We start from the raw sequence: 115,343 nt of genomic DNA, 5'->3' as shown, positions 1-115,343 counted from the left end.
TTCATTCACTATTATTTCATAACCAACTCTTCTTGTTCAATATCTTGTGCTCGCCTGGTGGCTTCTTTATAGCCGCTCGACGTGAGCAGATTTTTTTGTTTATAATTTTTATGCCTGTTCCCTAACTTTACATCGAAAACGACTGTAGAAGCCTGTGGTGCATTGAGATGAGCTTTGTAATTGCGATGATTCTCTAACGGATTAGTTGAGTAATCATTTGAAATCGCAATTTGTGACGCTTGCGCCGGTTTACTTTTCTTTGCTAACAACAGGTTTTGTTGCTTATAGTTAGCAGGAGGCGAACTTTTGCTTTGCGCAAAAACAGTGGATGTTACTGCAAAAGCAGATAACACCACTAAGGTGGTTATAACTTTCATCTTTTTTTCGAATAATTTTTGTTGTACTACTTATAAAACGCACAGCCTATATGAAAAGTTGCTAAACTTGTGCATATTAATTTTTTTTTAAGGTAAAGCTGAAACTCAGACTTATGCGATATTTAACTCCCGTTATTGATGAAATATATCTTTGTTGTATGTATAATATACTTATAGCGATTTTTTTATTTTTGAGTATATATACTTATAAATGGTAAATATAGAAACGAAACAGCAAAATACTGGAATTTTTGAAAAAGAATTATGCCCAGCCAGAACACTTTAATAGAAACTGTTTCTTATTTTTGAACCGAAAATTTAAGAACATTCAATGATTGAAAAGAAAAACTCTACACCAGTTTGTGCCGTTTTTGATATTGGTAAAACAAATAAGAAATTATTGGTTTTTGACCAGAATTATCAGGTATTAAAAGAAGAACAAGTAAAATTGGAAGAAAGGCTAGATGATGACGGCTATCCTTCTGATGACCTGCTTCAACTTACAAACTGGATAAAGAGCAGTTTTCAATCAGTCTCTGAAAACCCTGATTTTACAATTAAAGGCTTAAATTGTTCGGCTTATGGCGCAAGTCTGGTTCATCTGGATGGCAACGCCAAGCCTGTTGCCGCTTTATATAATTATCTGAAACATTTTCCTAAGCCACTTCACAAAGAGTTTTTGGAAAAATATGGTAAAGATATTTTCAGAGAAACGGCTTCACCAGATTTAGGAATGCTTAACTCTAGTCTACAACTTTATTGGCTCAAAAAGGAGAAACCTTCCATTTTTCATCAGATACGCCACTCACTACATCTACCACAGTATTGTAGCTTTTTATTCAACAATCAGCCTGTATCCGAAATTACAAGCGTAGGCTGTCACACCTTATTATGGGATTTTGATAAAAACGATTATCACGCATGGGTAGAGGCAGAGCATCTGCATTCTATTCAACAAAAGCCAATGTTGAGCAATAATGTCTTTACCAATGCCGACAAAAACCTGGCAATCGGCATAGGTATCCATGATAGTTCCTCTGCATTAGTTCCTTACCTGAAATCATTCGACGAAAATTTTATTCTTCTTTCAACAGGGACCTGGGCTATCAGTCTGAATCCTTTCAGCGAAGAGCCACTTACAGCAAGCCAATTGGCAAAAGATTGCCTTTGCTACATGAATTACGAAGGTAAACCTGTAAAGGCATCACGAATATTTGCAGGTAATGAGCACGAGCGCCAAACCAAACATCTGGCCGATTACTTCAATGTCAAAGTAGATTACTACAAACAAGTAAAATTTGACAGAGATTTAATTATGTTTTTGCGGAACAAATACAAACAGGCTACTCCTGATACAGCCGATGTTTTATTGGATTGTCCGTTTGTAGAGCGTAATATCAATCTCTTTAAATCTTACGAGGAGGCATATCATCAGTTCATGCTTGATTTAATGGCACAGCAGATAGCGTCGTTAAGACTGGCTATAGGTCGTACCAATGTGAAGAAAATCTTTGTAGATGGTGGTTTCTCGAAGAATGAAATTTATATGAGCCTGATGGCCGATGCTTTCTTCAATAAGCAGGTTTTTGCTTCTGAAATAGCTCAGGCCTCCGCTTTAGGCGCAGCATTGGTTATACACGAACATTGGAATACACAACCTATCCCTGAGCAGATTATTCATTTGAAGAGATATTTTTGATATACTAGCCCACACTTTATTATTTAGTCCTAAAAATGAAAGCACTATCCCTACAAGAAGCAGGAAGTTTCGTTTACCAATCTGTTGATGAGCCTACCGATTTAGAAGCAAACGAAGCCCTTGTAAAAGTACATCGTATTGGTATTTGCGGCACTGATTATCATGCCTATCGCGGGCGTCAGCCATTTTTTACTTATCCGCGTATTTTAGGTCATGAGTTAGGGGTAGAGGTAATAGCTATCGGAAAAGAGGTAAGCCATATAAAAACAGGTGATAAATGTTCTGTAGAACCCTACCTGAATTGTGGACAATGCCAACCTTGTCGGAGCGGGAAAACCAATTGTTGCGAAACCTTACAGGTTTTGGGCGTGCATACTGATGGTGGCATGACAGAATATATGAAATTACCAGCCAATAAGCTATATCCTTCTGCTCAGCTAAGCTACGAACAACTGGCTTTGGTAGAAACTTTAGGTATTGGTTGCCATGCGGTTAACAGGTCTGGAATAACTGAAACAGATAAAGTTTTAGTAGTAGGAGCGGGGCCTATTGGTCTGGCTTGCTTGCAATTTGCTAAAATTAAAGGAGCAAAAGTCGTGATGCTTGACGTAAACGAATCTCGTTTGGCTTTTGCCAGAAATGTAATGCAGGCTGATGCCACCGTAGTTGTTTCAGTGAAAAGCTCAGAGGAGATCAGAGCGCACTTTGGTGGCGATATGCCTACGGCTATTTTTGATGCCACGGGTAATCCAAGTTCAATGATGTCTACCTTTGAATTAGCTGCTTTTGGTGGAAAAATCATCTTCGTTGGCCTTTTTCAGGGAGATATGACTTTCTTTGACCCACTTTTTCACCGCCGTGAACTTACCATATTAGCCAGCCGTAACGCCTTGCCAGAAGACTTTAGCTATATTATTCAATTAATGGAAGAAGGTAAAATAGATACTAACGCCTGGATTACGCATCGAATAGATTTTGATGAAGTGGCCAATAGTTTTGACACATTACTTCAATCAGGTAATGAGTTGGTGAAGGCAATAATAATTGTTTGAAACAATTTTTTGAAATAAAAAGTGCTAAGGGGACAATAAATTTTTTAGAGAAAGCGTATTAAAATTATAATCTTCCAAGAAAAAATGGTAGATTGTAAAAATTTTACCTCCCTAATCTATCGATACCCCTTAATGAAACCCTCCAAATACGCTAGAGTGAAATTCCTGAACAAGGATAAGTCTCTTTTTTTCTCTGCTCTTCGTCACAATGTAGATGCTTATTTTTATGATAACCAGATTTCCAAAACAGGTGGACAACCCATATTAGTTAAAGCGGCCTGTATGCTGACTTTATATATTGGTTCTTATGCCCTGATTTTAACAGGAAATTTTTCCAACTGGCAAATGCTAGGGCTAACTGTTCTTATGGGAATAGGTGTTGCAGGAGTTGGTATGTCAGTTATGCACGATGCTATTCACGGCTCTTTTTCAGAGCATAAGTGGATTAATCAACTTTTTGGTGCTTCTTTATACCTTCTAGGAGGGAATGTGTATAACTGGGAGATTCAGCATAATCGTTTGCATCATACCTATACCAATATTCATGAGGTTGATGAAGATATTACAGGTAAATTTCTGTTAAGACTTTCATGCGGTGATAAACTGAAAGCTATTCACCGGTTTCAACATATTTATGCGTTCTTTTTATATAGCTTAATGACCATTTCGTTTTTGTGGAAAGATTTCAAAGAAATTGGTCTTTATAATCAAATGTCAAAGACGGGTTTGGTTAAATCATTCCCGCGCAAAGAAATTATATTATTAGTTATTGGCAAGTTAAGCTATATATTGATCATAGCCGTTTTGCCTATCTATTTGCTAGATTTAAGTTTCGGCCAATGGTTGATTGGCTTTTTAACTATGCACTGTGTAGCGGGATTGATATTGAGTACTATTTTTCAACTGGCGCATGTGGTAGAAGGCGCACATCAACCCTCACCTGATGAAAAAGGTAATATTGAAAACACCTGGGCGATTCATCAATTGCAAACCACTTCGAATTTTTCAAGCCGTAACTACGCATTGTCATGGTATATTGGCGGGTTAGACTATCAGATTGAGCATCATCTTTTTCCGCATATTTCACATATACATTACCGTGCCATTTCTTCAATCGTCAGAAGCACAGCACATGAGTTCAATATTACTTATAACGATAAAGCCTCATTTGCTAATGGGCTCAATTCGCATATAAAAATGTTAAAATACTTAGGAAATAATTAATAAGATTAGTATTTAGTTTTACTATTTTTCAAGATTTATTCCAGTATCACAATTTAAAAAAATTGTGATACTTTTGTCTTCACTAATTCGCTATTCACGATTCGTGATTACAACAATGCCGAGGGGTCAAGCAGATTATTTTTTATAGCAAATACTACTAATCCTGCTGTGTTTCTCACACCAGTTTTTTCTAATAGGTTATTACGGTGCCCGTCAACTGTACGGGTACTGATGAATAATTTCTCCGCAATTTCTTGTGCAGTATACTGTCTGCAAATCAGGTCTAAAACTTCTAACTCTCTTTGCGTAAGCGTAGAAGGAATATTATCCTGAATCAGTAATCGTGGTTTTTTGCCAAGCATTCTGTTTTTCATGGCTTTAAGAAATACTTCGTTAAAATAAAATCCTTTTTCAATTACAGTCAAAATAGCCTTTTCAACCTCAGTAGGCTCAACATTTTTAAAGAGGTAAGCATTAATGCCCAACTCCATTAGATGAGCTACAAAACGCTCATCGCTATGCACCGATAGGATAATAACCTTAATCTCCGGATAGTCACTATGCAGTATTTTAGTGGTTTCTACACCATTCAATTCCGGCATAGACAAGTCAAGTAAAACTATATCAGGTTTTGTTTCACTGGCTTCAATTGCCTCAAGTAAGATTTTGCCATTGTCAGCTTCAATCGTTATCTGTGTATCTTCAAGGCTGTTGATAATGGCGGCCATACCTTTACGAAACAGAATCTGGTCATCTGCAATAGCTACATTAATTTTTTTCATAAATATGATTAATCAATATAAATTATTGATTGATAAGTTTCAACAGAGTTCAGTCAGCAGCAGAGAAAGTTTTGATTAGGAAACTTTAAATTAAGTTGATGTATGCATATCCATGCCAGGCAAAGCAAAGGCATTGCTTGGAATAGATATTCCTAGAGTAAGTTTTAGATAGATAAACAGGTGTTTGGTAATTAATGAGTAAGTGGGATTTCAATCCTCACTTTTAATCCAGCATTGGGTTGTGTTTCAAATTTTGTTGTACCATTCAATACTTTTGTGCGCGTTTCTATATTTTTTAGCCCTAAACTTCTTTTCTTATACGCTTCATTGAAATCAAAACCTTTACCATTGTCAGTATAATTAATCTTTAGAATTGCCCCTTCTTTAGCCATATCAATAAGAATCCGGGTAGCTTCTGAGTGTTTAACCGCATTATTGAGTAACTCTTGCAATAAACGATAAGCTGTCAGATTCAATGTATTACTAATAGTACTCAAATCTCCCATGTTCAATTGAATATCAATATCTACTACATCGAGAATTTTTTCACAGAGCCCTTCAATGGCATAAGCCAACCCAAATTCTTCTAAGCCCTGTGGTAATAGGTCGTTCGAAATACGCCTTACATTATCTATCGTATTATCAATCAGTTGTTTATACTTAGTGCCAGCAACCTCCATTTCTGATGCTTTTGTAGATGCCATTTCACCGACTAATAGGCGCATTACCGATAACGAAGCACCTACTTCATCATGCAGGTCTCTGGCCAATCTTTTTCTTTCGCCTTCAATCGCTTCAAGGGTACCATAGAATAATTCCTGCTGATGCTTGGTTTCAGCTGCCTGCACACTTATTTTATGCTCAAGCATCCTGCGTTGATACATTATCATAAAGATAATGATACCACTGGCCAATAAGAAAAGCATGATGGTGCCACCGATAATCATAACATACATATCAACAGATGCACCTACTGACGAGGACTGTGCCATAAACCAATTCCGATAAAAATATACATCAAGCCTAATATCCCTGCATGAATTGCCCATGTAAGCATACTTAGCTGTATATCCTGAGTTAAGATTAAATTGCCGAGAACAAATAGAAAAAGACTGCCTGCAAAGTAAAACAGAAAACCGGCATTAATCCAAAACAAAGGTGATTTTTCTATAGAAATTATTTCTAATGATTTAAGGGTTTTATAATAGGCCATAATGGCATAAAATACTACGAATAAACACTCTAGCCCGCGCGGATAGGCATTTTGCTCATAAATAGATTGAATGTAAAATGCATTTATGAAAGCAAATATTGCGAATCCTATAAAAAACGCATAAATGATTTTTTTATTAATAAAATTACCAAGGTATTCCTTATAAAACCATGATATCAATCCAAACTCCACAACTGTATAGAAATGCAGATAGGGAGTATTATTATTAGTAAAGAAGACTGAAAACGTGGCTACCAGTTGTGAAAAAAGTGCAAAAGCCAGATAATATCCGATAGGCTTTAATTCTTTTTTCAGATACTTCCACCGATATACAGCAATAGCCAGCGGAAAGAGTAAAACAAAAGATACGTATGTCACTAAAAAATTTCCAATAGTTTTTAGCATTTCGGGTAAGGTGTTAGGTAAATTTTAGCTCCGCAAATATATCTATTCGCAGAGCTAAATTTATAAAAATCTGAAGCAAAGGTTGTTTTGAGTAAATCGGGGACAGGATTCGCCATCATCACAGAAAAAGTGTAATAGCAAAAAAAAACCGGAAATACGCAAATGCACATTTCCGGCGCATACCTCTTTACCAGGGTTAAAGGTTAATAGAAGTATGTATAATCTAAAGTAAACTTATTAGCAATTATCAGTTATTAAGTTCACTATCCGGATCACAATACGGTGGACAAATCTTAGAGTAATCATTTACATACTGGTCTGTCAAAGAAGCAGGATCATAATTAATCAGGTCTTTAATTTTCAGACGAGTAGCTGGGCTGACATCCTCTGGCCCTACTGCATTTACCATTAATAAGTGAGGTTGATAAACCCCTGTTTCAAGCAACTCTAAGCCAATGTACATACGTATCCAGTTAGCATCTGGAGCAAGGTTCGACAAATCCTGTAAATCCTGTTTTCTAACGGCAAAGGCTTTCATTTCACTTGGTTGAATTTTGGCTTTGTGTAAGTCAAAATCAAGCCAGTTGTTAACCCATTCTTTGGCTGTTTTTAATGGAATTTTGTAAGGATCTGGATTAACCGTTGGACCACTTACCGGCGCATTTGCATCTTTTACATCTAAGTTCATTTTATTTGATGGTTAAGCAAAATTAGGTGCTTTCAGAGGCACTCATATGCGTAAAAATACCTGTTTTTGCGGAGGTGAAAAATTACTTAATTACATATTCAAAAAGCAAGCCAAATAGAAACCAGTTTTTTCATCTAAAGACATCAAAATTAAAAACAGGTATTTTTACGCATTTGTAGTTTTAATTTTATTCTCAATTTTGAGCATTGATTTTTAGCACGATAAAGAGCTATAATTTTTATAAAGTTGATACACCTAACCACCTATCATTTCTTTATAGAAACTAATGTAGTGAAGCTATACTATTACAATCTGTAAAAAATTGCTTGACTATCAGAAAAGAGTCCACATAATAAAAGATTTTAGTAAGAATAAAATAGGGTTTGGCCTAAACAACACCAGCAAATGTCTACTTGATTTTAGTAAAACATTTCTTCTCTTTTTATTCTTTATATTAAACACCCTTAAACCAAGAGGTTTATTCTCACATTTGAACTTATCAATTCAACCTGCTTCATCTTTTCCTGACAAAATAGAAGGCATTTACTTTCATTGAAACATAATTCGTATTAAACCCAGACTAAGATTAAATAAAAAAGGTAGATTCTGTACAAGAATCCACCTTTCGTTCAGAAATATCTACAATAATTAAACGCCCCAGGTTTCAGGCTTTCTGCGCCATTTTTTCAATGATTCCAGAGATTCGGAAGAGATATAATTTTGTTTAATAGCCTCATCTATTAAAGCATTATAATTGCTGAGCGTTACTAATGGCACACCTTTATCCGCAAAGTTCTTATCTGCTATTTTAAAACCATAAGTGAAAATGGCAACCATTCCTACAACCTCAATTCCTGCTTCTCTGAGCGCATCAACTGCTTTCAATGAGCTGCCACCAGTCGAAATGAGATCTTCAATTACAACCACTTTCTGGCCTTTTTCAATACGTCCTTCAATCTGGTTACCCATGCCATGTTCCTTTGGCTTCGGACGCACATACGCAAATGGTAAGCCTAATGCTTCAGCCACTAAAGCCCCTTGTGGAATGCCCGCTGTAGCCACACCTGCAATGAGTTCCGCATCTGGGAAGTGCTTTTTAATGGCTTTCGCCAGTGATTTTTTAATAAACGTTCTTGCTTCAGGATAAGACAATGTTACACGATTATCGCAGTAAATAGGAGAATTCCAGCCAGAGCTCCATTTGAAAGGTTGATCCGGACTTAGTTTCACTGCTTTGGTCGACAACAAATAAGAAGCAATTTTGTGGGAAGTATTCATTTAATAAATATTGAGTGAATGAGTGATTTAATGAATGAGTGATTGAGTGTTTGCTTATCGAATTTCTATATATTCAAATCACAAATTTAAATTTCTTACTTGTTTAGTAGAGTTTTTATAATCACTCAATCACTCATTTGTTATTCTTGCGCTGGGCTTTTCATGACCAGAATCTTGTCAATACGGTTTTTATCCATATCAATAATCTCAAACTCATAGTCTTCCCATTCAAATTTATCACCTGTATCAGGAATTTCTTTCAGGATATTCAAAGCAAAGCCCCCAAGGGTATCAAAACCTGTATATTCTTTACGATTGTTTATCTGAATTTCGAAATGATTCAGAAAATCATCAAAAGGCAAAGAGGCATCTACCAGGAAGCTGCCATCTTCACGTTCGTGAATATCATACTCAAACTCATCATCTACCGAAATGTCACCCACCAAGGCGTCTAAAATATCATTTAACGTAATTATACCTAATACGCTGCCATACTCATCGACTATGATACCTGCATGGATACGTTCTTCGCGGAATTTTTCTAATGCCTGATAAGCATGATTATTTTCTGGAATAAATAAAGGCTCTTTTAGTAAAGATTCTAATTTCTGTAGTTCAGTATCCAGATTTTTCCCTAATAAGTCCTTTATATAAAGCAATCCAATAATATTATCGACACCATCTTTACAAACCGGATAAATCGAATGTTTATATTCCAAAACCTTTTCTTTATTCTCCTCTACCGTATCTTCCACATCCAGCATCGTAATTTCGTTACGACTTGTCATTAGGGTAGTGATTTTTCTGTCACCTAAATGAAATACGTTCTGTACAATCTCCTGCTCAATCTCATCAATTGCTCCGCCAGTAGCACCTTCCTGAATAATTGACTTAATTTCTTCTTCAGTTACCGAATTCTCAGATTGTTGAATTCCTAAAATCTTGAAAATCAAGTCACTACAAATCGTAAGAAGCCATATAAAAGGTGATGTAATCTTTGAGAGAATATTCATGGGTGCAGCCATTACCTTGGCTATAGCTTCAGGGTTTGCCATACCTATACGTTTTGGAACAAGTTCTCCCAAAACCAACTGTACAAAACCGATAATTAATACAACCAAACCGACAGCAATTTCATCGGCATACTGTTCAGGCAAACCCCAACCCATAAGATTAGCTTTTAAACCTCCAGTTAAGCTATCGCCTGAGAAAATACCGGTTAAGATACTAATGAGGGTGATACCAATTTGAACGGTTGACAGGAAACGGTTGGGTGAATTTGCAAGGTCGAGCGCAGCTTGGGCTCTTTTATCGCCATTTTTACTTAATATTTCGAGTTTTGTTTTGCGGGAAGATACTAAGGCAATTTCCGACATGGAAAAAATACCGTTAAGTATCACTAAAAAAAGGATAATTAAAATTTCCATTTAAATGGTTTTGACTCCACAGTTTGCGAGTCAGATGATGATTAGGATGCAAAATAATATGTTTTATAGATATTGTAAACGAAAAGCGTATTATAATTTTTTTGAGGTATCTCTTTCTTTCAAAAAAATTACGAACTTTGTTGTCTGAATCAAATCTGCCTGAACAAAACAAATGGTTATCTTCATTGACGACAAACCTGTAAAAATTATTAGTAAGAAAAAGTTTCATAACCTGCATGGCAGTGATTTTGATACAATATTAGATGCTCGTCTGGAGCAATTAAGTGAGAAGAAGTTTAAAGGGCATGTGATTGTATTGAACGCTTCAGCTTCAACTATCGAAAAATTTTTTCGCCTTTTATCGACTATAAAAGACTTTGGTTATCAGTCTGTTGTATTTATAGTTGAAGATAAAGAAGCTATTGAAGAGCAGATAAAGTCTTATTATCGAGTAGTAAAGGCAGCGGGAGGAGTGGTTTTCAATAATGAAAACAAAATTCTGATGATGCATCGCCTTGATAAATGGGATTTGCCAAAAGGTAAGCGCGATGATGATGAAAAATCAAAAGCTACCGCTGTGAGAGAAGTTGCAGAAGAATGTAATATAACAGTAGTATTAGGTGAAAAAATTTGTACTACCTGGCATACCTATGCCATGAACGGCAGCAAAATATTGAAACGCACCAAATGGTATAGAATGAATTGCATAGACGATTCAGAAATGCGACCTCAGTTGGAAGAAGGTATCGAAGAACTACAATGGATGGACGAAAAACAGATCCAGAAAGCACTAATCAACTCTTATAGTTCTATTCGGTATGTTTTTGATGAATTGAAGAATAAGGGAAGTGGATTTTAGTTTTGTACTGTATGGTCGATTAGGTCGAGTAAAAATGTATCAATAAAACCTAGTATATGATAAGCCACAACAAAATAATAAGACTGACTACTAAACAATTGACCACCACTATCAAGTTAGTAGCAGTCTTATTATTTATTGTTTATACGCAACAATCTTACTCGCAAACCTGTAACTCAACTAATTTTCAGTTAAATCCGACTACCCAGAATAAAAGTATAGATTGGCAAAAATTCCCTGAATTCAGTTTGCCATTTTCCATAATATATGGAGGACCCAGATTTGGTGACAATCAAAGACTTCCATTAAAACATGGTTTCAGTCATTTAGCTACTTTTGAAGGCGCTGACGATAATCTGCCAAAAAGCCAGCGAGCCATTGCCTGGTATGGAGTAGCCTATACTGGTACTAATCAGCCTTGGGAAACAGTCAAAAGCCCCTGGAATAATAATATGGATGGATATAGAGCCAAGTGGCAACACGAACTGTCAACTATGCCGGAAGTTGATCTATTAGTGCCTGATATTGAAAGACAAATCAAATCAAATGATTCTATTCTGATATTAAAAAATCATCCGACTACTCCTGTTGCTTATCGGAATCTTGATAATAATTCTTTTACAATACAATATAAGAAAGATTTGCAGGCAATTTATGCAGAATCATTTGGGTTTGCGAAAAATGCTAAATTGGCAAGAATAGGAGGGTACTCAGATGCGCCTATTCTGAATACCTATATCAATATACCCGGAAATAGCTGGCAGAAATGGACAACTGACCCTAGTTTACTAAACTATTTGTTTTATGATTTTTCGACTAATACGATAGGTGGGGAGGTTTTTAATAGGCAAGATTTCTTTAGCCCAGCCGCCTATTATTATTACGATTATCCACACCCATTGGCTCCGGATTATCTGGCTTATCTCTTATTTCAGATAGAAGTAAATAAGGCTTGGGCACCAGGTAAATCAATTATTCCCTTTGTTTGGTTGCGATACAGTTATGTAACTGATGCTGCCCGAAAGTTCATTCAACCATATATGGCCGAGGCCACTGCTATTTTCCCTTTCTTTTCTGGTGTCAATGGTTTATGGCTTTGGGATGATCCGACTTTATTTGATAACAATGAGAACTTTTCTACTTACGAATTCTTCATTCGAGGACTCTATCGCTTGTCTCAAAATAAAGATATGTTTACAGGTGCTTATCAATTGGTGATTCCTCAACCTGCGCATAGTTATGTGGATAGTCATAAACCCATTTGGAGAGGAGTAGCTAAAGGAAATGATTTCTTAGTGGCGGCTCATAATCCATACGCTAAAGATGAAAATGAAGTAGTGATAGTAGAAGCCACCTACAACAACTGGAAAGTAAATGTATCATTGAAAGGTTATGAGGTATTTCTTTGTAAGTTTGATATGACTTTATTGGCTAACGAACCCAATCAATCATTCACTTCTTTCAATATTTATCCAAACCCCTCGCAAGAAAATCTGACTATTAGTATTAACAGCCTGCTTCAACAAACGACTAAACTAGAAATTATAGACGCACGAGGCAAAGTCTTGCATCAGGAAAATACAAATTTACAACAAGGAGAAAACATCAAAACTATAAAAATTGGACACCTTTCCAGTGGTACTTATATAATAAGAACCTTAAATCAGGCAAGGAAATTTATAAAGGACTAATGTGTATTGACACTCAGTGAAACTTACGAATCAATACTATGTTATTTCGTAGTTATAAATAATAGCTTTTGATTACCGCAATAATTTGATTTAGCTCGAACAACTTAAGACACTTCGATGTTTCTAACATCAAAATCATTCCTCATAAAATATGCCCAATCAACTCATTCACGAAACAAGCCCATATTTGCTTCAACATGCTCACAATCCTGTTGAATGGTATCCATGGGGCGAAACAGCATTACAAAAAGCCAAAACTGAAAATAAACCTATTTTAGTCAGTATTGGCTACTCGGCCTGCCATTGGTGTCATGTAATGGAACGTGAATCGTTCGAAAATAGCCAGATTGCAGCCTTGATGAATGAGCATCTGGTATGTATCAAAGTAGATAGAGAAGAACGCCCAGATGTAGATGCCATTTATATGGAATCTTTGCAAGCAATGGGTGTAAGAGGAGGTTGGCCCCTGAATGTATTTCTGATGCCTGATGCACAACCTTTTTATGGAGGTACTTATTTCCCGCCACAAAACTGGGCCAATCTGGTAGTAAGTATCAAACGTGCTTTTGATGAGAATTACGATAAATTGCAGGAGTCGGCAGAAGGATTTACACAAAATATGCTTTTCAAAGAATCAGAAAAGTATGGTTTGCAAGCAGATGAAGAATTAACTTTTACAGAGGAGGAATTAGTAACAATATTTAACCGTATACGTGTTGATTTCGATTATGAGAAAGGTGGAATGAATAGGGCGCCGAAATTCCCGATGCCCAGTATTTGGAAATTCCTGCTTCGTTATTATTCGGTTACCAGAGACGAACGTGCCTTGCAACAGATTAATCTAACGCTTGACAGACTATCTTTAGGGGGTATTTATGATATTTTAGGTGGTGGTTGGACACGCTACTCAACCGATGAAGACTGGAAAGTACCGCATTTTGAAAAAATGTTGTATGATAATGGCCAGCTGGTCTCGTTATATGCAGAAGCATACGCACTCACCAAAGACCATTTGTATAAGGAGAAAGTTACTCAAACTATTGAATGGCTGGAGAGAGAAATGACCAGCGAAGAAACAGGATTTTATTCGGCTTTAGATGCTGATAGCGAAGGCGAAGAAGGGAAGTTTTATATCTGGACAAAAAAAGAAATAGACTCTGTTCTGGTCGAACAATCGAAAGAGTTTTGTGAGGCATTTAATATAACTGAAGAGGGCAACTGGGAGCATGGTAATAATATCCTGCATCTAGAAGATCGCCTTTGGGGGATAGATAATAAGCTATGGGGTAAACTTTTTGCACAATTACTAGAGCAAAGAGACAAGCGTGTTCGTCCGGGATTGGATGATAAAATACTATGTTCCTGGAATGGGCTTATGCTAAAAGGTTTGGTGGATGCCTATCGTTATATCAATGAGCCAAAGTTTTTAAGATTAGCATTAGATAACGCCCATTTCCTGAAAGAAAAAATGACAGCCAAAGTATTGACAGAAGAAGGAAAAGAGGGTAGGGGGTTATGGCATAACTATAAAAATGGGAAAGCTACTTTGGTTGCCTATCTGGAAGATTATGCCAGTGTAATAGATGCCTACACATCTTTATATCAGGTTACTTTTGATGAGCAATGGCTTAAAGAAGCTGAAATGCTGGCTGATTATACAATTGCTAATTTCTATGATTCCGAAGACGAATTCTTTTATTTTACAGATAGTCAGGGCGAACAATTAATAGCCCGCAAAAAAGAATTATTTGATAATGTAATTCCTGCATCAAACTCTATTATGGCAGGTAATTTATATAATTTAGGATTGATTCTTGACCGTCAGGATTTTATAGAGATAAGCAAAAAGATGTTGGGCAAAATGAAAAAACTGGTGCTGACAGAAACCCAATGGCTAACTAACTGGGCTACTTTAGCTACTCAATTTGCCAAACCAACAGCCGAAGTGGCTATTGTAGGCAATGACCTGCTAAATGTAAGAACCATTTTAGACGAGACTTATGCGCCTAATAGAGTATATGTAGGCACGCAGAAATCATCTGATTTGCCATTATTACAAAACCGAAATGCGAAAGATGCTGAAACCATGATATATGTCTGTTACGACAAAACCTGTCATTTACCAACATCCGACATCAGCAAAGCATTAGAACTAATGAAATAAAAGATTATTCAACCTGATACCATCATATAAAATATTCCCCTTAAGTGATTCATCCATCACCATTGATTTTGGTGCTGTGATTGATGTTGAAATTAATACAATTGTTTCTTATCTATTTGATTATTGTAATAAACACCCCTTTGAAGGTTTCAAAGAAGCTGTTCCTGCCTATGCGTCATTGACCGTTTTTTATGATGTTTTAAGGGTAAGAAAGGCTTATCCTTCTCATTCAATAGCTTATAACATTGTAGAAAACTATTTGCGGGAAGCTCTACAAAACTTATCATCATCCGAAAAAGAAGAATCATTATTAATTGAAATTCCTGTAGTTTATGATGGAGAAGATTTAGATTTCGTAGCTACTCACAATCAATTAAGTATAGAAGAAGTAATACAAATACATATTCAACCAACCTATCGGGTTTACATGATGGGCTTTTTACCAGGTTTTGCTTATTTAGGAGGAATGGATGAAAGAATAGCCACTCCCCGAAAATCAACCCCTCGAACTAAAGTACTAGCAGGTAGTGTAGGCATTGCAGGCAAACAAACTGGTATTTATCCCCTCGAAAGCCCAGGTGGCTGGCAATTGATTGGTAGAACCTCATTGCCATTATTTAATATTGATTCTTCTAGCCCTACACTTTTGAAGGCTGGAGATTTGGTGAGGTTTGTGCGTGTGTAAGAAGTTTGACAATTGCTCTTTTAATTCAACGTAAAAAATCTTAACTACGCAAATAGAATACATAGTTAGGTGATAATTTTATGTTGAAATCGAATAAATGATGCTTTGCTAAAAAGAAAAAAACTCTAATGACTTAGTCTATTTCTTCTCCTCTATCTTACGGAAAAAAGACTAAAGTATACTATATTGAAAGCTCAACTAACCATAAAAACCACCTCATTCAAATCATTTCTGCGGCTTTTCGATGAAAATCAAGTCTTGGAAAACTTTGAATATGGCACCACAGGTTATAAAAATGAAGGGTGGGTAGACGAAAGAATATTTAATGGACTCCATACGATAGAAGATATTCTTAATTTTAATGAGGATACGATTGAACCCGTTATATTTAGTGCAAACATAAATAAGATGGAAGTCGAATACCTTGGAGATGACCATTATCCGGTGCAGGAGTATAAAGTTCATGGAGAAGATTTTAAGCTTAAAGGCTTGATTAATAAAATTATTGAATGGAATGCTTATGAGTCTGATAGCTATGTTTATTCTGAGATTCAGCCAGTATATGATTCAATATGAGATTTTGTTAATTATTGAAGTTCATTCACCCCCATCCATAAAAAATCTCCTATCTTTGACACAATTCAACTCTATTTACTAAACCCATGATACAGGCAAAGGCCGCCATTGCCGATGGACAAGGCAATTTTTCTATTCAAACCATTGAGGTAAACGATAGCCCGGTAGGGGATGAAGTACTGATACAGGTAAAAGCCGCGGGAATTTGCCACACAGACTGGGATTCTCAATCGTGGGGCAAGCCATTAATAATGGGGCATGAAGGTGCTGGAATTGTAGTCAAAATAGGCCCGGAAGTAAAAAACTTACAAGTTGGTGATAAAATAATACTCAACTGGGCAATTCCTTGTTATCAATGTTTTCAATGTCAGGAGGGTAATCAACACATTTGTGAAGTGAATTCGCCAGTTACGGCTGGAAATAAGGTTTCGGGTGGGCATGCCAGAATAGAAGCTTCTACTTTAGCTAATATTCCTATTGAGCGTTCTTTTAGCCTTGGTACCATGTCTGAATATACTTTGGTGCGTGAGGCTGCCTGTGTTAAAATCAACGTTGATATTTCATTTTCTTCTGCTGCCATTATTAGTTGCGGAGTCATGACGGGCTTTGGCTCGGTAGTTAATGCTGCCAAAGTAAAAACAGGCTCATCGGTTGTAGTTCTGGGAACGGGTGGGGTAGGACTAAATGTAATTCAAGGAGCAAGAATTGCCGGAGCTTCTAAAATAATCGCCATAGATATTAACCCAACCAGATTGGAAATGGCCATTGAATATGGGGCTACACACACTATTTTAGCCTCAAAAGAAGATGTAGGATTGCTAGAAGCGGCAAAGAAAGTAAAAGAACTGACACAACGAGGTGCAGATTATGCTTTTGAATGTACCGCCATTCCGGCATTAGGCGCAGCGCCTTTAGCAATGGTAAGAAATGCAGGCATAGCTGTACAAGTAAGCGGCATTGAACAGGAAATTACAATTGATATGAATCTCTTCGAGTGGGACAAAGTCTATATTAATCCATTATATGGCAAGGCTCGTCCACAAATTGATTTTCCCATTTTACAGGAACTTTACCAGAAAGGCGACCTGATTTTAGATAAAATGGTTACCCGAACTTACAAATTAGACGAACTCGGCAAAGCCTTTTCAGACATGCACCAAGGCTTGAATGCTAAAGGCGTAATCGTGTTTTAAAATATGTCAAAATTCTTTACTATAGAAATATCTGACCCAACTTATGAATTTGACAATCTCCGTTGGGTAACGGTAAAAAGCAAAGCCCTTAAAAAAAGAGCCGATGTAAGTCTTTTTATACCAAAAAATATTGCTCCCGAAGCCATTAAAGGAATAGTAATACTTTTACATGGTGTTTATGGCTCTCATTGGGCTTGGTCGCTCAAAGGTGGTATACATAAAACTACCCAAAGCCTGATTAATGAAGAAAAGATAGAGCCTATGCTCTTAATAATGCCTTCGGATGGTTTATTTGGCGATGGAAGCGGTTATTTACCACATCATACTGAAAACTACGAAGACTGGATTGTCGCAGACCTCAAAGACTTAATTTATGAAATTCATCCAGAACTAAAGCCTGATTTGCCTTTGTTTATTACAGGCTTATCGATGGGTGGTTATGGCGCCATGCGCTTGGGAGCTAAATATCCACAAGTATTTAAGTCTTTTTCGGGATTATCATCTATCACAGAGTTTTCTCAACTCAAACAATTTCTTGAAAATGAAGATGATACTATTTTGAAGAAAAGTGTGTTAGCAGAAGAAAGTACGCTTCAATGGCTATTAGCCAATAAAAGCCAACTACCTCTTTTTCGATTCGATTGTGGAAAAGATGATATATTAATAGAAGCCAACCGAAAATTACATCAGGATCTGCTGGAAAATTGTATTCCTCATATTTATGAAGAATACAATGGTACCCACGAATGGCCATATTGGGAAGAGCATATTGTGGATACATTGGTTTTCTTTAATAATTTAATTAAACAGCCAACGCACAGTAAATGAGTGAATATCCTCTGGAAAAGTTTTTAATCACTAATTCACACATTCACTAAATCACTCAATAATTATTGATGCAATTCTTAAAACCCGGCATATTAAGCACTTATCAAGATAATGGTAGAAATGGCTATCGGTATTCAGGCATTAACCCGAATGGTGCAATGGATACAATGGCTGTCAGATTATTGAATATACTTTTGCAGAATGATGAATATGAAGCAGCTATTGAAATCCATTTCCCAGGACCAGAGATTTTGATTGAAAAGGATTGTATGATAGCCATAGGCGGAGCTGACTTTACTCCCTATCTTGTTAATGAAAACCATCAATTTATTCAGGTAAATAACTGGCAATGCAACTGGGTGAAGGCCGGGAGCACTTTAAAATTTAAAAAGCGTATCTGGGGACAAAGAGCCTATCTGGCTATTAAAGGAGGCTTTTCAATGAAAGAATGGCTGGGTAGTAAAAGTACCAATAGCTTGCTTGATTTTAATACCATTACTCTCGGACATGAGGTTGACACGGCAATTTATATTAAGCTTGATTTCTTACCTTATTTAGGCTATTCTATCCTGCCACCTTATTCGCCTTCTCCTATTATAAGACTTATTAAAGGGAATGAATATGATTTTCTTACACCAGAAAGCAAAGAGATTCTAGAGAACCAAAGGTTTACTATCACCCAAAACTCTAATCGAATGGGTTTTAGGTTGGTAGGAGAGGCTTTAAAACAGGAAAGTAAAACAGAGCTAATTTCATCAGCGGTAGATTTTGGCACTATTCAACTTTTACCCGATGGCCAGATGATTATTCTCATGGCCGACCATCAGACAACTGGAGGTTATCCACGTATTGGAAATGTAGTTTCAGTAGATTTGCCGATTTTAGCCCAATGTGGTGCAAAAGACTCAATTCAGTTTCAGTTTATATCTTTAGCTGAAGCAGAAGAATTATTAATTTTGAGAGAACAAGAAATTAGAAAACTAAAGGCTTCAGTTAAGATTTTTGCTAAATAAACTCAATACTAAAAATGCAAAGCATAGACTTGAACTGTGATATGGGAGAGTCGTTCGGGATATGGACGATGGGTAATGATGATATATTGATGGACTATATTTCGTCCGCAAATATTGCCTGTGGCTTCCATGCTGGAGATGCTTCTATTATGCGTAAGACAGCTCAATTAGCCCTGCAAAAAGGCGTTGCCATCGGTGCCCATCCGGGCTTTCCTGATTTACAAGGCTTTGGCAGACGAAATATGGCTTTGAATGCACAAGAGGTCTATGATATTTGTATTTACCAGATAGGCGCTATGCTGAATGTGGTTAGGGCTTTGCATACTACCTTGCATCATGTAAAACCACATGGTGCATTATACAATATGGCGGCTAAAGATGCAAAACTGGCCCAAGCTATTGCAGAAGCTACAAAAGACAGCCAGGCCGATTTAATTCTCTATGGTCTTTCAGGAAGTTCACTGATCAGCGAAGCAGAAAAGATAGGTTTGCGAACGGCCTCAGAGGTTTTTGCAGACCGCACCTATCAGAATGATGGAAGCCTTACCCCACGCACACAGCCCGATTCAATGATTGAGGATCCTGAAACTGCGGTGAGTCAGGTTGTCAGGATGGTAAAAGAAAACATGGTTATTTCAACTGGTGGAAACTTTGTACCAATCAAAGCGGATACTATTTGTGTACATGGCGATGGCACACACGCAGTAGATTTTGCTAAGGCGCTCAATGCGAGACTCAAAACGGAAGGATTATTGGTAAAGGCTTTATAATCTCATTTCTTCTTTTAATTACTATAAATTAATTGTACTCAATTATAAATAAACTGCTGGAATAGAAATCAATCTATTCCAGCAGTTTATTTATAAGCATAATCCTCCCTTAAACATTCTGAGTAAAAATTCAGAAATAGTTAATTGAAAACAATTTTTTTGATTGGATTATTGTTTTTCCGGCATAGCTGGAGGGGGAGGAGGTGGGAGTTTCTCTTCTGCTTGTGAAGATTTCTCCATTTTTTGAAGGATCAAGGTCTTTTTAGGTTGATCCTGAGCTGCGGGTCTTAGTTCTAACCCTGATCGATGCTTGGATTTAGGCTCTTCGATTACTATTTCATCCATTTTTCGAGAAAGATTCTGACTTTTAGAATCCATTTCTACTACTGGTTCTCTAAGTTTCTCCTTAAGCGCTACAACTGCCACTTCATCCATTTTCTTAGATTGAATCTGGTTCGCAGCATCTACCTCTACAACAGGTTCTTTAAGACTTAGCTTAAGTTTGGACAGTTTTAATTCATCTGTTTTTTTATGCGTTGATGCTTCATCAGTTATTTGCTCTTTCATACAACTGAATACAAACATCAAAACTAAAATTAGTGGAATAAAAAGCAGAAACCTTGAATACTGCCATTGGTTCGATTGGTTTTGGTTCATTTTACTGATTCTGGTTTTAAGTGAATAAAAATTGAAATTTGTTACTAGACTAAAAGGGTTATTACCTGAAAAATGCAGAAGCAAATATTGATAAGTTTTCTTATCTATACCTTTGCTGATGACTACGGCATCGGTTAAAAATTCAAGATTCTGATGAATTGATTTTTTAAGCAACCAGGCAAACGGGTTTATCCAGTTAATGATTCTGACTAATTCTGCCAATAATACGTCTATACTATGATTTTGCTGAATATGAATAGATTCATGCAAAAGAATTTTCCCGATTTCAGGATTCTCAAAGGCACTTTCCGAAATAAATATAGATTTACCAAACGAGAATGGTAAAATATCCTGTGCCACTACATGAACTTTTAGCCCATACATTTCTTTTAAATGCACGCTTCGTTTTAATTTTAGATAAGACAGGAACTGGATAGCTAGATGAAAGCCTAAAACAATAACGCCCATGCAATAAACAAAAAGTAAGATTCGACCTAATAATGGGAGCCATTGAACAATTGGCTTAGAAAAAGGTTGATTTGTAACGGTTACGTACTGGCCTATATTAGTATTATTTATCTGATTTCGGAATAAATCATCCGCCCAATCAAATCGGATAATCGCAATGAAAAAGGCAATAACCATGCTTCCCAGAAAGAAGAAGCGATTGGATACAAAAAAGGTGAGTTTTTCTAAAAGAAGTTTGTAGAAAACCCATAAGACCATAATAGTCAGGCTGAATTTCAGCAGGATGAGTAATAGCGTTATCATTTTTTTTCTGATTCAATCATTGAAATAATTTCCTTTAATTCACTTGGAGTCAACTTTTTATTTTCAACAAAAAAGTTAACCATTTGCTGATAGCTACTATCAAAATAGTCTTCTACAAATCTATTGAGAAAAGAATTTTTATAAACAGCTTCGGTAATGAGTGGGGCATACAAGCTTACGTTCCCAATCTTACGGCTTTTCAGAAAACCTTTTTTCTCAAGATTTTTAATGGTTGATGCAAGCGTGGTATAGGGCACTTCTTCTTCGTTCAGTTGCTCTAATATAGCTCTTATATGAGTTTCCCCTAATTGCCATATCACTTTTATGGCTTGTTCTTCTTGTGCTGTCAGTTTTTGCATATTTCTACGAAATGTTTTTCGAATCTACGAATAATTCGTAGATAATACAAGTGTTTCGTAAAAAATATTTTATTGCCTCTTTTATCCTCACTTCTAATGTTTTTTAATAAATTGCTTCGCTTATTTTGTTTTCTAAACAATTGATGGCCTTTATACCCTTTGTATTTATTGAAAATTAATAACTACCTACCTTAGAAATGTTTCAAAAAAATCAGAAGAAAGTACTGACTGCCTGGACTATGTACGACTGGGCCAATTCGGTACATAATCTTGTTATTATTACAGTTGTGTTTCCAATGTACTTTCTGGCAACTACTACTTTGAAAGATGCAAGAGGAAAAGTTATGGACGACGTTGTGAATTTCTTTGGCTTCCATGTCCAGAATTCTGTTCTCTATTCTTATACTATCTCTGCCGCAACCTTATTCTTGGTTTTATTAAATCCGATTCTTACTCCTCTAGCCGATTCGAGCGGGCGACGTAAGTTTTTTATGAAGATTTTCTGCTATTTAGGAGCAGCTAGTTGTGCTTATTTCTTCTTCTTTACTAAAGATAACGTTTCATGGGTGGTTGTTGCATTTGGCCTTTCAATCATGGGTTGGGGTGGGAGTATTGTCTTCTACAATTCATTTTTGCCCGAAATTGCCACCGAAGACCGCTTCGATAACCTGAGTGCCAGAGGTTTTATGATGGGTTATGTAGGTAGCGTAATATTATTAGTTTTTAATCTGGTTATGATTATGAAACCTGAATTTGTGGGCCTGACTCAAGAAGATAGTGATTCTGGTTTTACAGCCCGTATTTCTTTTCTTACGGTTGGCTTATGGTGGGCTCTATTTGCACAGATTCCATTCCATTATCTGCCAGACGACCAGGTGAAACCATTAGCAGGTAATTGGTTGAGTAGTAGTTTTCATGAATTAGGTAAAGTATTGAAAGAAGTAAGACAGAATAAACTGCTTACCAAGTTTTTATTGGCATTTCTTTTTTTCGATATGGGTGTAATGACCGTAATCTATGTAGCCACTATTTTTGCCGATAAAGAATTGCATATAGAAAAGACAGGTTTGATTGTTACACTTCTGCTGATACAATTAATTGCAATTCCAGGCTCTTTTTTAGCTTCGTGGTTATCAAGTAAGTTTGGTAATACTAAGGCTTTATTGATAGAGATTTTCGTCTGGGGGCTAATGCCTCTAGCCGCTTATTTTACCACAACTGCCAATGAATTTTATGTGATTGCGGCCGTAGTAGGCTTAGTGATGGGTGGTATTCAATCCTTGTCGCGCTCTACTTATGCCAAGTTGATTCCAGACAATACAGAAGACACCGCCTCATATTTTGGATTTTATGATATTGTAGAAAAAATAGCCATTACAGTAGGTACACTGTTATTTGGTATCGTTGAGCAGATCACCGGCAATATGCGTAACTCAGTATTAGTTATATTGGTCTTTTTCATTATTGGTTTTGTTTTGTTGATGCAGATACCATCCAAAAAGATTTATAATTAGGTATATAAAAAATGATTTAAAAACATGCTGAAAAAAGATATGTGCTGAGTAGATTTTTCTGCTATTACCTGCTGGTGTTTTAATAAATATAATTCACTTTGCATTTCAATAAATTATTAACTAAACGGGTTATAGCAGAAATGTTCTTATTCTTTATTATTTTTGCCAACATATTCAGATAAAGTAATAATCAAGATATCAGGATTATATCTTAATAACCAAAATTCGGTTTTACCTTATTCTAAATAATATTATCAAATAGTCTAGGGCGTTTACCTGTGCTATTCGTGCTTTTAGTATTAGTTTTTATCTCAAAATAGCCTCAAAAGATAAAAACTTAGTAATAAATCTATAGCATATCTTTTTTAACAGAATAACTTTTTTGTAGAAAACTAAAATAAAGTGTAGGTGATTTTGCTTGTAATGTTTTCCTGGACACCGATATGCCCTGCCTGCATGAGCTTTTTTTATGAGAGTCCTTTTTGATCATCAATCATTTTCAGGTGCAAGATTTGGAGGTGTAGCAAGGTATTTTTATGACCTGATGCACAATCTGAAATATCATCAGGGAGTGGATGTGAACCTGTCATTACTTTTTTCAAACAATGAATACCTTAAAAATGCCGATGTAAAGAAAGTATTTCCTTTCGGTTATTTCTTAGGTCATGGCCTCACCAATACACTTTTCTCTCATGTCAATCGGGCTAATAGTGCCTTGCAGATTACCCGCCATAATTACGATATATTTCATCCAACTTATTTCAACGATTATTTCATGACTTTTTTGGGTAAAACACCATACGTGATTACTCATCATGATACTATTCCTGAAAAATTTGCTACTCAATACGCTGAATTAGACGGATTTGATAAAGCATATAAACAAAGAGTATTAGACAGAGCTGCCAAGGTGATTGCAGTATCAGAGAATACTAAAAATGATCTTTTGGATATTTTTCATATTGCACCCGAAAAAATAGAGGTAGTCTACCATTCTACGCATTTTGCTACTTATAAACCAGCTGAGGATTTTGATATTATTACACCCGAAAGATATTTACTATATGTAGGTAATCGGGATAATTATAAAAACTTTGATGTATTCCTTCGGTCAATTACTCCTATGCTACAAAAGCAGCAGGATTTACATTTGATATGTGCCGGAAGTCATGGTTTTAATGATACTGAGCAGAAGCTTTTTCATGAATTAGGTATCAGTAATCAAGTCTTGCATCAGGAAATACCCAATGATGCAGTACTTTATAGAACCTACCAGAAAGCAATAGCCTTTGTTTACCCCTCTTTATACGAAGGTTTCGGTATACCTATTTTAGAAGCATTTGCCTGTGGTTGCCCGGTTGTATTGAGTGATCGTTCTTGCTTTCCTGAAGTTGCGCAAAATGCAGCCTTATATTTCAATCCTGATGATACCGAAAATATCGCTTTCGAGGTAGAAAACCTGATTGATAATGCAGAGCTAAGATTGAATTTAGTGAAGAAAGGTTACCAACGCCTGAAAGATTTTTCACCTGAAAATACTGCAGAAAAAACATTAGGCGTTTATAAAAGTGTGCTTGGTAAATAAATGCCACATTTCATTTTAAAATCAATATAGCAGCTATTAAAGTTGTTTTATTATTAATCGTATTTCCAAAAAGAACAAATTATGCGAATTATTATCTGCGATATTTATGTAAAATTAGTAGGGCATAATTTAGGACATATTCAAAATATTCTACGATTTTTAGAACAAAACCCAAGTGAAGCAGAATACGTGTTTTTGCTGAATCCGGAGGCAAAAGCCATTCCCTCCATACGTACTTCTGCTAAAAATGTTCAGATAACTTTCTTTACCGACGAAGATTTTGCTCCGCACAATTCAGGGATGAGTCTGATAAAATCGACCCAATTAATCTGGAAATCCATCATGAAATATGTAAGTGATTGGAAAGCAGATAAATTGATTCTGATGATGGTAGATATGTTTCAGCATACCATCGGCAGTAGCCGTTCATCCTGTGAAATCACTGGTATCATGTTCAATCCTTATCCCAGAGTGATTCCGGCACAAGGCACACTTCGTTCAAAACAACAAACGGCTGTTACCAAGGCCCGTAAGCTATTTACTTCCTGGTGGATGCTTCGAAACAAGCATTTAAGGAAAGTCTTTATTTTCAATGATAAGCAGACAGTAAAGACAATGAATGAAACATTAGGAACAAAAATCTTTACTTATCTGCCAGATCCAGTATATGATTATCCCTCAAAAGCAGGGTTAGTCATTAAAGAAAAATACCGTATTGGAGCTAATAGAAAAATTCTACTGGCCTTTGGAATGATTGATACTAAAAAGAATGTAATTAATCTTTTAAAAGGACTGCAAGAGCTTTCTGCTGAAGAAGCATCAAGAAGTTGCTTGTTAATAGTTGGAAAAATAAGAGCAGAATACCAATCACCATTGGAAGAAGCCATAGTAGAAGCAAAGGAAAAACGTCCTGAATTACAGGTAACTTTAGAAAGCCGCTTCGTGGATGATGATGAAATGGAAGCATTTGTAGGGCAAAGTGATGTGATTTCATTAGCTTATGTCAATTTCTATTCTTCAAGTGGAGTTATCGGATTAGCCTCTCGACATAATAAACCCATTATCGCTACTAAATACGGCGTAGTAGGAGACCAGACCCGAGAATACCAATTAGGTTTAACTGTTGACGGACACAAATCCGAAGAAATTAAGAAAGCCTTTCAATATTTCTTAAATACTGAAAAAATAGAGTATCCACAAAAGGCCAGACAATTTGTAGAAGACCATACAAGCGAGGCATTTATCAGAACTTTGCTGGAATTATAGCCATTATGAGGCTATCTTAGTGATGGGCGCCTCCAGTTAGCTTCTATATTCTATCGATGTTTTTCCACTCCAACCTGCTCACAAAATTCTAGTACAGGACAATTAGAACATTTAGGTAAATTTCCAGTACAAATATGTTTGCCGAAAGGCATCAATAATCTATTAATATTAATCCACTGCTCAACGGGCACTTTGGCTTCTAATTTTTTCAATGTCTTTTCTGGTTGACTAGCCCGTACAAACCCCCATCTGTTAACTACCCGATGCACATGAATATCTACACTGATAGCGGCTTGCCCAGCTGCCACACCTAATGCCAGATTAGCGCATTTAGGCCCAACACCTTTCATTATTATTAACTTTTCGAAATCCGCTGGTAATTCGCCTTTATATTGCTCAATAGCGGTTTTCGCAATTCCTAACATCGTATATGCCTTTTGCTCAGGATATGAACTGCCAAATAATAGCTCACTTAGTTTTTCATGACTTAGTTTAAGTATTTCTTGTGGAGTTCGGGCAACCGCAAATAGTCTAAGAGAAACAGGAATAGTAGTTTCATCAAATGTTCTGATAGAGATAATGCATGAAATTAACTGTTCAAATAAAGAAGTATAACCTCGTTCGGCTAATTCAAACATAGCTGCTTTTGGAAAAGGTTTAATGGCTTCCTCAATTCGGGCAAGCATCAACGTAAGGTCAAAGTTGGGCTTCATAGTACATTTTTATTTTCAATCGAAAAATGAGAATAAAAATGTATGCCAGATAGAAATAAATGATATTCGCTGAGGTAAGGGGAATGCCATTCTGGGTTTAAAATTTTGAACCCCTACGTGTACCGATGGTGTTTCCGGAAACAAAAAAGATGGCTGAAAATCAATTCTGCCATCTTTCATATAATCAATAAACGATAATTCTTATACTAATTCTGCTACCTCTTTATTCGCTTGCTCCGAAATCCATTGATAGGTTTTAATGATACCTTCTTTCAATGATTGTGAGGGTGCCCAACCTAATTTTTCCTGAATTAAAGCGTTGTCTGAATTACGGCCGCGTACACCTTGTGGACCAGTAATATTATTGATTGTAATGTTTTTACCAGAGATTTCGATAATCATTTTAGCGAAATCGTTTATAGAAATCATTTCTTCCGAACCAATATTTACAGGGCCAGAGAAATCTGATTCCATCAAACGACGTACACCATCTACACATTCGTCAACATATAAGAACGAACGGGTTTGTTTACCATCACCCCAGATTTCAATACTACCACCGTCTTCTGCTTCAATTACTTTACGGCAGATAGCCGCAGGTGCTTTTTCTTTGCCGCCTTTCCAGGTGCCTTGTGGACCAAAAATATTATGGAAACGAGCAACCTTAACAGTGATACCTAAATTACGTTGGTAAGTTAGATATAAACGTTCGCTGAATAATTTTTCCCAGCCATATTCGCTATCCGGTGCAGCAGGGTAAGCTGATTCTTCAGAACATTTAGGATTTTCAGGGTCAAGCTGATTGTATTCAGGATACATACAAGCTGACGACGAATAGAAGATTTTTTTCACACCTGCTTGTTGAGCAGCGTGTAGCATATGCAGATTACATAGTGCCGAGTTGTGCATTACGGCAGCATCGTTTTCACCAGTAAAAATATATCCTGCACCACCCATATCAGCCGCCAATTGATATACTTCATCAAATCCACCTTCCAATACTTGTTTACAAACTACCGGATCCGTCAAATCACCAATCACAAAGTCATCCCCATTTCCATTTCCGTATTCATTATATTTTAAATCTACACCCCTTACCCAATAACCTTCACTCTTTAAGCGATTAACCAAATGGCCACCAATAAAACCACCTGCTCCACATACTAGTGCTCTTTTCATAGAAAAATTATGCTATTATTTATAAAATATACATCTAAATAAAGTACAAATTTAGTGAACGTAGCCGTATAAAAAAAATATTATAGTTTTTGATTTACAGCATTAATCCATATCTGTTTCCCTTCACAATTCCAATGCGTGTCCCCGACATCGTATAAGGTCTTCTGAGAATTACTGATTGGTGTATAAATATCAAAGATTGGCATACGCAAAGCTGGGTTGTTCTGAATGCGTTCAATCAGATGGTTATATTCACCCAAATCTTTACCCATAATAGAACTCTTATTAGGAGCAATCGTAAGATACACATCATCAAAACCGTTCTTCCGGTAAAAATCGTAGGTTCTGTTGACATTCTCTACCAATAACTTAATTTCTTTATCAGAAATTTTATCAAACGATGAGGTAATACCATTGGGGCGGGCATCTAACTCATAAAAAATATTCTTTTTGTCTTTCGATACCACCACTTTCCCATCGATCCTATCAAATATTTTATCATTCAAAGTAGCCTTCCATTCCTTGATAGCCAGAAAAAAGTCAGATGAAAATAATACTGATTCATGGCGTTCGGCATCATACCAGAAATCTGATTTTGCTTGCTTTAAGAAAGCATCCAAGGCTTTTTGCTTGCTTGGTTCTTTAAACGTCAAGTTTTGATAAGGAGTAGTAAAACGTTCTCTGAAATGGCGTTCAACCGTCTCAATAATCAATACATTTTTCTTAGTTTTGTCTAATTTAACATAAGGCTGATGTCCGATAAAGAATCGATGGAAACTGCCACTAACAAAATTTCCTGCATCAATTCTCCCTTCTTCTGTAAAACTATCCCCAATCAAATAAAGTGCCGTATTCGGCTGAGTTATTTTTGTTTGAGGGGTTGGACAAGTCTCTTTCAGTACTCTGAATTGAGATAAATTCGAAAAACGATATAAATCGCCATACCGATAATCGTCTTTAATTAACCCCTGTCCATATAGCCATTTCGATATATGTGTCGAGAAACCCAATAACCACAAGACTGAAAAGACAGTGAGCGCTGTGTATTTTAATATTTTTCGATTCATATCAATTATTAACTGGAACTAAATTTGATATTATTCAGTATTAAATCACTAAAACTGAAAATAAATAAACTGATTCGATTCAAATACACCAAAGAAATAACAGACTATCATTAAAACCGTAAATAGTATGTAAAACTTATTGGTATTGCTTGTATCAATTACTTTATAAAATCTCTCTTTTAATAATAATCCTATAATCAACAGCCAGCATAAAACCATTTCAACATCATTTAATGGTGAGTGTATGGTATTGCCATAGCTACCAAACGAAAAGATTTTCTGAAATATGATTTTGGCATTGGTTAATCCCTTCGCTCTGAAAAATACCCATGTCAGCATTACCAATACGAAGGTGATGAAGATATTTAAGGGTTTATTTAGAAAAGCGGGAAGGATTGGGTTTTTAAGTTTGAAATACTTGTCACGTATCTGCGCCATAATGAGATAGAGACCATGCAAAGCTCCCCAGATAACAAATGTCCAGGCGGCACCATGCCATAGCCCACTCATCATAAAGACAAAGAAGCGATTGAAATATTTTCTTCCCTCGCTAACCCGATTACCACCCAAAGGAATATACAAATAATCTCTGAACCAACCAGAAAGAGATATATGCCACCTGCGCCAGAAGTCTGAAATAGAAGTGGAAAAATAAGGCGTATCAAAGTTTTCCATCAGCTTAAAACCCATAACCCGGGCTGTACCTATAGCAATGTCAGAATAGCCTGAAAAATCACAATATATCTGGAAAGTAAAGAAAATTGTACCAATCAATAGCGTCAAGCCATTATGGTCTTGTGGGTTATCGTAGCAATAATCAACCATGAGAGCCAGCCGGTCAGCAATCACTACTTTTTTGAACATTCCCCATGCTATCCGCATCAAACCTTCTTTCAGATTACCAAAGTCATATTTAAAATAACTATGAAACTGCCACAATAGGTTTTGCGGACGCTCAATAGGCCCAGCCACCAATTGTGGATAGAACATTACATATAATGAGTAAATAATAAAATCCTTCTCTGCTTTCTGGTTTCCCCTGTAGACCTCAATCGTATAACTCATGGCTTGAAAGGTATGAAACGACAAACCAATTGGGAGTGCAAATTCAAGAAAAGGGAATGGGGTAGGAGTATCAAATTTGGATAAAATAATAGCAAGATTGGTATTCAGAAAATTATAATATTTGAAATAAGCAAGAAAACCGATATTAGTAATCAAGCTTAGCACCAATAACCACTTTCGCTTTTTACCTGTAGCGTCAGCAATGAGAATACCCGCAAAATAGTCAACAACAATAGTTACAAATAGAATAAGAATATAGATAGGCTTGAAGACCGCATAAAAATAACAACTAGCCAGAAGCAACAACCATATTCTACCCCGGTGTGGTAAACTGAAATATGCTAAAGTAACAACAATAAAAAAGAATATGAATTGTAAAGAATTAAATAGCATCCAGAGGGGTCCTTTAGTTCAGAAATCAAGTTTCAAAGTTCTTAGATATTCTCAAAGTTTCAAAGGTATTTTTATAGAGAATATTTATTAAAACTTATTGGAAATAAAAAAGTCGTCAATAAATTGACGACTTTCAAGTGAACCCGGCAGGATTCGAACCTGCGACCCACAGATTAGAAATCTGTTGCTCTATCCAACTGAGCTACGGATCCGTTTCGGGTGTTTTTCCGAATGTGGGTGCAAATATAACGGTTTCATTTTATCTTGCAAAACTCATTTTAAAAAAATGTTAATTTAGTTTTGGAGTAGACTTTACTAAACAGATTTCTAATCTGTAATTCGAAGACGATTGGCCATTGCTGTTCGAATCCTACCGGGTCGAAAATAGTAAGTTTAATTTTATGCTTTTGCGTAAACCAAAGCCACGCAGCCAGATTTAAAAACCTTTGCTTCTGCCAGTTTTAATTCCAACGACTCAGGTAAATCAATACTTCCCAACAACCGTCTGCCTTCTCCGGCAACCAATGGTTGAACCACAAAGTGAAACTCATCAACCAGTCCGGATTCGATCAATTGTGAAGACAAATCCACGCCACCCAGCAATATATCTTTGCCGTCTTCCTGTTTCAGTTTCATTACCTCTTCTTGTAGATTTGAACGAAAAATTTTCGTTTTCCCATCTTCAACTTTTTCCAGAGTTTTTGAGAAAACAATAATCTGACTCATTGAATCAAATGCATTTGCAAAATCATTTATTTCTTTTGTAGGACCTGATTGTTCTTTTGCTACATCTGGCCAGAAAGGAACCATCAACTCATAGGTTTTACGCCCGTAAAGGAGAGTGTCAGCTTGCTGAAAGAGCTTAGTAAAATATTCATGAATATCTTTATGTACTTCTTTATTATTTGCTTGTTTAGTGTGGTCAACATTACCATCTAGTGAAGTATTAATACCAAAAATTAATTTTCTCATTTGATTACTTTAGTTTACTGTCCTGTGAATAAATTATTTTTTAATGAATCTTAAATTAGGTCACTTGAGAGTATTTAATATGAAAATACCAATTAGCCTTTCTTCATTTGTTCAATAGCCATCCAGCCATCTGGTGTCATACCCATAATTTCAGTGGCAACTCCCAGCGTTTGATAAGTATCAAAGAAAATCATTTTCGCAATAGGATGATTCACCTCACTGATAACCTCATACCCTTGTTGGCGCAAATTGTTAACGATAGCCTCAAAACCACTAATGGGTAAACGGTAAGCCATGTGTTGTATCCCACCATTAGGGTATTTGGCTAAATAATCATGAAACAAACTTTGGCCTGAAAGCGGCTGAATAAGCTCCACAAAAGTCCCATTATGGTAAGTTTGTGTAGTCAACCAATCAGAACCTACAATTTTATTATAATAACTCATATTTAAATCCTGAGCTCGGATATGTTGTGATGGAGGAAAACCCGTAACTCCTAAAGTAGTTGAAAGAAGTTTTGTAGCGGCATTAATATCAGGAACTACCCAACCAATTTGAGCAAGCTCTAAATTTACAATGGGGTTAACATTATTACTCATATTTGTGCATTTAGTGTATACAAAATTAGAATGGTTGGTTTTCTCATACAAGGGGCATTTACGCCAACCTAAAGGCAATTTGAGACGAGTTTATGGGGCAAATAAGAACTGCTTAAAATATTCTACAGATATTAATAACATTGTTGCACTGGTATAGTTTTTTAATTATTTGACGTGATAAGACCTTATTGTAAATCTAAAACCTTAAGAAAATGACAAAGGACTTAATATTTGACTTTACGGTAAACGAAGATAATAATACCGTAGATGTAAGACGTGAATTTCCGGCAAATCTTGATACGGTTTGGGATTCATGGACAAAGGCTGGAATTTTAGACCAATGGTGGGCGCCAAAACCCTGGAGGGCTCAAACAAAACATTTTGATTTCAGAGAAGGTGGTATCTGGCTTTACGCGATGATTGGCCCTCAAGACGAAAAACAATGGAGCAAAGCAGAGTTCGGGAAAATTGAAGAAAAAAGATTTCTTTCGTGGTCGGATGCTTTTTGTGATGAAGATGGAAACGAAAGCTCATCTATGCCCGGTTCTTTCTGGACAATTATTTTCAGCGAGGAAAATGGCAATGGAATTGTTGACATTACAATACAGCACGAAAGCTCAGCTGATTTGGATGCGATACTGAAAATGGGCTTTAAAGAAGGCTTTACAATGGGGTTGAATAATCTGGAAGAAATATTATCAGAGAAAGATCCACATTTTAATTCTTAACAATATTGAATTAATTCGAGTCGCCAATCATTGGCGACTTTTTTTGTTTTATACGATTCCTAAGTCTCAAAACTACCATCTCAATTCCATTATCTCCACGTATCCGCAATTTGGTTACAAAATGCCTCAATTCGACTACAAATCTCGTTAGCCCCTTGCTGACCTTTGTGACATAATTCATTTAAATAGAAAATTATGTTACAACAAAATGAAAATGCAGGAAATACACCTGATACATCTTATAAAGTCTGGTTCATTACGGGTGCTTCCCGAGGATTCGGACAGGTTTGGGTAGAAGCTGCCCTTAAAAGAGGAGATAAAGTAGCCGCAACCGCTCGGAAACTGGAAAGCATTGCCGGATTGAATGAAAAATATGGTGAAAATGTATTAACACTTGAACTGGATGTGACCAATGCAGAGCAGGCAAAAGCCGTTGTTGAGCAGGCCCACAAACATTTCGGAAGACTCGACATCGTTTTCAACAATGCAGGATACTCGCTTGTAGGTACTATAGAGGAAGCTAGTGCAGAAGAGATACGTACCCTCTATGAAACGAACATTATTGGCCCGGTTTCTGTTATTCAAGCGGCCTTGCCATTGCTGAGAAAGCAGGGTTATGGGCATATTCTGGGTACATCAAGTAATTTAGGTCATGTTACCTTACCGGTGATAGGTTATTATTGCTCATCAAAATGGGCATTTGAAGCCATTCATGAAAGTCTGGCAACTGAGGTAAAAGCTTTTGGTATAAAAGTAACCATCATAGAACCGGGTGCGTATGCCACTGAATTTGGCAGCCAGCAATCTTTGAAATTTTCGCAGAATCTTGATATCTATACAGATTTCAAAGCAGAGTTTTTCAAGAGTCTGGGAACATTGGAGAGGGGAGACCCTAATGCTACACCAAATGCACTTTTTGCCGTTGTAGATGCAGAAAATCCTCCATTGCGTTTCTTCTTAGGTAGCCATAATTTACCATGGACACGCGCTGCTTATCAGGAACGCATGGCAACCTGGGAGGCATGGGAAGAAATCTCTAACTCAGCACAGGGTTAATTCGGTTAAAAGAAACCGTGACAAATAATAATGTAAATGATAAAATGATAACTGATAGTAAGATACATATCAGTTATCATTTTTAAGCAATAGAGAATATGAAAAAAGAAGATAATAGCCCACTGAAAATTACATCTTTGTCTGAAGGGCATCTCATTTTTGGTTTGCCTAAACCTCTGCATCCCTTAATTACGGTGATTAATGGTATGAACAACCGGATTGATACAGATAGGTATCCAACAAGTCATGTGCTGAATTTTTATAAGATAGCCTATAAACCCAAACTGACGGGGAGGTTAAAATATGGTCAGAGTTATTATGATTTTGATGAAGGGGGCTTATTATTTGCCGCCCCGAGTCAGGTGATTGGAAATAATGATAATGAAGACCACGTATGCTCGGTATACACTTTATTAATCCACCCCGATTTCTTTTTGGGCTATCCTTTAGCCAGAAAAATTAAACAATATGGCTTTTTCTCCTACTCAACCAATGAAACCCTGCATCTTTCAGAGGAAGAAAAGGAAACAATGATTGGTATTTTCAAAATGATTGAAAATGAATTAACAAGCCGGATTGATGATTTTAGCCAGGATGTAGTCATTTCTCAGATTGAATTATTGCTTAATTATGCCAGTCGTTTTTATAAGCGCCAGTTTATTACCCGTAAAAGTATTAATAATAGCGTATTACAAAAGTTGGAAGATATTCTGGATAGTTATTTCAGAGATGAAATAAGCCTGAGTCAGGGAATTCCAACGGTTCATTATCTTTCAGAGAAACTGAATTTATCACCCAGTTATTTAAGCGATGTTTTGCGTTCGCTTACCGGGCAAAATGCACAGCAACATATTCATCACAAGCTTATAGAAAAAGCAAAGGAAAAATTATCAACTACAAATGCATCAGTAAGCGAAATTGCCTATGAACTGGGTTTCGAACATCCACAATCGTTCAGTAAACTATTCAAAACAAAAACAAACCAATCGCCTTTAGAATTTAAACGTTCTTTTAACTAGGCAATAAAAGTATATATCCCTAATAGCTATGTCATGATTGAGTATTTTGTTGATTATCAATAAAATACGGCCGTTTTTTATATCTTTGTATAAATCAACTAAACGCTACCGTCATGACAAAAAAACTTCTTTTGTTCACCTTTTTACTATGCAGCATAGTCTACCTTAACAGCTGCCAGAAAACATCTTCAACACAGGATTCAACTTTAACCGAATATTTTAAAGACACCACCTCAGGCATTAAATCGGGTGGTATTCAGATGGTCAGCATCAATACCCATAAAGGCAAGTTCAATGTCTGGACAAAACGATTTGGCAATAATCCTAAGATTAAGTTATTAGTGCTCAACGGAGGCCCAGGTGGCACACACGAGTACTTTGAGTGTATGGAAAGCTTTTTACCTGCCGAAGGTATCGAACTGATTTACTATGACCAACTAGGCTGCGGTAATTCTGATAATCCGAATGATACTACTTTCTGGCAATTACCTCGTTTTGTTGAAGAAGTAGAGCAGGTTCGTCAGGCATTGAAACTGGATAACAGTAATTTTTATCTGCTAGGTCATTCATGGGGTGGAATATTGGCCATGGAATATTCATTGAAATATCAGCAGCATATCAAAGGTCTGATTATTTCAAACATGATGAGTAGTTGCCCTGATTATGGTAAATATGCCGATAGTGTATTAGCACCACAATTCGACCCGAAAATATTGGCCCGCATTCGTGAAATAGAAGCCAAAAAAGATTTTGCTAACCCTGATTATATGCAACTGCTAATGCCTAATTTCTATGCCAAGCACATCTGCCGCTTACCACTTGACCAATGGCCTGAGCCTGTTACCCGTACATTCAGCAAGATGAATAACTCACTGTATGTAACCATGCAAGGCCCAAGCGAATTTGGTATTGGCGGAAATCTGGTGAACTGGGATAGAAAAGCGCAACTAAAAAATATCTCTGTACCAACCTTGGTAATTGGCGCCAAACATGATACCATGGACCCTACCCATATGCAATGGATGAGCACACGAGTACAAAATGGCAGCTATCTGTTCTGCCCCAACGGGAGCCATATGGCTATGTGGGACGACCAGCAAACCTATATGACCGGGCTGATTAAATTCTTGAAAGGAACGAATGATGGACAAAAGAAAATAGCCCTATAAGCCAGTCAGCACACAATCTTTTAGAGTTTTTAGCCAACAGATAAGTTTTTATAAAAACAGCCTTCGCAATTGAAGGCTGTTTCCATCATTCTATCTAAACTTCAAATCAAGCTAAATCAAATCTGTCCAGATTCATTACTTTTGTCCAGGCAGCCACAAAATCTTTGATGAATTTGTCTTGCGCATCCGAACTAGCATATACTTCAGCAATGGCTCTCAATTCAGAGTTCGAGCCAAATACTAAATCTGCACGGGTTCCTGTCCATTTAGTTGAACCAGTTGTTCGGTCAGTTCCTTCATAAAGCTCTCTATCCTGAGATGCTGCTTTCCATGCAGTACTCATATCCAATAAATTTATAAAGAAATCATTGGTCAATACACCCGGACGAGCCGTAAACACCCCATGTTTAGAACCATCAAAATTAGTATCCAGCACACGCATACCACCTACTAATACAGTCAATTCAGGCGCAGTTAAAGTAAGCAAATGTGCTTTATCTATCAATAATTCTTCAGTAGATACACGCATTTGTGCTTTACGATAATTGCGGAAACCATCAGCCACAGGCTCTAGGAAACCAACTGATTCTACATCCGTCTGGTCTTGTGAAGCATCCATGCGACCCGCAGTGAAAGGAACTGATATTTCTTGTCCTGCCTCTTTTGCTGCTTTTTCAATACCTGTACCACCTGCCAATACAATCAGGTCGGCAATAGAAACTTTCTTGCCACCTGCCTGAAAATCTTTCTGAATGCCTTCTAATACACCTAGTACTTTCTGTAATTGAGTCGGGTTATTCACTCTCCAGTATCTCTGTGGAGCCAGACGAACACGAGCGCCATTGGCTCCACCACGTTTGTCAGAACCACGGAAAGTAGAAGCAGAAGCCCATGCGGTTGATACTAACTCAGATACGCTCAAGCCTGATTCCAGTATTTTTGCCTTCAGCGTTTCAATGTCACCTTCATTCACTAATTCATGATCAACTGCCGGAATCGGGTCTTGCCAAAGCAATACTTCTTCCGGTACTTCTGGACCCAGATAACGGGCACGAGGACCCATATCACGGTGTGTTAGTTTAAACCAGGCACGGGCAAAAGCATCTGCAAAAGCATCAGGGTTTTCTAAGAAATTTCTTGATATTTTTTCGTAAGCCGGGTCAAATCTTAGAGCAAGGTCAGTAGTAAGCATCGTTGGTAAATGCTTTTTCGAACCATCAAATGCATCTGGAATAATACTTTCTGCATTTTTTGCTATCCACTGATGCGCTCCTGCCGGGCTTTTGGTCAACTCCCATTCAAAATTGAATAAGTTCTCAAAGAAGTTATTGCTCCATTGGGTTGGCGTAGTTGTCCAGATTACCTCCAATCCACTCGTAATCGCATCTGCACCTACACCAGAGTTATAGCTACTTTTCCAGCCTAAACCTTGTAATTCCAGATCTGCTGCTTCTGGCTCTTTACCTACATGAGATGCAGGCGCTGCACCATGCGTTTTACCAAAACTATGCCCACCGGCTATCAGGGCAACTGTTTCTTCATCGTTCATTGCCATACGGCCAAATGTATCACGAATATCTCTGGCAGCAGCAATCGGATCCGGGTTACCATCCGGGCCTTCAGGGTTAACGTAAATTAAGCCCATTTGCACGGCCGCCAATGGTTTTTCCAGATTACGGTCATGATGAATATGTCCATCAGCATTATCATCTGACGAAACCACGCCATGCTCTTTGGCTACACCTTCCGAACCATCAGCATAACGAATATCTCCTCCAAGCCAGGTGGTTTCCGAGCCCCAGTATACATCCTCATCCGGCTCCCAAACATCGGCACGACCACCTGCAAAACCAAAGGTTTTAAAGCCCATTGATTCCAGCGCTACGTTTCCTGTAAGAATCATTAAATCGGCCCATGAAATTTTGCGACCATATTTTTGCTTAATCGGCCAAAGCAATCTACGGGCTTTGTCAAGACTTACATTATCAGGCCAGCTATTCAATGGTGCAAAGCGTTGTTGCCCGGCGCCACCACCTCCACGACCATCAGTTACTCTATACGTACCTGCACTATGCCATGCCATACGGATAAACAAAGGGCCGTAATGCCCAAAGTCGGCAGGCCACCAATCCTGAGAGTCAGTCATCAGGGCATGAAGGTCTTGTTTGACTGCCGCAAGGTCAAGACTTTTAAATGCTGAAGCATAATCAAAATCTCCATCCATCGGATTTGATTTCGATGAGTGCTGGCGCAAGATACTTACCTTTAACTGATTTGGCCACCAGTCACGGTTTCTTGTGCCGCCACCTGCCGTATTGTGTTTCATTGTACCATTATGAAACGGGCATTTGCTAATATCGCCGGATTCTTGTCCCATGTTTTAAAAAGTTTAAAGATTTAATGAATAATGTTTAAATGTATCTGAATAGGGTGTTGTCTTATAAAATTATAAATGCTAGCCTAAAGATAGATTAGAGCAATGTTAATTTTATCAGAGGGTATTAAGTATGATAAGCATTAGTATGGCTCATGATATTTCTGTTTTGAATCAATGAAATCGGCCTGGTTAACTGTCGTAATTTTATCCGGTGTAAAATTATTGCTTTGGTGTTTATAATCAAAATCAATAAATTCTATATTTTGATAGATTTTATCTATTTGAATTGACTTGTTCTAGTCTTCCTTCAAAAAAGGTTCCCACCATAAAGAGCAATCTTTTCTGGTTCTTTTTGGGTGGCTGGTACTTTCACAGACTCCTGATTCAAAAAGGTATTCACCGTAGCGTCTACCTTTTTGGGTTCCGCTTGGGTGGCAGCTGGTACTTTGGCACTATTGTGCTTGCAGCGCTTTCTTTGACTGGACTTCCCCTGAATTTCCGACTTAAGATTGTCTTTTGAAAGTATTTGAGGAGGTTTTTGATAAAATCATACTGTTGGTGTACTTGTAGAATCATTAGCTTGTCATGTAATGATTGAGGCGTGGAGAAATTTATAATAGATTAGGCAGTTTCAAAAAAAGCTTCTAAAAGTGATTAAACGATGACGAAAAAAATATTTATGATTTTACTTTGAAATACAAAGCTCCTTTTATTAACTTTGAATTGCAAAGTACTTTTAGTGTAAGCGAAAAGCTATTTTGTCAACTATACAAATCAATCTGAAAAAGCATTACAAATCATTCAATCAAAAAATACAATTATGAAAAACTTAGCGGGTAAAATCATCGGTTTCGCTATAGGTATGGCAGGTTTTCTTTTACTTTTTAAAATATTAATATTGGATAAAACATCTCCATCAGATGAACTAGCCCCTGGAATGGTACTTATTATGTCTATCACCAGCGGAGTAATTTTAGGTTTTGCAGGGAATTTCGTGCAGAATTATCTCAAGAGGGCTAAAGTATAACAGCACTCAGAATTTAATTGACAATTAACCAGAACAATATAAATACTTCACAAATATGACAGCAAATAACAATTTATCATCTAATAGTTTCAATACTTCTTTATTGATTAAGCGTGTACTAATCGGCACTGCAATAGGTTTGGTAACAATACTTTTCTTTGTATTACGAGTAAATCCGAATCATCCGGACTGGGGTCAATATTGGCTGGCTCAGCCATTAATCATTACACCCTTAGCAGGAGCGGCGGCTGGTGTATGTAATCATTTTCTTGACTTCCTGCGCAATGAAGGCGGCAATAAAAAGATACTTGCCAATATTCTGGCAGTGCTTATCTATATCGTAGGCTTGTGGATGGGCATTGTTTTAGGTTTAAGTGGCACTATGTGGAATTAAGGGTTTGTTCATACTTGAATTTTTGGTGTAAATACAAACAAGCTTCTTCTGTATGGAAGAGGCTTGTTTTGTTTTTGGGTAAAGCAGTAGCTATCTTTTACCAAACATAGATAATTGGCAGGGCGAATGGTGCAATGCGCAAATAAATTTAATAAATTTGGCAATTCATTCATGATTAAACACACGTTTTTTAGCAAAAGATAGATTATGCCAACGCTACATTGGATTGGAAAAGAGAAAGTGATAAACCACCACCTGGATGTACCATTTAAAGTGCTGGAGCATACTTACGGGTTCGACAACGGTACTCAAAGTGAAAAAGAAACCAGTAGTGGTAATAAAATTATACATGGCGATAATCTGGAAGCATTAAAGGCACTTTTACCGGAATATGAAGGAAAAATAAAATGTATCTATATTGACCCTCCTTATAATACGGGTAACGAAGGTTGGATATATAACGATAACGTAAACGACCCTAGAATAAAACGTTGGCTTGGTGAAACAGTGGGAAAAGAAGGCGATGATTTGACAAGACACGATAAATGGTTAAGTATGATGTATCCAAGAATTAAATTACTTCAAAAGCTTTTAGACGAAGATGGATTAATTTTTATGAGTCTGGATGATAACGAATTGGAAAATGGGTTATATCTATTAAATGATATTTTTGGAAAAAGAAATAAGTTGGCATGTGCTCCTTGGTTAGCAGAGCCAAGTGGGGGAAAAGAAAAAAGGTGGTTGAGAAATGGGCATGAATATGTGTTAATATATCATAATGGCAACGCAAGTTCAATAACACAAGAAGAAAGGTCTTCGGGGACATTAAATTTAAAAGATAAATGGGGACTATATAAAAAAGGTAGAGAGCTAAGGAAGTGGGGAGGTACTTCCCTTCGTGAGGATAGAGAAGGACAGTGGTTTCCATTAATTACTCCGACTGGAGAAGTTGTATACCCTTACAGGAACGATGGAAAAGAGGGACATTGGCGATGGGGTGAAAAACAAAAAATGAAACCAGTTATAGAAGACCCGGAAATAGCCCATTGGGAACTTTGTCCATATGATACGGGAGTCATTGTAAATGGAGAGACAGAACGATGGGTTCCTTTTGAAAAAATTAGAGACTCAAAAAGAATGGTAGGCTGGACAACGTGGTTAAATTCAGTAGGTTATAACTCTGATGGCACAGCAAAACTCAAAGAGATATTTGGTTCAAAATTATTTGATACTCCCAAACCCGTTAGTTTAATTGAATGGCTAGTTTCTCTGCATAATGATGAAAATGCCATAGTTTTAGATTCATTTGCAGGTTCTGGAACTACGGCTCATGCTGTAATGAATTTAAACAGTTTAGACGAAGGCAATAGAAAATTCATACTAATCGAAATGGAAGATTATGCCGACAGCATAACCGCCGAAAGGGTAAAAAGGGTAATAAATGGTTATGCAGATAAAGAAGGCACAGGTGGCAGTTTTGATTATTATGAATTAGGGCAACCGATGTTTTTAGAAGACGGCAACCTGAACGAAACCATAGCCATAGAAAAAATAAAAGCCTATATCTATTACACCGAAACAAAAGAGGCTTTAGTCACGGCTGAAAATTCGGATAACGTCTATTATCTGGGGCAGACAAACGAAACAGCTTACTATTTTTATTATGAAGCTAATGACATAACTACCTTAGACTATGATTTTCTGGCGGGTATCAAAACCAAAGCTGAGCAATACGTAATCTATGCCGACAATTGTGTGCTAACTAAAGATTTCATGGCTCAGCACCATATTATATTCAAGAAAATTCCGAGAGATATAACAAGATTTTAAGCAATGGAATTAAAACCCTATCAGCAAGAAGTAATAAACGACCTGACATTATTCTTAGAGCATATTCAGCATACAAAAGATGTAAAACTGGCATTCTATGATTTCTGGTCTAAACACCCCAAAACTCCATTGTTTCCGTTCTCGGGTTCAACTATTGAGCCCTATAAAAATAATGTACCGCGTGTTCCGCATATATGTGTAAAAGTACCCACCGCAGGTGGCAAAACATTTATTGCCTGTAATGCACTCAAAACCATATTTGATGCTTTTGCTTACGACAAACCCAAAGCAGTAGTGTGGCTCGTTCCGTCTATCACCATTCTTGAGCAAACCCTCAAAAACCTGAAAGACCCTGCGCATCCGTACCGGCAAAAAATTAATTCTCACTTCGGCAATAGAGTCGAGGTTTTCGATAAAAACACCCTTTTGCAAGGTAGCGGTTTTAATGCCACTACCGTAAAAGAACAGCTCAATATTATGCTGTTTAGTTTTGATAGCCTGAGAGCCAGAAATAAAGAAGACCGTAAGGTTTTTCAGGAAAACGGCAACCTTCAATCTTTCGAAACATTACTCGGTACCGAAGCCGAAATTACATTGGGGTCGGTCATTAAGCAACTGAACCCGGTAGTGGTAGTAGACGAGAGCCACAATGCAGAAAGTGATTTAAGTGTAGAAATGCTGAAAGAATTAAACCCATGTTTCATTCTTGACCTTACGGCTACTCCGCGCAAAAACAGTAATATTATCAGTTTTATTGATGCGCTGGAACTGAAAAAAGAAAACATGGTAAAATTGCCTGTTATTGTGTATAATCATCAGGATAAAACAGAGGTTATCAATTCAAGTTTACAACTACAGCAAAGACTTGAATTACAAGCAAAAGAAGAACAAAAGAAAGGCGGCAGGTATATAAGGCCAATAGTTTTGTTTCAGGTACAGCCTAAAAATGGTATTGCTTTCAGTAATGAAGAAGAAGAGAAAACAAATGTACAGAAACTCAAAGAAAAGCTTCTGGAATTAAAAATACCCGAGGCGCAGATAAAAATCAAAACCGCCAGTATAAACGAAATAAAAGGTATAGACCTCATGAGTGATACTTGTGAAGTACGCTATATTATTACTATCAACGCCTTGAAAGAGGGATGGGACTGTCCTTTTGCTTACATACTGGCTTCTCTGGCAGATAAGAGTTCTTCCGTAGACGTAGAACAGATTTTAGGAAGGGTACTAAGGCAGCCCTATGTCATGAAACATAACTTTCCGTTGCTTAATATGAGTTATGTGCTTACAGCTTCATCCAGATTTCTGGAGACATTAGATAATATTGTTAAAGGGCTCAATAAAGCCGGATTCAGTGAAAAAGACTATAAAGTTGCCGACCAGTCAGTGATTGAAACAGAAAAACCACAAGACCCATTACAGCAATTAGTAATGTTTGGTACAAATGAAACCAAAACAGAAAAACTAAACCCGCCAGAAGATAATACCAAGGATGTAACCTATGATATTGACACAACAAGAATTTCATTTTTAAATGAAAATGAAGTAGCCAATAATACAGTTTCTGAAATTGAAAAAACAGCTATCGAGCAGAATCTGACTTTTGAAAATATCGTATCAGAAACCTTGACTAATAATATTGCCATTTTACCAACTGCGATTCAATCACTCGTGAAAACCTATCAAATCAAAGAAATATTTCAGGAAGAAGCCAGTCAGGTGGTAATTCCTCAATTTTTTCTAAAAGTACCTGCGAATGATTTATTTGGTCAGAAAGAAGATGCATTACTTCAGAAAGAAAATTTGTTAACCGGCTTTCAGCTTAGTAAGTCGGATACAAATATTATGTTCGATAACATAGTATCAGAACTATACAAAGTAGATTTGGATGAAACAAAAAAAGAGCATACGCCAACTTTTGTAAGAATTGACGGAAGTGTGAAAGACAAAGTAATGGAATACATGCTCGACCCATTAAGGAAAGATAGCAGAGTAAAAAACTTCACAAAAAGAATTATGGATATTATCGGCAATATGTATCCAATTGCCGATAAAGAAATTGAAAAATACATCAAACGGATTCTGGAAGATTTTCAGGATGAGCAATTCAAGGATTTTGCCAACAATGAATACACTTATACCGATAAAATCAAAAGAAAAATAAAAACCCTTTCGGAAGAATTTGCAGAAAAGAAATTCAAAGAGTTTCTGGACACTGACAAAATATATATCAAGCCCAACTTCAGATTACCTAAAAGTATTTCACCGGGTGAAACAGCAAAAGATATTACAAAATCTCTTTATGAAAAGGAGGGCAAAATGAATGGTTTTGAAGAGAGAATAATTAACGAAATAGGCAATTTGAATAATATAAAATTCTGGACAAGAAACATTGAAAGAAGAGGTTTTATGATTAATGGCTTTATTAATCACTATCCCGATTTCATTATTCAGACAAAAAATAATAAAACTATTATTTTAGAAACAAAAGGTGACCATCTGGATGCTGAGCAAAAAATCAGATTAGGCCGCCTTTGGGCAACTAAAGCTGGAAATTCATTTAGATACTTTATGGTGTATGATAGAAAAACTGTAGATGATGCATACAAACTAGACGATTTTCTGAGTGTTTTAAAAGAATTATAATATATAGTTGCTATTATTTTGATGCCTTATAATATGATGACAAAAGAATAATTGTATCAATACTCATAACTTTCAATCATAAACGCTTAAAGGTGAAAACTTGGGAGTATCTTTTTTGAACGCCATTAATTTCAGTGCTTTGAAAAAAACTACAACTATGAATCCTAAAACTCTATCAAGAAAAGATTTTGTCAAAAGCTCTGCTTTGGCCTTTACAGGATTAGTGAGTGCACCGAAAATATTTTCCGACAAAAAACTTTCAACTATGAATAGTGAGCAGACGCTTACACTTAAAAATGTAAGACTGGAAACAGGATTTGAATATGAAGGTGAGGAGGTAGTAGGAACAAAGACCGATTTATTTTGTATCGAAATAGCAGACGGTAAAATCAGCAAAGTTTTACCAAATAATACCAAAACAAAAGCTATTGATGCCAAAGGCTTATTGATGTTGCCTGCATTTAAAGATATGCACATTCATCTGGATAAAACATTTTACGGTGGCCCCTGGAAAGCCACCCGAAAAAGACAAGGCGGTGTAAAAGGAATGATTGCCCTGGAACAGAAAATTCTTCCCGAAATGCTTAAGACATCAACCTATCGGGCCGAAAAAATGATTGAACTACTGCAATCTTATGGGTCAAGCTATGCCCGGAGTCATGTCAATATTGAGCCTACTTCTAAACTGGATTCACTTAAAAATCTGCAAAAAGCATTAGACAATAAAAAAGCAGGCTTTGGCGCTGAGCTGGTGGCTTTTCCACAGCATGGCATTTTCTATACTGATTCGGCGAACTTAATGAAAGAGGCCGCCGCAATGGGTATTGATTATATAGGTGGTGTAGATCCTTTTTCAGTAGACGGGAGCATTGAAAAAACAATGGATTTTATTGTGAAACTGGCTTTGGATTATAACAAAGGCATAGACATCCATTTGCACGAAACTGGAGAATCTGGCTTAAAAACTGTAGAATACCTGATAGACAAAGTGAACGAGAACCCAGTATTGAAAGGGAAATCTTATATAAGTCATTGTTTTGTATTAGGTAGAATTGATAAATCAAAACAGGAAGAGGTAGCCGAAAAACTGGGAAATGCACAGGTGGGTATCATGTCAACTATTCCATTCGGTAATCTGATTATGCCTATACCTACCTTGTATAAGTATGGTGTGAAAATCGGCACAGGCAATGACAGTATTATAGATCACTGGAATACATGGGGGAGTGGGAGCGTATTGGATAAAACCAAACTGATGGCACAACTCTATGGATACAATACCGAATTTGACCTTTCGAGAAGCCTGAAACTGGCCACCGGCAATATTCTGCCTCTGGATGATAAAGGAAATCAGCAATGGCCTAAAGCTGGCGATGTAGCCAATGTAGTATTGATAGATGCCAGTTGCTCAGCTGAAGCAGTTTCAAGAGTATCCCCTGTTAAATCTTTGATTCATGAAGGGAATGTGGTTTATTAAAAAAATGGAGTTCTATTTTTATTGCTGGTTTTATTATTTGATATTTACACATTAATTTCAGGAATTATTGAACTGAATAAAAGGAAGCTTGTGTCTAAAAAAAAACTTCATTTAGTAGCCTAATCATTACTATTATATTCAACATTTATTTAATTTACAATCGTAAGTATTCTCATGCGTACTTTTTTTCTATTGCTTTTTATAAGTCTGAATAGCTTTGCTCAAAGTAAACAAGCGCTTCAAAAACAACTTGATAGTCTTAAGCGTATCCACGCTCAAGTGACGATAAATTTAAGCGAATTACAAAAGAAAATAGATGTGGCTCAAAGTCGTTTAGATTTGGTTACTGCTAAAGAACTTTCGTTGGGTTTTCAGCCAATCAGGCTTACCTTGAAAGGGGTAGTTTTATTTAGAGATAAGAATGGAACGACAAAAGAATATATTCCGACAGGTTCTGTAATAGATATTATTGGATATAGTGAAGGAAATGCTAAAGTATTATATAAAGGTAAAAATGGTTATATAAGTGCTGTGCAATTCGAAGAATATGCCGAAGTGTATAAGCAACTCAAACCATTAATGGATAAAGAAAATACGGTTAATGCTGCCAAGGAAGCTCAGGAAAACTCAGAAACAGAGGAAGCAGAAAAGAAGAGAATTAAGAATTTTATAAGTCTGGGCAGCCCTTTAGCATTCTTTCAAACATCAATTTCTTATAACGCTATTGATGTGCCAGTAGTAAATCTTTCTATTCTAAATATCAGCGATAAAGTAATAGATGCTTATGAGGTAAGTATTGCCTGTTATGATAATTATGGCCGTCCTGTGAACCGTATTTTTAGCACAAGTAATAAATATAAGGGAATCTCTCAGGGTGAAATAGAAATACAAAAAGGAGAAGAAGTAGAGTGGACACTAAATGGGTATGAAAATACGACTAAAATAGTTATTTCTCTGGTATCAGTACATTTTAAGAACGGGAAAAAATGGGTACCAACGAAACCTGTAACCATTAAGAGTGAATAACTGTTAATCTTTATTTTAGAAACAACCATAATAAAATCTTTTTGTAGTGGCCGAATTTTTTAATGAAGTTGTTTAGGATTTTCGTTACTTTTTTAAATAAAAGGAACAATCCTGAACAACTTTAATAATTAAATCAAGTGCACTCTCATGTATCCAGGTATTATTTGAGGTTCATTCTAAAAAGATTTAAGAAGCGTATGTGGCGGATACCCAAAGTGATTTTTAAAGGCATAAGAGAAATGCGATAGATTTTCAAAACCCACCTCAATATAGACATCACTGGGTTTTCGTTGTTTTTCTACTATATGATAATGGGCCAGTTGTAATCTTTTTTCCTGCAACCATTTCTGAGGAGTCGTCTGGTAAATCTTTACGAAATCTCGTCTATAGGTAGCCAGACTACGGCCCGTCAGGTAAGCAAATCTATCCAGACTCATATTAAACATATAGTGCCGATCCATAAAATCAGATAAATTGATCTTGCCCGGCTCTTCAAAATTGGTTAATATTCCATCTACGCCTTTATCGATAGACCGCAATATACTTATGGCTTCTTCAATCTTAATATCGGCTAAATCTGGCGGCAGGTTCTCGCCCAGATCAAAATAATGAATCAAAGAAGCCAGACAACTTCCCAATAGAGGATGTCTGGTGAAACTATATACCTTTTGCAACGGCTGTGTACGGCCTACGGCTTTATGTCTGGCATAAAAATCTTTTAACTTCTTTAAAGTCAGATACATAGCCACAGCCTTGTGTGGCAGACCGTCTTTCGGATAATTGATAACAGTTGCCAGTTGATTACGGGGAATCAGAAATACATCGCCTGCATTAAAAGTATAAATGGCATCAGCTTGTATAATCTTGGTTTCACCAGAAATAAACCAGACCAGAATATGATGTTCAAACATCACTTCTGTTTTAAAAAACTTTCCATTAAACTCTGAAAGCTTAATATCCGGGGCAATATAGTGGGTTTCAAATTCCATCATTCTTCAGTAAATGTACAAAATAAACCAAGCCGAAAATAGCTCTCCGGCTTGGTTTGATAAATTATGTTTACCAATTGGTCAATCAACGGGAAACAAAACACCAGTCATTTCTTCGCTCAATGTCCATAAACGTCTGGCATTATCAGCATCTACTGAATAAGGCTTTACTCCGTGCAACGAAGCTGGTTCATCATAATTATGCGCAATGTTTCCCTCATCTAACACAGCTATATCGGCATCTTCGCAATAAACACCCCCAATTCCATTCAGTTGCTGGCTGGTAGCGCACCAAACAGTCGTAGCCGCTCCTTGTTCTATCGTTTTAAGTTTGGCTGCTACTTCTGGTTTGATATTTCCGGCTTCATCATGCGTACCCATTTGCTGAAATAAAGCCATTGGTGCCACACGACCTAAATCAGTACCATTTACTGAACCCGGATGAACCGAAAAAGCCCGCACATTGAAAGCCTTTCCCCGATAATCAAGCTCAACTGAAAAGAGGTTATTGGCTGTTTTAGATTGACCATATCCTTGCAAAGTCTCATATGCACGATTCATGAAATTGGGATCATCAAAATTAAAAGGAGCCATCTGATGCCCGAATGAGGATACATTAACTACTCTTGCACCTCCACCAGCTTTCAGCGCAGACCAGAGTCTGGCTGTTAACTGGAAATGCCCTAAATGATTAGTAGCCAGTTGCGATTCATATCCTCGCGCATCTCTTATCAACGGCACCCACATGATACCTGCATTATTAACCAGAATATCTAGTGTATCATACGTGGCAAGAAATTGTTCTGCAAATACGTCAATTGAAGCTGCATCCATCAAGTCCATTTGCTCGATTGTTATATTCTCAATCCCTTTCAGATTGCTGGTTGCCTTGGCAACATCTCGGGCAGGTACAATTACTCTGGCTCCCGCAGAAACAAAAAATTTCACAGTTTCAAGGCCGATGCCGGCATATCCGCCCGTAACAATGGCTATTTTGCCACTTAAATCAATACCTTGAATGACCTCTTGTGCCGTTGATTGTGCATTGAAACCAGAGTTGAGAGGTGCTTGTAATGTTCCGTTGTAATTATCTGTTAATTTCATCTTGTTAAATATTTTAATAAGACAAAATTAGGCGATACCCGCGAAACGCATTTTGCTGAGAAAGTCAAATTACTTTGTTCTAAGCGTCAAAGTTTTGACTGGCCAATTTAGTTTATCCTTTAAAACCATTTGGCGTAAATAACCCCCTCATAAAATCAACATATTCCTGTTCGGGTTTAGTAGTTCTTACCTGCATCATTTGTTCCAGATCAGGGCCAGCAAGGTATCTTAACTGATGCTTACCATCAGTCGTTGCAGTATAAATTACGTTTGCTACATCAGCTGGAGTAAATTTATTGCCACCGGCAAATGATTTGAAAAACTCGCCCATTTCTTCATTAAAAGCATTGTAATCACTTAGATTGGCATCAAAAGCATAAGAATTCACCGCTCTTTCATAAAAAGGTGTCGCAATATAGCCGGGTTCTATGAGCTTTATCTTGATGCCCTGAGAATCCAGCTCAAAGGCTAAAGATTCCGAAAACCCTTCAATAGCAAATTTAGAGGCACTATAAATGGAAAGCAAAGGCGTAGTTACCCGACCTGCACCAGACGAAATATTGACAATAGTACCGCCTTTATTGGCTCTGAAATGTGGAAGAATTGCTCGGGTAACATTCATTACTCCGAATACATTCACATCAAACTGCGCCTGAATTTTTTCAGGTGATGTGGCTTCGAACAAACCTTGCTGCCCATAACCTGCATTATTTATCAAGGCATCAATTTGCACGAATTGAGTAATACCTTTCTGAATAGCAGCGTCAATAGAGGCCAAATCATTTACTTCTAGCTGGGTTACTAAAATATTAGGTTCGTTTACCAATTCTGTTTCTTTTTCTGGGCTACGCATAGTGGCGATTACATTCCAGCCTTGTCTGGCAAAATGTAAGGACGTAGCTTTCCCTATGCCGGAGGAAGCTCCGGTAATCAATACTGTTTTTTTCATGTGACAGATTGTTAGTTAATATTTGAAGGATTTATTCCATAATGTTGCTTGAAAGCATAAGAAAAATGTGAAAGACTCTCGAAACCTACTTCATAATAAACATCAGACGGGCGACGGCTTTTTTCTTTTATCAGATAATGCGCTTCTTCCAATCTTCTTTGTTGAATCCAACGATTAGGTGTAGTATGAAAAACCTTTTCAAAATCTCTTTTAAATGAAGAGAGACTTCTGCCAGAGAGATAGGCAAATCTTTTGACATCTACATTGAATCGGAAACTCTGCTGCATAAATGCTTCAAGGTCGATTTTATGTGGCATATCAAACTGAAACAATATATTCTTCAGTACCGGGTTCACCTCTAATAAAAGCATAAGTGCCTCTTGGCGTTTAAGATTAATCAGGCTTTCGGGCAATGAAGCATCAAAATAGGGGAGAAGTGTCTTGAAATAATTCTCCAATAAAATATCATGACTTATCTTGAATACTGCCCCTTTTTGCTCGAAAACTGCTTCTTCTGAAATACCATATTGCTCACTGAACTGTAGCAGACTTGCTTTATCAAACACAACCGTGATAGATTTAAAGTCTTGACTTTCTTCGGGTTGTTTAATGAATTTGGAAAGAAAATTCTTTCTGTAAAATACAATATCACCTGCGCTAAATGTTTTGTTGCCATCCGAATCGGCCACTTTCAGATAACCCGAAACTATATAGCATAAGCCATGTTCGGCAATAAATTGTTCGCCGATAACACGCTGCGCATTATGATGTGAATACACTACGCCAGGCATATAAGTAGATATAGAAAGTTCTTTGCTCATTTTTTGCTGTTTCAATAACAATGCAAAGATGGCAGATAAAAAATAATTCTGTTTTCGTCAGAGGCCCAATATTACTTTCGTAGAAAGTTCAACAGTCTTGCCAATATATGCTTTTGAATTGATTCATGACTTATACTAAATGATACTTCAATAAATCTTCTTTAAAAATTTGTGCAAGCAAATACTTGCTTATATATTTGCAAGCAAATGATTGCCTAAGTTTTATGGATACAAGAAGAGATGTTTTCCAGGCTATTGCCGACCCTACCCGCCGACAAATCATAGAAATGTTGGTGAAGAAACCATTACACGTGAACGAAATTGCTGAGAATTTTGAGATGACTCGTCAGGCAGTATCATTACACGTCAAGATTTTATCAGAATGCGGCCTGATTATAATTAAAAAACAAGGTCGAGAACGCTACTGCGAAGTAAAAATTGAAGAACTCAATCAGGTAGGCGAATGGGTGAATTTCTGCCGTCAGTTCTGGAAAGAACAATTCAGCGCATTAGATAAATACCTTACTCAAATACAATCTAATCAACCATCCGATTGTGACAACACAGCCCAATAATACCGATTTTGTGATTAGTTATGAATTCAACGCGCCAAGAGAGTTGGTATTCAATGCCTTTAGCACGGCAGAAGCACTTAATGCCTGGTGGGGGCCGGTGCAAACCAAAAACAGTGTCATAAGTCTGGATTTCAGACCTGGAGGGATTTTTCATTTTAAAATGGAATCACCGCAGGCAACCAACTATGGCAGATTCGTATTTGGTACTATTCAGCCCTATGACCTGCTCGAATTCACTAATTCATTTGCAGACGAACACGCCAACGTAATTCCTGCACCTTTTGATATTCCTTTACCTGACTGTATTTTCTATCGATTGATTTTTACTGAAATGCATGGTAAGACTATAATCACCATGACAGGCCAGCCAGTCAAAGCTTCGCAGGAAGAAATAGCAGGGTTTCAATCCATCAATGCCAGTATGCAGGAAGGATTCGGTGCTAGTTTTGAACAATTATCCACTTATTTAAATAAAATACAATACAATGAGAAAGCTAAAATTACAGGTGCAGATGTCAGTTGATGGTTTTGTATCAACCGGCCCCAATGACGAGCAACAATGGGTAACATGGGCATGGGAAGAAATCAGTTCTGATGTGCTGGCTTTGGCCGATTCTGCTGACACCATTCTCATCGGTCGTAAATTAGCCATAGACTATATTCCTTATTGGGAAAGTGTTTACACAAATCCTGAAGATGAAATGTATGAGGTTTCTAAAAGAGTGGTCAATCATAAGAAAGTAGTATTTACCCAAACCCTCGAAAAATCAGAATGGAATAATACAGAATTAGCCACGGGTGATTTAGTAGAAGAAGTAAACCACCTCAAAAAGCAAGAAGGTAAAGATATAATTGTATATGGTGGAAGCTCATTTGTCGCTAATTTAGTTCAGGCAGGATTAATAGATGAGTTTTATTTATTTATTAATCCTGTTGCACTAGGGAATGGGGAATCTGTTTTCAGTAATTTGCAAGACTGGCAACGATTTAAACTAAAACAATCAACAGTTTATAATTGTGGTATTATTTTAATGACTTATGAGAAAATATAAAATTGATATTCTTTACTAAAGTAGGTTAATTCTCTGATAAATGATTATCAGAGAATTAATTTTATATATTAGTCCAGAGCGGCTTTTCCAATAAAACTCTTTCATGAATCTGACAAGACGCCGCATGCGCTCCAGCCAGATAGCCGATACTCATCAGAAATTCATTTACTATCTCGCCACCAGTAAAACGGAAGGTTTTCTTAAACAATTTTACCCATTCTTCTTTGGTTCGTGGATGATTGGCTTCCAGCCATTTTTCAAATGAACCATGTGATTGTTGAAGCGCCAGAATCGTTTTGGCATTTTCAATCGCAGCGTTGATTTTCAATCGGTTTCTGATGATTCCTGCATCAGCCATTAATCTTTCGCGGTCGGCTTCGGTGTAGTTAGCTACGATCTCAATATTGAAATTGTCGTAGGCTGCTCTGAAAGATTCTTCTTTTTTGAGAATCGTCTCCCAGCTTAAACCTGCCTGATTGATTTCCATAATCAATCGGCCAAATAATTCATTATCATCATGAATTGGAAAACCATAATGATTGTCATGGTAGTTTTTATGTAGTTCTTTCTGCGCACCACTCATGCGCTCAATAGCGAAGCAATAAGACATTTGTGTGTAAGGTTTTGGAATGCAAAGGTAGCCTGAATACGCTAAGGATAGCTACACAAATTGTTTAGTTTATCTGGATTTTATCTGGCCGTATTATCCTCTGAAACCTGTATGATTTATTGAATTCAAAATAATTATTCTCATCATATTAAACCATTCAAAACCTTCTCTGTCAAAGCCGGACAATCTTATTTAAAAGCTAATGACTGACAAAACATCTACTGCAGAAGCTCCAAAACCGCCGGTAAAAACACCTAAAAAGAAATCTCCCTTTCGTGAATGGCTCGACTCCATTGTCTTTGCCGTCGTAGCTGCCTCACTTATTCGTTGGCTCTTATTTGAGCCATACACCATTCCAAGTGGTTCGATGGAGAAAAGTTTATTAGTAGGAGATTTTATCTTCGTAAGCAAATTCCATTACGGTACCCGAACGCCTAAAACAATTTTGCAGGTTCCATTGACCCATCAGAAGATTTGGGGAACTGAAATACCATCTTTTCTGGATTGGATTCAGTTGCCTAACTACCGCTTACCAGGGTTTACCCATGTGAAAAATGGTGATGTGGTTGTGTTCAATTATCCAGGTTGCCCTGAAAGACCAGATGATTTTGGTGGCTACAATAAATATCCGGTTGATTTAAGAACCAATTATATCAAACGTTGTATAGGTATTCCGGGTGATGCCGTAGAAATGCGCGCAGGGCAGGCTTACGTAAATGGAAAGATTTTCGATAATACTGTTGGGATGCAGATGGAATATGAAATCGAAACCAATACACAGGTAAATGATAAGGTCTTCCAGAAATATGGTATCACTGAATTTGGACAGGAAATAAGTGCCGAAGATAAGACGATGTATCTGGTAAAAGCGACGGGACAGGCAGTAAAAGACATGAAAAGTCTGGACTTTGTGAAAAATGTAAGTACCGTAGTGCAAGCCAAAGGTGATACCAGCAATGGCAATTATAATACGTTTCCTTATAATTCGCGCCTGTTCCCATACAATCGTGACAATTTCGGGCCTATCATCGTGCCAAAAAAAGGAGTGACGATTTCGTTAGATGAAAAAAACATTGCCATGTATAAAGGTATCATCACAACTTTCGACGGAAACGATGATGCTAAATACATCAACGGGCAAATCGTGCTCGATGGCAAACCTATTACTTCCTATACATTTAAGCAGAATTACTATTTCATGATGGGCGATAACCGTCATGGCTCTGACGATTCCCGTTTCTGGGGATTTGTACCAGAAGACCATGTTGTGGGCAAAGCCGTATTCATCTGGATGTCAATTGATGCAGAAGGTAGTTTCCTTAACAAAGTCCGTTGGAATCGCTTGTTTAATATTATTAAATAAGTGCAGCACTGATTAGGTGTGTTTCAGTTGTGGGATGCGGCATGATATCGTCTTTTCATATCTGAAACACACTTTTTCTTTTAAATTTCGCTACCAGTATTTTAGAGGCATTAGTATTTTCAGTATATTATTTTTTACAGTTGGGGTCATTTGGATCAACAACCTGGTCAACCCAGCCTTCTGGTCTGTGTGAGGTACTGATGTCTGTTTCCAAACATAGAGCTTTGGGTACTCTGGGTGGTCCATCCCAAATCAATATATAAGCCAGTTCAGGCGGATTGGGCTCAGGGTTTGGGTAACGCTGATTTAATGCCGTAAATAAACCAGAAGGCTCAAGCTTGCCCGTATCTTTTCTATCTAACCAATAACGGACAGTAGCCACCGACGAAGCCGTAAAATAACCTACTACTATTTCGCGCGCATTTCCTACATTGCTGATATTACCTGCCAAAGCGGACGGAGGAGTATCTGCAATACCACCGTTCCCTTGCGTTTGCTCCTGAAACAATCTAAAATACTGATAGGCATCTTTGGTTAATGAAGACTGCCTGACTTCTACCAAAGCACCGTTACACTGGTAATAAGGTATCCGTGCTACTTTTCTATCCAGAATGCTTCCACCATTGGTATTCCTGTCTTCAAATAAATTCAATACGTTATTCTGTAAAATCTCCCAGCACTCGCCCCGACATTCATAATCATACTTCCATTTGGTGGCTACATAGGCAGGCGCTCCTCGTGTATTGGGTTCTACCTGTGTCAGACAATTTTCAAAGGGCTTGGTACCTGATAAATAATATCTTGAAAAGGGATATTCACCCGGAATAATCTCATTGATGGCATACACACCGTTTTCGCAGGTATGGCACCATTTCTTTTTTTCGTAAAGGGTATAATCCCAGCTATAAAAATTTGCCTGGTCTGCTGGGTCTTTCACATCCAGATAGAGGCTATGTACACCTTTAAAGCCACCTTCTTTGGCAAAAGACTCATTGGCATCAAATCGGGCTGTCAGCTTCTCAATAGGAGGGACTTTTGGCATAATCTGTATGGTCGACTCATACTTAGTGCCATCAGTCAACTGAAAACGCAATTGATAAGATGCACCAACCTTACCCTTAAATGTTAATGGCAAAGCATATTCTCCGGGTTTACCTTCTTTTTCTTTAAAAACAATAATTTCTGTCGAATTAACCTCTAATTCAACAATAGCGCTACTAATAGGTATCGTACTTGATTGCCCATATTCTGATTTTGAGCGATTGATTTTTATAATTTGTTCTTCGTCACGGTCGGTTATGATCCCGTCTACTACAATAATATTTATATTGTTTACTCTATCATACTCTATCTGGTCGACACAGCTAAGCAGGGCCAGGAAAAGCATAGCCGAAACAATCGTTTTTTTATGAAAAGATATAAACATAGACTTATTTAAACTCAAAATTATAAGACAACGATGGGATAGGTGTGGCAAAAATGGCTAATCGATACGGATATAGCTCACTTTGTTTAAAATAGATAGAGTAAGCATTTTTTCGGCCATACAAATTATAGACTGTAAATGCCCAGCGCCCTTGCCAACGTCTCTTTTTCATGCTTGGGTTATAGATATTCCAGGCGAAATCAAGGCGATGATAATCAGGCAGGCGCCCCTGATTACGCTCATTATAAACCGGATACACCCGACCCATATAAAAAACCTGTCCATTAGGTGCACTAAAAGGCCGCCCGGTACTATATACAAAATTGAACGAAAAGCTATGCGTTTTTCCCTGATTCAGGTTAATACTCAGATTCAGGCTATGTGGTCGATCATAATTGGCCCGGTACCAGTCTCCATTATTAATCTGTTGTTTCACATCTACATTACCTGTTACCTGATTAAACGAACGGGCATAAGTATAATTCAGCCAGCCGGTCAGTTCACCTTTTTTCTTGCTTAACATCAATTCTACTCCATAGGCTTTGGCTCTGGCAGGTAATAATTGTGTTTCAGGATAGGGTTGTAGCAGGAAATCAGCCCCGGGTTTATAATCCAGGGTATTCTGAGTAGTCCGCCAATAGGCTTCGGTCGAAAACTCAAAAGTATTATCTTTCAGATTCTGAAACCAACCTACAGAAAACAACTGGCTCAATTGCGGTTTAATATTCGGGTCGCTGGTTTTCCAGCGTGCCGTTGGCAGCGGGGTAGTAGTATTGGTGATAACCTGCAAATACTGGCGCATCAGGTTATAACCAATCTTGAAAGAAGTATTCGGCCCCGTAGCATATCTGATGCCTAAGCGGGGTTCCAGTCCACCATATGTTTTCGAGACTTCCCAATTACCATATTTTACTGAATCTATTACGCTCGCTTCATACATGGCTTCGCCCGGTGCATATTTTCGCACTAAACCCGGCCCCAGACTCATAAAATAAGAATAACGTAATCCGGCTGACACTACCAGTTTTTCTGAAAGGCTTGCCTCATAATCAGCATGGATGGCCATTTCTAGGCTGTTTTCATTCGGAGTCTTCCTGTAATTAATATTAGGGCTTCCACCAGGCAATAATTCTCCCGGATTCAACTGATAATGAATCGCATTGATGCCTATTTCAGTTTTCGAGTTTGCACCCTGATAATTCAGATTCGATTTGATTTGTTTTTGCTGTATTTGCTGCCTTAATGTTACTTCACTATTAGTTCCAGATTCAATAGTTAAAATATCAGGCGTATACTGTGCCAATACAGCAGTTGTTTGCAGATTCAGCTTAGGCGAAATCGTACTAAACCATTGTAATAGCCCATTCATAGTCTCGTGGCGATACTGAGTACTGACTGAATTAATATCAGCTAAACCACCAATCAGCTTGGTACTGAATAGGTCTTTACTGAAATAACCCATGGCTGTCATGGTATTATTTCTATTCATCCGCCAGAAAAGCTTACCAACCACATCGCCGAAATTGGCTTTGATACTATCTAATTTTTTTGAAACCAATGGCAAAAGCGAAGAATTAAACGACCCTCTCCCCGAAATCATTAGACCTAATTTGTCTTTTACAATCGGTATATCTAATGTCAGTTTATTGGATACGATACTTACACCGCCTTTCATAGAAAATTTATCTAGGCCCGGATTCCTCAAAGAAATATCCAGTACTGAGCCCGCACGACCTCCAAACCTAGCCGGAACATTGCCTTTATATAAGTCTAGGCCACGCACGGCATCAGCAGGAAACACCGAAAACAAACCAAACATATGCGTTGGGTTGAAGATAGGCGTTTCATCCATTAATATCAGGCTCTGGTCTGTATTACCTCCGCGAATATTGATACCATTAGCAGCTTCGCCAACACTGGTTACTCCGGGCAATAATTGCAGGCTTCTTAAAATATCAATTTCACCCAAAGCCGCAGGAATGCGTTCAATGGTTTTCATATTGATGCGGCTTACACCCAATAAAGGCTCCCGAACTGTACGGTCATAACCTTTATCGGTAACAACTACTTCTTCCAGCTGACTTGAAACACTAAGGAGCTTAATAGAAAGGTCAAGATTTTGCCCACCTCTGATGTTGATGCGATAAGGAAGATAACCTACATGACGTACCACTAAAATATGTGAGCCTGGAGAAAGATATAAACTAAACTTACCTTCGGCATTGGTATAAGTGCCTTTGGTATGTTTTTCAAAGTCGATCACGATAGCTGCTCTGTTGAGCGGCGCATTATCAGCAGAATCACGAACCATTCCGGTCAGTACTTGTGCTTTTGAATAGAAGCTAATCAAACCCGAAAACAAAATAAGTAAAGGTAATTGCTTCATATTGGCCAAGGACAGAGACGATTCGATTTTATAAAATGACGTAATAAAGTATGCTTTTGCTGTTGAATAATAAGTTGAATATTGAAAACACAGTTATGTGCTCTTATATTGTTATGTGTAGAATAAAAAGGCAAAACTATTAAAATTACTGCAATGAAATTAAATCTCTCATTCTTCAAATCACTAATTCACTCAATCGCTCATTCACAAACTCACTCAATTCCCCCAAAACGGCACAGGTGTTTTTTCATTAAATAGTTCCTTTATATAGTAGTCTCTTCTTGATGTTTTATTACAAGAATTATCTCCATTGATAGGATAAATACAAGGTTCATACGGCCCTTGATTATAAGTATACATGATACTGACAGGTTCTTTACTGAGCGTAAGCTCATCGCGATGCGCGCGATTCAGAAAACAATGTCCTAACTCATGAAATACCAAAGCCTCGCGGTTTTGTACGGGAGCGGTTTTCCAGCATCTGGTGTTTATGACTATATTCCGTTGTCCGGTTTTATCTGCTGTAAAATCTCCGCAAACTTTGGCTAAATCAGTCTTAAATGTCATTCGGAGATTTTCAGGTTTTATGATTATGCCTACTTTTTCCGCTTCTTTTATAAATTCGGTTACATGAGGTAGAAATTGAGGGTCAATTTCATAGACCAATATAACAGGTTCATTTTTGCCACAAGCTAAATTAAATAATAGGAGCAGAGCGATTAGGAGTTTCTTTTTCATATCCGAAATATAAACAAAATGTAAGGAAATGAAGAAAAGAATTATAAAATGTGATTTTTTTAATTTTTATACCATTTAATTGCTGGTAACTCTATAATCAATTGCTACAGTTATCCTACCCAACTACCTTAAAACTATACAAATAAGGTGCCTTATGTGCCTTACCGGAATACTGCTTATCATGTCGTTCCAGAATATTCAGACTCAACATTTTGCGCTGAAAAGTAGTGCGGCGGAGTTTTTCGCCTAAAATGGCTTCATATACCTTCTGCAATTCATTCATCGTGAATAAGGATGGCAAAAGATTCACACTTACCAGTTTGCGTTCAAGATTATCACGTAGGGTCTGTAAAGCTTTTTCTACAATTAAGGTATGGTCTTGCATCAAAGGTGGGAGTTTATCAAGCGAATACCAATCGCATGAATCAGATAATGCATCAGGAGTAGGGACTACTTTCTCATAATTAATCAGTGCATAATAGGCCACCGAAATAAATCTGTCAAGCATCCAGTAATTTTCAGGAACATGATGCCCATTTGCTTCCAGAATCGTTTTCATAGCTCCGGCCTGATAACGAGCTACGTCTCCAAAGGTATAAAACTGTTCAAGATAGATATTATCTAATCCGGTTCTTTCCTTTAAACCTCTTCTTACCGCCGCATTCAAATCTTCATCCATCTTCACAAATCCACCGGGCAAGGCAAATAAACCCGTATTATGATATTTCATAATCAAAATTTTGAGCTGGTTACCCGAAAAACCAAAAATAACCGAATCGTAGGCAATATGAGGCAAATATCTTTTCTCTTCCACAGTGACAGGGGCTTAAATAATATGCAAATATAAATTTTTCAAAAATAAGTATGATTATTTCTAAAAACCAATTATTATTGTCACAAATTGAGACAATAACTAAATTTTATCAAAAAAAATGAAGAAAATATGCTATTTAATTAGCCTTTTTTTTACGTGTACCATGATGGCACAAGCACAGAACAACAATGCCTTTGCCGTACAAACCACGATCGAAAACGGTATAATTGAAGGAAATTACGACACTAAAACCGGTATTCAGACCTATTTCGGTGTACCATTTGCCAAACCACCTGTTGGAAATCTCAGATGGAAAGCCCCTCAACCGGTTGATAACTGGAAAGGGGTAAAAGAAACCAAAAAATTTTCAGCAAGACCGATGCAAACTGTGGTATTCGGTGATATGAACTCCCGCTCAAATGGCGTAAGTGAAGATTGTCTCTATCTGAATGTATGGACTCCTGCCAAACGCAATACAAAAGATTTACCGGTTCTGGTATATTTTTTCGGCGGTGGATTCGTAGCCGGAGATGCTTCTGAGCCAAGATATGATGGCGAAGCAATGGCGAAAAAAGGCATTGTAGCAGTAACAGTAAATTATCGTTTAAATATCTTCGGTTTCTTTGCACATCCTGAATTAAGTGCCGAAGCACCTTATAAAGCATCAGGTAACTATGGTTTATTAGATCAGGCTGCGGCTTTGAAATGGGTACAAAAAAATATTGCAGCCTTTGGTGGAGACCCTAAAAAAGTGACAATAGCAGGCGAATCAGCAGGTTCTATTTCAGTGAGTGCACAAATGGCGTCGCCGTTGTCAAGAAACTTAATCGCAGGTGCAATTGGTGAAAGTGGTGCTGGAATTAATCCGACATTAGCGCCTGTGCCCTTAGCAGAAGCAGAGAAAGTAGGCGCAGATTTTGCCAAAAATGCAGGTTATCCTTCGTTAGCAAAACTAAGAGCTTTAAGTACTCGCGAAGTGTATGAAATTTATAACGAATCAAAAAGATTCGGTTTCCCGACTGTTATTGACGGATATTTCTACCCTAAAACTATCCCACAAATCTTTGCTGCCAAAGAGCAAGCGCAAGTACCTTTATTATTAGGTTGGAACTCAGCCGAGATTCCTGGAGCTGCGTTCATGTTTGGTCAACCTTATAAGGATGAAGCCTACATTGCCCGTGTGAAAAAAGAGTATCCGAATGATTCGGAAGAAGTATTGAAACTTTACCCTCATGGCTCAGAAAAAGAGATTGAGTTATCAGCAACTGCGCTAGCATCTGACCGTTTCATTGCGTATAGCACCTGGAAATGGTTTGACTTGCACCGCAATAACAGCTCACAGCCTGTGTATAGATATTTATACAGCAAAGTACGACCGCCATTGGTTGACCAGACATTAGCATCCGGGCTTGCCGGTGGAACTGTTAAAAAAGATGGTAGTACACCGAAAGCACCAGAGCCAGTTGGCGCGCCGCATGCCTGCGAAATTGAGTATTGCATGGGTAATCTGCACCTGATTAAAGAATATGCCTGGACACCAGACGATTACAAAACCTCAGAAACTATGATGAACTATTTTGCCAATTTTATCAAAACCGGAAACCCAAACGGGGCTAAATTACCTGACTGGCCAGCAGCCAAGGCAGGTGATTCAACCCCACCGGTAATGATATTAAACGCAGAATCAAAAGCCGAAAATGCCAAAGACGATGCCCGTTATCTGTTTCTGGACAAGGCTTATGGCAATAATAAATGAGTGATTGAGCGGTCCGCCGCTGCGGCGATTTAGTGAATGAGTGATTAAATAATTGCATAAGGCAACTTCACTTGTTATACCTTAAAGTTCATAGCAGAATTTAATCTTAATTAATCACTAAATCGCTCATTCACTAAATCACTAAATATCAATATCTATCCCAATCTAGTCTTATTCAATGAAAAAAATCATCGTATCGCTTTTAGCATTCTGCTTTGCGGCTGGTGCTTCAGCACAATTACAAACCGGAGAAGATGTAGCCGTTACCAGCACCGATGCTGGTAAAGTACGTGGTTATATCCATAATACTATTTATACCTATAAAGGTATTCCTTATGCCGAAGCTAAACGCTTCGAGTCTCCGCAAAAACCTAAATCATGGTCAGGCGTGCGTAGCTCCTTAACTTATGGCCCGGTTGCTCCTTTGATGACTCCGACTACGACCGTACAAGACGAATCAGAGTTTGTATTTCATCACGACTGGGGCTTTACCAATGAAGACTGTATGCGCCTGAATGTCTGGACACCGGGTATCAACGACGGTAAAAAACGCCCTGTATTATTCTGGATACATGGGGGTGGCTTTACTGCCGGTTCTTCACAGGAATTACCCTCTTATGATGGTGAAAACCTGGCCAAGAAAGGCGACGTAGTAGTTGTATCTATCAACCACCGTTTAAATATTCTGGGTTATTTAGATTTATCAGCGTATGGTGATAAATATAAACAATCAGCCAACCTGAGTATTGTAGATATGGTGGCAGCCTTGGATTGGGTAAAAACAAACATTGCTAATTTCGGGGGTGATGCTAACAACGTAACTATCTTCGGACAATCAGGTGGGGGCGCAAAGGTAAATACCCTAATGGCTACTCCAAGCGCCAAAGGTTTATTCCACAAAGCAGTTAACCAGAGTGGTGCTTTCAGAACAACACTTCTCGAAAAATCTGATACCCAATTGATTGGCGCAGAAGTATTGAAAGCCTTGAACATAGAGCCAGGCCAGATTGACAATATTCAGAAAGTTCCTTATGCTGATTTAGTGGCGGCAGGTAATAAAGCCCTGAAAATTGTAGGTGATAAAATGAAAGCTGAAGGCAAAAATTCGGGTGCATTTGGCGTAAGCTGGGGGCCAAGCCGTGATGGGGAGTTTCTGCCTTATCAATTTACAGATGCTCAGGCAGTTGAACTATCTAAAAATGTCCCATTGCTAATCGGAACTGTGAAAAACGAATTTATGGCATCTTTATTCAGTGGAATGTCTAATGCTACTGCCGACAAGGTGAATGACTTTTTGAAAAACAGATATAAAGATAAAACAGATGCCTATATAGCAGCAGCAAAGAAAGCATTCCCGAATGACACAAAGCCATCTGATTTGATGGATATTGATTTAATGTTCCGTCCGGGTGCTGTTACGCAGGCTAAAGCAAAATCTACCTCAGGTGGTGCACCGGTTTATATGTATTTATTCTCATGGCAATCACCAGTATTAGGCGGTAAATACAAAGCCTTGCACTGTATGGAAATTCCTTTTGTATTCAACAATATTGCCCGCTGCGAAGAAATGACCGGAGGTGGAAAAGAAGCCTATGCTTTGGCAGAAAAAATGAGCCAATCATGGATAAACTTTGCCAAAACAGGTAATCCTAATGCGACTGGCCTACCCAAATGGGAACCATATACAGCAGAAAAAGGAGCAACCATGTTCTTCGATAACACAAGTACAATCCGTTACCACCACGATAAAGAATTATTAGAGGTTGTAGCGCAGCAATAAGCATTGAGTGAATGAGTGAGTTAGTGATTGAGTGATTAATTCACTCATATATTTAGAAATAATCTTCTCATTTATTTGTGAGGTTCAATCTAAATGATAATCACTCATTCACTAACTCACTCATTCACTCAATAAAATGTTTCATACGCTTGGTTGAATAAATATATTTGATGGTGATTCTGTCAAATATTATTTTGGTTGATAAGTTTCAGCAGTATATTCGCTGATTCATTATTAAATAACTCTCTGCTAGTCTATTAGTCAGAGAGTTATTTGTTAAAATTAAACCCCTATACCCTTAACCATGAAAAAAACACTATTTCTATTCCTATCTCTATCTTTCTGTACAATTATCAGTGAGGCGAAGATTATCCGGATTGTCATTGATAAAACCGAAATGTACGCCAATGGTAAACAGTTTGGCGCTGTCGGACAATATCAGAGATTAACTGGCCGAGCCTTTGGAGAAGTGAGCCCAACAGATATACACAATACCATTATACAGGATATTGCATTAGCGCCACGAAATGAAAGAGGAATGGTAGAATACGAAATGGAATTCGTTTTGCTGAAACCTGTTGATTTGAACAAGAGCAATCACCTATTGTATTATAGTGTACCCAACCGTGGAAATATCGGTGGGGCAGATACTACCTTATTAAAACGAGGATACATTTATCTATGGGGTGGCTGGCAAGGAGATATTATTGGCGACAACAAGATTAAAATTAAAGTACCCGTAGCCACCGAAAATGGCAAAGAGATTATCGGGAGGCTTCATGCTGAATTAATCGTTAATGAAACCACACCAACACAAAATCTAAGCGGTGGGGCGTTCAGCGCTCAATTTCATAAGGCTTATGAAACAGTTTCTTTAGATAATGCTACCTCCACACTAACCAAACGCGTTCATGCAGCAGACGAACCTGTCAGGATTCCTAATTCAGACTGGGCTTTTGCCGATTGCACCAAAGATGTCTTTCCGGGTGTACCCAGCACGACACAAATTTCACTGAAAGGTGGCTTCGACCCTAACTATATTTATGAACTGGATTATACAGCCAAAAATCCATTAGTTCTGGGATTGGGATTTGCCGCCACAAGAGATATGATTTCATTTTTGAGATATTCTCAAAAAGAAGAAAACCCAATCCTTAACCAAACCAAAGCAGCTATGGCAGTAGGGGTATCACAATGTGGTAATTTCCTGCGTAGTTTTTTACACTTAGGTTTCAATGCCGATGAAGAGAATAAGCCTGTTTTTGAGGGATTAAATGTGCACATTGGCCCCAGAAGAATTACCCTGAATGTCCGCTTTGGCCGCCCGGGTGGAGGAGGAATGCAACATGAGGAAGTATTTTTTCCGGGCAATGAACCTCCTTTTACTTGGTCAAGTACTTTAGATCCACTTTCAGGAATTGAAGGAGGTATTCTGGATGCTTGTCAGAAACAAGGTTTTGTTCCGAAAGTAATGCATACTTTAAGTTCAACCGAATACTGGCAATCCCGAATGTCGCTGCGTACTACCGATGTTTATGGGAGAAAAGATTTAGAAATACCTGAAAATGTCAGAATCTACTTGTTTTCAAGTACACAACACTCACCTGCATTCAGCTCAAATATTAATAAAGTAACTGGCTTTCCTTCAAATCCTAATTCTTATATCGATTCTTGGAGAGCTTTGCAGATTGCTCTGGAGCAATGGATATTAGAAGGGAAGAAGCCACCCAAAAGTATTTATCCGACAATCAAAAACAAAACTCTGGCTAAGTCTACCGATATAGGCTGGCAAACCATGTTCAATGTACCTTTCAGAGGATTGGTTGATGGCTTGCAGGTAAGAGATTTCGGCCCTCAGTTCGATGAAAAAATGATGTCAGGTATCATAAGCGAAAACCCAACTGTCAAGAAAGAAAAACAATATACAGTTTTAGTACCTAAGGTAGATGAAGATAATAATGAAATAGGAGGGTTGGCTACACTCACTCAGCGAGTGCCTTTAGGCACTTATACAGGTTGGAGCCTGCGTAAGGCAGGTTATGGCGAAGGGGATCTGGCGGTATTAGAAGGTATGTATATTCCGTTTGCCAAAACAAAAGCCGAGAGATTGGTAAACAGCGATACCCGTTTATCATTACAAGAACGCTATCAATCACATGAAAACTATGTGAAGCTGGTAAAGAAAGCCGCTAAAAAAATGGTGAAACAAGGCCTGATGCTGAAAGAAGATGCAGAGAGGGAAATAAAAAAGGCAGAAAGCATGACGAATTTATTTTGACGACAGAGGTTTTTTCTATTCGTAGACACCTGATGAATAATATACTCTTATAACCTAATCTTATAAATATACCAATGCTAGCCCTATTAGGATTTGCCACCATTGTTGTTTTCTTATTTCTCATCATTACCAAGCGCCTGTCAGTCATTACAGCATTGGTAATTATTCCTATTATCTTTGGATTGCTGGCAGGATTTAAACCAAAAGAACTGGGTGAAATGATGTTGGCAGGCATCAAACAGGTAGCACCTACGGGTATTTTGCTGATGTTTGCCGTTCTGTATTTTGCCACTATGCTTGATGCAGGACTTTTCGATCCTGTTATTGCTTTTATCATTCGTTCTGTAAAAGGCGACCCCATGAAAGTAATCATTGGCACAGCTATCCTGACTATGATTGTGCATCTGGACGGTGATGGGACTGCTACTTTTATGATAGTCCTTTCAGCATTTTTGCCTATTTATAAAGAACTCAAAATTAATCGATTGATATTATCGGGCATTGTAGCTCTGAGTGTTGGCCCTCTGCATCTGGTGCCTTGGTCGGGTACATCGGCAAGAGCTATTTCAACCCTTAAATCAGATGCAGTTCATATTTTTAATCCCAATATTCCTGCTATTATTGGTGGCATTGTCTGGGTTTTATTTGTGGCTTATATTTTTGGTAAAAGAGAACGCAAACGTTTAGGAATACTTGATTTTCAATACAATCATCACGAAAACCTCAGTGAAGCCCAAAGAGAATTAAGAAGACCAAAATTGATATGGATTAATGCGATTATGACAATAGCACTAATCGTAACATTAATGAAAGGCTGGATTCCCGCTCCGGCATTATTTGTTATTGCCAGTATGATTGCTCTATTGGTCAATTATTTCAAACTATCAGATCAGCAAAAAATATTGAAAAGCCACGGGACAAATATCTTTATGGTATCCAGTATGATATTTGCTGCAGGCATTTTTTCAGGAATCCTGACGGGTTCCAAGATGATAGAAGCAATGGCTACAACTTTGGTCTCTTTTATTCCTGAGCACCATGCAGGTTGGCTTCCCACACTTACGGCACTTACAAGTATGCCCGCCAGTATGTTATTCACGCCAGATGCTTATTATTTTGGAGTAGTACCTATCCTGAGTCAGACAGCCACTCAATTTGGCATCGACCCTTTAGAAATTGGTCGCGCAGCTTTATTGGGGCAAATGACCGTAGGCTTTCCGTTAAGCCCACTAACAGCTTCTACTTTCTTGCTGATAGGTTTATCAGAGGTAGAATTAGGAGAGCATCAGAAATTTGTTTTTAAATGGGCATGGGGTACTACTATTGTCATGACGATTGTAGCATTGCTGACAGGCTCATTGCATCTATAAATGAATGGCTATGAAACAAAAAATAAGAATTGGTTGCGGCGCAGGTTTTTCAGGCGATAGATTAGAACCTGCCATAATCTTGGCCGAAAAAGGCGAATTAGACTATCTGGTTCTGGAATGTCTGGCTGAACGTACCATTGCTTTAGCCCAGAAACGCAAATTGCAGGACTCTACCAAAGGCTACGACCCATTGCTTGAACGAAGAATCGAAGGCCTTTTACCTTTGCTGGTTCAGAATAATATCAGGCTGATTACCAATATGGGGGCTGCTAACCCGATAGATGGCGCAAAGAAAATTATTGAAATTGCCAAAAAACAAGGGTTAACAATAAAAGTAGCAGCCGTGTATGGGGATGATGTTTTTGCGAATATTTCACCTGATACCCCAGCTATTGAGACTAATGAGCCATTGGGAAAAAGCGGAGAATTAATTTCTGCCAATGCTTATTTAGGCATAGAGGCGATTTTAGCAGCATTACAGGCGGATGCCCAGATTATCATTACAGGTCGCGTAGCGGATCCATCCTTATTTCTTGCCCCGATGATTCACGAATTTGGCTGGCAAACGGATAATTATGATTTAATGGGCAAAGGCACAGTAATAGGTCATCTATTAGAATGCGCCGGACATATTACAGGAGGTTATTTTGCAGACCCTGTAAAAAAGCCGGTTGAGGATATGGATAAGCTCGGGCATCCTTTTGCAGATGTATTGGCGGATGGCTCAGCTATTATCAGCAAAGTAGAAGATACTGGAGGAATAATAAATCTGCAAACTGCCAAAGAACAATTATTGTACGAAGTCATTAATCCTCACGAATATTATACACCTGATGTAATCGCTGATTTTACTACAGTTTATCTGAAAGAAATAGGAGAGAATCAGATACAGGTAACAGGTGGAACAGGTAAACCCAAACCACAAACCTATAAAGTAAGCGTTGGCTACAAAGCCTTTTATTTAGGAGAAGGAGAAATTGCTTACGCCGGCGCATCGGCTTTGGAACGAGCAAAATTAGCAGGAGAAATAATTGAAAAACGCCTGAAATCTCAATTCCCAGATTTGAGAATCGATTATATAGGAAGCAGCGCCATTCATAGAACAAATTTTGATAATACCTCAACCCCCTACGAAATCCGTTTAAGAATAGCCGGAAAAGCCACTAACCCAACTGATGCAACCTTAATAGGAGAGGAAGTAGAAGCCCTATACACCAACGGTCCAGCCGGCGGCGGAGGTGTAAGAAAATACGTAACTGAGGTAATAGGTATAGTATCAACTCTGATAGACAGACAAAATATCCAAGCTCAAATTCAATTATTCCAGTCGTGAATAAATCACTCATTCACTAAATCACTCAATAGCCCCATGAAACTCTACGAAATAGCCCACAGCCGTGCCGGAGACAAAGGCAATACACTCACGCTCTCTCTGATTCCATATCATGAATCAGATTACCCAATGCTTTGCACAACTGTAACCGCTGATACTGTTAAAAATCATCTATCAACCATCGTTTCAGGTGAAATCATCCGATACGAACTACCAAATATTCATTCCTTACTTTTCGTTTGTCAGAATGCACTTTTGGGCGGCGTGACTACTTCATTGGCGATTGATACACATGGGAAGACTTTGAGTTATGCTTTGTTGGAGATGGAGATTTAGAGAAACTAACTACTTCCTTTTGCCAGAAGTAACCCCATTATTTTGCCAATACCGTCACTAATTTCTTTATCAATCATCGGTGAATTTTGCTCTAAAACAACACCTCCGTGATGAAGAATCTTAATCATATTATTTTCTAATATGATTATATAATCATGAGGCTGCATAAATTCCATTTGATATTTATCTTCGTACCACTCAACGAATTCATAGAAAGAATTTAAATCAAATTTAAAGCATTTTTTTTCTCTTATTCCTTCATCTGTCAAAAGCATAACCTTTTGATTAGGCAAGTCTTTTAAAACTAAATTATAGAAATTATTTTCATCCCAGTATTCTCCATTGGGCAATTTTCCATGCTCAAACCAGATCCAGTCTTCAATCCACGTTCTAGTCCAGTTTTTCCAGCCGATTTTTCCAAATATCCAGTCTGGTCCAAGTAATTTAAACTGCTGCTCAGGTTTAGCATTTAGCAGTAAACACATTTTTTCATAATACCTCTCTATGGGTAACACAGCAAACATACGCTTACAAATTTTAAAGTCTTGTTATTAATTGAGAATCATTAGTTTATTCATCCCAAAGCCCCTCCAAAGTATAATCACTACCCTCCAGGCACCAGAAATCACCTTTAATATAGCGATAGTGTTTATCTAAATCACTCATTCGGCCCATTTGATTGGCGTCAAGTATAATATCTGCTGCGTCCAGATTTTCTTTCAATCTGCTTGGATTCACTGATTTTGGAATAACAGAAGTACCTCTGTTCACAGCCCACGCCAGCATTACTTGTGCAGGAGAGCAAGCTTTTTCCTGAGCAATGGCCAAAATTGTTTCATTCTCAAATAACTTAGGTTCATTGGGTGAAATTCTGCTGGCAGGTCGGTCAGCTGAACCCAATGGACAAAAACCTGTAATGGCTATATTATTTTGTTTTGTAAATTCTACCAATGCTTTTTGTTGATGAAAAGGTTGTAATTCTACCTGCAATGCTTCCGGTAAAACCGCGGTTTCATCTCTTAATTGACTGATTTTTTGGATACTGAAATTAGAAACGCCAATATGTTTGGTTAATCCTTTTGCCTTTAAATCAACAACCGCTTGCCATGTCTCACTTAAAGGTAAATCACTCAGGCTAATCATCTCATCAGCTTTTTGCGGATAATTCACACCATAGACCAAAGCTACAGGCCAGTGAATCAGGTATAAATCCAGATAATCTAATTTAAGATTTTTCAAGGAAGCTTCGATGGCAGATTGCACATCTGCTGCACGGTGGCGGTTATTCCAGAGTTTAGAGGTTATCCAGAGATCTTCGCGTTTTACATCATGATTTTTAATGGCATCAGTAATAGCCAAACCTATCTCTTCCTCATTCCCATAAATAAAAGCACAATCAAAATGACGGTAGCCAATCTCTATGGCTGTTCTGATAGTTTGATAGATTTCTCCCTTGGCCGATTTCCAGGTTCCTAAACCCAAAGCAGGCATTAAATCGCCATTACTGAATGTCAGATATTTCATGTGTATGATTAGATGATAGATTTTCTGCGAAAGTAAAGAAAAAATGTAGAAGTATCAGTAGAACCATTTTATTAAACAAGATTGATATTTTAACTTAGAATAAAATAACAACTAAAAATTGTAACCTTAAAACGTCATTCCTGTTTGAGCACAATTATAAATCGAGATTGTATCTTGTTATTAGGAAAAATCTTACAGATTTTTAATTGAGTGAGTTTGAATGATGGCTGCTTTTTTGGTTACTTTTTGCAGGTAAAAAAAGTAACAGCCTTCCAACTATGCGAAGCGAATAACAAAATTATTAAGGCAATTAACATTTTATCGAAATATTTTTTTTACAAATTCCTTATTATCAATTAATTACCTTAACTTCAATAAAATTTTACAACTTTTTTAAAATTTCCCTGTAACCTTTCTCCCATTACACAGTTTCCACTTCGAATTTGATAACCAACATATCTTAAAAGTGTGAATACACAAGATAATCTACTAATGCTCCAGGTAAAGGCTGGTGACCTCGACAAAATGGGTCTCCTGTTTGAGCGATACCATCGCCCTTTGTTTGGGTTTCTCTATCACATGACAGGTGATACCCAGACTAGCGAAGACCTGGTCCAGAATGTATTTTATCGGATGTTGAAATACAGACATACTTTTACGGCTGAAGGTGAGTTTCATACCTGGATGTATCATTTAGCACGTAATGTGATAAACGATTCTTATAGGCAGAACAGACATTCGATGCAGCATTATGATTTGGAAAAATATGCTGAACGAGTAGGCGGAGGCGCAACAGCCGACGAAGAATTAGAAAAAAGACAAGAAACAGAAATGTTGCAACGGGCCATCGATAAATTAAGTCCTGAACACAAAGAAGTACTCATTATGAGTCGCTATCAGGAGTTGAAATACGAAGAAATTGCAACAATACTGAATACTACCGAAGGTGCCATTAAAGTAAGAGTGCACCGGGCCATGAATGAATTAAAAAAACACTTTTTAAAAATTGAAAATGGAAGCAAAGCTCATGAATTGTGAAAATGCCAGTGAAATGATGGTAGATTGGTTGAACAACCAGATGCCGGCAGCTGAGAGGGCAGCTTTTGAAGTCCACCTGAACGAGTGCCCCGATTGCCAGAGAGAATTGAAAGCGACCCGCCAGCTTTGGGAAGTAATGGGCAATATTGCCGTACCAAAGCCAAGCGATAATGTCCCGATTCAGTTCTACACTATGCTCGAAACCTTTAAAGGCGACGAGACCAGGAAAGTGAAGAAGACGGCTTTCTGGGAAGACCTGAAAAATAACCTGGAAGCTTTTTTTACACCAAAGCTTTTGTTGAGAGTATCATATAGTATGTGTCTTCTACTGATAGGTCTGGGTGGCGGCTATTTCCTGAGCAGACAACAAACACCTGATTATCAGGGACAAATAAAAGACTTGTCGAATCAGGTACAGGAAATGAATCAGAAGATGATGCTTACCTTACTAGAGAAAGAGAATTCTTCTGCCACTGAGCGCCTGCAAGCCGTAAGCTATACCAAAGAAATAGATAAGGTTGACGGACAAGTATTGGAAGCACTCTTAAGCACCTTAAATAATGACGAAAACGTAAACGTACGTTTAGTAACCCTGGAAGCACTGGCGCAGATGGGCGATAACCCGAAAGTAAGAGAAGGCCTGGTGCAATCTATCTTAAAACAGGATACCCCGCTGGTGCAGGCTGCCTTGGCTGATGTAATGGTGAAACTGGAAGAAAAACGTTCTATCAAGCCATTGCAACGATTGTTGGAAAAAGACGATACCGATGTCATAGTCAAAACCAAAATCAAAGAGACCCTCAAGGCTTTATCTTACAGAGTTTAAAATAAAAAGCATACAAAATTATGAAACATTTATTAATCCTACTTTTAGCAGGAGTGGTGCTCGCTTGTGCCCCTGCTACGGCTCAGAAGCCAGAGTTTAAAGAACATCTCAGTAAACAATTTGACCTGAAAAAGCCTGCTAACCAAACCGTACTGGCTGTCCGTAATATCGACGGATTCATTAAAGTAGAAAGTTATTCAGGCAGCAAAGTAATGATTGAAATTGAGAAAACAATTTCTGGCAAAACACAGGATATTGTAGAGGAAGGTAAGCGGGATTTCAAATTAGAGTTTGAAGAAACAGGCGATAGTATTCTGGTATATATCTCTGAACCCTGGTATACAAGGCCCCATGATGAAAGAAGAAACAACCGCAACTGGGATCGCAGAATTGAGTATCGTGCCAATCTGAATTTTACAGTAAAAGTACCTGCTGATATTAACCTGTATGTATCAACTGTCAACAATGGAGATATTGAGGTAAAAGATATAACAGGTGCAATTAAAGCTAACAATATTAATGGAGGTATCGCTTTAGCTAATGCCAAAGGAGCTACCGAAGTGCATACGATAAATGGCGATGTAACAATCAATTATCTGGCGAGTCCTCCTGAAAAATCGTCTTACTATACACTCAACGGTAATATCAGAGTAACTTATCCGGCCTCATTCTCAGGCGATTTACAGTTCAAGAGTTTCAATGGTGAATTCTTTACCGATTTCCCTGATACTGAAGTACTGGCTCCTGAAGTGACCAAAAACATAGAGCATAAAGGCGACAAAACAGTCTACAAGCTCGATAAAAATACCGCCATTCGCATTGGCAATGGGGGCAGAAAATTCAAATTCGAAACGTTCAACGGAAACATTTATATTAAAAAACAATCGTAAACATGAAAAGTAGTAAAGCAATCATCGCAGTCTTAGTGCTAATGTCGATTATTAAAATCACACCCACATTTGCTCAGAACGAAATCAAAGAACAACTGGTGGTACCACTAAGCGACCCGGCCAAATCAGGGTCATTAAACGTAGGATTAATCAATGGCTCAATCAAAGTAACAGGATATGCCGGAAAGGAAGTAATCATTGATGCCGAAACTATTAGCAATCCTAATTCCAATAAAAAAGAAAAATTTGATGAGTCAGCCACGGGTATGAAACGTATTTCTCCACGTAATGGCCTTGAACTCTCAGCCGAAGAGAAAAACAATAAAGTAAATGTCCACTCAAGTAGCCACCGTCAATCAATTAACCTGATTATTAAAGTACCACAACAGTTCTCATTAAAGGTAAGCACTATTAATAATGGCGACATTATGATTGATAATATAACCGGAGAATTGGAAATTAATAATGTGAATGGTGATATTACCATGACCAACGTTGCAGGCTCAGCAGTGGCTAATACGGTAAATGGTGTAATAAAAGCGAATTTCAAAAGTGTGACAGATTCGCCAATGGCTTTCACAACCCTGAATGGTAATGTAGATATTACTTTTCCGGCCACAGTTAAAATGAATGCCAAAGTAAAATCAGACCGTGGAGAAGTGTACAGTGATTTTGACATAGACATAGATAAATCTGCTCCAAAGGGTGTCCGCAGCAGCCAGAATGGAATGTACAAAGTGAGTATTGATGAGTGGATTCAAGGTAAAGTAAATGGCGGCGGTAGCGAAGTAATGATGAAAAATATGCACGGAAATATCTATATCCGTAAAGCGAAATAATCCGGCTTTAAGCTGCTCTTACAAAATTATGAAAAAGCACAATCCGGTAGGTATACTGCCGGATTGCACAATTACAAAGATTTTTATTGGTTTATATCTGCACAACTTATCGTATTAAAATCCTGAATGAAACGCAAATTAAACCCTACCCTTTAAGCTATTCTCAGAACTGTGCCTAACTTTGCGCATCTAATCTCATCCTAAACGCTGAATCACTGTTCGAAATAATTCCGGATTAGTCATTCCTTAGCTCGTCAAAAATGAAAAAATTACTAATCACTCTAAACCTCACTTTAATTGTTTGTTTCTCAGACTTTGCTCAGAAAATCCCAAGTAAAAGCCAGAAGATTAATACTTTTCTATCAACTATCCATCGGGACGGACAGTTTTCCGGGGCGGTTGTGGTGATAGACCACGGAAAAATGATTTATAAAAAAGGTTTTGGTTATGCAGATAGGAAAACGAAAGAACTTTTTACAACTGACACCCCATGCTATATAGGTTCAGTTAGTAAGCAATTTACAGCTATGGGAATTATGATTCTGGAAGAGAAAGGGAAATTACAATACAATCAATCTATCCGTATGTACTTTCCTGAACTGCCACACTTCATGCAGCCAATCACCATCTTACATTTACTGCATCATACTTCAGGTTTAGCACTATTCGGAGATTATCCTGATATGAATGAAAAAGATGTATTTAATATTTTACTCAAACAACAAAGCTTACATTTTGCGCCCGGAGAAAAATTTGAATACTGCAATGCCGGATATACCTTGTTGGGTATGCTAATAGAAAAAATATCAGGAGAAACGCTGAATGATTTTCTGACCAGAAATGTGTTTGTTCCTGTGGGTATGAAAAATACCTATGTGAATAGCGCAGCTTTAAGAGATAGAAAACGAGCAGTTGGCTACTACGTTTTTGGCGATGAGAATAACTATGATACATTTATTGGTGGAGCAGCTTCAGTGGTATCAACCGTAAATGACTTATACCTTTGGGATAGAATGTTGTATCACCCAACTATCATCTCAAAGAAAAGCATAGAAAAAGCCTTTACTTCTGATAAATTTATCAATCCCGACGAAATGTATGGAAAGAAAGGCTATGGTTTTGGCTGGTTTGTTTCAGAAAAAGACGGCATTAAGATTATACAGCACGATGGTGGTTTTGGTGGCTTTCGTTCTTATATTGAATGTCAGCCTGAACAGAATAATACAATTATTTTCATTAGCAATGTCCGCCATTCGATAACCGGAGAGCTTCGTGAGGGAATCAATAATGTATTAACGGGTAAGCCTTATGTGGTGCCAAAGAAATCATGGGCGAATAAAATTATTGAGGAGTCGACCACAATCGGAATGACACCTGCAATAGAAAATTATAAACGTCTGAAAAATGCTAAGGATAGTGGTCGGTTTTATTTTAGTGAAAGTGAGTTTAACTCATTAGGCTATTATCTATTGAATAATAAAAGAATAAATGAGGCAGTTCAGTTCTTTGCGCTGAATGCTGAAGAAAACCCTAAATCTTCCAATGCCTTCGATAGTTTAGGTGAAGCATATATGATTGCCGGAAATAAAGAATTATCAATCAGCAATTATAAGAAATCATTGGAATTAAATCCTTTGAACAACAATGCCAGACAGATGATTGAGAAATTGAGTAAATAGGCATGAGTATTAATATAGAAGAACCATTTAGAAAGTTTTATGAGTGAGATAATCAGCTAATAAAACATTTCATGATTCTGAAACGTTAATGAGTCAAATTAATTCTTCAGAAAAGTGAAAACCAAACATACCATATTTCTTCAACTCTTTAGCTTTTTGCTGATGAGTTATCTGACTCCATCCTGTGCACAAGAAAATACTTCTGACGAAGATTTTACGGTGATGGAGCAATCTATCCTGACCGAAATCAATGCTTATAGAGCCACTAAACGCCTGAAACCTTTACAGATGGTGTCGCTTATTACAGACGCTGCCACTAAGCATAGCAAAGATATGGGTAGAGGCAGAGTTCCATTCGGGCACGATGGTTTCGATGAACGCATGGATAAAGTGATGCGGAAAATTGATAATGCCAATGCCTGTGCCGAAAACGTTGCATTTGGTAAGTTCACCGCAGAGCAGGTAGTAAGAGAATGGGTAAAAAGCCCGGGCCATCGTAGAAACATAGAAGGCAACTATAACCTCACAGGCATAGGAGTGGTGAGAGGCAAAGACGGGTATCCTTATTTTACCCAGATTTTTATTAATCAACGAGCTATGTAATACTGTAAAGTAGTACTATTAGTAGATAGACTTTCTTATAAAAATCCCGTAGGGATGATATATCGGTAGAAGTCGATTTAATCTTATAATTTCAAGTCCCGTCAGGGACGGTATATTAATATATCGTCCCTGACGGGACTTGATTTTGTTTTTAAAGATTCTTCTACCGATATATCATCCCTACGGGATTTCTCAATTGGAAATTACATAACACGCCATAAAAAATATTAGAAATTAGATTTTTTCTTTAAATTTTTCAGCCCATAAATTGTACTTCTATCAGAATTATTTTACTAATTTTAAGCATGAACAGACGACATTTTATAGGCACAGCCATAACTGGTAGTATTTTAGCAAAAAATAATATTGTTTTTGCCAAACCAGCCAATGAGATGAAAATCAGTGTATTTTCAAAAACACTCCATTGGATTCCTGACTACAATAAACTGGCCGAAACCGTTGCTGAAATCGGTTTCGATGGCATTGATCTGACTGTCCGTCCTGATGGACACGTACTCCCCGAAAGAGTAGCTGATGACCTACCCAAGGTAGTTGAAGCCTGCAAAGAAGCTAATATTGGCGTACCTATGATTGTAACCAATATTCTTGAAGCTAACCCGATTACAGAGTTGGTTTTAAAGACGGCATCCTCTTTGGGTATCAAACATTACCGGATGGGTTGGTATGGTTTCGATCTCAAAAAAGATATTCTTACGCAGGTAGCTTCCTTTGAAGAAAAAATGAGAGGAGTAGCTGCTTTGAATAAGAAATATAATATTTCAGGCGAATACCAGAACCACGCAGGATTATTCTTAGGTGCTACTGTCTGGGATTTTGAGCCGATTCTAAAAAGAATCAACTCCCCATTATTAGGTTGCCAATACGACGTGCATCATGCCACGCATGAAAGTGAAACATCATGGGAAATTGGTTTCAGAATCATCGAACCCTATATTAAATCAATAGCCATAAAGGATTTCAGAAGAGTATTGAAAGACGGCAAGTTGGTAAAAGAGGGCTGTCCGCTTGGGCAAGGGGTAGTCAATTATGGCAAATACTTAGGCTTATTGAAACAGTATAATATCTCAGTGCCCATCACGATGCACTTTGAATATGCCCTTGGCGGTGCAGAAAATGGTGCTAAAACCCTTACTGTTGAGCCAAAAATTGTTACCACAGCCATGAAAAAAGACCTGACCGTCTTTAAAGGCTGGCTGAAAGATAACGGTTTGTAAAAAAATCACCCCACCCCGACCCTCCCCAACAGTAGGGAGGGAGGTTTAAGCCCCTCCGCGCGGCGGCCGCTCCCCATTGTTGGGGAGAGGGGTTGGGGAGTGGGGTCCAACTATATTCAACTCCCAAAAACTACTCCTATGAATAAACTATTTTATTCTGTACTATTACTTATTGTCGGCATCAGCCCCTTAGCTGCTCAAAAAGGAAAACTGATTTTTCCTGATAAACCCGGCATGGTATCTTATACTTATCGCAAAAGTCTGGCAAAAGATGCCGCTGCTACATTGGATACTATCAAAACGCTTGGCATTACAGACATGGAGTTTTCAAGCTTATTCGGTAAAACAGCACAGGAAATGCGCGCTTTATTAGATGCCAGAGGTATCAAATGCTCTTCTTATGGAGTTGGTTATCCTGACTTGCAAAACAAAATAGCCGAGGTAGCGCAGAATGCCAAAACTTTGGGCGCTTCTTTTGTTAGGGTCGCATGGATACCTCACCAAGGAGATTTTACTTTGGCGATGGCACAAAAAACGGTTGAAGACTTCAATAATTTTGGTAAAATCCTGAAAGATGAGTACGGCCTTACTTTTTGCTATCATAATCACGGATATGAATTCCAGCCTTATGAAGGTGGAACACTCTTCGATTACATCGTTCAAAAAACGGATCCGAAATATGTGAGTTTTGAAATGGATATTCTATGGACATTCTTCCCGGGTCAAGATCCTGCCGCTATATTGAATAAATATGGCAATCGCTTCAAATTGATGCACCTGAAAGACCTGAAAAAAGGCGTACAAGGTAATATGTCGGGCGGAACATCACCAGAACACGATGTGCCTTTGGGAACAGGACAACTGGATATTCCTTCGATTCTGATAGCAGCTAAAAAAGCCGGAGTTGAACATTATTATATAGAAGACGAAAGTTCAAATATTGCCACACAAGTACCACAGACCATTGCCTATTTAAAAAATCTGAAAAAATAAATCCATCTCTGATGATTCGTATTAATTATAAGCTCAAACCTGCCGACTTATCCGAAAAACTTAAAAGGTTCTGGGAGCTTTCTGCCGAGAAAATTTCCTCTATCGAACAAAACTATGATGTTGCCAAAGGTTCACCTGTTTTTACTGCCGCTGGAAAATACACCACCCGCGGCTGGACAGAATGGACGCAAGGCTTTCAGTTTGGCTCAGCCATCATACAATTTGATGCCACAGGCGATACTAAATTTCTGGAAATGGGTCGTCAGAAAACCATAGAAGTGATGGCACCACATATCAGCCATATAGGAGTACACGACCATGGCTTCAACAATGTGAGTACCTATGGTAATCTATTGCGTTTGATGCAAGAAGGTAAGATAGAATCGAATAAGTGGGAAAAGAATTTCTACGAATTAGCCTTGAAAATATCAGGAGCAGTACAGGCCAGCCGCTGGACGACCATTAAAACCGGTGGTTTTATTCATTCATTTAATGGGGCACACTCGCTATTTGTTGATACCATCCGTTCGTGCCGCGCTTTGATGTTGAGTTATAAACTAGGCCATGTATTTCAGGCTGAGGGCGATGTGAAAATCAGCTTATTAGAAAGAGCCTTAGCTCATATCAAAGCCACTGCCGATTATTCAGTGTTTTATGGCGAAGGTCGCGATTCTTACGATATCTGGGGGCGGACGGCTCACGAAAGTATCTTTAATACCAAAGATGGCAATTTCCGTTGCCCGAATTCACAGCAAGGATATACAGGATTTTCAACCTGGACACGTGGATTAGCCTGGGCAATCTGTGGTTTCCCCGAAGAACTGGAATTTTTGTCTATTCTCACCGATGAAGAATTAGAACCATATGGAGGGCGAGTGGTAATTGAAAACTATATGCTAAGAGCTGCCCGTGCCACTTGTGATTTTTATATTGAGCACACTCCCGTTGATGGTGTTCCGTATTGGGATACTGGCGCACCAAATCTTCATAAATTAGGAGATTACCTGAGCCAACCAGCCAACCCTTTTAATGATTACGAGCCTGTTGATAGTTCAGCGGCCGCCATTGCAGCACAAGGATTATTGCGTTTGGGTAGATACCTGATCAACAAAGGCGAAGTAGAAGCCGGAGAAAAGTACTGGCAAACAGGCTTAACAGTGTTGGATACCATTTTCCAGGAACCTTATTTAAGCACCAACCCCAATCATCAGGGTATTTTATTGCATTCTATTTATCACCAACCGAATGGCTGGGATTATGTGCCTGAGGGTAGCAAAATTGCCTATGGCGAATCAAGTATGTGGGGAGATTACCACGCTCGTGAGGTGGCACTTTACTTACAAAAAATAATTGACAACGACAGCTATTATACTTTTTACAACTGTTTAAGCATATAAAAAATTTACGACTTGAATTATGAGTGGCAAGTTTAAACCTAAATATACCAGAGTAGCACAATTAAAGACAACAGCTGATTTGCGAAAATATCTGGCAGACGGGCAGGTTGATTTGAATTTTGACGATGAACTAGTGGATGCCTCAGAATCACCCTTTGCCGAGACTTTGACATTAAAATCGGGCAAATTGATTGGAAATCGTTTCTGTATTCTGCCTATGGAGGGTTGGGATGGAACCGAAGACGGCAAGCCCAGTGAATATACCAAACGACGTTGGGAGAATTTCGCCATCAGTGGTGCAAAATTATTATGGGGTTGCGAGGCAGCGGCTGTTCGTCATGATGGACGCGCTAATCCTAATCAACTATTAATTAACGAGGCAAATCTCCCTGAATTTGAAGCGCTTTTTCAAATGGTGATGAGTAAGCACGCCGAGAAGTTTGGAAATACAGACGATTTGGTGGTCGGTTTGCAATTGACTCACTCCGGCAGATTCTGTAAACCTAATAGTCATACAAAGTTCGAGTCTAAAATTCTCTATAATCATCCGATATTAGATAAGAAATATCACCTGGCAGATAACTATCCCTTAATGACCGACGACGAAATAGATGGTTTGGTAGAGGATTTTGTAAAGGCGGCTGTTCTGGCACAAAAAGCGGGTTTTCATTTCGTAGACCTAAAACATTGTCATGGGTATTTAGGACATGAATTCCTGAGCTCTTTCAACCGTGAAGGAAAATACGGCGGCAGTTTCGAAAACCGTACCCGCTTCCTGAGAAATATCGTTGAAGGCATTAAAAGAGACGCTCCGGGGCTGGAAATGGGTATCCGCCTGAGTGCTTTTGATTGGGTGCCATTCAAAAAGGACAGTGAAGGGCAAGGAGAACCCGATTACTCAGCCGGAGAAGAATATAATTATGCCTTTGGTGGAACTGGTCAGGGAACAACCATTGATTTGACAGAGCCTAAAGCATTTCTGGCATTAGCACAAGAGTTAGGCATTCAGTTGATATGCATTACGGTGGGTAGCCCTTACTATAACCCACATCTCATGCGCCCTGCTACATTTCCACCTTCTGATGGGTATTATCCACCAGAAGAACCATTTCTGGGTGTAGCAAGACAAATCAATGTAACCAACGAGTTAAAACAGGCTTTCCCTGAATTGGTAATAGTGGGTTCAGCCTACTCATATGCACAGGATTGGTTGCCAAACATTGGCCAATATGTACTAAGAAACAATATGGCCGATTTTGTGGGCTTAGGCCGTATGGTGCTATCCTATCCAACGCTACCTGATGATGTCCTGAACAACCGACCAATGCAGCGCAAACTGATTTGCCGTACATTCTCAGACTGTACAACAGCTCCACGCAATGGCCTGATTTCGGGCTGTTTCCCATTAGACCCATTGTATAAAAACTTAGATATCGCAGATAAATTAAAACAGATTAAAGAGCAAGTATAAATCTTAATAGCTAATAAAAGGAGTTTAACTTTCAGTTATGTTAAATTTTGCTGGTTTAGTAATTAAACCTGAAAATCAGGATTATTTATCCGAAATACAGAATATTCTAGGTTATACATGTGAATACGATGGACTATGCTCATTGAATGAAGTTTTGGCAAAGTCTATAAAAGGGGATTATATTTTTACTTATTTCACAGGCAATGGTACGCTGATATTACTAAATGAGCTAAAAGAAAATCATCATCTACCAATACCAAGACCCTATTTGCATGCCTTATTTAAGGTAAATGAGGAAATGAAGTCATGTGAGTTTGATTTTTCAGAAGATCAAATGTATACCAATGCAATCTTATTGAAAGAAACAAAAGGTAGCCGGTATATATATGATTATAACAACTTTGAAACATATAATCAGGAAGTAGAACTGCTGTTTTCTGATAGTTTTTCAAGAATAAAAGATTTTATCGATTGCATTCTGGAAGAAGGCATTTTTACTAATTCAAATACTATTTTTAAAAGATTCCGGAAGAAGGATTGTTTTCGTTTAATTATTGAGAATACGCCCTTTCCTAAAGCTTATTCATTAAACGATGAAATTATTTTAGAGAGTTATACTTCAAAGAATGAGAAAATTGAATTAACTCTTTTAAACAAGCAATTAACGGGGAAAGTAGATTTTGAATTTAGTTTTCATACAGATGACTATTTAAGTTTTAAATCTTTCCATAAATACAAGGGTATTTATTTCGGCTTAATGAAGATCCGAAATATAATAACCAAAGAGCTGGATATTGGTGATGGAAGAACGAAATCAGGGAGAGTTGAAAGTGGCGAAGGGAGTATCAGACTATTTGCTTTTAGTAGTGAAGGGAAAGAAATATTTCAAAAAGAACTAGATGATAATTTAGAACAAGGTGGAGAGTTTTGTTCTTTACTCCATGAAAATTATCTGATAATCGTTTATAATAGTTATGCGAGTAACAATATCATTAAGTATGATTTAGATAAAAATAAGATTGCCTTAAAGCGAAAAAGAATAACTAAATCTTATTTCAATGATGCGAATCTTGCAGTGCCTGTTGGCCTGTCGGCCAGGATTAATAACTGGTTTAGCGTATTAGTACAACCGGACTATATGTTCAGAAGTATTAGGCCCTATAAAGCAATAGTTATTAAAGACAGAATACTGATTGGGGGAGATTATCTTCTGATTATGAATATGACCTTAAATGCTTTTTTCAGTATCTATATTCATTTTATAACAGATGATAGACAGTTCAGAAGAAGAAAACCTGACGACCCTGATTATATCAGATTTGGAAAAACAGAGATTTTCTATGACGAAAATACTGAGAGTATGGGTGTTTTAAAATATGGGGAGGAAGAATTAAACAAAAATAATATACAATTCAAGGTATTGAAATTGACGAGGTTTGGAGAACGTATTTTTGAAGATTTCTTTGTAGTAAAAGATTTTAACGATCCTCGCGCTCTTCAGGATGTCATTATTGAAAAAAATATTATTCTGGCTCTTTTTATAGCTGACCATGTTAATTATTTATATGTATTCAACGCTGAAATCAAGCTAGTAGAAAAGAAAATTATTAGCATCGAAAGCTTTTATATGGGAAATGTCAGGTTACAAGTCGTAGATGATTATTTGTATCTAATATTGAGTAAATCAGATAATGCCATCATTTACAAGACCCCAATTTGTATCTCAAACTATATCAATAAATAGGTAAATCAAAGAGCAACAGTGAAAAAAGTAGCATTCATAACAGGCGGTAGCAGAGGAATTGGTTTAGGTATAGCTGAGCATCTGGCAAAGGCAGGTTTTAATCTGGCTATTAACGGGATGCGCCCTAAAGAAGCCGTGACAGATATATTGATTGATTTAGGGAGATTAGGTGCAGAGGTTATCTATTGCCAGGGAGATATTGCCTCGACCGAGGATAGAAAAGCAATGCTAGAAAAAATAAAGGCCCATTTCGGACATTTACACGTATTAGTAAATAATGCCGGAGTAGCACCCAAGCAACGCAACGATATACTGGAAGCAACAGAAGAAAGTTTCGATTACGTGATTTCAACCAATCTGAAAGGAACATACTTCTTAACCCAAACAGCCGCGAATTGGATGATTGAGCAACGGAATCAAGATTTGAATTTTACTGGTTGCATCATTAATGTATCATCGATTTCAGCAACCATTGCTTCTGTAAATAGAGGAGAGTACTGTCTATCAAAAGCAGGTTTAAGTATGGCAACTCAATTATTTGCCGTGCGTTTAGGAGAATATAATATTCCGGTTTATGAAGTACGTCCGGGAGTCATTAAAACGGATATGACCGCAGGTGTCACTTCCAAATACGACCAATTAATAGAAAATGGCTTATGTGTGCAAAAACGGTGGGGATTCCCCGAAGACGTAGGTAAAGCAGTAGCCGCATTAGCCAAAGGAGATTTTCCCTACTCAACTGGCCAGGTGATAATGGTAGACGGAGGCATGACGCTAGGGAGGCTTTGAAGAATTTAGTGATTGTGTGATTTAGTGAATGAGTGATTATTCTTGAACTAAGACGCTAAAGCGAACATTTTAGCTGATTTTAGATATTAGAGTTCAAGCAAAACTAATCACTCAATCACTAAATCGCTCATTCACTCAATAGATTTAACATTTCAACCTTTTAACTATTTAACTATGAAAAATTTCTCCAGACGAGATGTGCTCAAAACAGCCCTTCCCGGCTCTATGGCGCTCATGTCCATCCCAACACTTATTCCATCTACTGCCTTTGGCGCGAACGACAGACTTCGGGTAGCCGTAATTGGTATCAATGGTCGTGGAAAAGACCATATTTCAGGTTTCATGAAGCAGGATAATGTTGAAGTCGCTACTCTATGCGATGTCGACAATGTAGTGCTACAGGAAAGAGCAGCTGATTTCGAAAAGAAATATTCGAAGAAAGTACAAACCGAGCAGGATTTAAGAAAAGTTTACGAAGACAAAACTATTGATGCGGTAAGTATTGCCACACCCAACCATTGGCATGCCTTGGCAGCTATCTGGGCTTGTCAGGCAGGGAAAGATGTTTATGTAGAGAAACCAGCCTGCCATAACCTTTTTGAAGGTCGCAAACTGGTAGAAGCAGCTACTAAATACAACCGAATTGTACAACACGGTGTGCAATTAAGAAGCTCAGAAGGGATTCAGGAAGCCATTAAACATCTGAGAGACGGTTTGATCGGAAAGGTATATATGGCTCGTGGTACTGTCTATAAATGGAGACCTGATATTGGTAACCAGGGGCCGTCTCCTGTTCCTGCTGGATTGAACTGGGATTTATGGCAAGGCCCTGCACAAGCCCGTGAATTCAGCAAAAACTATGTACATTATAACTGGCACTGGTTCTGGGACTATGGCAATGGCGACATTGGTAACCAGGGTATTCACGAAACAGACCTTTGTATGTGGGGCTTGGATGTAGGCTTACCAGAAGAAATCACCTCTGCCGGTGGCAAATATTTATGGAACGACTGTAAAGAAACACCGGAAGTATTGACCTCAACCTATAACTATCCGAAACAAGGCAAAGTAATTCAGTTTGAGGTTCGCCCTTGGATGACCAATAAAGAGGATGGGGTAGAAGTAGGAAATATCTTCTATGGTGATAAGGGTTATATGGTAATCAACGGCTATAGCGATTATAAAACTTTCTTAGGCAAAAATCGTGAACCCGGCCCAGCCAGAAACGCAGGTGGCGACCACTACAAAAACTTTGTAGATGCCGTAAGAGCGAAAAACAAAGCCCTGTTGAACGGTCCGATCGAAACAGGTCATTTAGCTGCCAGCATTGCGCACTTAGGCAATATCGCTTATCGCTTGGGTAGAAAATTGAAATTCGACCCTACAACAGAAACATTTCCGGGCGACAAAGAAGCCAATGCAATGTTAACCCGCAAATACCGCGCACCTTATATGATTCCAAATAAGGTGTAGTTCTTCATTAAAACCCCATCCCCAGCCCTTCCCCAACAATAGGGAAGGGAGCAAAAAGCCCCTCTCCACTGTTGGAGAGGGGTTGGGGCGGCTGCCGCGCGGTGAGTTTTCAACCCTATACAAAAACCTATTCATGACCAATACTACGACTGACCAGAAAAATATACTTAAACAATTACTACAATTACCTGTGCTGGTGGCCGCCCTGGGCTATCTGGTAGATATGTACGACTTGTTTCTTTTTAATGTGGTGCGTGTACCCAGTCTTAAGGAATTAGGTATTACAGGTGATCAATTATTTGAAGAAGGTGCTAACCTTCTGAATACCCAAATGTACGGAATGCTTATCGGAGGTATCATCTGGGGAGTAATGGGAGATAAGAGAGGCCGTCTTTCGGTTCTTTTTGGCTCTATTATTATCTATTCATTGGCCAACATCGCCAACGGCTTTGTGGATACTATTCCTCAATATGCTATGTGCCGGTTCATTGCCGGAGTGGGTCTGGCTGGTGAGCTAGGCGCAGGTGTTACTTTGGTAACTGAAATTTTACCCCGACAAATCAGAGGCTACGGAACTACTATTGTAGCCACTCTGGGTTTGGTTGGGGCAATTGCGGCATACTTTGTAGCTGAGCTTTTTGCATGGCGCGTTTCTTATTACGTAGGCGGCGGTATGGGCCTTTTATTATTAATTATGCGTATAAATATTTTCGAGTCAAAAATATTTGTAGATGCCAAAAACAAGCATGTCTCCCGAGGAAATCTATTGATGCTTTTTAATAATAAAACCCGTTTCCTTAAATATCTGATGTCAATACTGGTAGGTTTGCCCATCTGGTTTGTAGTGGGTATCCTTATCACGTTCTCTCCCGAATTCGCCAAGGCTGCCGGAATTGTAGAGCCTATCAACGCAGGCAAAGCTGTAATGCTCACATTCACAGGGCAGGTTTTTGGAGATATTGCCAGCGGTTTTTTAAGCCAATATATGCAAAGCCGTAAGAAAGTAATCTTATTATTTATCTTACTTTCATTGGCGTTTGTATTAGTCTATCTACTCGTCCCTGTCAGCAATAGTTATAGTTTCTACATTATTTGTGCGTTTTTAGGCTTTTGTAATGGATATTGGACACTTTTCATTACGATCGCAGCCGAATTATTTGGTACAAACCTTCGGGCAACTGTGGCCACAACCGCACCTAACTTTGTCCGTGGAGCAACCATCCCTTTATTGGCTACCTTCAAATTACTGAAGCCTGATATGGGTATTATGTATGCTGCTTTGGTAATTGGTGTTTTTACCTCTGCCGTTGCCCTTATCGCACTTTGGAATATAGACGAGACATTTACAAAAGAAATGGATTACGTAGAGTAAATACTTAAAATTATAAAAACTACTCAATGAGATGATTTGGATTGAACTAAGAGAGAATGAAATAGAGTATAATGAAGGCTGGAGATTTAAAGAAAGTGCATGGGCTCCTACTAAAAAAAGAGATGGATCGGAATGGCCATTCTGGAATATTATAAAACAAGTTGCTAAAGGAGATATTATTTTCCATTTAAAAAAACAAGGTAACAAAAAAAAGTTTTTGGGATATTCTACTGCTTCTACAGATGGATATATAGTGCATGATGGACATCCAACGAGTGAAAACCATGAATGGAATTTCTCCAAATCGTATTTTAAAGTTGATTTAGAAAATTTTGTAGAATTAATACCAGAAGTGAATTTGTCTGATTTTTTTAGTACAAATGATAAGTCCTTAAGAAATTTTTTTTGGGATAATAGGAGTAAAAGAATTGACAAAAAAAGAATATTTTATGTAGTTCAAGGAGGTAGACTTCAATGTTTGAATGGAGCATATTTTTCTGAATTTGGCTTGACACTTTCTGAATTATTAATAGGAAATTTAATTAGTAATGCTAACAGTTCTGCGAATGATAAAATAGGATTTGATATAGTTAAAACAGGAGTAATTACAAAAGAGTTAAAGCAGCGAATTGGACATCAGGCATTTTCTGAAAAAGTAAAGAGAAATTATAATTATAGATGTTGTTATCCTGGTTGTCAGGTTGAAGGAAAAGAGTTTTTAATAGGAGGCCACATTGCCAGATGGGCAGATAATGAAGAAATGAGAGGAAATATAGGAAATGGTTTAGCTTTGTGTTTAATGCACGATAAAGCTTTTGAAAAAGGATTATTTACCCTTACTAATCTATTCAAAGTCAAACTAATAAATAAGGAAAATACCCCTAAATGGCTTAATGATTTTTTAGGGCAAGGTGAAAATTTGGAAATAAAAATAAGGAGCATAGACCCAGTCATTGAAGCTCTCAGGAGTCATTGGAAAAGGATAGGTTTTGATATAGATGCCCACCTTTTATAATTACTATTTTAACAAAATTTAGAATGATAATATGGGAATATTTTATACAATAAATCTCTCCACTTTCTAAATACTTTCTAAAATATCACTCAACTCTAAATGTTCTGCTATATATTTGCAGCAAAATGTAAGTAATTGAAGAAAGCCATCGCCATATTACTCCTCTTCTCAGTAATGGTCCGACCTTTTACTCAGGCTTACTATCTCATAGATTATCAGCTTCGCAAAGATTTCATCGCCAAAGCCCTCTGTGTAAATAAGCAAAAACCACAACTGAATTGTAACGGTAAATGCTATCTGTCTAAAAGGTTAAAGGCCGCAGAAGAGCATGAAAATAAAGCACAACACAATATTTTTGACAAATATGAGATTCCAACCATGATATGCGAAGAGGTTGCAAATCTATATTTTCAATCAAGGAATTTCGCTTATACCCCAGCATTAGATACATATTCTAATCTTTATTCCGGCTTATTTGACCTCCATATTTTCCATCCGCCTTGTCAGGCTTAATTCTCTTTCTTTAAAATCTTAGAATTAAAGGTCTTCTTGTTAGCACCAGGAAATTTACTGTTTATAGATGCTGACTGTTCTGATTTATAGGCTACGCTATGCCTCTAATTTAATCATTGATGGTTTTGATTCAGTTCCTCTATTCTTAAAAACAAGAGAATTACGTTGGGTAATTTCAAACAAATAGGTACACTCATGCTTTGTGGCTTGCTGTTTATGCGGGTCATGCTAGCGCCTATTATCTTTTTTAGTTATGAATTTAACAAAACCTATATCATCGAGAATTACTGTATCAATAAAAACCGGCCTCAGTTGCATTGTGACGGAAAATGCTATCTGGCGCAGCAACTCCAGGCTGCGCAGGAAAAGGAAGAAAATCAATCAAAAATAGTAGTGTATAAATTATGGCTGGAGATTTTTTATCAAGCTTCTGATATAACTGATAAACAGCCAATCAAACTAACTATTCATCAATCTCAGAATTATTTATATCAGAATAATTATCATCATTCCCGTATTTTTTCATTGTTTAAGCCACCCCAAGGTTAAAATATTCGTGTTAGCTGTAAAATCAAATCAGCATCATATTTTATGAATTATATTCGAGTATGTTTAAATTTTGTTATTCTGACCGAAAGGTAAATCTTTTTTGGCTAGACAAGGCGCCATTTTGGAGACGTAGCCAACAGCTACGTTGAAAAAATGCAACGAAGTATAGCCAAAAAAGATTGCCTTGTAGGTCGAATGACAATTTTTAAACATACTCTTCACACCTTACAAAACCGTAATGAAAAAATACATAACTTTATTAATATCCCTATTAATAATCCAGCACGCATTTGCCCAGAATAATATCAAGGGGAAAGTTTATGATGCCCTTACCCAGGAACCACTGGTAGGTGCCAGTATCAAAGTAATTCACTCGGAAATAGGCACGAAAACGGATATGAGTGGCAATTTTAGCTTAAAAATCAGTGGTACAGAAATCATTGTCTCAATGATAGGGTATCAAACTAAAACGCTTACTGTTAGCGAGAATGAAGTATTAGCAATTGCCCTTGAAACCGCTGCGGAAGACTTACAGACAGTGGTAGTAACCGGAAATCGTGAAGCAAGCCTACGTACAGAAACACCCATAGCTATCTCTAAATTAACACCCAAGCAAATAGATGAAGCCAAGCCAACTGCCATTTATGAGGTAATCAATAAAACGCCGGGTGTGATGATGGTAAACCTCGGAAATGAGCAGCATATGATGGCTATCCGCCAACCTATGACCACCAATGGCTATTATTTATACATGGAAGATGGTTTGCCAATCCGACCAATGGGTGTGTTTAATCATAATGCTTTGCTTGAAATGAACCAGTTTACAGTAAGCTCAATAGAGGTGGTCAAAGGTCCTGTCTCTTCTATTTATGGCCCTGAGGCAGTAGGAGGGGTAGTTAATTTTGTTACTCAACGACCAACGGCTGTACCAACCGCCAGAATAGGCATTCAGTTTGACCAATGGGGATATAAGCGTGTACAGTATGGAGCAGGAGCAACGATAGGCAAATTCGGAATCTATTTAGGAGGATTAGTAGGGGAACAAAAAAACTCATGGATGACAAGTTCTGACTATACCAAAAATTCGCAATATGCCCGACTGGAATATCATTTCTCACCGAAAACACGATTGATTTATACCTTATCTTACGTCAACTACAATTCACAAACGAGTGGGAGTGTGGATAGTACTGCATTTTACAGCCGCCAATATGTGAGTACCACCGACTTTACCTATCGGAACGCCTATTCCTTACGCTCACGCCTGACTTTTGAAAAAGATTGGTCAGAAAGTTCTCAATCGTTTATTACTGTATATGCCAGAGATAACAAACTCGGGCAAAATCCTGCTTATGGTATTCGTTGGACAAGTGGCGCCACCACAGCCAGAGGAGAAATAAATTCTAATAATTTCAGAAGCGTGGGAGTATTGGCGCAACATACGCAACGCTTTAAATTTCTGAACTCAAAAGCCATTATTGGAGCGAATCTTGATTTTTCACCGAACGATTACTGGTCATATCAGATTGATTTGAATGCACAATTAAGGGCTGACAAAAAATCGGTAGAAAAATATACAATTGCACAGGAACGCCCTGATATTAAGCTTGCTGATTATGATGCTGACATTCATAATTCAGCCATCTATCTGCAATATGATTTTGAGCCTTTGAAAAATCTTCGTGTTTCAGCAGGTCTGCGTTATGATAATATGTCATTCGATTATGTGAATAATCTGGATGTTGATCCAGCTACGGGCAAAGGTATTGGCGGTTCAAAGACTTACACCAAAACTACCCCTAAGCTCGGATTAACTTATGATTTAGGCAAAGGAAAAGGCTTGTATGCCAACTATTCCAAAGGTTTCTCACCGTCTGCCTTAACCGCAATCTTCCGTAAAAGACCAACCCACGCACCGAATGGCGACTTGTTTTATTATAACCTGATTCCTGCCACTTTTATCAATACAGAAATCGGTGGATGGGCTTCACTTCTGAAAAATAAGGTCTATGTTGATGTTTCATTATACCAGATGAATGGATTAAATGAATTGCTCAGCGTACGTCAGCCAGATAATTCAACCGACTATCAGGCAGCAGGAAAGACGGTTCATAAAGGCATAGAACTGGGAATTACCTATAAACCTACAAAAGAATTATTTATCAGAGCAGGGGGCACTTATTCTATCCACCGTTTTGATGAATTTATTTTAAGTCAAAGGGCTTCTGATGTGTTGAAAGATGTCAATGGCAAAGATATGCCTTCAGCCCCTCGCTGGCTCTGGAATGCCGAAGTAAGTTATTATCCAAAATGGGCAAGAGGATTGCGCACCTCAGTCGAATGGCAGCACGTAAGCAAATGGTATCAGAATCAAACCAATACTATTACTTACGATGGCTATGACCTGCTGAATTTCAGATTAGGCTACCAATGGAAAGGGATCGAGCTTTATACCAATATCATGAATCTGACAGATGCACTTTATGCAACAAATGTTACCAGAGGTAATGCCTTGACAGACCGGGCCACTTATACAGCCGCCGCGCCACGCACTTTTGTGATGGGCTTACAATATAATTTCAAAAAATAGTAAAAATGAACATGGAAAATGGAGAAAGGTTAATGGAGTAACCAACAAGGAAAGAATAAAGTTGATATTTTTTTCTTTTTCCTTTCTCCGTTTTCCATTCTCCATTTTCCCAAAATCAAAAAATATGAAAACTCTTATTTATTTCTCATTCATTATCTTATTCTCTTTCATGAAAGTCGATAAGGACACAACCATTTCAAACCCATCTAATACTGCCGCCGTTCCTTCTTTCAGTACCATGCCTGATGGAAAAGTAGTTTTGAGTTGGACAGAAAAAGATGCGCTGAAAAAGATATCCTTTTTTTATAGTATTTATGACGGTAAGGGTTTTGGTCAGACTATCAAAGTGCCTGTAGTTGATTCTGCTACTACGCACGCAGAAGGTATGCCTCGTTTAACTATAAAAAAGGATGGTAGCATGATTGTGAGTTTTGAGTTGAAAAAAGATAACCCTATTTCAAAGTTCGGTTCTGATTTACTCTATGTGTATTCAAGTGACGGCGCGAACTGGTCGAAACCAATGTATGTGCAAGCGGATAGAGACCCGACTAAAAGCCATTCTTTCAGCAAGCCTGTGAGACTTCCAGATGGCGAAATCGGTATCATCTGGCTGGATGAAAAACTGACCGCAAAAGGGAGGAGTGTAAAATTTGCTAAAACCTCTCCGGGTAAAGGTTTCGGTGAAGAGAAAATAATTGATAAACAGGCGTGTGAATGTTGTCGTATTGAAGCAGTAGTTGATGCAAAAGGTACATTGCACATTTTCTACCGTGATATGTATGAAGATGGCTCCCGTGATATGAGTTATATCTCATCAACTGATAATGGACAAACTTTTTCAGAACCCAGAAATGTATACCCTGATAAATGGAAGGTAGAGGCTTGCCCACACTCGGGCCCATCGGCAACGGTTACGCCAAAAGGTGTTTATATGAGCTGGTATACTGGCAAAGAAAAGGCGTCTGGCATTAAAGTTTGTGAGGTTGCTACGGGTAGGATTGTCAATGCAGAAATCTCAGAAAAAGTGAAACAACCACAAATTACTACTACCAAAGCAGGAGAAACTTTTCTGACTTATGCCGAAGCTAAGAATAAAGGGGAAGAATACTTTCATGCTATTGCCTTAAGAAAATTAGGTGCTAAAGTAAATACAATTTACTTGTCAGAGCCTTTGGCTGAATGTAGTTATCCAGCTATTATCTCAGATGGGAATAGTGTTTTGGTGGCCTATGAAAAAAGAGTAAATGAGGCAAAACCAATCATTGTGTGGAAGAAAGTAGAGTTATAGTGTGATTGTTGTTAGGAGCTCAACCCGACTATTAACGTTTCATCATCAATAATCTTATGCCTGTCCTATTTTAATATAAAAAAGGGCAGGCAATTTTGTTTGTCTGAATTGCAAGGTTAAATTTGTTCAAGTTTCACACAGAGTTTTACAAATAATAGGGTATACTTATTGCTAAAACTAAATTTTAAGTCCGGATTATAATGAAAAAGCTTGCTTTACTGATAATAATGCTGCTGATAGGAGGAGCCTTGAAGGCACAAGAGCAAAAAAAGAAATTCTTTGTAGCAGAAAAGGTTAATTATGATGCCAAAAATGCCAAAGAGAACAAAGAAAACGACGACGAACTAAAAGACGAGATGACTAATTTTCTGGGTTTTGGTTTTCGATTATCAATTACCAATGTAGAAGAAAAGATAAATAATGCCACCGATAAAGATAAAAAGAAAGTAGGCTTACGCTTTCAGGTGGGTTTTCAGATGCCAAAATTTATTAAAACAAAACCTCCCCAAAAACTCTTCAAAGCCGGAATGGATGTGGGGATTGTAAAATAATAAATCCAGCCTTTCGGAGAGCCGTATTGCTATAAGGCTCTCCGAATTAGAGATGTTCTACGACTTCTTCCTCAATTGCTTCAACTGCAAGTAATCCAGAAAATAAATCACTTTAAGCGAAATATTGTTGTTCTGTTCTGTTTGCAGGGTATTCTGTAAATTATCAATATAATTATTAGTAGCCAGATTCGAGTCCGTAAAACCTGCTTCTTTCCATACTACATTCAGGAAACTACCCGGAGCAAATTGCCAGGTATACACCATATCAATATTAAAGAAATTAACATTGCGGCTCAGCTTATCCGTTACGTCTTTTTTAGGTGTCAATGTGCCGCTATTGTTCAATGTGAAAAACTCTCTCGGTTTCACTACACTGGCATAATGTCTGGCTCTGAATGTCAACCCCATTTTATTGGTAAAATTATATTTCAGATATAAAATATGGTCGATTGAATTGACATTTCTTAGTGCAAACAAGGGAGTATTATTAGCCAATAAGGTAATAAAGCCCAAATCAGTCGGTTTGACCAGATAATCAATGCTATGTCTGATAGAAAACTTACTATTGAAACGGTACTGATGTGAAAAATACAGGGCAGTTGAATGAAGATTATAAAAGTTGGCATATACTTTCTCTGAAATCTGCGCATTAACAGAATACTTTTTTGCATAATTCGTTTCAATCCATGCCCCCGGACTTATGCTTGCACCTCTCTTAAACATCATCCCCATTATACGTGGCTCATAGAAATCATTTTGCTCAGGATAGAAATCAATAGAAAGACCAAACCAATGCAGTTTTTTCATTTGGGCATTGAAGTTTACATTGATATAAGCCTGTTGATACTTCGATTTAATATCACCAATTGGACTGAACAACGAACTCAGGGTTGCATTGAAATTATAAAACAATCGGTTATACCATTTTTTTGGTTCAGTATAGCGATAACCCACATAAAGATTATGGTTAATGAAGTTGTTATTGGTAAAATAGCCAAGGTCATTACTGGTATATTTGTTGTCAGTCAAGTTCTGGGAAAGACTAAAATTGAACCTGCCACTGGTTTTGGCAAAACCAAATGAATGACTATAACCCGTGGTATGTTTCTTCTCAGGTATTTTATAAGTCAGATTGCTGATGGCCACACTTCCTGTCCAATTATAAGTATTTTTCTTGTCGAAAAAACTAAACAAACCCGAGCTTACATTGGCATTATAGTTATTATTTCCTCTTAGCACACTGGTATTGATAAAACTTACACTTGAATTATGCTTTAAGGTCTGGTCAAGCACCAAGATGTTGTAGTTGGTAGTAGGGTCTGTTTCAACCTTTCTTCTCTCTCCGGTTTCTGTATTCTCAATAATCGCATACTGTGGGCGGGTAATGGCATTCAGAATCCCGATACCTAAGCCCCCTTTCATACGCCCCGAAATCTTGGATGCATTAATCAATTTTGATTCCGACGGATTCGAAACTATTCTTTCTTCCGGCTTTAAATCATTATAGGGTGCGCTTGAATTAATGGGAGCCCCTCCAATTCGTCTTGAATAAAATAAATTCCCTTTATTGAATAACTCTGTACCTTCGGTAAAGAAAGAGCGATACTCATTATATTTTACCTCAAAAGGTGTCAGATTTAATACGCGATTATCACTCTGCACCTGCCCGAAATCAGGAATCAAGGTAGCATCTAAGGTAAATGCCTGACTTAACCCTAACTTCATATCTAACCCACCTGAAACCTGATTTGTCCAGTTTTTCTGGTCGGCCTGATTCACAGGGAAATGGTTGGCATAAACTGAGAAATATGGAGATAATTGTAAGCGTAGGGGAGGTTTTATATCAGAAATACCCGTCCACAAACCTTCTTGAGTCAGAAACCCATTGACATTAGGATCAATAGCGCTCCATGTATTCTGCTGTTCGGTTTTGCGTCGTCTTCGGGTGATATTTATACCCCAATCCTGTACCTTATCTTTGCTGAAACGAATAGCTGAATAGGGTAGGAATATCTCAAAAGACCAACCCTTATCATGAATAATTACGGCACTTTTCCAGACCGCATTCCAACTGAAATCTTCCCCACCATTGTCGTCATTGGTGTTTGAGGTCATTTTGGCATCCCATTGTTCGCCTAAAGGCGTAATAAAATATTCGAAGCCATTGAGCTTGTCATTATAGGTATCGAAAATAATACCTATATAATCATTAGCCCCAAAACCATCCCGACCCACCAGTTCTTTAGAAATGCTGTCGAGGCTTCGTTCATAGCAGGTACCACCGAAATAAATTCCGGCATCATCATACATCAGATACGTTTCTGTACGGTTATCGAAATCTTCCTTACGGCCAACCACCGGACGGAATTCTGTGTAATCATCTAATAAGGAGGCATCTTGCCAGGCAGGGTCGTTCAGACGTCCATCAATGATAACGGGCTTGTTAGTACGCTTGGCTTCTAGTCGTTTGGGTACTATCTGGGCATATAGGGCAGTGTAACCCAAGAAGGTTAAAGTAAGTAAAAATAGCTTTTTCATAAAGGTTAATCATACGCATTAGTTACCCGCAAAGTTATGGCAATTTGTAGGTACCACGCTATTAAATAATGTTAAAAGGATATTTTTAACATTTATAAAGTGAGATAATAGCCTTGAAAAGACAGTAGAAAATCAGGAATGTTGCACCGTAGTAGAAATTTTTGAATAATAATTTAAAGTGCGTACTCATTCAGACCTTAAAAGATAAGGGGTAATGTACCAATCTTACTGATAATATTACCCCTTATAGATTAGAAATATGAACTAATTATTTTCCTTTCAATTTATCTTCCAGTACTTTCATAAAATATCCACCCACTACACTTCTTGCCTGAAAACCAACCTGTTTTCCGGTAGTAGTTTCGTGCCAGTCGCTAATAGGTACGCGAGAGGTTGTTTGCGTAGCATATTTATACATCGGTTCAACAAGAGCATTGAAATCTTGTTTTTTATCAGCCAATACCGATGTCCAGATGATCCAGTCTGATTTGGTGTAAGTCTTACGGCTATCCAAAGGCAAACCATAGGCATTTTGTTTGGTCAGATAATATGCTATTTCTTTGGTATATACCTCTTTAGGGAACAAATTCATTTTCAAAATCTTATCCCATACCAGATTATATTTCTGACTCCAGGTTCCTTTGTCATTAAATGTCAATGAATAATGATCACCGTCAATTGCCAGTTCCTGCCATTTTTTTGCCATATCTTTCGCAATGGTACGATACTTCTCAGCCGTAGCTTTTTCGCCTAATTGTTCTGCCATTTGCGCATAACCACCCAAAGCTACAATGGCTTTCATTGATAAATTTGCATTGCGGGCCAGGTGTCCGGCAAAATCATCGGTACATAATTGAAGCGCTGGATCAAAACCTTCTTTGCTCAGGTAATCAGCCCAGATAGAAAGAGTTTTCCAATGTTTCTTGGCATATGAGGCATTGCCTTCTATTTTAGAAATAGCTGCTGCCAGAACAAGCATATTTCCACTTTCCTCTACTGGCATATCTTCACCATAGGTTTGTCCGTTAGCGAGCGGATAAGTTCCTAAATCGTGTGCCGCAAAAGGTTTTGGCCAATTACCACTTTCGCTATAATAAAAAATGCCGTTCATCATCCCCTTTAATAAAGCAGGGTTATAGGCTAAGTACATTGGTGCAGATGGATAAGTAATATCAACCGTATTGATTGAACCATTACTGAAATTCTCTTTCGACATAAAGAGTAGATCACCAGTTGGGCTTTTTACGAGTTTATGTGCTGCAAGACCTTGACGGTAAGCCAGTTCACAAAGGCGTGCATATTCTTCTCCTCCGGCCTTCAAAGCATCGTTATAAATCATACGGTTTACAGCCTCACATTTTTTGATAATGGTCTGATAACCAGCCAATGCCTGCGATAATTGCCCCTCAATGGTAGCACCTTTGGTTAATCTCCACCATGGCGAAAGGTTTTTCTGAAAATATTGTATCGACTGAATATCATCATAACCCAATAAGAAAACTTGCTCCTTGCCAGCACTACCCACTTTACCGGTGTTGATAAGGGTATTCAGCATCAGGTGCTTACCCCCTAAATTAGTATTAGCGATCATTTGAGCAGGTTGTGCTAAATCACCGCCTTTCGTGATAGCCTGTATTACATTTCCGGTTTTAGGAACGGCTACATACATATATCCCCAGTCAATGCGCACATCATCGCCTTTTAGTTTCATGATGTTTTGCGTAATTGTCCCGGCTTTCAGGATTGACAACCCATTGGCTACATATTGATTAGCCTGTACTTCCTGTGCCGGAGTATTAACCGCAATATCAGTTGAGGCGCCCAGGTAGAGTTTTACATCGTGCAAAAGATTATCAGTAGCTTTCATTTTGGCACTGATATAGGAAACCGGGCGAGAAAGAAGGCTTAAATCGTTAATCAACAAAGGAGAGGTGAACGTAAGTGTTAAATCAACCTTGCCACAAGTGAAAGTATAAATGGTCTGCGTGGCATTGATTTTTACTGAATTCTGAACCGCTGTCTGTAGTTTTGGATTTGGTTTTTCAATCACCTTTTCTACAATTCCTGCATCCAGAATAGCGCCACCTACATTATTGATTACGTGGATTGCCAGTAAATTTTCTCCGGTTTTCAGTTTGCTTTTAGCAGCCTCAGGTATCGGCACATAAATATATTTATTTGTCCAGCCTTTTACTTTATATACCACCTCCCCATTCAGGTATACTTCTACATCATCATCATGATTCAGTTTCAGATAAAGTGCTTCAGAATTCAGGTTTTTTAGGGTGAATTTTCTACGCATCCAGATATCCTTTGTATTCCATTCAGTTTTTGAGATAGTCGGGTTATTACCAAAAGGCGCGATGCCCTTTTTCCATTGGCTATCGTTCAAATCAGGGTTCATCCAGTTTTCTCCCGGATTGGTTTCAGTATAGGCAGCCTCGTAATTCACCTCATCTCCTGCCGGAATGATGGTTTCATAATTATCTCCGGCTTTGCCTAAAAAGTGATAAATCATGCCATCTACCTCAATCATACCAATTAACGAATGGTCGGCTCCTGTCCAGTGTTTGGTTGGTGATGCTGTCAACTCGTCAGTAGTTGACCAGATGCTGAAATAAGGGTCATGTGTAATGAGTGGATAAGCAGGGGCTTTACTGCTTTGCCCAAAAAGAAGTTGGATATTTAATAAAACAAGTACTCCGATAAGCGTGGCTTTCATGATTTAAGGTTTAAATAATAGACGAATCAGATGAGGTGGCAATTTAGAAAAAAATATGGGTTTCAGGCTAAGGATGAAGTTAGAATTGTGATTAAATCAAACAACCTAAACCGTTTTATCTGATTTAATATTCTAGCTGCTTGTGCCTGAAAATAATTCTATTCTCTGTAGTTTTACCACTCCATGCTCATTTATGCCGCTATCAAACTCATAAGAGCTACAATCTTATTTTTTTAGAGGATAATTATACCAAAACAGACATTTACGTTTTATTCTATCTGGCAAAAGTAGAGAATTGAATAATTTATCGCGTACCGTTTATTAAAAATTAATAAATACCCACAATATTTAAAGAAAACTCTTGCTAACGTATGGCTTTTTTAGCTAATTTTGACAATACTTATAACTTTTAGCTAGGTACTAAACAATTTATTCCTTTTTTCTGCACTGAATCGAGTATCTGTTGGCATGTCAAACTGCAGGTATTTTTGTGTTGAGGTGTATCTTTATAATCAGGTCAGGTAAAATTCCCTAGAAAATTATTGTCAGAGACCCAAAGTCTTTATGTCTTTGGTATGAGTGAAACTATCAGACTGCGCCTTTAAAATTTTTCCCTTTGAATATTCAATCCGAGGAACTCTTTGCCATTTGGGTAGGGGTGAATCATCATTAATGCCATATAATTTTTACACCTAAAGTAACCCATTGCTTATGAAAAACATCTATCAGCCACTTTATCAGAAAATCTTACTTTTTTTTGTAGTACTGCTTAGTGGACAATTAACTTTTGCTCAAAGCCCACCTCCAGACCCTTATAATGTGACCCAAAGTGAGATATTTTGTGGTAGTCTTGATGTTACATTAGACGCAACCTGTGATGTTGGTACACCCAAATGGTATTTAGGGTCTAGCCCGGTAACTGTTCTCACATTTACTGTAAACTCTACATCTATGTACTCCGTAGCGTGCGAAACAGCAACCGAATCTAGTAATTTTGCGGCAGTAAATTTTACCGAATTAGATGTAACACTAACCACACGTGATAAGGTAATTTGCGGATCTACAACTGTTAAATTAACAGCCTCATGCCCTATAGGAGTAGTTTCATGGTACGAAAATGATTCTACAACTCCTGTTGGAACAGGCGACGTAATTACAACAATATCAGCCGGTACAAGTTATGTAGTGCGCTGCGAAGTAACAAGCCCGACGGCATGTGAGAGTCCATTCAAGATGGTTACATTTACTGATGGTACAAGTTCTCCTTTAACTTTACCAACTGGCCCAGTAGATGAAAGCATTTGTGGCCCTTCCGGATATGAATTAACCGCAACTTGTTCAAGTGGTGGAATACCATTTTTCTTTGCGGTAGATCAACTGACCGAAATGGAATCAGCAGGAACAATAATTTATCCCACAGCTGATATAACCTACAATGTCAGATGCGAAGATCCAGGTAATCCATATTGTCCAAGTGATTTCCTGACTTTTACTTTAACAGTCACGTCACCTCCGGATCCCGTACCCATTTCAAATCCGGTACTTATTTGTAAGGGAAGCTCAGAAGTTATACCTGCTACTTGCGATGCAGATTCACAACCCATCTGGTTTAATGCTTCTGGGGTTCCATTGCCTGGCAATGCAGTATCACCAAATGTCAATACTACCTATACTGTCCGTTGTGCAAGTACTGTCTCACCCGGTTGTTATAGTAATCCGGTTTTAGTAGATGTTATGGTTGATGATGTGATAACATCTCATCCATCTTCAGTTTTAGTTTGTTTGGGCGAGAGCACCAGTTTCGCAGTATCTGTGGTGGGTAGCTATGTCTATCAATGGCAGAAAAAGCAATCTGATGGCAGCTATGAAGATATATCTGGGGCAAATAGTGATTCACTAAAGATTAGCAACACAACTTTGGCCGATCGTGGTTTTTACCGTTGTTTAATGACTGGGCCTTATTGTACAATCCATACCGAAGAAGCCTACTTGGCTTTTCCTGAGGATATTCTCAGCAAAGGAAAATTAGTTCCGAACAATGTAACAGCTTTAGATGAGTTTGGTAACTCTTGTGCTATATCGGGTAATCTGGCAATAGTAGGCGCATGGTCAAAATCAAGTTATAGAGGCGCGGCTTATATTTATGAAATGGATGTGAATGGCAAATGGTCGCAAAAGGCACAGTTAGCTCCTTCTGATCTGGTGGCTGGAGATAGTTTTGGAGGGTCAGTAGCTATTTCTGGGGATACGGTTTTTGTAACTGCACCAGAGCAGGATTCTGAAACGGGTGCATTATATATATTTAAGAAACAGGTGAATAATACCTGGTTGCAGATTGACAAGATAGTATCTCCTACCAGTAGTGCCGGTGATTATTTTGGGGGAGCTATTTCTGTCTCTGGTAGCCTTATGGCCGTAGGAGCGCCTGGCGTTGAATCAGCGTTTATTTTTAAAAGAGATGTTTCTGGTGTATGGCAATATAACCAGGAAATAAAAGACTTTTTTGGTGGAAATTCTTTCGGTTACTCTGTAGGGCTTTCAGGAAATGGCCTTGTAGTTGGTGCTCCGGGTGAAGGTATCGGTGGAGCTATTTTTATCTATGAAAGAGATAGCAGTACAGATTATTGGTATGCGCATGGTTTATTTGAACCAAGCGGATTATCTGTCGGTTCTGCCTTTGGTCTTTCTGCAGCCATAAGTGGCAATACGATTATTGCGGCAGGTTTTGAAGACCCTTTCGGGTCAGGGTCAGGTGGGCCAAGTACCCTGAGTATAGTACAGGTTTACGAAAAAGATTTTACGGGCAACTGGGTAGAAAAGTCAAGACTTACCAGCGATGATGTAACGGATGAGAGTGGTTTTGGCTATTCAATAGCTATTCAGGATAATATGGCAGTTATTGGTGCACCTGCAAACTATGTGGGAAGAGGTGCAGCTATAGTGTTTGAAAAAAATGCCGCAGGCGATTGGGTACAGAAGAAAGCGATAATACCAAATGATCTGGTTATGGGAGATTTATTCGGTACATCGGTAGCCATCAGTAAAACTTCTATTCTGGCAGGGGCTGCATTTGGATCATCTCCATTTCCGCTTCAAACTAGTAAGGGAGGAGCATACTTTTACAGCCGTTATACTTATCCGGTTCCGGCAGTATCAGAAGTCTCGCAGGTTGCGGCGGTATGTTCTGCACAAAAAGCTACTTTTAACCTGACAGGTTTCCCGAATACCAACCCTTATACAATTACTTATAAAGTTGATGCGGCAGGCACTGAAAAAACGATAATTATTACACCTGATTCTCTGGGAAATGCTTCCTTTACAGAAACTCTGGTTTGGGCTAATAATACAAAGAATATTTTCATTACCAAGTTGAAAAACAATGCAAGTGGTTGCGAAAAGGTAATTGATGTAAATACAGCCTTAACATTAAAAGCACCGACGCTGATTATGGTAAACCCCGTGCCGCAATCTGTTTGTGTCGGCGAAACAGCCATGTTTACGGCTGAGGCTACTGGAGAAGGTATTCTGAATTTCCAGTGGCAACGCCAGGCTCCTGCCACAAATGGTACCAACGGACCAATCACAGGTGATTTTGCAGATATTTCAGTACTGACATTAGCCAATCGAACAATAGCAGATAATGGTGCGGCTTATAGAGTAAAAGTAACAGGAGAGTGCGGAGTGGCCATTTCTAACGATGCCATCTTAACCGTATTACAAAAAGCAAGTGTTACTATGGCAGCCGGCCCAGCTGTTTGTCCGGGGACATCAGGTAAAATATTGTTCTCTGGCACTCCGGGCGCTATGGTTTATTATGAATCAAATGGTTTCAATACTTTTATACTACTGGATGGCAATGGCCAGGGTACTGTGTCAACAGGCGCAATAACCGAAGCAAAAACATTCAATCTAGTAAGTATAAACATTCAGGGTAAATGTAATAGAACAATTTCAGGCTCTGTTACGGTCGATGTATTGCCAACCGGTGCAAGTATTCCAACCGCAGTGGTATTAACAAGCCCAACAGATGACGTATTAAATACCGTTGTTCAGAATCATTATGCACAGAATATTCAGGCAACCAATAAAATCAATACAGGTGGTAAATCTGACCAGAAAGCAAATAAATATGTATTGTTAAGTCCCGGCTTTGAAGCGTCAGAAGGGAGTGTATTTCTGGCTAAAATTGAGGCGGCCTGTCCTTAGTATAGCTTTAAAATTATTAAAATTAACAAAACGCCTCTATCTAAAAATCAGAGGCGTTTTTGTTTAAAAAGGTAACTTATCTTTAAAGACACAAACCTAAATTTGCCATTTTCTTGCTATTTCAGCCATTTTCAATAATCTTTGTTAAATAGCTCAATTCAAAACCATTTCACTTCTCAAACCTTAAAAAGATTCGTTTCTTATGAAGAAGCCTCAACTACTCTTTTCATTATTCTTTGCTTTTATCTTATTTATCAATACAAGTCAGGCACAAATAATTACTTCTGCTGAAATTGATGCGCTTGCAGAAAAAACACTAAAAACCTTTGATGTACCGGGTATTGCAGTAGCAGTAATAAAAGATGGGAAAGTAATTCATTCCAAAGGTTATGGAGTGCGTTCGCTCAATACCAAACAAAAAGTAGATGAAAATACGCTATTCGGTATTGCTTCCAATAGCAAGGCGTTTACAGCAGCGGCGTTAGGAATGCTCGTTGATGAAAAGAAACTGAAATGGGATGATAAAGTCCGTGATTTTATCCCTGAGTTCAAGATGTATGACCCATTCGTAACAGAAGAGTTTACAATTAAAGACTTGCTTACTCACAGAAGTGGTTTGGGCTTAGGCGCCGGTGACCTGATGTTCTGGCCTGATTCTAATAATTTCAGCAAGCAGGATATTATCCATAATCTCCGTTTTCTGAAGCCTGTATCGAGTTTCCGTACCAAATACGATTATGATAATCTGCTATACATTGTGGCAGGAGAGGTAGTCAAACGTGCCTCAGGCATGGACTGGGAAGATTTTATTGAGCAACGCATTCTTCAACCCTTAGGCATGACACAAACCGCTGCCTCGTTTCGCCGCTTAAAAAATAAATCTAACGTGATTGACCCTCATGCTCCGGTAGATGATGTTGTAAAGGTAATTCGCAGAGATTGGAGTGAGGTCGCCAATTCGGCGGGTGGTCTGTACAGCAATATTGTTGATATGAGTAAATGGGCAATCGTGCAGATGGATAATGGCAAATATGGCAACGGCAAGCAATTATTCAGCGAAGAAGTACATGAGGAAATGTGGACACCTCAAACCATTCTTCCGGTTCGTGGTACTAACTCTTATAATACTCATTTTGCCAGCTATGGTTTAGGTTGGGGACTGGCTGACGTAAAAGGCTATAAACAAGCCTCTCATACAGGTGGCCTGGCTGGGATTGTGACGCAAGTTACCTTGATTCCCGAATTGAAACTGGGCATTATTGTCTTTACCAATCAGCAACAAGGCTCCGCATTTACTACTATTACCAATACAATTAAAGATAGCTACTTAGGGATTAAGGGCATCGACCGTTTAAAGGAAAATAATGACAGAAGATTACAAGGCATCGCTAATGCCAAGAAACTGACCGACCAAATCTGGAATGATATTGAAGCACAACAAAAAAGCGGTGTGAAACTAGATAATAATCTGTTTACTGGCACTTATCACGACAAATGGTTCGGCGATGTAGAAATAGCTACAAAAAACGGTAAACTATGGTTTACCTCTAAACGCTCTCACTTGCTCAATGGTGAAATGTTCCCCTACAAAGGCAATACATATATCGTTAAATGGGTAGACCGTAGCATGGATGCCGATGCCTACGTAATGTTCGACCTTGACAATAGTGGTAAAGGCTCGGGGTTCAGAATGAAAGCCATTTCTCCGCTCACTGATTTTAGTTTCGATTTTCAGGATTTAAATTTTACGAGATAAAATAATCGATGATTTAAATGCAGGGGCTCAGAATTTTGAACCCTGCAAATATTTACAATAACAACAACATGACCAAGCTAGATCCAATAATCATCTCAGACTTATTCTATAAACTTGATGAAAAGCTGATTGAAGTTTTGCAATCTCTTACAGACGATGACTGGAATAAACCAACAATTGCGCCTCTCTGGATTGTAAAAGATATTGCAGCTCACCTTCTTGATGGTAACATCCGAACCCTCTCAATTGGGCGTGATAAGTACGTAGGTTCTCCTGCCGGAAACATCAATTCCTATCAGGATTTAGTCGCTTATCTGAACAAACTCAATGCAGATTGGGTTCAGGCTCTCAAAAGAATGAGTCCGAAAATATTGATTGAATTATTGACGAGTAGTGGAAGACAGTATTGTGATTATTTAAGCCAATTGAATCCTTTCGATAAGGCCCTTTATTCAGTTGCCTGGGCAGGTGAACAGGAATCAAAAATGTGGTTTCATGTGGCAAGAGAATATACCGAAAAGTGGCATCATCAACAGCAAATCAGATTAGCAGTTGGTAAAGAATCTGAGCTTTATACCAAAGAGTTTTATTGGCCTCACCTCGAAACTTCCATGAGAGCTTTACCACATCATTATCGGCATGTAGCAGGTAAGGATGGAGACATAATTCAATTTGAGATAACAGGAGATGGCGGAGGAACATGGAACCTGTATTATGAAAACAATCAATGGATTTTGGTAAAAGAAAATGCCATCAAACCTGTAAGTAAAGTTACCATCGATGGAGCAATTGCCTGGCGATTATTCACCAAGGGCATTTCAAAGCAAGAAGCCCACAACTATGTTCAAATTGAAGGAAAACAGGAAGTAGGTAATAAAATATTTGATATGCTGGCAGTAATGGCATAAAAACAATTATAGCAAATATCAACCATTAACCCCTGTTAATCGCATATTATCATACATTAATCTCAATATTTTGGATAGAAGTCTATGAATCGATACCTTTAAACTTCTCAAAGCAAATTGTAAAAACTCAAACAAACTAAACATCTCCTCATGAAAAAATTACTACCTGTAATTGCTTTTTTCTGTGTGTCCCTGGGGCTTAGTGCTCAGGAAGAAAAAGTAGACCTCGAAATGGTGAAAAAAATCCGTCAGGAAGGCTTAAACAATTCAAAAGTAATGGACATCGCTTTCAACCTAACCGATGTTAGTGGCCCAAGACTACAAGGCTCACCGGGTTTTATGCGTGCAGCCAATTATGCCAAAGGTAAATTGACCGAATGGGGGCTAACTGACGCTAAATTAGAACCTTGGGGCGAATTTGGTAAAGGCTGGCAATTAGAAAAAAGCTACCTTGCCATGACAGCGCCTTATTACCGTCCGTTAATTTCTTACCCAAAAACATGGACAGCCGGAACAAAAGGTAAATTGAAAGAAGCAGAAATCTTTTTGATTGACGAAACCGATACAATGGCCCTTGAAAACTACAAAGGTAAGCTAAAAGACAAGATTATTTTATTATACAAAAACGATAAAATCACGCCTTCATTCAAGGCTGATGCTACACGTTTTACGGATGAAGAATTGGAGAAAATGGCAAATGATGCGCCACAAACCCGTTCTCAACCTGATACAGCTTTCAGATCGATGATGGCCGCTATGCGTAGAAGCACTTTGCTTTCGACCAAAACTAAAGAAATGGCGAAAAAAGAAGGTGCTTTGGCCTTATTGAGTATGAGCAACAGAGGTAAAGATGGTACTTTATTCGTATCAGGTGGTGGTTCTTATAAAGCATCAGACCCTGAAAACTTATTGGATATTATGTTGGCGGCAGAAGATTACCTATCACTTTGCAGATTGGCAAAAGCAGGTATTCCGGTGAAAATGGATATTGATGTAAAAACCAAATTCTTTACGCAAGATTTGCAAGGATACAATGTTGTAGCTGAAATCAAAGGAACTGACCCGACTTTGAAAGATGAAGTAGTGATGCTTGGCGCTCACTTGGACTCATGGCAAAGTGCTACCGGAGCTACCGATAATGCCGCTGGTTCATCGGTGATGCTGGAGGCAGTAAGAATCTTGAAAACCTTAAACATTCAACCTCGCAGAACTATCCGTATTGGTTTATGGAGTGCAGAAGAAGAAGGTTTACACGGTTCAAGAAACTACGTGAAAAATCACTTCACTGACCCTAATACCAAAAAGAGCAATGCCGAAGGTGACAAAGTAGCAGCTTATTTCAATGTCGATAATGGTACAGGTAAAATCAGAGGTATTTATTTGCAAGGTAATGATGCTTGCCGTCCGATATTCACCAAATGGTTTGAGCCTTTCCACGATTTAGGTGCTAAAACAGTAACTATCCGTAATACTGGCGGTACTGACCACCTGGCTTTTGTTGGTGTAGGTATTCCGGGCTTCCAGTTTATTCAGGATGAAATCGAATATAATACACGTACACACCATACAAATATGGACTCGTATGACCATCTGCAACCAGATGATTTGAAACAAGCCGCAACCATTGTAGCCTCATTTGTATACAATGCCGCTATGCGTGACGAAAAACTACCAAGAAAGAAATAATTTAGACAGATAAACAAAAATCCCTGTTGGTATTGCCAGCAGGGATTTTTGTTTTTTAATGTATCGAAATTATCTGATTATTTTACCAAAACTTCCACCACCTTTTCTGTTCTTGCGGAGGATTGCTCAACGGCTTTGAATTATTTTCTTCCTGTTTCGGACTAAACTGAGATTCATTTTTGCTAGATTTTGATTGATGAATCTTCTCCATTTCTGCCTCAAATGCATCCTCATCTCCATCTTTGAAAGAATAGGTTATTTCTATATTTGGAAATCTATTCCATAAAACTGAATATATCTCAATTGAAGGTTCCCATTCTGAATATATTCTAAGTACCTTGATAGGAATTGGCGTTAAATTTTTTATGTCATCAAGTCCTTCTAAGGCAACCAATATTGCTTCATCTTTACTTGAAGTAGATGAACCGATTGCGGTCAGAATTGAGCCAGATTGTTCGTATTCAAAGACACATACATTAACAGGTACAACACCACTCATTATTGAAAGAAGTTAGATTAAAATAACTTTTAAAGATAATACTTTCAATCGATAAAAATTGTCTATTTCTTCACAAACAACGTCCTGATTAATTTCTCAGCCTCAACTGCCACAAATACCAGAAATGCCATTAATACACAAATACCTACTTCGTTGAGAGATAAAGGTTGAGTTTTAAAGGCAGTATTCATAAACGGAAGATAAACCACTGCTAATTGTAAAGCCAAAGTGAGCGCCACGGCTCCAATCAAGGCTCTGTTAGAAAACAAACCCTTTTGTTTAAACACGGAAGTATTACTTCTGATACCAATAACATGCCCCAATTGGCAAAGACTTAGCACCGTAAATACCATTGTCTGCCAATGTTCCAGTTGATTATTTAAAGCCCAGGCTTCGGTACCTAAGGTGATTGCCGCCATAAATATCCCCATCCAGACAATATGATAACCCACACCGTCAGCAAAAAGACTCTGATCGGGGTCTCTTGGTGGACGTTTCATGATATTGGCCTCGGCGCTTTCATTAGCCAATGCCAAAGCCGGGAACCCATCAGTTACCAGATTAATCCACAAGATATGAATGGGTAGGAGAGGATTCTCTAAACCTAAAAAGGGGGCAATGGCAATAACCAATATCTCGGCACTATTACAAGTCATGATATACTTCACAAACTTGCGGATATTATCAAAAATCCTTCGTCCTTCTTTAATGGCTTTGACAATAGTAGCAAAATTATCATCCAGCAAAATCATGTGAGCCGCTTCTTTGCTTACATCAGTGCCATTGATACCCATGGCTATCCCGATATTAGCTGCTCTTAATGATGGAGCGTCATTGACTCCGTCGCCTGTCATAGCCGCAAAATGTCCTTTTGATTGTAGGGCTTTCACGATGCGCAATTTCTGGTCAGGTGAAACACGGGCATATACTGCCGTTTCTTCAACCTGAGACAAGAATTTTTTTTCTGAAAGTTTTTCCAATTCCACACCAGTAAGGGCAAACTCTCCTTCATCCAAGATACCTAATTCTTTAGCAATTGCCTGGGCGGTAGCCGGATGGTCTCCGGTAATCATCACAGGTCTGATACCCGCTGTTTTGCATTCGGCAATAGCTGTTTTGGCTTCTTCACGTGGTGGGTCAACCAATCCGGCTAAACCTGCAAAGAAGAGATTCTTTTCTACACTTTGTGGCGTTATTTTTTCAGGCAATTTATCCAATATCTGGTATGCATAGGCCAATACCCTGATACCTCTTTTTGCCCACTCCTCCGAAATATCATTTAATAATTTCTCATCTTTTTTCTGATGAATAATTTCTGTGATGGCTTCACTGGCTCCTTTGCTTATCACCAGATACTTTTTATCGTATTGATGAATGGTCGTCATGCGTTTACGCTCCGAATCGAAAGGAATCAAGCCCGCTCGTTTATACTTCTTAAAAAGCTCATTGTATTTTTTATAAGATAATTCTTCAACCATATGTCCTGTCAGAGCCAATTCCGTAGCTTCACCAATGGGTTTATCTTGTTTTTCAAACTTTACTTCATGGTTGAGTAACATACCTAGTTTCAGCATTGATAATCCTTCTTCCGTCGTTTCTATTTCCTGTTCATGCTTTTCTACCAGGTGCATTTTATTTTGAGTCAAGGTTCCTGTCTTATCGCTACATATATAGGTAACTGAGCCCAAAGTTTCCACAGCAGGCAGTTTCCTCACCAAAACATGCTGCTTCGCTAATCTGGAAGCTCCTCTAGATAATGCAATGGTAATCAAAGCAGGTAAAGCTTCTGGAATAGCAGCCACCGCCAGACTTACCGAAAGAAGAAGCATTTTAAAAGGCTCTTCACCGCGAATCAAACCAGATACAAAAAGCACTACGCAGATACCCAGAATAATATAAGACAAGTTTTTTCCAAACTTGGTCATGCGAGCTTGCAGGGGAGTAACCGCTTCTTTTTCCTGCAAAAGCCCAGCAATTTTTCCTAGTTCAGTATTCATCCCTGTGCGTACTACCAAACCTTCTGCTTTTCCGTTGGTAACTAATGTACCTTTGAAAGCCATATTGAGTTGGTCGCCTAAAGGGATACTGCCTTCTTTCAGTTCATTACTTTCTTTATCAACAGGAACTGATTCGCCTGTTAAGGATGATTCATCAATGCGTAAGGCATTTACTTCATAAAGCCGGATATCCGCCGGAACTACATTTCCTGCTTCTAAAACCACAATATCACCCGGTACTAAGTCTTTTGATTCAATCTCTTGTGGTTTATCTTCTCTTATCACCTGTGTTTTGGTAATACTCATTTTTTTCAAGGCTTCCATTGCCTTTTCAGCCCTGAATTCCTGAATAAAACCCACCACAGCATTGAGAATAATGATGACGAAAATGATAATCGTGTCAGCCAGATCACCAAAAATACCAGACAAGATAGCGGCCGCAGCCAGCACCAATATCATAAAATCTTTAAACTGATTCAGAAAAAGCACCCATGGTGGTGTTTTCTTTTTTTCTTCTAATTCGTTATGACCATCTGTCTCTAAACGATTACCGGCTTCGGTGGGGGATAACCCTGTTTGTGAGGTATTGAATTGTTTAAATAGAGAGTCGATGCTCTCTCGATAGAAGAGAACTTCATTGTTTTTTTTCATAAAAGTCTAGCGTGCTTTAATTGGATTTATATTGACAGCAGTAATTATACGTGTGTTTTCAATATTATGGGTGTGAATATAGTATATATACCTCCAATAAAAGAAAATGTTAGAGTAAATAATCAATTACTCTAACATTCCATTAAAATCATATGCGTATTATTTTATCTCAAACGAATATGCACCCGCCTGTAAAATAAACACCACCGTTTTCAGATTACCGTCTTCACTCTTAATTACAGTTCCTTTAATCTCTTTACCATTTTCATAAATTGCCTGATTCGCAGCAATATTTAAACGTAATGTTGCTGTAGTATTGGCAGGAGTTGAAAAATTGTAGGTAATCGTATTATCAGCTCTTTTCCAAGATGATATAATCGTACCATATGGGCTATCATGTTTTGCCTCAAAACTTTGCAAGTCTTTTACAAAATGAGGTGCTAATAATACATTTTTAAATCCGGGTAGTTTTTCATCTGGTTTAATACCCCCCAAAGCCTTATATATCCAAGCACCAATCTCGCCAAACATAATATGGTTCATCGAAATATCTGAATTTGCATCTAAAGGCCAGTTTTCATAAAGGGTAGTTGCTCCATTCTTAATCCACCAACCCCATGATGGAAAGGTTTCCTGAGAGGCTACTGTATAAGCCAAATCGGCATAACCATTTTCACTCAGGGCATTCAGAATGGCTTTTGTGCCTAGTAAACCCACATCAATATGGTTATTGTCCGCTTTTACTCTTTCAGCCAATGCAGCCGCAACTTTAGCTTTCAAGTCTTCCGGCACTATTCCCCACTGTAAAGGCACACTCAGTTCGGTTTGAACGCCACTGCCATAAATACCTTTTTCTTTATCCAAATATTTCTCATTGATAGCGTTTTTAATTTTCTGTGCCAAGCCGGCATAATGTTCTGCATCTTCGGTTTTGCCCAAAAGTTTAGCGGCCTTAGCAACAATACTTGCATCAACATAATAATAAACTGAGGATGTGAACTCAACCGGAGTTTTAGATTTCACAGGTACCCAATCGCCTAATCCCCAGGTGGTAAGATGTTCTGGCGCGATGGTTCTGATATAATCTACATAACGTTTCATGTTATCGTAGTTATCAGCCAATATCTTGGTATCTCCATAAAACAGATACACATTCCACGGAATAATAGCAATTGTACTTGTCCAGTCAGGCCCGTTGCCCCATTCATAACCCCAACCACTGGTGGGTATAATTGATGGTAATATCCCATTTGCCTGTTGTTCATCCCGATGATCAGCCAACCATTTTTCATACACTGTTATGCCATCAAAATTATATAAACCTGTTTCGCTGGCTATGTGCGCATCACCAGTCCAGCCATTTTTCTCACGTTGCGGGCAATCAGTCGGATACCCGAAAAGATTTGATAAATAAGAATTATTGGTTGCCCACCAGATTTGATTCATGGTAGCATTAGAAGTAGTCACCTGCCCGACGGGGGCCACATCACTATGCATAAAATAACCCGTTAAACTCTCTTTTGATAATTCAAGCGGCTGCTGACAGGTTAGTTCTACATACTGAAAACCCTTATAGCTGAAATGTGGCATAAAAGTTTCTTCCCCCTTCCCACTGAGCGTATAAATATCTACCTGAAAAGGATCCTGATTATCAGTAGGGCGGTAATGAATATCAATATTCGACATATCAGCCGAACCATTCTGATACAAGCGTTCGGCATGCTTTAATCTTACCACTGTTCCGGCTGCCCCTTTTACTTTTAGTTGACTAACGCCAGAAATATTTCTGCCTAAATCAAATAGATAAGTGGTGTCATTCAATTTTTTCAGGCTTTTGGCAGGTATTTCTTCGACATTTCGCACTGGCACCATTGCCTGCGCCACAATATTCTGTGATGGAGATGTTCTGAAAATCACATCTTTCCAGGCTTTATCATCATAATCAGGCGTGTTCCAACCCTCTTTTGCTAATCTTGCATCCTGATGTTCAGCCGTATAAATGCTATTAAAAATAACCGGACTTAATTCTGTTTTCCAACCTTTGCCAGTTGAAATAACCTCTTCGGTTCCATCTTCATAAGTTATCCGTAAATCCATACAGAAAGTAGGTCTGTTTCGCCACGGAGCTTCATGAAAATACCACACAGCCGTCGATTGATGGTTATACCAGCCATTCCCTAACAATACGCCAATGACATTTTTACCACTTTGCAGGTTGGCGGTTACATCATGGGTAATATATAAAGTACGGCGGTCAAAACGCGTGTACATCGGGTCTAATCGGTGATTACCAATTTTTTGTCCGTTAATATATAATTCATACAAACCCGCGGCTGCTATATAAGCTCTAGCCGATTTGACGACTTTTGGGGTTGAAAAACTCTTTCTGAAATAAGGAGCAGGCTTGGTTTTTACATCTCTGCTATCACTTATCCATAAGCCTTTCCAGTTGCGCATCTGCATCATACCCATTTCAAAACTATTTACTGAGACTGGTGCTGCTTTTACTCCGTCTTTATCCCACACAATTACTTTCCAATAATATCTGGTAAAAGGTTGCAAGGCCTTGCCTTTATAGATTACCAGATTATTGCCTGAAGCTACTTTGCCGGTATTCCATTCACTGCCTGATTCATTCACAACTTTCATTGAATCTGTATCTACCAATACCTGATAGGCTGTTTGTCTGGCCCCTTTTCTATTGTCTTGCATTAACCATGTCAGGCGGGGATTTGGGTTGTCAATGCCTAAAGGATTTTTGAGGTATTCACATTTTAAACCATCAGGCTGAACAGGAGGGAGTGCAAAGCAATATGGTTGAGAACTGAATAAAAGAAAGAGAAAACTAATGAAAACCTGAGCGTATTTCATAAGGTAGTGGTTGATTGAGAAATTCTTTATTTATTGATGTAAAAATAAAGAATGTCAGAGAATGTTCAGGAATTTTGTTTTGGAAATCTAATGTAGGCTAATTAAACCACTGGCTAATAAATGATTTATTTAAAAATTTACCAGATTGAAATAGAATGTACTTCCCATACCAATTTCGCTTTCAACACCTATATTGCCATTTTGAGCCTCAATAAATTCCTTGCTGATAGCCAGACCAAGCCCTGTACCAGTTTTAGCACTACCGGGAATCTGAAAATACTTATCAAAGATTTTATCTTTATAACGTTTTTCAATGCCTTTGCCTTGATCGGTTACTGAAAAGTTTACCATATTGCCTGATTGTGCAATTTTGATGGTAATTTTGCTTTGTTCTGGTGAATAATGAATTGCATTCGTCAGGAAATTTATGAGTACCCACGCTGTTTTTTCTGTGTCAGCTTTTACATCTGGGAGCTTCTCCTCAATAGAAGTCTGTATCTCAATCCTCTTTTGCTCAGCTTGTATCTTCACGGCTTCGGTTGCATATTTCAGAATCTGATAAGGTGTGCTTCTCTGAATATTCAATTGAATATTCCCAGTTTCAACCTGTGAAAGATTCAATAATTCACTTGTAATTTTTAATAGTCTCTGGCTATCTTCCTTAATACTATCAATCAATTGTTTTTGTCCATCATTAATTGCCCCTGTTTGTTGTTTTTCCAACAATTGTGTACTCATTTTAATGGACGAAATGGGGGTTTTCAACTCATGCGAAATAGTTGCAATAAAGTTGGTTTTGGCAAAATCCAGTTCTTTGAAAGGAGTAATATTCTTCAAGACAATTACATGACCAATGTGTTTCCACTCTTTCTCCCCTGTAGGAACAATAGCAATTTCAACCACTTCTTTTTCAAAATAGCTCTCTTTATTGTTGGCAAAAATCTTAATCGGTTGCTTTTTGTCTATGTCAGCGACAACATCAGGCATAATTAAATCTTTTACCAATGAGCGAATTAAGTCATTTATTAAAGATACATCCTGTGCTTGTTGTCCAATTAATTGTTCGGGTTTAAGTCCGGTTACCTTTAATGCTTCGTCATTGGCAAAGAGTATTTTTTTGTTTTCATCCAGGCCAATTACTGGGTCGTGCATATTGTTAATAAGCGTTTCGATACGCTTCTTCTCAAAGAGAAGCTTTGAAAGATTGCTATTATTATACTCTTCTAATTTTTGAGCCATCGTATTAAAGGATCTGGCTAAATCTCCGTATTCACTATGATCTTCAAAATAAACTCTTTGAGAATAATCATTTGCCGCAATCTGTTTAATACTTTCGGTTAGCTTTTTAATAGGGCTTGCAATATTGCTGGGTAGATTAATGAGTAAAGTAAAGGCAATCACAAAACAAAGCGTACCTGTGATTGCAATCCAGATAGTGGAAGTGGCCGCAGTTTGCTTAGCAACATCACTTTTTCGCTGGATAGCTTCCATGTTTAGCCGCATAATTTCGGTAATGTCTTTCCGTATCTGTAAATGAGTAGTTCCATCAAAATTGTTAGTTTTCAACAGGGCAAAGTGCTCTTTCAGACTTTGAGTTGCCTCTTTTTCTCCAATTTCTGTAACATTAGCTAATTGTTTGAACAGATTTTCTTCAATTTTTCGGATAGCACCTTTATCAGTAGTTAACTCATCCAGCGCCATAAGCATATTACGAGAATACTCAAGGGTATTATAGTTGGCCACCAAGATATTTTCAGTGTCATTTTTCAAAGCATTAATTGACTTTGCTCCCACGTAGGTAAGCAAAGTAATCAATATAAAAAGCAGACCCACACCCAAGGTCAATTTAGTCCTGATTTTCATTTTATTTTAATTTTACCTCACCTCCTAGCCCCCTCTCCATTGTTGGAGAGAGAGCTAGGGGGTGAGGTGTTTGTTGATTATTCCCCTTTAGGGGCTAGGGGTGGCGTTCATTCTACGATAATATTACCACATCAATATCGGCCAAAGACAATTTATTCAATAATTCATTAAATATATTGGTCGAAAGTATCACATTAAAAAGGTTCAGATGGGGCTTGCCGATGCACAAAGTAGTAATTTGTCTTTGTTCAGCTATGTCCATAATAATCTTTGAAATATTACCGCTTTCAACTCTTATGATTTCTGCGCCTAATTGTGTGGCTAATTTAAAATTATTAATCAAATGCCTTTGTTTATCTAATGCAATTTTATCTGGGCTTTCTTTTGGTGTCTGTACATAAAGCACAAACCATTTGCTATTATAATAACTTGCAAGCCGGGCTGTTTTTCTGATAACTGTCTTAGCAGTTTGTTCATTGCTACTGATACAGGCCAGAAACTTCTCATGCCTGATAGCAGTAGTTCGTGGAATTTCCGTCTCCACCTTTCTTTCCACCTGACTAGCCACTTCTTTCAGTGCCAACTCTCTCAACTGCAATATCTGTTCCGATTTGAAAAAATTACTAAGCGCCATCTGAATCTTATCGGTTGTATAAATCTTCCCTTCTTTCAGACGGGTAATTAACTCATCGGCTGTCAGGTCTATATTTACCACTTCATCAGCTATTGTTAAAATACTGTCTGGGATTCTCTCTTTTACTTCAATTCCCGTAA

General features: G+C 38.1%; 93 protein-coding genes and 1 tRNA gene (1 of these 94 only partly in view). 59 read left to right on the top strand and 35 right to left on the bottom strand.

The window, feature by feature from the left end; all coding sequences use genetic code 11:
• Positions 1–11: 11 nt before the first annotated feature.
• Positions 12–377 carry a hypothetical protein gene (locus ACYVFA_RS02125; protein WP_460470137.1) on the bottom strand — a complete coding sequence of 122 codons (366 nt, stop codon included), beginning with the start codon at positions 375–377 and terminating at the stop codon, positions 12–14.
• 331 nt (positions 378–708) lie between these two features.
• On the opposite strand from ACYVFA_RS02125, the gene ACYVFA_RS02120 reads away from it, so the two are divergent.
• From ACYVFA_RS02120 to ACYVFA_RS02110, 3 genes are all read left to right on the top strand, one after another.
• Positions 709–2,076: an FGGY-family carbohydrate kinase gene (locus tag ACYVFA_RS02120; protein ID WP_460470136.1), complete on the top strand. Its 1,368-nt coding sequence runs from the start codon at positions 709–711 to the stop codon at positions 2,074–2,076.
• Positions 2,077–2,111: 35 nt separating this feature from the next.
• The gene (locus ACYVFA_RS02115) at positions 2,112–3,128 is read left to right on the top strand and encodes a zinc-binding alcohol dehydrogenase family protein (protein WP_460470135.1); all 1,017 of its coding nucleotides are present in this window, start codon (positions 2,112–2,114) and stop codon (positions 3,126–3,128) included.
• A gap of 132 nt (positions 3,129–3,260) precedes the next feature.
• Entirely contained in the window at positions 3,261–4,352 is a 1,092-nt protein-coding gene (locus tag ACYVFA_RS02110; RefSeq protein ID WP_460470134.1) for a fatty acid desaturase family protein, read from the top strand.
• Positions 4,353–4,459: 107 nt separating this feature from the next.
• Here the strand turns inward: ACYVFA_RS02110 and ACYVFA_RS02105 are convergent, their stop codons facing one another.
• The 6 genes from ACYVFA_RS02105 to ACYVFA_RS02080 all read right to left on the bottom strand — a co-directional run bounded on the left by ACYVFA_RS02105 (position 4,460) and on the right by ACYVFA_RS02080 (position 10,145).
• Entirely contained in the window at positions 4,460–5,134 is a 675-nt protein-coding gene (locus ACYVFA_RS02105) for a response regulator (RefSeq protein ID WP_460470133.1), read from the bottom strand.
• Between the two features lie 191 nt (positions 5,135–5,325).
• A complete protein-coding gene (locus tag ACYVFA_RS02100; protein ID WP_460470132.1) occupies positions 5,326–6,126 on the bottom strand; it encodes a sensor histidine kinase in 801 nt (266 codons plus the stop codon).
• Entirely contained in the window at positions 6,105–6,752 is a 648-nt protein-coding gene (locus tag ACYVFA_RS02095; protein WP_460470131.1) for a hypothetical protein, read from the bottom strand. The genes ACYVFA_RS02100 and ACYVFA_RS02095 overlap by 22 nt, the downstream gene beginning before the upstream one ends.
• 247 nt (positions 6,753–6,999) lie before the next feature.
• Positions 7,000–7,440 (bottom strand): hypothetical protein, encoded by a 441-nt coding sequence (locus ACYVFA_RS02090; protein ID WP_460470130.1) that lies wholly within the window; start codon positions 7,438–7,440, stop codon positions 7,000–7,002.
• Between the two features lie 648 nt (positions 7,441–8,088).
• Positions 8,089–8,718, bottom strand: a complete 630-nt coding sequence (gene pyrE, locus ACYVFA_RS02085) for an orotate phosphoribosyltransferase (protein ID WP_460470129.1) — start codon at positions 8,716–8,718, stop codon at positions 8,089–8,091.
• 140 nt (positions 8,719–8,858) lie between these two features.
• The gene (locus tag ACYVFA_RS02080) at positions 8,859–10,145 is read right to left on the bottom strand and encodes a hemolysin family protein (RefSeq protein ID WP_460470128.1); all 1,287 of its coding nucleotides are present in this window, start codon (positions 10,143–10,145) and stop codon (positions 8,859–8,861) included.
• Positions 10,146–10,317: 172 nt separating this feature from the next.
• Between ACYVFA_RS02080 and ACYVFA_RS02075 the strand changes: the two genes are divergently transcribed.
• The 9 genes from ACYVFA_RS02075 to ACYVFA_RS02035 all read left to right on the top strand — a co-directional run bounded on the left by ACYVFA_RS02075 (position 10,318) and on the right by ACYVFA_RS02035 (position 19,924).
• Positions 10,318–11,004 (top strand): NUDIX hydrolase, encoded by a 687-nt coding sequence (locus ACYVFA_RS02075; RefSeq protein ID WP_460470127.1) that lies wholly within the window; start codon positions 10,318–10,320, stop codon positions 11,002–11,004.
• 56 nt (positions 11,005–11,060) lie between these two features.
• Positions 11,061–12,695 (top strand): T9SS type A sorting domain-containing protein, encoded by a 1,635-nt coding sequence (locus ACYVFA_RS02070; protein WP_460470126.1) that lies wholly within the window; start codon positions 11,061–11,063, stop codon positions 12,693–12,695.
• Positions 12,696–12,846: 151 nt separating this feature from the next.
• A complete protein-coding gene (locus tag ACYVFA_RS02065; RefSeq protein ID WP_460470125.1) occupies positions 12,847–14,859 on the top strand; it encodes a thioredoxin domain-containing protein in 2,013 nt (670 codons plus the stop codon).
• A gap of 13 nt (positions 14,860–14,872) precedes the next feature.
• A complete protein-coding gene (gene pxpB, locus ACYVFA_RS02060; protein ID WP_460470195.1) occupies positions 14,873–15,544 on the top strand; it encodes a 5-oxoprolinase subunit PxpB in 672 nt (223 codons plus the stop codon).
• Positions 15,545–15,730: 186 nt separating this feature from the next.
• Positions 15,731–16,120, top strand: coding sequence for a hypothetical protein (locus ACYVFA_RS02055; protein WP_460470124.1), 390 nt, complete (start codon positions 15,731–15,733; stop codon positions 16,118–16,120).
• 86 nt (positions 16,121–16,206) lie between these two features.
• Positions 16,207–17,313 (top strand): MDR/zinc-dependent alcohol dehydrogenase-like family protein, encoded by a 1,107-nt coding sequence (locus ACYVFA_RS02050; protein WP_460470123.1) that lies wholly within the window; start codon positions 16,207–16,209, stop codon positions 17,311–17,313.
• 3 nt (positions 17,314–17,316) lie between these two features.
• A complete protein-coding gene (locus ACYVFA_RS02045) occupies positions 17,317–18,141 on the top strand; it encodes an alpha/beta hydrolase (RefSeq protein ID WP_460470122.1) in 825 nt (274 codons plus the stop codon).
• A gap of 68 nt (positions 18,142–18,209) precedes the next feature.
• On the top strand, positions 18,210–19,154 hold the full coding sequence (locus tag ACYVFA_RS02040) for a 5-oxoprolinase subunit C family protein (protein ID WP_460470121.1): 945 nt from the start codon (positions 18,210–18,212) through the stop codon (positions 19,152–19,154).
• A gap of 14 nt (positions 19,155–19,168) precedes the next feature.
• Complete coding sequence (locus ACYVFA_RS02035) at positions 19,169–19,924, top strand: LamB/YcsF family protein (protein WP_460470120.1); 756 nt, start codon at positions 19,169–19,171, stop codon at positions 19,922–19,924.
• A 168-nt stretch (positions 19,925–20,092) separates the two neighbouring features.
• On the opposite strand, the gene ACYVFA_RS02030 is transcribed toward ACYVFA_RS02035, so the two are convergent.
• Together ACYVFA_RS02030 and ACYVFA_RS02025 are read right to left on the bottom strand one after the other, a co-directional pair.
• A complete protein-coding gene (locus ACYVFA_RS02030) occupies positions 20,093–21,352 on the bottom strand; it encodes a M56 family metallopeptidase (protein ID WP_460470119.1) in 1,260 nt (419 codons plus the stop codon).
• Complete coding sequence (locus tag ACYVFA_RS02025; RefSeq protein WP_460470118.1) at positions 21,349–21,711, bottom strand: BlaI/MecI/CopY family transcriptional regulator; 363 nt, start codon at positions 21,709–21,711, stop codon at positions 21,349–21,351. The genes ACYVFA_RS02030 and ACYVFA_RS02025 overlap by 4 nt, the downstream gene beginning before the upstream one ends.
• 197 nt (positions 21,712–21,908) lie before the next feature.
• Here ACYVFA_RS02025 and ACYVFA_RS02020 point away from each other — a divergent pair, with 197 nt between their 5' ends.
• The 3 genes from ACYVFA_RS02020 (at position 21,909) to ACYVFA_RS02010 (ending at position 26,076) form a co-directional block, all read left to right on the top strand.
• Entirely contained in the window at positions 21,909–23,225 is a 1,317-nt protein-coding gene (locus ACYVFA_RS02020) for an MFS transporter (protein WP_460470117.1), read from the top strand.
• A gap of 469 nt (positions 23,226–23,694) precedes the next feature.
• The gene (locus ACYVFA_RS02015) at positions 23,695–24,810 is read left to right on the top strand and encodes a glycosyltransferase family 4 protein (protein WP_460470116.1); all 1,116 of its coding nucleotides are present in this window, start codon (positions 23,695–23,697) and stop codon (positions 24,808–24,810) included.
• A gap of 81 nt (positions 24,811–24,891) precedes the next feature.
• On the top strand, positions 24,892–26,076 hold the full coding sequence (locus ACYVFA_RS02010) for a glycosyltransferase (RefSeq protein ID WP_460470115.1): 1,185 nt from the start codon (positions 24,892–24,894) through the stop codon (positions 26,074–26,076).
• 50 nt (positions 26,077–26,126) lie between these two features.
• Here ACYVFA_RS02010 and ACYVFA_RS02005 read toward each other — a convergent pair whose 3' ends face one another.
• The 7 genes from ACYVFA_RS02005 to ACYVFA_RS01975 form a co-directional block, all read right to left on the bottom strand.
• Positions 26,127–26,789, bottom strand: a complete 663-nt coding sequence (locus ACYVFA_RS02005; RefSeq protein WP_460470114.1) for an endonuclease III domain-containing protein — start codon at positions 26,787–26,789, stop codon at positions 26,127–26,129.
• Positions 26,790–26,990: 201 nt separating this feature from the next.
• A complete protein-coding gene (locus ACYVFA_RS02000) occupies positions 26,991–27,968 on the bottom strand; it encodes a Rossmann-fold NAD(P)-binding domain-containing protein (RefSeq protein WP_460470113.1) in 978 nt (325 codons plus the stop codon).
• Between the two features lie 80 nt (positions 27,969–28,048).
• The gene (locus tag ACYVFA_RS01995) at positions 28,049–29,035 is read right to left on the bottom strand and encodes a hypothetical protein (protein WP_460470112.1); all 987 of its coding nucleotides are present in this window, start codon (positions 29,033–29,035) and stop codon (positions 28,049–28,051) included.
• 48 nt (positions 29,036–29,083) lie between these two features.
• Positions 29,084–30,493 carry an MBOAT family O-acyltransferase gene (locus ACYVFA_RS01990; protein ID WP_460470111.1) on the bottom strand — a complete coding sequence of 470 codons (1,410 nt, stop codon included), beginning with the start codon at positions 30,491–30,493 and terminating at the stop codon, positions 29,084–29,086.
• A gap of 138 nt (positions 30,494–30,631) precedes the next feature.
• Positions 30,632–30,705, bottom strand: a tRNA-Arg gene (locus ACYVFA_RS01985).
• Between the two features lie 187 nt (positions 30,706–30,892).
• On the bottom strand, positions 30,893–31,465 hold the full coding sequence (locus ACYVFA_RS01980) for a dihydrofolate reductase family protein (protein WP_460470110.1): 573 nt from the start codon (positions 31,463–31,465) through the stop codon (positions 30,893–30,895).
• 92 nt (positions 31,466–31,557) lie between these two features.
• Positions 31,558–32,064 carry a VOC family protein gene (locus ACYVFA_RS01975; protein ID WP_460470109.1) on the bottom strand — a complete coding sequence of 169 codons (507 nt, stop codon included), beginning with the start codon at positions 32,062–32,064 and terminating at the stop codon, positions 31,558–31,560.
• A gap of 212 nt (positions 32,065–32,276) precedes the next feature.
• Between ACYVFA_RS01975 and ACYVFA_RS01970 the strand changes: the two genes are divergently transcribed.
• The 4 genes from ACYVFA_RS01970 (at position 32,277) to ACYVFA_RS01955 (ending at position 36,036) form a co-directional block, all read left to right on the top strand.
• The gene (locus ACYVFA_RS01970) at positions 32,277–32,792 is read left to right on the top strand and encodes an SRPBCC family protein (RefSeq protein ID WP_460470108.1); all 516 of its coding nucleotides are present in this window, start codon (positions 32,277–32,279) and stop codon (positions 32,790–32,792) included.
• A 195-nt stretch (positions 32,793–32,987) separates the two neighbouring features.
• Positions 32,988–33,848: an SDR family NAD(P)-dependent oxidoreductase gene (locus tag ACYVFA_RS01965; protein ID WP_460470107.1), complete on the top strand. Its 861-nt coding sequence runs from the start codon at positions 32,988–32,990 to the stop codon at positions 33,846–33,848.
• 98 nt (positions 33,849–33,946) lie between these two features.
• On the top strand, positions 33,947–34,867 hold the full coding sequence (locus ACYVFA_RS01960) for a helix-turn-helix domain-containing protein (protein WP_460470106.1): 921 nt from the start codon (positions 33,947–33,949) through the stop codon (positions 34,865–34,867).
• Positions 34,868–34,980: 113 nt separating this feature from the next.
• Positions 34,981–36,036 carry a proline iminopeptidase-family hydrolase gene (locus ACYVFA_RS01955; RefSeq protein WP_460470105.1) on the top strand — a complete coding sequence of 352 codons (1,056 nt, stop codon included), beginning with the start codon at positions 34,981–34,983 and terminating at the stop codon, positions 36,034–36,036.
• A gap of 106 nt (positions 36,037–36,142) precedes the next feature.
• Here ACYVFA_RS01955 and katG read toward each other — a convergent pair whose 3' ends face one another.
• Entirely contained in the window at positions 36,143–38,413 is a 2,271-nt protein-coding gene (katG, locus tag ACYVFA_RS01950) for a catalase/peroxidase HPI (RefSeq protein WP_460470104.1), read from the bottom strand.
• An 820-nt stretch (positions 38,414–39,233) separates the two neighbouring features.
• Here katG and ACYVFA_RS01945 point away from each other — a divergent pair.
• The 6 genes from ACYVFA_RS01945 (at position 39,234) to ACYVFA_RS01920 (ending at position 46,813) form a co-directional block, all read left to right on the top strand.
• On the top strand, positions 39,234–39,440 hold the full coding sequence (locus ACYVFA_RS01945; protein WP_460470103.1) for a hypothetical protein: 207 nt from the start codon (positions 39,234–39,236) through the stop codon (positions 39,438–39,440).
• A gap of 55 nt (positions 39,441–39,495) precedes the next feature.
• Positions 39,496–39,834 (top strand): potassium transporter KefB, encoded by a 339-nt coding sequence (locus ACYVFA_RS01940; protein WP_460470102.1) that lies wholly within the window; start codon positions 39,496–39,498, stop codon positions 39,832–39,834.
• A 207-nt stretch (positions 39,835–40,041) separates the two neighbouring features.
• Positions 40,042–41,664 (top strand): site-specific DNA-methyltransferase, encoded by a 1,623-nt coding sequence (locus ACYVFA_RS01935; RefSeq protein ID WP_460470101.1) that lies wholly within the window; start codon positions 40,042–40,044, stop codon positions 41,662–41,664.
• Between the two features lie 3 nt (positions 41,665–41,667).
• Positions 41,668–44,310, top strand: coding sequence for a DEAD/DEAH box helicase (locus tag ACYVFA_RS01930; protein ID WP_460470100.1), 2,643 nt, complete (start codon positions 41,668–41,670; stop codon positions 44,308–44,310).
• A 157-nt stretch (positions 44,311–44,467) separates the two neighbouring features.
• Positions 44,468–45,787: an amidohydrolase family protein gene (locus ACYVFA_RS01925; protein WP_460470099.1), complete on the top strand. Its 1,320-nt coding sequence runs from the start codon at positions 44,468–44,470 to the stop codon at positions 45,785–45,787.
• Between the two features lie 174 nt (positions 45,788–45,961).
• Positions 45,962–46,813 carry a hypothetical protein gene (locus ACYVFA_RS01920; RefSeq protein WP_460470098.1) on the top strand — a complete coding sequence of 284 codons (852 nt, stop codon included), beginning with the start codon at positions 45,962–45,964 and terminating at the stop codon, positions 46,811–46,813.
• Positions 46,814–46,989: 176 nt separating this feature from the next.
• On the opposite strand, the gene ACYVFA_RS01915 is transcribed toward ACYVFA_RS01920, so the two are convergent.
• The 4 genes from ACYVFA_RS01915 to ACYVFA_RS01900 all read right to left on the bottom strand — a co-directional run bounded on the left by ACYVFA_RS01915 (position 46,990) and on the right by ACYVFA_RS01900 (position 50,676).
• Positions 46,990–47,805: a helix-turn-helix domain-containing protein gene (locus ACYVFA_RS01915; RefSeq protein ID WP_460470097.1), complete on the bottom strand. Its 816-nt coding sequence runs from the start codon at positions 47,803–47,805 to the stop codon at positions 46,990–46,992.
• A gap of 78 nt (positions 47,806–47,883) precedes the next feature.
• Positions 47,884–48,906, bottom strand: a complete 1,023-nt coding sequence (locus ACYVFA_RS01910; protein WP_460470096.1) for an SDR family NAD(P)-dependent oxidoreductase — start codon at positions 48,904–48,906, stop codon at positions 47,884–47,886.
• A 112-nt stretch (positions 48,907–49,018) separates the two neighbouring features.
• A complete protein-coding gene (locus tag ACYVFA_RS01905; protein ID WP_460470095.1) occupies positions 49,019–49,855 on the bottom strand; it encodes an SDR family oxidoreductase in 837 nt (278 codons plus the stop codon).
• Positions 49,856–49,866: 11 nt separating this feature from the next.
• Positions 49,867–50,676 (bottom strand): AraC family transcriptional regulator, encoded by an 810-nt coding sequence (locus ACYVFA_RS01900; protein WP_460470094.1) that lies wholly within the window; start codon positions 50,674–50,676, stop codon positions 49,867–49,869.
• Positions 50,677–50,900: 224 nt separating this feature from the next.
• On the opposite strand from ACYVFA_RS01900, the gene ACYVFA_RS01895 reads away from it, so the two are divergent.
• From ACYVFA_RS01895 to ACYVFA_RS01885, 3 genes are read left to right on the top strand one after another with little or no spacing between them, the layout of a single operon-like run.
• Positions 50,901–51,251 carry an ArsR/SmtB family transcription factor gene (locus tag ACYVFA_RS01895; protein WP_460470093.1) on the top strand — a complete coding sequence of 117 codons (351 nt, stop codon included), beginning with the start codon at positions 50,901–50,903 and terminating at the stop codon, positions 51,249–51,251.
• On the top strand, positions 51,232–51,774 hold the full coding sequence (locus ACYVFA_RS01890) for an SRPBCC family protein (protein ID WP_460470092.1): 543 nt from the start codon (positions 51,232–51,234) through the stop codon (positions 51,772–51,774). The genes ACYVFA_RS01895 and ACYVFA_RS01890 overlap by 20 nt, the downstream gene beginning before the upstream one ends.
• Positions 51,737–52,303 (top strand): dihydrofolate reductase family protein, encoded by a 567-nt coding sequence (locus ACYVFA_RS01885; protein ID WP_460470091.1) that lies wholly within the window; start codon positions 51,737–51,739, stop codon positions 52,301–52,303. The genes ACYVFA_RS01890 and ACYVFA_RS01885 overlap by 38 nt, the downstream gene beginning before the upstream one ends.
• Before the next feature lie 61 nt (positions 52,304–52,364).
• On the opposite strand, the gene ACYVFA_RS01880 is transcribed toward ACYVFA_RS01885, so the two are convergent.
• Complete coding sequence (locus tag ACYVFA_RS01880; RefSeq protein ID WP_460470090.1) at positions 52,365–52,913, bottom strand: DNA-3-methyladenine glycosylase I; 549 nt, start codon at positions 52,911–52,913, stop codon at positions 52,365–52,367.
• Between the two features lie 202 nt (positions 52,914–53,115).
• Here ACYVFA_RS01880 and lepB point away from each other — a divergent pair, with 202 nt between their 5' ends.
• On the top strand, positions 53,116–54,276 hold the full coding sequence (gene lepB / locus ACYVFA_RS01875; RefSeq protein WP_460470089.1) for a S26 family signal peptidase: 1,161 nt from the start codon (positions 53,116–53,118) through the stop codon (positions 54,274–54,276).
• Between the two features lie 127 nt (positions 54,277–54,403).
• Here the strand turns inward: lepB and ACYVFA_RS01870 are convergent, their stop codons facing one another.
• From ACYVFA_RS01870 to ACYVFA_RS01855, 4 genes are all read right to left on the bottom strand, one after another.
• Positions 54,404–55,702: a DUF4249 domain-containing protein gene (locus ACYVFA_RS01870; RefSeq protein ID WP_460470088.1), complete on the bottom strand. Its 1,299-nt coding sequence runs from the start codon at positions 55,700–55,702 to the stop codon at positions 54,404–54,406.
• 4 nt (positions 55,703–55,706) lie between these two features.
• Positions 55,707–58,088: a TonB-dependent receptor gene (locus tag ACYVFA_RS01865; protein WP_460470087.1), complete on the bottom strand. Its 2,382-nt coding sequence runs from the start codon at positions 58,086–58,088 to the stop codon at positions 55,707–55,709.
• Between the two features lie 216 nt (positions 58,089–58,304).
• A complete protein-coding gene (locus ACYVFA_RS01860; RefSeq protein ID WP_460470086.1) occupies positions 58,305–58,826 on the bottom strand; it encodes a hypothetical protein in 522 nt (173 codons plus the stop codon).
• Between the two features lie 115 nt (positions 58,827–58,941).
• Entirely contained in the window at positions 58,942–59,640 is a 699-nt protein-coding gene (locus ACYVFA_RS01855; protein ID WP_460470085.1) for an NUDIX hydrolase, read from the bottom strand.
• Between the two features lie 118 nt (positions 59,641–59,758).
• Between ACYVFA_RS01855 and ACYVFA_RS01850 the strand changes: the two genes are divergently transcribed.
• The 6 genes from ACYVFA_RS01850 to ACYVFA_RS01825 all read left to right on the top strand — a co-directional run bounded on the left by ACYVFA_RS01850 (position 59,759) and on the right by ACYVFA_RS01825 (position 68,493).
• Positions 59,759–61,396: a carboxylesterase/lipase family protein gene (locus ACYVFA_RS01850; protein ID WP_460470084.1), complete on the top strand. Its 1,638-nt coding sequence runs from the start codon at positions 59,759–59,761 to the stop codon at positions 61,394–61,396.
• Positions 61,397–61,574: 178 nt separating this feature from the next.
• On the top strand, positions 61,575–63,176 hold the full coding sequence (locus tag ACYVFA_RS01845; protein ID WP_460470083.1) for a carboxylesterase/lipase family protein: 1,602 nt from the start codon (positions 61,575–61,577) through the stop codon (positions 63,174–63,176).
• Between the two features lie 304 nt (positions 63,177–63,480).
• Positions 63,481–65,454 (top strand): alpha/beta hydrolase domain-containing protein, encoded by a 1,974-nt coding sequence (locus tag ACYVFA_RS01840; RefSeq protein ID WP_460470082.1) that lies wholly within the window; start codon positions 63,481–63,483, stop codon positions 65,452–65,454.
• Positions 65,455–65,528: 74 nt separating this feature from the next.
• Entirely contained in the window at positions 65,529–66,824 is a 1,296-nt protein-coding gene (locus tag ACYVFA_RS01835) for a CitMHS family transporter (protein WP_460470081.1), read from the top strand.
• A gap of 10 nt (positions 66,825–66,834) precedes the next feature.
• Positions 66,835–68,157: an acyclic terpene utilization AtuA family protein gene (locus ACYVFA_RS01830; protein WP_460470080.1), complete on the top strand. Its 1,323-nt coding sequence runs from the start codon at positions 66,835–66,837 to the stop codon at positions 68,155–68,157.
• A 36-nt stretch (positions 68,158–68,193) separates the two neighbouring features.
• On the top strand, positions 68,194–68,493 hold the full coding sequence (locus ACYVFA_RS01825; RefSeq protein WP_460470079.1) for an AtuA-related protein: 300 nt from the start codon (positions 68,194–68,196) through the stop codon (positions 68,491–68,493).
• A 5-nt stretch (positions 68,494–68,498) separates the two neighbouring features.
• On the opposite strand, the gene ACYVFA_RS01820 is transcribed toward ACYVFA_RS01825, so the two are convergent.
• Complete coding sequence (locus ACYVFA_RS01820; RefSeq protein WP_460470078.1) at positions 68,499–69,017, bottom strand: hypothetical protein; 519 nt, start codon at positions 69,015–69,017, stop codon at positions 68,499–68,501.
• A 46-nt stretch (positions 69,018–69,063) separates the two neighbouring features.
• A complete protein-coding gene (locus ACYVFA_RS01815) occupies positions 69,064–70,017 on the bottom strand; it encodes an aldo-keto reductase family protein (RefSeq protein WP_460470077.1) in 954 nt (317 codons plus the stop codon).
• A 492-nt stretch (positions 70,018–70,509) separates the two neighbouring features.
• Between ACYVFA_RS01815 and ACYVFA_RS01810 the strand changes: the two genes are divergently transcribed.
• The 20 genes from ACYVFA_RS01810 (at position 70,510) to ACYVFA_RS01715 (ending at position 92,872) form a co-directional block, all read left to right on the top strand.
• Complete coding sequence (locus tag ACYVFA_RS01810; RefSeq protein ID WP_460470194.1) at positions 70,510–71,055, top strand: RNA polymerase sigma factor; 546 nt, start codon at positions 70,510–70,512, stop codon at positions 71,053–71,055.
• Positions 71,030–71,881 carry a HEAT repeat domain-containing protein gene (locus ACYVFA_RS01805; RefSeq protein WP_460470076.1) on the top strand — a complete coding sequence of 284 codons (852 nt, stop codon included), beginning with the start codon at positions 71,030–71,032 and terminating at the stop codon, positions 71,879–71,881. The genes ACYVFA_RS01810 and ACYVFA_RS01805 overlap by 26 nt, the downstream gene beginning before the upstream one ends.
• Positions 71,882–71,901: 20 nt before the next feature.
• Positions 71,902–72,771 (top strand): DUF4097 family beta strand repeat-containing protein, encoded by an 870-nt coding sequence (locus ACYVFA_RS01800; RefSeq protein WP_460470075.1) that lies wholly within the window; start codon positions 71,902–71,904, stop codon positions 72,769–72,771.
• 2 nt (positions 72,772–72,773) lie between these two features.
• Positions 72,774–73,610 carry a DUF4097 family beta strand repeat-containing protein gene (locus ACYVFA_RS01795; RefSeq protein WP_460470074.1) on the top strand — a complete coding sequence of 279 codons (837 nt, stop codon included), beginning with the start codon at positions 72,774–72,776 and terminating at the stop codon, positions 73,608–73,610.
• A 260-nt stretch (positions 73,611–73,870) separates the two neighbouring features.
• On the top strand, positions 73,871–75,289 hold the full coding sequence (locus ACYVFA_RS01790) for a serine hydrolase (RefSeq protein ID WP_460470073.1): 1,419 nt from the start codon (positions 73,871–73,873) through the stop codon (positions 75,287–75,289).
• A gap of 114 nt (positions 75,290–75,403) precedes the next feature.
• A complete protein-coding gene (locus ACYVFA_RS01785; protein WP_460470072.1) occupies positions 75,404–75,892 on the top strand; it encodes a CAP domain-containing protein in 489 nt (162 codons plus the stop codon).
• A 305-nt stretch (positions 75,893–76,197) separates the two neighbouring features.
• Positions 76,198–77,127 (top strand): sugar phosphate isomerase/epimerase family protein, encoded by a 930-nt coding sequence (locus tag ACYVFA_RS01780; protein ID WP_460470071.1) that lies wholly within the window; start codon positions 76,198–76,200, stop codon positions 77,125–77,127.
• Positions 77,128–77,265: 138 nt separating this feature from the next.
• A complete protein-coding gene (locus tag ACYVFA_RS01775; RefSeq protein ID WP_460470070.1) occupies positions 77,266–78,120 on the top strand; it encodes a sugar phosphate isomerase/epimerase family protein in 855 nt (284 codons plus the stop codon).
• A gap of 11 nt (positions 78,121–78,131) precedes the next feature.
• Positions 78,132–79,517: a glycosyl hydrolase gene (locus tag ACYVFA_RS01770; protein WP_460470069.1), complete on the top strand. Its 1,386-nt coding sequence runs from the start codon at positions 78,132–78,134 to the stop codon at positions 79,515–79,517.
• Positions 79,518–79,536: 19 nt separating this feature from the next.
• Positions 79,537–80,988 carry a beta/alpha barrel domain-containing protein gene (locus ACYVFA_RS01765; RefSeq protein ID WP_460470068.1) on the top strand — a complete coding sequence of 484 codons (1,452 nt, stop codon included), beginning with the start codon at positions 79,537–79,539 and terminating at the stop codon, positions 80,986–80,988.
• A gap of 37 nt (positions 80,989–81,025) precedes the next feature.
• Positions 81,026–82,732: a hypothetical protein gene (locus ACYVFA_RS01760; protein WP_460470067.1), complete on the top strand. Its 1,707-nt coding sequence runs from the start codon at positions 81,026–81,028 to the stop codon at positions 82,730–82,732.
• Between the two features lie 18 nt (positions 82,733–82,750).
• Positions 82,751–83,521, top strand: a complete 771-nt coding sequence (locus tag ACYVFA_RS01755) for a 3-ketoacyl-ACP reductase (RefSeq protein WP_460470066.1) — start codon at positions 82,751–82,753, stop codon at positions 83,519–83,521.
• A gap of 174 nt (positions 83,522–83,695) precedes the next feature.
• Positions 83,696–84,994 (top strand): Gfo/Idh/MocA family protein, encoded by a 1,299-nt coding sequence (locus ACYVFA_RS01750; RefSeq protein ID WP_460470065.1) that lies wholly within the window; start codon positions 83,696–83,698, stop codon positions 84,992–84,994.
• Between the two features lie 133 nt (positions 84,995–85,127).
• Positions 85,128–86,366, top strand: a complete 1,239-nt coding sequence (locus ACYVFA_RS01745; protein ID WP_460470064.1) for an MFS transporter — start codon at positions 85,128–85,130, stop codon at positions 86,364–86,366.
• A gap of 31 nt (positions 86,367–86,397) precedes the next feature.
• Positions 86,398–87,381 carry a hypothetical protein gene (locus ACYVFA_RS01740; protein ID WP_460470063.1) on the top strand — a complete coding sequence of 328 codons (984 nt, stop codon included), beginning with the start codon at positions 86,398–86,400 and terminating at the stop codon, positions 87,379–87,381.
• Between the two features lie 135 nt (positions 87,382–87,516).
• Positions 87,517–87,894 carry a hypothetical protein gene (locus tag ACYVFA_RS01735; RefSeq protein WP_460470062.1) on the top strand — a complete coding sequence of 126 codons (378 nt, stop codon included), beginning with the start codon at positions 87,517–87,519 and terminating at the stop codon, positions 87,892–87,894.
• A 165-nt stretch (positions 87,895–88,059) separates the two neighbouring features.
• The gene (locus ACYVFA_RS01730) at positions 88,060–88,443 is read left to right on the top strand and encodes a hypothetical protein (RefSeq protein ID WP_460470061.1); all 384 of its coding nucleotides are present in this window, start codon (positions 88,060–88,062) and stop codon (positions 88,441–88,443) included.
• A 238-nt stretch (positions 88,444–88,681) separates the two neighbouring features.
• Positions 88,682–91,033, top strand: coding sequence for a TonB-dependent receptor (locus ACYVFA_RS01725; protein ID WP_460470060.1), 2,352 nt, complete (start codon positions 88,682–88,684; stop codon positions 91,031–91,033).
• Between the two features lie 124 nt (positions 91,034–91,157).
• A complete protein-coding gene (locus ACYVFA_RS01720) occupies positions 91,158–92,321 on the top strand; it encodes a sialidase family protein (RefSeq protein ID WP_460470059.1) in 1,164 nt (387 codons plus the stop codon).
• Positions 92,322–92,521: 200 nt separating this feature from the next.
• Entirely contained in the window at positions 92,522–92,872 is a 351-nt protein-coding gene (locus tag ACYVFA_RS01715; protein WP_460470058.1) for a hypothetical protein, read from the top strand.
• 57 nt (positions 92,873–92,929) lie between these two features.
• On the opposite strand, the gene ACYVFA_RS01710 is transcribed toward ACYVFA_RS01715, so the two are convergent.
• Both ACYVFA_RS01710 and ACYVFA_RS01705 read right to left on the bottom strand, forming a co-directional pair.
• Positions 92,930–95,410 (bottom strand): DUF5916 domain-containing protein, encoded by a 2,481-nt coding sequence (locus ACYVFA_RS01710; RefSeq protein ID WP_460470057.1) that lies wholly within the window; start codon positions 95,408–95,410, stop codon positions 92,930–92,932.
• A 268-nt stretch (positions 95,411–95,678) separates the two neighbouring features.
• Complete coding sequence (locus tag ACYVFA_RS01705; RefSeq protein WP_460470056.1) at positions 95,679–98,132, bottom strand: glutaminase family protein; 2,454 nt, start codon at positions 98,130–98,132, stop codon at positions 95,679–95,681.
• A 711-nt stretch (positions 98,133–98,843) separates the two neighbouring features.
• Here ACYVFA_RS01705 and ACYVFA_RS01700 point away from each other — a divergent pair.
• The 4 genes from ACYVFA_RS01700 to ACYVFA_RS01685 all read left to right on the top strand — a co-directional run bounded on the left by ACYVFA_RS01700 (position 98,844) and on the right by ACYVFA_RS01685 (position 106,688).
• Complete coding sequence (locus ACYVFA_RS01700) at positions 98,844–102,338, top strand: 3-coathanger stack domain-containing protein (RefSeq protein WP_460470055.1); 3,495 nt, start codon at positions 98,844–98,846, stop codon at positions 102,336–102,338.
• Positions 102,339–102,540: 202 nt separating this feature from the next.
• Positions 102,541–104,094 (top strand): serine hydrolase, encoded by a 1,554-nt coding sequence (locus tag ACYVFA_RS01695; protein ID WP_460470054.1) that lies wholly within the window; start codon positions 102,541–102,543, stop codon positions 104,092–104,094.
• A gap of 68 nt (positions 104,095–104,162) precedes the next feature.
• A complete protein-coding gene (locus ACYVFA_RS01690; RefSeq protein ID WP_460470053.1) occupies positions 104,163–105,002 on the top strand; it encodes a maleylpyruvate isomerase N-terminal domain-containing protein in 840 nt (279 codons plus the stop codon).
• A 150-nt stretch (positions 105,003–105,152) separates the two neighbouring features.
• Complete coding sequence (locus ACYVFA_RS01685; RefSeq protein WP_460470052.1) at positions 105,153–106,688, top strand: M28 family metallopeptidase; 1,536 nt, start codon at positions 105,153–105,155, stop codon at positions 106,686–106,688.
• Positions 106,689–106,770: 82 nt separating this feature from the next.
• On the opposite strand, the gene ACYVFA_RS01680 is transcribed toward ACYVFA_RS01685, so the two are convergent.
• The 5 genes from ACYVFA_RS01680 to ACYVFA_RS01660 all read right to left on the bottom strand — a co-directional run.
• Positions 106,771–107,187, bottom strand: coding sequence for a hypothetical protein (locus tag ACYVFA_RS01680; protein ID WP_460470051.1), 417 nt, complete (start codon positions 107,185–107,187; stop codon positions 106,771–106,773).
• A gap of 62 nt (positions 107,188–107,249) precedes the next feature.
• Positions 107,250–109,835, bottom strand: coding sequence for a cation-translocating P-type ATPase (locus ACYVFA_RS01675; RefSeq protein ID WP_460470050.1), 2,586 nt, complete (start codon positions 109,833–109,835; stop codon positions 107,250–107,252).
• Positions 109,836–109,994: 159 nt separating this feature from the next.
• Entirely contained in the window at positions 109,995–112,706 is a 2,712-nt protein-coding gene (locus ACYVFA_RS01670; protein ID WP_460470049.1) for an alpha-L-rhamnosidase, read from the bottom strand.
• A 129-nt stretch (positions 112,707–112,835) separates the two neighbouring features.
• Positions 112,836–114,569 (bottom strand): ATP-binding protein, encoded by a 1,734-nt coding sequence (locus ACYVFA_RS01665; protein ID WP_460470048.1) that lies wholly within the window; start codon positions 114,567–114,569, stop codon positions 112,836–112,838.
• Between the two features lie 112 nt (positions 114,570–114,681).
• A protein-coding gene (locus tag ACYVFA_RS01660) for a sensor protein KdpD (RefSeq protein ID WP_460470047.1) crosses the window boundary here: on the bottom strand, positions 114,682–115,343 show its 3' portion. Its footprint extends 472 nt past the window's final position; the window shows 662 of its 1,134 coding nt (coding positions 473–1,134); its start codon lies beyond the right edge, outside the window — the gene reads right to left on this strand; its stop codon occupies positions 114,682–114,684.

Source organism: Emticicia fontis (genome assembly GCF_054779675.1).
The sequence above is the reverse complement of the archived record's forward strand: the minus strand, read 5'-3'. Positions and strand labels throughout refer to the sequence as shown.

What these genes read in the sequence shown, in the direction of transcription:
- ACYVFA_RS02125 (WP_460470137.1), bottom strand. Translation starts at nt 377, where the DNA reads ATGAAAGTTATAACCACCTTAGTGGTGTTATCTGCTTTTGCAGTAACA.
- ACYVFA_RS02120 (WP_460470136.1), top strand. Translation starts at nt 709, where the DNA reads ATGATTGAAAAGAAAAACTCTACACCAGTTTGTGCCGTTTTTGATATT.
- ACYVFA_RS02115 (WP_460470135.1), top strand. Translation starts at nt 2,112, where the DNA reads ATGAAAGCACTATCCCTACAAGAAGCAGGAAGTTTCGTTTACCAATCT.
- ACYVFA_RS02110 (WP_460470134.1), top strand. Translation starts at nt 3,261, where the DNA reads ATGAAACCCTCCAAATACGCTAGAGTGAAATTCCTGAACAAGGATAAG.
- ACYVFA_RS02105 (WP_460470133.1), bottom strand. Translation starts at nt 5,134, where the DNA reads ATGAAAAAAATTAATGTAGCTATTGCAGATGACCAGATTCTGTTTCGT.
- ACYVFA_RS02100 (WP_460470132.1), bottom strand. Translation starts at nt 6,126, where the DNA reads ATGGCACAGTCCTCGTCAGTAGGTGCATCTGTTGATATGTATGTTATG.
- ACYVFA_RS02095 (WP_460470131.1), bottom strand. Translation starts at nt 6,752, where the DNA reads ATGCTAAAAACTATTGGAAATTTTTTAGTGACATACGTATCTTTTGTT.
- ACYVFA_RS02090 (WP_460470130.1), bottom strand. Translation starts at nt 7,440, where the DNA reads ATGAACTTAGATGTAAAAGATGCAAATGCGCCGGTAAGTGGTCCAACG.
- pyrE (WP_460470129.1), bottom strand. Translation starts at nt 8,718, where the DNA reads ATGAATACTTCCCACAAAATTGCTTCTTATTTGTTGTCGACCAAAGCA.
- ACYVFA_RS02080 (WP_460470128.1), bottom strand. Translation starts at nt 10,145, where the DNA reads ATGGAAATTTTAATTATCCTTTTTTTAGTGATACTTAACGGTATTTTT.
- ACYVFA_RS02075 (WP_460470127.1), top strand. Translation starts at nt 10,318, where the DNA reads ATGGTTATCTTCATTGACGACAAACCTGTAAAAATTATTAGTAAGAAA.
- ACYVFA_RS02070 (WP_460470126.1), top strand. Translation starts at nt 11,061, where the DNA reads ATGATAAGCCACAACAAAATAATAAGACTGACTACTAAACAATTGACC.
- ACYVFA_RS02065 (WP_460470125.1), top strand. Translation starts at nt 12,847, where the DNA reads ATGCCCAATCAACTCATTCACGAAACAAGCCCATATTTGCTTCAACAT.
- ACYVFA_RS02050 (WP_460470123.1), top strand. Translation starts at nt 16,207, where the DNA reads ATGATACAGGCAAAGGCCGCCATTGCCGATGGACAAGGCAATTTTTCT.
- ACYVFA_RS02045 (WP_460470122.1), top strand. Translation starts at nt 17,317, where the DNA reads ATGTCAAAATTCTTTACTATAGAAATATCTGACCCAACTTATGAATTT.
- ACYVFA_RS02040 (WP_460470121.1), top strand. Translation starts at nt 18,210, where the DNA reads ATGCAATTCTTAAAACCCGGCATATTAAGCACTTATCAAGATAATGGT.
- ACYVFA_RS02035 (WP_460470120.1), top strand. Translation starts at nt 19,169, where the DNA reads ATGCAAAGCATAGACTTGAACTGTGATATGGGAGAGTCGTTCGGGATA.
- ACYVFA_RS02030 (WP_460470119.1), bottom strand. Translation starts at nt 21,352, where the DNA reads ATGATAACGCTATTACTCATCCTGCTGAAATTCAGCCTGACTATTATG.
- ACYVFA_RS02025 (WP_460470118.1), bottom strand. Translation starts at nt 21,711, where the DNA reads ATGCAAAAACTGACAGCACAAGAAGAACAAGCCATAAAAGTGATATGG.
- ACYVFA_RS02020 (WP_460470117.1), top strand. Translation starts at nt 21,909, where the DNA reads ATGTTTCAAAAAAATCAGAAGAAAGTACTGACTGCCTGGACTATGTAC.
- ACYVFA_RS02015 (WP_460470116.1), top strand. Translation starts at nt 23,695, where the DNA reads ATGAGAGTCCTTTTTGATCATCAATCATTTTCAGGTGCAAGATTTGGA.
- ACYVFA_RS02010 (WP_460470115.1), top strand. Translation starts at nt 24,892, where the DNA reads ATGCGAATTATTATCTGCGATATTTATGTAAAATTAGTAGGGCATAAT.
- ACYVFA_RS02005 (WP_460470114.1), bottom strand. Translation starts at nt 26,789, where the DNA reads ATGAAGCCCAACTTTGACCTTACGTTGATGCTTGCCCGAATTGAGGAA.
- ACYVFA_RS02000 (WP_460470113.1), bottom strand. Translation starts at nt 27,968, where the DNA reads ATGAAAAGAGCACTAGTATGTGGAGCAGGTGGTTTTATTGGTGGCCAT.
- ACYVFA_RS01995 (WP_460470112.1), bottom strand. Translation starts at nt 29,035, where the DNA reads ATGAATCGAAAAATATTAAAATACACAGCGCTCACTGTCTTTTCAGTC.
- ACYVFA_RS01990 (WP_460470111.1), bottom strand. Translation starts at nt 30,493, where the DNA reads ATGCTATTTAATTCTTTACAATTCATATTCTTTTTTATTGTTGTTACT.
- ACYVFA_RS01980 (WP_460470110.1), bottom strand. Translation starts at nt 31,465, where the DNA reads ATGAGAAAATTAATTTTTGGTATTAATACTTCACTAGATGGTAATGTT.
- ACYVFA_RS01975 (WP_460470109.1), bottom strand. Translation starts at nt 32,064, where the DNA reads ATGAGTAATAATGTTAACCCCATTGTAAATTTAGAGCTTGCTCAAATT.
- ACYVFA_RS01970 (WP_460470108.1), top strand. Translation starts at nt 32,277, where the DNA reads ATGACAAAGGACTTAATATTTGACTTTACGGTAAACGAAGATAATAAT.
- ACYVFA_RS01965 (WP_460470107.1), top strand. Translation starts at nt 32,988, where the DNA reads ATGTTACAACAAAATGAAAATGCAGGAAATACACCTGATACATCTTAT.
- ACYVFA_RS01960 (WP_460470106.1), top strand. Translation starts at nt 33,947, where the DNA reads ATGAAAAAAGAAGATAATAGCCCACTGAAAATTACATCTTTGTCTGAA.
- ACYVFA_RS01955 (WP_460470105.1), top strand. Translation starts at nt 34,981, where the DNA reads ATGACAAAAAAACTTCTTTTGTTCACCTTTTTACTATGCAGCATAGTC.
- katG (WP_460470104.1), bottom strand. Translation starts at nt 38,413, where the DNA reads ATGGGACAAGAATCCGGCGATATTAGCAAATGCCCGTTTCATAATGGT.
- ACYVFA_RS01945 (WP_460470103.1), top strand. Translation starts at nt 39,234, where the DNA reads ATGAAAAACTTAGCGGGTAAAATCATCGGTTTCGCTATAGGTATGGCA.
- ACYVFA_RS01940 (WP_460470102.1), top strand. Translation starts at nt 39,496, where the DNA reads ATGACAGCAAATAACAATTTATCATCTAATAGTTTCAATACTTCTTTA.
- ACYVFA_RS01935 (WP_460470101.1), top strand. Translation starts at nt 40,042, where the DNA reads ATGCCAACGCTACATTGGATTGGAAAAGAGAAAGTGATAAACCACCAC.
- ACYVFA_RS01930 (WP_460470100.1), top strand. Translation starts at nt 41,668, where the DNA reads ATGGAATTAAAACCCTATCAGCAAGAAGTAATAAACGACCTGACATTA.
- ACYVFA_RS01925 (WP_460470099.1), top strand. Translation starts at nt 44,468, where the DNA reads ATGAATCCTAAAACTCTATCAAGAAAAGATTTTGTCAAAAGCTCTGCT.
- ACYVFA_RS01920 (WP_460470098.1), top strand. Translation starts at nt 45,962, where the DNA reads ATGCGTACTTTTTTTCTATTGCTTTTTATAAGTCTGAATAGCTTTGCT.
- ACYVFA_RS01915 (WP_460470097.1), bottom strand. Translation starts at nt 47,805, where the DNA reads ATGATGGAATTTGAAACCCACTATATTGCCCCGGATATTAAGCTTTCA.
- ACYVFA_RS01910 (WP_460470096.1), bottom strand. Translation starts at nt 48,906, where the DNA reads ATGAAATTAACAGATAATTACAACGGAACATTACAAGCACCTCTCAAC.
- ACYVFA_RS01905 (WP_460470095.1), bottom strand. Translation starts at nt 49,855, where the DNA reads ATGAAAAAAACAGTATTGATTACCGGAGCTTCCTCCGGCATAGGGAAA.
- ACYVFA_RS01900 (WP_460470094.1), bottom strand. Translation starts at nt 50,676, where the DNA reads ATGAGCAAAGAACTTTCTATATCTACTTATATGCCTGGCGTAGTGTAT.
- ACYVFA_RS01895 (WP_460470093.1), top strand. Translation starts at nt 50,901, where the DNA reads ATGGATACAAGAAGAGATGTTTTCCAGGCTATTGCCGACCCTACCCGC.
- ACYVFA_RS01885 (WP_460470091.1), top strand. Translation starts at nt 51,737, where the DNA reads ATGAGAAAGCTAAAATTACAGGTGCAGATGTCAGTTGATGGTTTTGTA.
- ACYVFA_RS01880 (WP_460470090.1), bottom strand. Translation starts at nt 52,913, where the DNA reads ATGTCTTATTGCTTCGCTATTGAGCGCATGAGTGGTGCGCAGAAAGAA.
- lepB (WP_460470089.1), top strand. Translation starts at nt 53,116, where the DNA reads ATGACTGACAAAACATCTACTGCAGAAGCTCCAAAACCGCCGGTAAAA.
- ACYVFA_RS01870 (WP_460470088.1), bottom strand. Translation starts at nt 55,702, where the DNA reads ATGTTTATATCTTTTCATAAAAAAACGATTGTTTCGGCTATGCTTTTC.
- ACYVFA_RS01865 (WP_460470087.1), bottom strand. Translation starts at nt 58,088, where the DNA reads ATGAAGCAATTACCTTTACTTATTTTGTTTTCGGGTTTGATTAGCTTC.
- ACYVFA_RS01860 (WP_460470086.1), bottom strand. Translation starts at nt 58,826, where the DNA reads ATGAAAAAGAAACTCCTAATCGCTCTGCTCCTATTATTTAATTTAGCT.
- ACYVFA_RS01850 (WP_460470084.1), top strand. Translation starts at nt 59,759, where the DNA reads ATGAAGAAAATATGCTATTTAATTAGCCTTTTTTTTACGTGTACCATG.
- ACYVFA_RS01845 (WP_460470083.1), top strand. Translation starts at nt 61,575, where the DNA reads ATGAAAAAAATCATCGTATCGCTTTTAGCATTCTGCTTTGCGGCTGGT.
- ACYVFA_RS01840 (WP_460470082.1), top strand. Translation starts at nt 63,481, where the DNA reads ATGAAAAAAACACTATTTCTATTCCTATCTCTATCTTTCTGTACAATT.
- ACYVFA_RS01835 (WP_460470081.1), top strand. Translation starts at nt 65,529, where the DNA reads ATGCTAGCCCTATTAGGATTTGCCACCATTGTTGTTTTCTTATTTCTC.
- ACYVFA_RS01830 (WP_460470080.1), top strand. Translation starts at nt 66,835, where the DNA reads ATGAAACAAAAAATAAGAATTGGTTGCGGCGCAGGTTTTTCAGGCGAT.
- ACYVFA_RS01825 (WP_460470079.1), top strand. Translation starts at nt 68,194, where the DNA reads ATGAAACTCTACGAAATAGCCCACAGCCGTGCCGGAGACAAAGGCAAT.
- ACYVFA_RS01820 (WP_460470078.1), bottom strand. Translation starts at nt 69,017, where the DNA reads ATGTTTGCTGTGTTACCCATAGAGAGGTATTATGAAAAAATGTGTTTA.
- ACYVFA_RS01815 (WP_460470077.1), bottom strand. Translation starts at nt 70,017, where the DNA reads ATGAAATATCTGACATTCAGTAATGGCGATTTAATGCCTGCTTTGGGT.
- ACYVFA_RS01810 (WP_460470194.1), top strand. Translation starts at nt 70,510, where the DNA reads ATGCTCCAGGTAAAGGCTGGTGACCTCGACAAAATGGGTCTCCTGTTT.
- ACYVFA_RS01805 (WP_460470076.1), top strand. Translation starts at nt 71,030, where the DNA reads ATGGAAGCAAAGCTCATGAATTGTGAAAATGCCAGTGAAATGATGGTA.
- ACYVFA_RS01800 (WP_460470075.1), top strand. Translation starts at nt 71,902, where the DNA reads ATGAAACATTTATTAATCCTACTTTTAGCAGGAGTGGTGCTCGCTTGT.
- ACYVFA_RS01795 (WP_460470074.1), top strand. Translation starts at nt 72,774, where the DNA reads ATGAAAAGTAGTAAAGCAATCATCGCAGTCTTAGTGCTAATGTCGATT.
- ACYVFA_RS01790 (WP_460470073.1), top strand. Translation starts at nt 73,871, where the DNA reads ATGAAAAAATTACTAATCACTCTAAACCTCACTTTAATTGTTTGTTTC.
- ACYVFA_RS01780 (WP_460470071.1), top strand. Translation starts at nt 76,198, where the DNA reads ATGAACAGACGACATTTTATAGGCACAGCCATAACTGGTAGTATTTTA.
- ACYVFA_RS01775 (WP_460470070.1), top strand. Translation starts at nt 77,266, where the DNA reads ATGAATAAACTATTTTATTCTGTACTATTACTTATTGTCGGCATCAGC.
- ACYVFA_RS01770 (WP_460470069.1), top strand. Translation starts at nt 78,132, where the DNA reads ATGATTCGTATTAATTATAAGCTCAAACCTGCCGACTTATCCGAAAAA.
- ACYVFA_RS01765 (WP_460470068.1), top strand. Translation starts at nt 79,537, where the DNA reads ATGAGTGGCAAGTTTAAACCTAAATATACCAGAGTAGCACAATTAAAG.
- ACYVFA_RS01760 (WP_460470067.1), top strand. Translation starts at nt 81,026, where the DNA reads ATGTTAAATTTTGCTGGTTTAGTAATTAAACCTGAAAATCAGGATTAT.
- ACYVFA_RS01750 (WP_460470065.1), top strand. Translation starts at nt 83,696, where the DNA reads ATGAAAAATTTCTCCAGACGAGATGTGCTCAAAACAGCCCTTCCCGGC.
- ACYVFA_RS01745 (WP_460470064.1), top strand. Translation starts at nt 85,128, where the DNA reads ATGACCAATACTACGACTGACCAGAAAAATATACTTAAACAATTACTA.
- ACYVFA_RS01740 (WP_460470063.1), top strand. Translation starts at nt 86,398, where the DNA reads ATGATTTGGATTGAACTAAGAGAGAATGAAATAGAGTATAATGAAGGC.
- ACYVFA_RS01725 (WP_460470060.1), top strand. Translation starts at nt 88,682, where the DNA reads ATGAAAAAATACATAACTTTATTAATATCCCTATTAATAATCCAGCAC.
- ACYVFA_RS01720 (WP_460470059.1), top strand. Translation starts at nt 91,158, where the DNA reads ATGAAAACTCTTATTTATTTCTCATTCATTATCTTATTCTCTTTCATG.
- ACYVFA_RS01715 (WP_460470058.1), top strand. Translation starts at nt 92,522, where the DNA reads ATGAAAAAGCTTGCTTTACTGATAATAATGCTGCTGATAGGAGGAGCC.
- ACYVFA_RS01710 (WP_460470057.1), bottom strand. Translation starts at nt 95,410, where the DNA reads ATGAAAAAGCTATTTTTACTTACTTTAACCTTCTTGGGTTACACTGCC.
- ACYVFA_RS01705 (WP_460470056.1), bottom strand. Translation starts at nt 98,132, where the DNA reads ATGAAAGCCACGCTTATCGGAGTACTTGTTTTATTAAATATCCAACTT.
- ACYVFA_RS01700 (WP_460470055.1), top strand. Translation starts at nt 98,844, where the DNA reads ATGAAAAACATCTATCAGCCACTTTATCAGAAAATCTTACTTTTTTTT.
- ACYVFA_RS01695 (WP_460470054.1), top strand. Translation starts at nt 102,541, where the DNA reads ATGAAGAAGCCTCAACTACTCTTTTCATTATTCTTTGCTTTTATCTTA.
- ACYVFA_RS01690 (WP_460470053.1), top strand. Translation starts at nt 104,163, where the DNA reads ATGACCAAGCTAGATCCAATAATCATCTCAGACTTATTCTATAAACTT.
- ACYVFA_RS01685 (WP_460470052.1), top strand. Translation starts at nt 105,153, where the DNA reads ATGAAAAAATTACTACCTGTAATTGCTTTTTTCTGTGTGTCCCTGGGG.
- ACYVFA_RS01680 (WP_460470051.1), bottom strand. Translation starts at nt 107,187, where the DNA reads ATGAGTGGTGTTGTACCTGTTAATGTATGTGTCTTTGAATACGAACAA.
- ACYVFA_RS01675 (WP_460470050.1), bottom strand. Translation starts at nt 109,835, where the DNA reads ATGAAAAAAAACAATGAAGTTCTCTTCTATCGAGAGAGCATCGACTCT.
- ACYVFA_RS01670 (WP_460470049.1), bottom strand. Translation starts at nt 112,706, where the DNA reads ATGAAATACGCTCAGGTTTTCATTAGTTTTCTCTTTCTTTTATTCAGT.
- ACYVFA_RS01665 (WP_460470048.1), bottom strand. Translation starts at nt 114,569, where the DNA reads ATGAAAATCAGGACTAAATTGACCTTGGGTGTGGGTCTGCTTTTTATA.